This is a genomic window from Pseudomonas sp. GW821-FHT02C04 (assembly GCF_059421845.1).
On sequence record NZ_JBWKVT010000010.1, the window covers coordinates 1 to 112,449 of the forward strand.

Annotated in this window: 111 protein-coding genes and 1 pseudogene (1 of these 112 only partly in view); 64 read left to right on the top strand and 48 right to left on the bottom strand. The window is 60.4% G+C overall.

Annotation, left to right across the window (positions count from 1 at the left end; genetic code table 11):
- A partial coding sequence (locus AC07VV_RS27200; RefSeq protein WP_495038013.1) for a hypothetical protein occupies positions 1-239 on the top strand: 239 nt, incomplete at its 5' end.
- A 401-nt stretch (positions 240-640) separates the two neighbouring features.
- Positions 641-1,003, top strand: coding sequence for a DUF6124 family protein (locus tag AC07VV_RS27205; protein WP_495038014.1), 363 nt, complete (start codon positions 641-643; stop codon positions 1,001-1,003).
- A 73-nt stretch (positions 1,004-1,076) separates the two neighbouring features.
- On the opposite strand, the gene AC07VV_RS27210 is transcribed toward AC07VV_RS27205, so the two are convergent.
- A complete protein-coding gene (locus AC07VV_RS27210) occupies positions 1,077-1,796 on the bottom strand; it encodes an SIMPL domain-containing protein (RefSeq protein ID WP_495038015.1) in 720 nt (239 codons plus the stop codon).
- Positions 1,797-2,022: 226 nt separating this feature from the next.
- On the opposite strand from AC07VV_RS27210, the gene AC07VV_RS27215 reads away from it, so the two are divergent.
- From AC07VV_RS27215 to AC07VV_RS27230, 4 genes are all read left to right on the top strand, one after another.
- Positions 2,023-3,285, top strand: coding sequence for an ATP-binding protein (locus AC07VV_RS27215; RefSeq protein WP_096818909.1), 1,263 nt, complete (start codon positions 2,023-2,025; stop codon positions 3,283-3,285).
- Entirely contained in the window at positions 3,278-3,838 is a 561-nt protein-coding gene (locus AC07VV_RS27220) for a response regulator transcription factor (RefSeq protein ID WP_003221630.1), read from the top strand. The genes AC07VV_RS27215 and AC07VV_RS27220 overlap by 8 nt, the downstream gene beginning before the upstream one ends.
- Positions 3,839-3,934: 96 nt before the next feature.
- The gene (locus AC07VV_RS27225; RefSeq protein ID WP_493072666.1) at positions 3,935-5,662 is read left to right on the top strand and encodes an ABC transporter ATP-binding protein/permease; all 1,728 of its coding nucleotides are present in this window, start codon (positions 3,935-3,937) and stop codon (positions 5,660-5,662) included.
- Between the two features lie 105 nt (positions 5,663-5,767).
- Positions 5,768-6,514 carry a FadR/GntR family transcriptional regulator gene (locus AC07VV_RS27230; protein ID WP_495038016.1) on the top strand — a complete coding sequence of 249 codons (747 nt, stop codon included), beginning with the start codon at positions 5,768-5,770 and terminating at the stop codon, positions 6,512-6,514.
- A 4-nt stretch (positions 6,515-6,518) separates the two neighbouring features.
- On the opposite strand, the gene AC07VV_RS27235 is transcribed toward AC07VV_RS27230, so the two are convergent.
- The 3 genes from AC07VV_RS27235 to AC07VV_RS27245 form a co-directional block, all read right to left on the bottom strand.
- Positions 6,519-6,893, bottom strand: coding sequence for a hypothetical protein (locus AC07VV_RS27235; protein WP_495038017.1), 375 nt, complete (start codon positions 6,891-6,893; stop codon positions 6,519-6,521).
- Positions 6,894-6,995: 102 nt separating this feature from the next.
- Positions 6,996-7,187, bottom strand: a complete 192-nt coding sequence (locus tag AC07VV_RS27240) for a hypothetical protein (protein WP_493087581.1) — start codon at positions 7,185-7,187, stop codon at positions 6,996-6,998.
- Positions 7,188-7,198: 11 nt separating this feature from the next.
- A complete protein-coding gene (locus tag AC07VV_RS27245) occupies positions 7,199-8,497 on the bottom strand; it encodes a phospholipase (RefSeq protein ID WP_495038018.1) in 1,299 nt (432 codons plus the stop codon).
- 235 nt (positions 8,498-8,732) lie between these two features.
- On the opposite strand from AC07VV_RS27245, the gene kdgD reads away from it, so the two are divergent.
- The 6 genes from kdgD (at position 8,733) to AC07VV_RS27275 (ending at position 16,282) form a co-directional block, all read left to right on the top strand.
- On the top strand, positions 8,733-9,644 hold the full coding sequence (gene kdgD, locus AC07VV_RS27250) for a 5-dehydro-4-deoxyglucarate dehydratase (RefSeq protein ID WP_495038019.1): 912 nt from the start codon (positions 8,733-8,735) through the stop codon (positions 9,642-9,644).
- A gap of 61 nt (positions 9,645-9,705) precedes the next feature.
- The gene (locus AC07VV_RS27255) at positions 9,706-11,145 is read left to right on the top strand and encodes an aldehyde dehydrogenase family protein (protein ID WP_495038020.1); all 1,440 of its coding nucleotides are present in this window, start codon (positions 9,706-9,708) and stop codon (positions 11,143-11,145) included.
- Positions 11,146-11,243: 98 nt separating this feature from the next.
- Positions 11,244-12,608, top strand: a complete 1,365-nt coding sequence (locus AC07VV_RS27260) for an MFS transporter (RefSeq protein WP_249485592.1) — start codon at positions 11,244-11,246, stop codon at positions 12,606-12,608.
- 11 nt (positions 12,609-12,619) lie between these two features.
- Positions 12,620-14,173: a galactarate dehydratase gene (gene garD, locus AC07VV_RS27265; RefSeq protein WP_495038021.1), complete on the top strand. Its 1,554-nt coding sequence runs from the start codon at positions 12,620-12,622 to the stop codon at positions 14,171-14,173.
- 95 nt (positions 14,174-14,268) lie between these two features.
- The gene (locus tag AC07VV_RS27270) at positions 14,269-15,210 is read left to right on the top strand and encodes an AEC family transporter (RefSeq protein WP_096818922.1); all 942 of its coding nucleotides are present in this window, start codon (positions 14,269-14,271) and stop codon (positions 15,208-15,210) included.
- A 40-nt stretch (positions 15,211-15,250) separates the two neighbouring features.
- Positions 15,251-16,282: a DUF4917 family protein gene (locus AC07VV_RS27275; protein WP_495038022.1), complete on the top strand. Its 1,032-nt coding sequence runs from the start codon at positions 15,251-15,253 to the stop codon at positions 16,280-16,282.
- Positions 16,283-16,359: 77 nt separating this feature from the next.
- On the opposite strand, the gene AC07VV_RS27280 is transcribed toward AC07VV_RS27275, so the two are convergent.
- The 6 genes from AC07VV_RS27280 to gatC form a co-directional block, all read right to left on the bottom strand.
- A complete protein-coding gene (locus AC07VV_RS27280) occupies positions 16,360-16,728 on the bottom strand; it encodes a carboxymuconolactone decarboxylase family protein (RefSeq protein ID WP_495038023.1) in 369 nt (122 codons plus the stop codon).
- Positions 16,725-17,786 carry a calcium/sodium antiporter gene (locus AC07VV_RS27285; RefSeq protein WP_495038024.1) on the bottom strand — a complete coding sequence of 354 codons (1,062 nt, stop codon included), beginning with the start codon at positions 17,784-17,786 and terminating at the stop codon, positions 16,725-16,727. Before AC07VV_RS27285 ends, AC07VV_RS27280 begins: the two co-directional genes overlap by 4 nt.
- A 46-nt stretch (positions 17,787-17,832) precedes the next feature.
- Positions 17,833-18,207, bottom strand: coding sequence for a septal ring lytic transglycosylase RlpA family protein (locus tag AC07VV_RS27290; RefSeq protein WP_495038025.1), 375 nt, complete (start codon positions 18,205-18,207; stop codon positions 17,833-17,835).
- 88 nt (positions 18,208-18,295) lie between these two features.
- A complete protein-coding gene (gatB, locus tag AC07VV_RS27295) occupies positions 18,296-19,741 on the bottom strand; it encodes an Asp-tRNA(Asn)/Glu-tRNA(Gln) amidotransferase subunit GatB (protein ID WP_192559781.1) in 1,446 nt (481 codons plus the stop codon).
- Between the two features lie 10 nt (positions 19,742-19,751).
- Positions 19,752-21,203: an Asp-tRNA(Asn)/Glu-tRNA(Gln) amidotransferase subunit GatA gene (gene gatA / locus AC07VV_RS27300; RefSeq protein WP_495038026.1), complete on the bottom strand. Its 1,452-nt coding sequence runs from the start codon at positions 21,201-21,203 to the stop codon at positions 19,752-19,754.
- Between the two features lie 16 nt (positions 21,204-21,219).
- Positions 21,220-21,507: an Asp-tRNA(Asn)/Glu-tRNA(Gln) amidotransferase subunit GatC gene (gene gatC, locus AC07VV_RS27305; RefSeq protein WP_096818932.1), complete on the bottom strand. Its 288-nt coding sequence runs from the start codon at positions 21,505-21,507 to the stop codon at positions 21,220-21,222.
- Between the two features lie 211 nt (positions 21,508-21,718).
- Between gatC and mreB the strand changes: the two genes are divergently transcribed.
- From mreB to tldD, 8 genes are all read left to right on the top strand, one after another.
- A complete protein-coding gene (mreB, locus tag AC07VV_RS27310) occupies positions 21,719-22,756 on the top strand; it encodes a rod shape-determining protein MreB (protein WP_002555108.1) in 1,038 nt (345 codons plus the stop codon).
- A gap of 141 nt (positions 22,757-22,897) precedes the next feature.
- Positions 22,898-24,046: a rod shape-determining protein MreC gene (gene mreC / locus AC07VV_RS27315; protein WP_495038109.1), complete on the top strand. Its 1,149-nt coding sequence runs from the start codon at positions 22,898-22,900 to the stop codon at positions 24,044-24,046.
- Positions 24,046-24,537, top strand: a complete 492-nt coding sequence (gene mreD, locus AC07VV_RS27320; RefSeq protein WP_085711798.1) for a rod shape-determining protein MreD — start codon at positions 24,046-24,048, stop codon at positions 24,535-24,537. The genes mreC and mreD overlap by 1 nt, the downstream gene beginning before the upstream one ends.
- Positions 24,538-24,600: 63 nt before the next feature.
- Positions 24,601-25,197 carry a Maf family protein gene (locus AC07VV_RS27325; protein ID WP_495038027.1) on the top strand — a complete coding sequence of 199 codons (597 nt, stop codon included), beginning with the start codon at positions 24,601-24,603 and terminating at the stop codon, positions 25,195-25,197.
- A gap of 58 nt (positions 25,198-25,255) precedes the next feature.
- A complete protein-coding gene (gene rng, locus AC07VV_RS27330) occupies positions 25,256-26,713 on the top strand; it encodes a ribonuclease G (protein WP_065260839.1) in 1,458 nt (485 codons plus the stop codon).
- A gap of 75 nt (positions 26,714-26,788) precedes the next feature.
- The gene (locus tag AC07VV_RS27335) at positions 26,789-30,592 is read left to right on the top strand and encodes a YhdP family protein (protein ID WP_495038028.1); all 3,804 of its coding nucleotides are present in this window, start codon (positions 26,789-26,791) and stop codon (positions 30,590-30,592) included.
- Between the two features lie 58 nt (positions 30,593-30,650).
- A complete protein-coding gene (locus AC07VV_RS27340; RefSeq protein ID WP_495038029.1) occupies positions 30,651-31,511 on the top strand; it encodes a carbon-nitrogen hydrolase family protein in 861 nt (286 codons plus the stop codon).
- A gap of 5 nt (positions 31,512-31,516) precedes the next feature.
- Positions 31,517-32,959: a metalloprotease TldD gene (gene tldD / locus AC07VV_RS27345; protein WP_085711794.1), complete on the top strand. Its 1,443-nt coding sequence runs from the start codon at positions 31,517-31,519 to the stop codon at positions 32,957-32,959.
- Positions 32,960-33,010: 51 nt separating this feature from the next.
- On the opposite strand, the gene yjgA is transcribed toward tldD, so the two are convergent.
- On the bottom strand, positions 33,011-33,535 hold the full coding sequence (yjgA, locus tag AC07VV_RS27350; RefSeq protein WP_096818946.1) for a ribosome biogenesis factor YjgA: 525 nt from the start codon (positions 33,533-33,535) through the stop codon (positions 33,011-33,013).
- Positions 33,536-33,643: 108 nt separating this feature from the next.
- Between yjgA and pmbA the strand changes: the two genes are divergently transcribed.
- The 6 genes from pmbA to AC07VV_RS27380 all read left to right on the top strand — a co-directional run bounded on the left by pmbA (position 33,644) and on the right by AC07VV_RS27380 (position 38,922).
- Positions 33,644-34,990, top strand: a complete 1,347-nt coding sequence (gene pmbA / locus AC07VV_RS27355) for a metalloprotease PmbA (RefSeq protein ID WP_495038030.1) — start codon at positions 33,644-33,646, stop codon at positions 34,988-34,990.
- Between the two features lie 162 nt (positions 34,991-35,152).
- A complete protein-coding gene (locus AC07VV_RS27360) occupies positions 35,153-35,560 on the top strand; it encodes a FagA protein (RefSeq protein WP_495038031.1) in 408 nt (135 codons plus the stop codon).
- Positions 35,541-36,917, top strand: coding sequence for a class II fumarate hydratase (locus tag AC07VV_RS27365; RefSeq protein ID WP_495038032.1), 1,377 nt, complete (start codon positions 35,541-35,543; stop codon positions 36,915-36,917). Before AC07VV_RS27360 ends, AC07VV_RS27365 begins: the two co-directional genes overlap by 20 nt.
- Before the next feature lie 27 nt (positions 36,918-36,944).
- Entirely contained in the window at positions 36,945-37,385 is a 441-nt protein-coding gene (locus AC07VV_RS27370; protein WP_114881426.1) for a DUF2753 family protein, read from the top strand.
- 1 nt (position 37,386) lies between these two features.
- On the top strand, positions 37,387-37,998 hold the full coding sequence (locus AC07VV_RS27375; RefSeq protein ID WP_495038110.1) for a superoxide dismutase: 612 nt from the start codon (positions 37,387-37,389) through the stop codon (positions 37,996-37,998).
- A 30-nt stretch (positions 37,999-38,028) separates the two neighbouring features.
- The gene (locus tag AC07VV_RS27380) at positions 38,029-38,922 is read left to right on the top strand and encodes a ZIP family metal transporter (protein ID WP_493072678.1); all 894 of its coding nucleotides are present in this window, start codon (positions 38,029-38,031) and stop codon (positions 38,920-38,922) included.
- A gap of 36 nt (positions 38,923-38,958) precedes the next feature.
- Here AC07VV_RS27380 and AC07VV_RS27385 read toward each other — a convergent pair whose 3' ends face one another.
- The 10 genes from AC07VV_RS27385 to AC07VV_RS27430 all read right to left on the bottom strand — a co-directional run bounded on the left by AC07VV_RS27385 (position 38,959) and on the right by AC07VV_RS27430 (position 45,985).
- A complete protein-coding gene (locus AC07VV_RS27385) occupies positions 38,959-39,234 on the bottom strand; it encodes an HPr family phosphocarrier protein (protein WP_096818959.1) in 276 nt (91 codons plus the stop codon).
- Positions 39,235-39,249: 15 nt separating this feature from the next.
- Positions 39,250-40,107 (bottom strand): RNase adapter RapZ, encoded by an 858-nt coding sequence (gene rapZ / locus AC07VV_RS27390; RefSeq protein ID WP_096818961.1) that lies wholly within the window; start codon positions 40,105-40,107, stop codon positions 39,250-39,252.
- A gap of 2 nt (positions 40,108-40,109) precedes the next feature.
- Positions 40,110-40,574: a PTS IIA-like nitrogen regulatory protein PtsN gene (ptsN, locus tag AC07VV_RS27395; RefSeq protein WP_169428869.1), complete on the bottom strand. Its 465-nt coding sequence runs from the start codon at positions 40,572-40,574 to the stop codon at positions 40,110-40,112.
- Positions 40,575-40,585: 11 nt separating this feature from the next.
- On the bottom strand, positions 40,586-40,894 hold the full coding sequence (gene hpf / locus AC07VV_RS27400; RefSeq protein WP_007953578.1) for a ribosome hibernation-promoting factor, HPF/YfiA family: 309 nt from the start codon (positions 40,892-40,894) through the stop codon (positions 40,586-40,588).
- Positions 40,895-40,967: 73 nt separating this feature from the next.
- On the bottom strand, positions 40,968-42,461 hold the full coding sequence (locus AC07VV_RS27405) for an RNA polymerase factor sigma-54 (protein WP_249485563.1): 1,494 nt from the start codon (positions 42,459-42,461) through the stop codon (positions 40,968-40,970).
- A 186-nt stretch (positions 42,462-42,647) separates the two neighbouring features.
- Positions 42,648-43,373, bottom strand: coding sequence for an LPS export ABC transporter ATP-binding protein (lptB, locus tag AC07VV_RS27410; RefSeq protein ID WP_007953572.1), 726 nt, complete (start codon positions 43,371-43,373; stop codon positions 42,648-42,650).
- Positions 43,373-43,918 carry a lipopolysaccharide transport periplasmic protein LptA gene (lptA, locus tag AC07VV_RS27415; RefSeq protein ID WP_096818965.1) on the bottom strand — a complete coding sequence of 182 codons (546 nt, stop codon included), beginning with the start codon at positions 43,916-43,918 and terminating at the stop codon, positions 43,373-43,375. The genes lptB and lptA overlap by 1 nt, the downstream gene beginning before the upstream one ends.
- Positions 43,905-44,477 (bottom strand): LPS export ABC transporter periplasmic protein LptC, encoded by a 573-nt coding sequence (gene lptC / locus AC07VV_RS27420; protein ID WP_085711782.1) that lies wholly within the window; start codon positions 44,475-44,477, stop codon positions 43,905-43,907. The genes lptA and lptC overlap by 14 nt, the downstream gene beginning before the upstream one ends.
- An 8-nt stretch (positions 44,478-44,485) precedes the next feature.
- Entirely contained in the window at positions 44,486-45,010 is a 525-nt protein-coding gene (locus AC07VV_RS27425; RefSeq protein WP_011332476.1) for a KdsC family phosphatase, read from the bottom strand.
- Entirely contained in the window at positions 45,011-45,985 is a 975-nt protein-coding gene (locus AC07VV_RS27430; protein WP_085729618.1) for a KpsF/GutQ family sugar-phosphate isomerase, read from the bottom strand.
- Positions 45,986-46,260: 275 nt separating this feature from the next.
- Between AC07VV_RS27430 and AC07VV_RS27435 the strand changes: the two genes are divergently transcribed.
- The 10 genes from AC07VV_RS27435 to hisC all read left to right on the top strand — a co-directional run bounded on the left by AC07VV_RS27435 (position 46,261) and on the right by hisC (position 54,210).
- Positions 46,261-47,070, top strand: a complete 810-nt coding sequence (locus AC07VV_RS27435) for an ATP-binding cassette domain-containing protein (protein WP_096818967.1) — start codon at positions 46,261-46,263, stop codon at positions 47,068-47,070.
- On the top strand, positions 47,070-47,867 hold the full coding sequence (gene mlaE / locus AC07VV_RS27440; protein WP_096818969.1) for a lipid asymmetry maintenance ABC transporter permease subunit MlaE: 798 nt from the start codon (positions 47,070-47,072) through the stop codon (positions 47,865-47,867). The genes AC07VV_RS27435 and mlaE overlap by 1 nt, the downstream gene beginning before the upstream one ends.
- On the top strand, positions 47,867-48,334 hold the full coding sequence (mlaD, locus tag AC07VV_RS27445) for an outer membrane lipid asymmetry maintenance protein MlaD (RefSeq protein WP_096818971.1): 468 nt from the start codon (positions 47,867-47,869) through the stop codon (positions 48,332-48,334). The genes mlaE and mlaD overlap by 1 nt, the downstream gene beginning before the upstream one ends.
- An 11-nt stretch (positions 48,335-48,345) precedes the next feature.
- The gene (locus AC07VV_RS27450; RefSeq protein WP_249485552.1) at positions 48,346-48,996 is read left to right on the top strand and encodes an MlaC/ttg2D family ABC transporter substrate-binding protein; all 651 of its coding nucleotides are present in this window, start codon (positions 48,346-48,348) and stop codon (positions 48,994-48,996) included.
- Positions 48,993-49,298, top strand: a complete 306-nt coding sequence (locus tag AC07VV_RS27455; RefSeq protein ID WP_096818976.1) for an STAS domain-containing protein — start codon at positions 48,993-48,995, stop codon at positions 49,296-49,298. Before AC07VV_RS27450 ends, AC07VV_RS27455 begins: the two co-directional genes overlap by 4 nt.
- A 115-nt stretch (positions 49,299-49,413) precedes the next feature.
- Entirely contained in the window at positions 49,414-49,653 is a 240-nt protein-coding gene (locus AC07VV_RS27460) for a BolA family protein (RefSeq protein ID WP_096818978.1), read from the top strand.
- 22 nt (positions 49,654-49,675) lie between these two features.
- Complete coding sequence (gene murA, locus AC07VV_RS27465; protein ID WP_085729622.1) at positions 49,676-50,941, top strand: UDP-N-acetylglucosamine 1-carboxyvinyltransferase; 1,266 nt, start codon at positions 49,676-49,678, stop codon at positions 50,939-50,941.
- Between the two features lie 127 nt (positions 50,942-51,068).
- Positions 51,069-51,704: an ATP phosphoribosyltransferase gene (gene hisG, locus AC07VV_RS27470; RefSeq protein ID WP_096818980.1), complete on the top strand. Its 636-nt coding sequence runs from the start codon at positions 51,069-51,071 to the stop codon at positions 51,702-51,704.
- A 125-nt stretch (positions 51,705-51,829) separates the two neighbouring features.
- Positions 51,830-53,155 carry a histidinol dehydrogenase gene (gene hisD, locus AC07VV_RS27475; protein WP_096818982.1) on the top strand — a complete coding sequence of 442 codons (1,326 nt, stop codon included), beginning with the start codon at positions 51,830-51,832 and terminating at the stop codon, positions 53,153-53,155.
- 2 nt (positions 53,156-53,157) lie between these two features.
- Positions 53,158-54,210, top strand: a complete 1,053-nt coding sequence (gene hisC, locus AC07VV_RS27480; RefSeq protein WP_495038033.1) for a histidinol-phosphate transaminase — start codon at positions 53,158-53,160, stop codon at positions 54,208-54,210.
- A 61-nt stretch (positions 54,211-54,271) separates the two neighbouring features.
- Here hisC and AC07VV_RS27485 read toward each other — a convergent pair whose 3' ends face one another.
- On the bottom strand, positions 54,272-54,640 hold the full coding sequence (locus AC07VV_RS27485; RefSeq protein ID WP_495038034.1) for a hypothetical protein: 369 nt from the start codon (positions 54,638-54,640) through the stop codon (positions 54,272-54,274).
- 176 nt (positions 54,641-54,816) lie between these two features.
- Complete coding sequence (algW, locus tag AC07VV_RS27490) at positions 54,817-55,974, bottom strand: Do family serine endopeptidase AlgW (RefSeq protein WP_096818989.1); 1,158 nt, start codon at positions 55,972-55,974, stop codon at positions 54,817-54,819.
- Positions 55,975-56,077: 103 nt separating this feature from the next.
- On the opposite strand from algW, the gene AC07VV_RS27495 reads away from it, so the two are divergent.
- From AC07VV_RS27495 to cysN, 3 genes are all read left to right on the top strand, one after another.
- A complete protein-coding gene (locus AC07VV_RS27495) occupies positions 56,078-56,836 on the top strand; it encodes a Nif3-like dinuclear metal center hexameric protein (protein ID WP_102619445.1) in 759 nt (252 codons plus the stop codon).
- Positions 56,837-56,984: 148 nt separating this feature from the next.
- Complete coding sequence (cysD, locus tag AC07VV_RS27500) at positions 56,985-57,902, top strand: sulfate adenylyltransferase subunit CysD (RefSeq protein ID WP_096818994.1); 918 nt, start codon at positions 56,985-56,987, stop codon at positions 57,900-57,902.
- Between the two features lie 9 nt (positions 57,903-57,911).
- Positions 57,912-59,810, top strand: a complete 1,899-nt coding sequence (gene cysN, locus AC07VV_RS27505) for a sulfate adenylyltransferase subunit CysN (RefSeq protein ID WP_495038035.1) — start codon at positions 57,912-57,914, stop codon at positions 59,808-59,810.
- Positions 59,811-60,366: 556 nt separating this feature from the next.
- Here cysN and yihG read toward each other — a convergent pair.
- The 3 genes from yihG to AC07VV_RS27520 form a co-directional block, all read right to left on the bottom strand.
- Positions 60,367-61,272, bottom strand: a complete 906-nt coding sequence (yihG, locus tag AC07VV_RS27510) for a 1-acylglycerol-3-phosphate O-acyltransferase, YihG family (RefSeq protein ID WP_495038036.1) — start codon at positions 61,270-61,272, stop codon at positions 60,367-60,369.
- Between the two features lie 4 nt (positions 61,273-61,276).
- Positions 61,277-63,376 carry a phosphate acetyltransferase gene (gene pta / locus AC07VV_RS27515; RefSeq protein ID WP_457379584.1) on the bottom strand — a complete coding sequence of 700 codons (2,100 nt, stop codon included), beginning with the start codon at positions 63,374-63,376 and terminating at the stop codon, positions 61,277-61,279.
- A 61-nt stretch (positions 63,377-63,437) separates the two neighbouring features.
- Positions 63,438-63,764: a DUF3565 domain-containing protein gene (locus AC07VV_RS27520; RefSeq protein ID WP_096819002.1), complete on the bottom strand. Its 327-nt coding sequence runs from the start codon at positions 63,762-63,764 to the stop codon at positions 63,438-63,440.
- Between AC07VV_RS27520 and AC07VV_RS27525 the strand changes: the two genes are divergently transcribed.
- The 3 genes from AC07VV_RS27525 to AC07VV_RS27535 all read left to right on the top strand — a co-directional run bounded on the left by AC07VV_RS27525 (position 63,733) and on the right by AC07VV_RS27535 (position 66,084).
- Positions 63,733-64,218, top strand: coding sequence for an FKBP-type peptidyl-prolyl cis-trans isomerase (locus AC07VV_RS27525; protein WP_096819004.1), 486 nt, complete (start codon positions 63,733-63,735; stop codon positions 64,216-64,218). The two genes, AC07VV_RS27520 and AC07VV_RS27525, sit on opposite strands and share 32 nt — an antisense overlap.
- A 122-nt stretch (positions 64,219-64,340) precedes the next feature.
- Complete coding sequence (locus AC07VV_RS27530; RefSeq protein ID WP_007959082.1) at positions 64,341-64,823, top strand: glutathione peroxidase; 483 nt, start codon at positions 64,341-64,343, stop codon at positions 64,821-64,823.
- A 157-nt stretch (positions 64,824-64,980) separates the two neighbouring features.
- Positions 64,981-66,084, top strand: a complete 1,104-nt coding sequence (locus AC07VV_RS27535; protein ID WP_495038037.1) for an NADH:flavin oxidoreductase — start codon at positions 64,981-64,983, stop codon at positions 66,082-66,084.
- Here the strand turns inward: AC07VV_RS27535 and AC07VV_RS27540 are convergent.
- Together AC07VV_RS27540 and cysZ are read right to left on the bottom strand one after the other, a co-directional pair.
- Entirely contained in the window at positions 66,053-67,273 is a 1,221-nt protein-coding gene (locus AC07VV_RS27540) for a glycosyltransferase family 4 protein (RefSeq protein WP_495038038.1), read from the bottom strand. The genes AC07VV_RS27535 and AC07VV_RS27540 overlap by 32 nt on opposite strands.
- Before the next feature lie 43 nt (positions 67,274-67,316).
- Positions 67,317-68,069, bottom strand: a complete 753-nt coding sequence (cysZ, locus tag AC07VV_RS27545; RefSeq protein WP_495038039.1) for a sulfate transporter CysZ — start codon at positions 68,067-68,069, stop codon at positions 67,317-67,319.
- 312 nt (positions 68,070-68,381) lie between these two features.
- Between cysZ and trxB the strand changes: the two genes are divergently transcribed.
- A complete protein-coding gene (gene trxB, locus AC07VV_RS27550) occupies positions 68,382-69,344 on the top strand; it encodes a thioredoxin-disulfide reductase (protein ID WP_085711762.1) in 963 nt (320 codons plus the stop codon).
- Positions 69,345-69,545: 201 nt separating this feature from the next.
- Here trxB and AC07VV_RS27555 read toward each other — a convergent pair whose 3' ends face one another.
- The 6 genes from AC07VV_RS27555 to AC07VV_RS27580 all read right to left on the bottom strand — a co-directional run bounded on the left by AC07VV_RS27555 (position 69,546) and on the right by AC07VV_RS27580 (position 72,533).
- Complete coding sequence (locus AC07VV_RS27555) at positions 69,546-69,884, bottom strand: HopJ type III effector protein (RefSeq protein ID WP_495038040.1); 339 nt, start codon at positions 69,882-69,884, stop codon at positions 69,546-69,548.
- Positions 69,877-70,173, bottom strand: coding sequence for a DUF1244 domain-containing protein (locus AC07VV_RS27560; protein ID WP_305441448.1), 297 nt, complete (start codon positions 70,171-70,173; stop codon positions 69,877-69,879). Before AC07VV_RS27560 ends, AC07VV_RS27555 begins: the two co-directional genes overlap by 8 nt.
- A 68-nt stretch (positions 70,174-70,241) precedes the next feature.
- Positions 70,242-70,613 (bottom strand): dihydroneopterin triphosphate 2'-epimerase, encoded by a 372-nt coding sequence (folX, locus tag AC07VV_RS27565; protein ID WP_096819038.1) that lies wholly within the window; start codon positions 70,611-70,613, stop codon positions 70,242-70,244.
- Positions 70,614-71,174, bottom strand: coding sequence for a GTP cyclohydrolase I FolE (gene folE, locus AC07VV_RS27570; protein ID WP_096819040.1), 561 nt, complete (start codon positions 71,172-71,174; stop codon positions 70,614-70,616).
- 22 nt (positions 71,175-71,196) lie between these two features.
- Positions 71,197-71,907 carry a dihydromonapterin reductase gene (gene folM, locus AC07VV_RS27575; protein WP_495038041.1) on the bottom strand — a complete coding sequence of 237 codons (711 nt, stop codon included), beginning with the start codon at positions 71,905-71,907 and terminating at the stop codon, positions 71,197-71,199.
- 56 nt (positions 71,908-71,963) lie between these two features.
- The gene (locus AC07VV_RS27580) at positions 71,964-72,533 is read right to left on the bottom strand and encodes an antibiotic biosynthesis monooxygenase (protein ID WP_495038042.1); all 570 of its coding nucleotides are present in this window, start codon (positions 72,531-72,533) and stop codon (positions 71,964-71,966) included.
- 222 nt (positions 72,534-72,755) lie between these two features.
- Here AC07VV_RS27580 and AC07VV_RS27585 point away from each other — a divergent pair, with 222 nt between their 5' ends.
- Positions 72,756-73,715, top strand: a complete 960-nt coding sequence (locus AC07VV_RS27585) for a MerR family transcriptional regulator (RefSeq protein ID WP_495038111.1) — start codon at positions 72,756-72,758, stop codon at positions 73,713-73,715.
- Positions 73,716-73,718: 3 nt separating this feature from the next.
- Here the strand turns inward: AC07VV_RS27585 and AC07VV_RS27590 are convergent, their stop codons facing one another.
- Both AC07VV_RS27590 and AC07VV_RS27595 read right to left on the bottom strand, forming a co-directional pair.
- Positions 73,719-74,324, bottom strand: a complete 606-nt coding sequence (locus AC07VV_RS27590; protein WP_192559797.1) for a hypothetical protein — start codon at positions 74,322-74,324, stop codon at positions 73,719-73,721.
- Positions 74,325-74,378: 54 nt separating this feature from the next.
- A complete protein-coding gene (locus AC07VV_RS27595) occupies positions 74,379-74,855 on the bottom strand; it encodes a PAS domain-containing protein (RefSeq protein WP_495038043.1) in 477 nt (158 codons plus the stop codon).
- A 153-nt stretch (positions 74,856-75,008) separates the two neighbouring features.
- On the opposite strand from AC07VV_RS27595, the gene AC07VV_RS27600 reads away from it, so the two are divergent.
- Positions 75,009-75,464, top strand: coding sequence for a flavodoxin (locus tag AC07VV_RS27600; RefSeq protein WP_495038044.1), 456 nt, complete (start codon positions 75,009-75,011; stop codon positions 75,462-75,464).
- Here the strand turns inward: AC07VV_RS27600 and AC07VV_RS27605 are convergent.
- Positions 75,454-76,341 (bottom strand): LysR family transcriptional regulator, encoded by an 888-nt coding sequence (locus tag AC07VV_RS27605; protein WP_495038045.1) that lies wholly within the window; start codon positions 76,339-76,341, stop codon positions 75,454-75,456. The genes AC07VV_RS27600 and AC07VV_RS27605 overlap by 11 nt on opposite strands.
- A gap of 95 nt (positions 76,342-76,436) precedes the next feature.
- Between AC07VV_RS27605 and AC07VV_RS27610 the strand changes: the two genes are divergently transcribed.
- From AC07VV_RS27610 to AC07VV_RS27630, 5 genes are all read left to right on the top strand, one after another.
- Positions 76,437-76,823, top strand: coding sequence for a CidA/LrgA family protein (locus AC07VV_RS27610; RefSeq protein WP_495038046.1), 387 nt, complete (start codon positions 76,437-76,439; stop codon positions 76,821-76,823).
- Complete coding sequence (locus AC07VV_RS27615; protein ID WP_192559802.1) at positions 76,813-77,499, top strand: LrgB family protein; 687 nt, start codon at positions 76,813-76,815, stop codon at positions 77,497-77,499. Before AC07VV_RS27610 ends, AC07VV_RS27615 begins: the two co-directional genes overlap by 11 nt.
- A 131-nt stretch (positions 77,500-77,630) precedes the next feature.
- The gene (locus AC07VV_RS27620) at positions 77,631-78,413 is read left to right on the top strand and encodes a class II aldolase/adducin family protein (protein ID WP_495038047.1); all 783 of its coding nucleotides are present in this window, start codon (positions 77,631-77,633) and stop codon (positions 78,411-78,413) included.
- Complete coding sequence (locus AC07VV_RS27625) at positions 78,413-79,315, top strand: alpha/beta fold hydrolase (protein ID WP_495038048.1); 903 nt, start codon at positions 78,413-78,415, stop codon at positions 79,313-79,315. Before AC07VV_RS27620 ends, AC07VV_RS27625 begins: the two co-directional genes overlap by 1 nt.
- A gap of 152 nt (positions 79,316-79,467) precedes the next feature.
- Entirely contained in the window at positions 79,468-80,379 is a 912-nt protein-coding gene (locus AC07VV_RS27630) for an SDR family oxidoreductase (protein WP_011332507.1), read from the top strand.
- A gap of 48 nt (positions 80,380-80,427) precedes the next feature.
- Here the strand turns inward: AC07VV_RS27630 and AC07VV_RS27635 are convergent, their stop codons facing one another.
- Together AC07VV_RS27635 and AC07VV_RS27640 are read right to left on the bottom strand one after the other, a co-directional pair.
- Complete coding sequence (locus tag AC07VV_RS27635; RefSeq protein WP_041475141.1) at positions 80,428-80,691, bottom strand: bacteriocin immunity protein; 264 nt, start codon at positions 80,689-80,691, stop codon at positions 80,428-80,430.
- Entirely contained in the window at positions 80,675-82,774 is a 2,100-nt protein-coding gene (locus AC07VV_RS27640; RefSeq protein ID WP_495038049.1) for a pyocin-S2/colicin E7-DNase domain-containing protein, read from the bottom strand. Before AC07VV_RS27640 ends, AC07VV_RS27635 begins: the two co-directional genes overlap by 17 nt.
- A 701-nt stretch (positions 82,775-83,475) precedes the next feature.
- On the opposite strand from AC07VV_RS27640, the gene AC07VV_RS27645 reads away from it, so the two are divergent.
- From AC07VV_RS27645 to AC07VV_RS27660, 4 genes are all read left to right on the top strand, one after another.
- Positions 83,476-85,269 carry a DUF1302 domain-containing protein gene (locus AC07VV_RS27645; protein ID WP_096819067.1) on the top strand — a complete coding sequence of 598 codons (1,794 nt, stop codon included), beginning with the start codon at positions 83,476-83,478 and terminating at the stop codon, positions 85,267-85,269.
- A 23-nt stretch (positions 85,270-85,292) separates the two neighbouring features.
- Positions 85,293-86,660, top strand: a complete 1,368-nt coding sequence (locus AC07VV_RS27650) for a DUF1329 domain-containing protein (RefSeq protein ID WP_495038050.1) — start codon at positions 85,293-85,295, stop codon at positions 86,658-86,660.
- Positions 86,661-86,799: 139 nt separating this feature from the next.
- Positions 86,800-89,346, top strand: a complete 2,547-nt coding sequence (locus AC07VV_RS27655; protein WP_495038051.1) for a helix-turn-helix transcriptional regulator — start codon at positions 86,800-86,802, stop codon at positions 89,344-89,346.
- 161 nt (positions 89,347-89,507) lie between these two features.
- The gene (locus tag AC07VV_RS27660; RefSeq protein ID WP_495038052.1) at positions 89,508-92,957 is read left to right on the top strand and encodes a dermonecrotic toxin domain-containing protein; all 3,450 of its coding nucleotides are present in this window, start codon (positions 89,508-89,510) and stop codon (positions 92,955-92,957) included.
- A gap of 12 nt (positions 92,958-92,969) precedes the next feature.
- Here the strand turns inward: AC07VV_RS27660 and AC07VV_RS27665 are convergent, their stop codons facing one another.
- Entirely contained in the window at positions 92,970-93,752 is a 783-nt protein-coding gene (locus tag AC07VV_RS27665) for an IclR family transcriptional regulator (protein ID WP_495038053.1), read from the bottom strand.
- A 163-nt stretch (positions 93,753-93,915) separates the two neighbouring features.
- Between AC07VV_RS27665 and hmgA the strand changes: the two genes are divergently transcribed.
- The 4 genes from hmgA to AC07VV_RS27685 all read left to right on the top strand — a co-directional run bounded on the left by hmgA (position 93,916) and on the right by AC07VV_RS27685 (position 98,649).
- Positions 93,916-95,211 (top strand): homogentisate 1,2-dioxygenase, encoded by a 1,296-nt coding sequence (hmgA, locus tag AC07VV_RS27670; protein WP_495038054.1) that lies wholly within the window; start codon positions 93,916-93,918, stop codon positions 95,209-95,211.
- Between the two features lie 3 nt (positions 95,212-95,214).
- Complete coding sequence (fahA, locus tag AC07VV_RS27675) at positions 95,215-96,519, top strand: fumarylacetoacetase (RefSeq protein ID WP_495038055.1); 1,305 nt, start codon at positions 95,215-95,217, stop codon at positions 96,517-96,519.
- A 12-nt stretch (positions 96,520-96,531) separates the two neighbouring features.
- Positions 96,532-97,170, top strand: a complete 639-nt coding sequence (maiA, locus tag AC07VV_RS27680) for a maleylacetoacetate isomerase (protein WP_495038056.1) — start codon at positions 96,532-96,534, stop codon at positions 97,168-97,170.
- Positions 97,171-97,251: 81 nt separating this feature from the next.
- Positions 97,252-98,649: an MFS transporter gene (locus AC07VV_RS27685; RefSeq protein ID WP_495038057.1), complete on the top strand. Its 1,398-nt coding sequence runs from the start codon at positions 97,252-97,254 to the stop codon at positions 98,647-98,649.
- Here AC07VV_RS27685 and AC07VV_RS27690 read toward each other — a convergent pair.
- Positions 98,573-99,376, bottom strand: coding sequence for a SirB1 family protein (locus AC07VV_RS27690; RefSeq protein WP_495038058.1), 804 nt, complete (start codon positions 99,374-99,376; stop codon positions 98,573-98,575). The genes AC07VV_RS27685 and AC07VV_RS27690 overlap by 77 nt on opposite strands.
- A gap of 184 nt (positions 99,377-99,560) precedes the next feature.
- Between AC07VV_RS27690 and AC07VV_RS27695 the strand changes: the two genes are divergently transcribed.
- A complete protein-coding gene (locus AC07VV_RS27695) occupies positions 99,561-100,580 on the top strand; it encodes a Glu/Leu/Phe/Val dehydrogenase family protein (RefSeq protein WP_096819082.1) in 1,020 nt (339 codons plus the stop codon).
- Between the two features lie 170 nt (positions 100,581-100,750).
- Here the strand turns inward: AC07VV_RS27695 and AC07VV_RS27700 are convergent.
- Positions 100,751-101,005, bottom strand: a pseudogene (locus AC07VV_RS27700) (YebG family protein); the annotation flags it as partial.
- A 293-nt stretch (positions 101,006-101,298) separates the two neighbouring features.
- Between AC07VV_RS27700 and AC07VV_RS27705 the strand changes: the two are divergent.
- The gene (locus AC07VV_RS27705; RefSeq protein ID WP_003221775.1) at positions 101,299-101,799 is read left to right on the top strand and encodes a phosphate-starvation-inducible protein PsiE; all 501 of its coding nucleotides are present in this window, start codon (positions 101,299-101,301) and stop codon (positions 101,797-101,799) included.
- Here the strand turns inward: AC07VV_RS27705 and AC07VV_RS27710 are convergent.
- From AC07VV_RS27710 to AC07VV_RS27720, 3 genes are all read right to left on the bottom strand, one after another.
- Positions 101,796-102,113: a DUF3509 domain-containing protein gene (locus tag AC07VV_RS27710; protein WP_495038059.1), complete on the bottom strand. Its 318-nt coding sequence runs from the start codon at positions 102,111-102,113 to the stop codon at positions 101,796-101,798. The genes AC07VV_RS27705 and AC07VV_RS27710 overlap by 4 nt on opposite strands.
- Positions 102,114-102,312: 199 nt before the next feature.
- Positions 102,313-103,614 (bottom strand): HAAAP family serine/threonine permease, encoded by a 1,302-nt coding sequence (locus tag AC07VV_RS27715; protein ID WP_495038060.1) that lies wholly within the window; start codon positions 103,612-103,614, stop codon positions 102,313-102,315.
- Positions 103,615-103,677: 63 nt separating this feature from the next.
- Positions 103,678-105,054, bottom strand: coding sequence for an L-serine ammonia-lyase (locus tag AC07VV_RS27720; RefSeq protein ID WP_495038061.1), 1,377 nt, complete (start codon positions 105,052-105,054; stop codon positions 103,678-103,680).
- Between the two features lie 135 nt (positions 105,055-105,189).
- Here AC07VV_RS27720 and AC07VV_RS27725 point away from each other — a divergent pair, with 135 nt between their 5' ends.
- On the top strand, positions 105,190-106,137 hold the full coding sequence (locus AC07VV_RS27725) for a LysR substrate-binding domain-containing protein (protein WP_495038062.1): 948 nt from the start codon (positions 105,190-105,192) through the stop codon (positions 106,135-106,137).
- A 200-nt stretch (positions 106,138-106,337) separates the two neighbouring features.
- A complete protein-coding gene (locus AC07VV_RS27730; protein ID WP_096819094.1) occupies positions 106,338-106,745 on the top strand; it encodes an HPF/RaiA family ribosome-associated protein in 408 nt (135 codons plus the stop codon).
- 133 nt (positions 106,746-106,878) lie between these two features.
- Here AC07VV_RS27730 and fecA read toward each other — a convergent pair whose 3' ends face one another.
- The 3 genes from fecA to AC07VV_RS27745 all read right to left on the bottom strand — a co-directional run bounded on the left by fecA (position 106,879) and on the right by AC07VV_RS27745 (position 110,719).
- Positions 106,879-109,212, bottom strand: coding sequence for a TonB-dependent Fe(3+) dicitrate receptor FecA (fecA, locus tag AC07VV_RS27735; protein ID WP_495038063.1), 2,334 nt, complete (start codon positions 109,210-109,212; stop codon positions 106,879-106,881).
- 92 nt (positions 109,213-109,304) lie between these two features.
- Positions 109,305-110,234, bottom strand: a complete 930-nt coding sequence (locus AC07VV_RS27740) for a DUF4880 domain-containing protein (protein ID WP_495038064.1) — start codon at positions 110,232-110,234, stop codon at positions 109,305-109,307.
- Complete coding sequence (locus AC07VV_RS27745) at positions 110,231-110,719, bottom strand: sigma-70 family RNA polymerase sigma factor (RefSeq protein WP_085730110.1); 489 nt, start codon at positions 110,717-110,719, stop codon at positions 110,231-110,233. Before AC07VV_RS27745 ends, AC07VV_RS27740 begins: the two co-directional genes overlap by 4 nt.
- Before the next feature lie 176 nt (positions 110,720-110,895).
- On the opposite strand from AC07VV_RS27745, the gene AC07VV_RS27750 reads away from it, so the two are divergent.
- Complete coding sequence (locus AC07VV_RS27750) at positions 110,896-111,201, top strand: DUF3649 domain-containing protein (RefSeq protein ID WP_495038065.1); 306 nt, start codon at positions 110,896-110,898, stop codon at positions 111,199-111,201.
- Positions 111,198-112,449: the 5' portion of a PepSY-associated TM helix domain-containing protein gene (locus AC07VV_RS27755; protein ID WP_495038066.1), read on the top strand. The gene runs 335 nt beyond the window's last position; 1,252 of the gene's 1,587 nt are visible here — the first part of the coding sequence; its start codon is at positions 111,198-111,200; its stop codon lies beyond the right edge, outside the window. The genes AC07VV_RS27750 and AC07VV_RS27755 overlap by 4 nt, the downstream gene beginning before the upstream one ends.

Here is a 112,449-nt window from a genome sequence, read left to right on the forward strand (position 1 = left end):
CCGGGGGCATCGCCTACGGTTTGCTTCGCTGCACCTCCTCTCGATGTGTTTGGCTTCGCCAAACGGCGCTGCGCGCCCACCCCCGGATGAATCCCTCCACTCAGCCTGCCGAAGGGGCCGACACGTCAAAAGCGGTACTTGAGCTAACGCTCATCGTGTTGAGTGGTGGAAAGCAGAAAGCAGAAAGCAGAAAGCAGAAAGCAGAAAACAGAAAACAGGAGGGAGAAAACAGGAGGTAGAAAACACCTGCGGACTGCTTGATCGTTCCCACGCTCCGCGTGGGAATGCCGCCCGGGACGCTCCGCGTTCCATTTTCGAATGTTTAAAGATGTGTGGAATTCACCGAACCTTCCCACAAGGTTTTCAGGTTGTCCGTCGGAAGCACGCTCTCTAGTCTTTGGTTGTCGCTGCCAATTCAGCGACCGGGAGTGAGATCCCGGCTATTCATTTGGATACTTGTGCGAGCCCCTTCATAATCGCCGCCAGCTTAGACTGTCAGCGATTCTCTATGGCGGCTGTGTGCGGGTGGACGAATGTCCTGCCGGGTGTCCATACCGGTGATCTCACCCCGTACATAGCTGCCACCTCTTCTTCGAGTGAGATCGGGAAAAAGTGGCTCCATAACTGGAGAAATTGCTACATGGATAAGCTGATACCCGACCCACCCCTCGAAACACCCACACCCCTCGAAGACGCCATGCGCGCCGAAGACCTCGCCCGCAACCGCGAAGCCATCAAACGTGCCCTCGATTTCTATCTCTGCCCCAACCTTTCCAAACCACGCCCGCCGAGCACGATGTACATGGTCAGTCCCAACGTCGACACCGAAAGCCTGCTGGCCAATGCCTGCGAATCCCTGGCGTCGGCCAGCACGATGACCAGCAATTTCGCCAATGAACTCACCGGCCCGCAGCGCAGTACGGCGTTGGGTATCCAGCAGATCATCATGCTGGCCGAGTTGGCTGTGAATCGCGCGCTGGATCGGGTTGATCCGCAAACCTGATTACCCAAATCCCGGGCACAAAAAAACCGGCGATCATTACTGATCGCCGGTTTTTCATTCAGCCGTCACTTAATCACTGCATCAACACTTCAATCGAGCCGTCGGCCGTCAGGCTGACCTGGCTGGTGCCCGCTTCGACTTCAGGCGTCACCGGCGCTGCATCCATGCCGGCGGCGGCTTTCATCATCATCGGGGCGCGCATGTACGGTTGCGGGTAGCCATTGCTGTTGAGGTTCAGGTTGACGATTTTGTAACCCTTGCCGCCCAGGGCGTCGGTGGCCAGTTGGGCGCGGGCCTTGAAGGCGGTGACGGCTTCTTTCAGCAGTTTGTCTTCGCTGGCCTTGCGGGTCGGGTCGGCGATGGCGAAGTCCATGCCGCCCATTTTCAGGTCGGTCAGCAACTCGCCGGTGAGTTTGGACAGGGCGGCGAAGTCGGTGCTTTCCAGGCGCAGCTCGGCGCGTTCGCGCCAGCCGGTGATTTTCTGGCCCTTGGTGTCGTAGATCGGGTAGCTGTTGCGGCTGCCCTGGCGCAGGGTGATGTCTTTGACTTGCTTGGCCTGGGCCAGGGCCTTGTTCATGGTGGTGCTGACGTCGGCGGCGAGTTTGGCCGGGTCAGTGTTTTGCTCTTCGGTGTAGAGGGTCACGATCATCAGGTCGCGGGCCACTTCCTGGCTGACTTCGGCGCGCAGGGAAATCTGGTTGTAATGCAGCTCATCGGCGGCCAGGGCCGGAAGGCTGGCGATGCTGCCGACGGTCAGGGCGAGAAGGGCGGCGCTGCGGCGAAATGTGTGCATGAAAGCTCCTTGATGAGGGCGCAGGTGATGGTTCGGGGGCCTGCGTGAAACCATCAGACTGTAGCTTTTATGATCCGGTTCGCCCAGTTACAACTTCTATACAGATGGGCCTTATAGCCGCCACGGTGCTTTTTGCCATGTGGTCGTTTGCCGCACTTTCGCCTCTCGGGCGCGCGGCTTGGTTATACTCCGTGCGATCCGCCTGGAGCGCTCATCAGGAGAGCTCATGCTCGCCCCCGTACAACTGACTTCCGCCACTCGCCAGAACCTCTGGCGGCTGACTTTCATCCGCACGCTGGTGCTCGCCGCGCAGGCCGGTTCCGTGGGCCTGGCCTACTGGCTGGATCTGTTGCCGTTGCCGTGGGTGCAACTGGTGATGACCCTCGGCTGTTCGATTCTGCTCTGTGTGTTCACCGCCGTGCGTCTGCGTACTTCGTGGCCGGTTACCGAGCTCGAATACGCGCTGCAACTGGCCTGCGATCTGTTTATCCACAGTGCCTTGCTGTATTTCTCCGGCGGGTCGACCAACCCGTTCGTTTCGTATTATCTGGTGCCGCTGACCATTGCCGCGGTGACACTGCCGTGGCGTTATTCGGTGGTGCTGTCCGGCATTGCGCTGGCCTTGTACACGCTGATGCTGACGCATTTCTATCCGCTGGAAACCCTGCCGGTGGCCCGGGAGAACCTGCAGATCTACGGCATGTGGCTGAGCTTCGCGCTGGCGGCAGCGGTGATTACCTTCTTCGCCGCGCGCATGGCCGAAGAGCTGCGTCGGCAGGAAGAGTTGCGTGCAATCCGCCGCGAAGAAGGCCTGCGCGATCAGCAATTGCTGGCCGTCGCGACCCAAGCTGCCGGCGCCGCCCATGAACTGGGCACACCGCTGGCGACCATGAGCGTGTTGCTCAACGAAATGCAGCAGGATCACCACGATCCGATGCTTCAGGAAGACCTGAAGGTGCTGAAGGATCAGGTGAAACTCTGCAAGGAGACCCTGCAACAACTGGTGCGCGCCGCCGAAGCCAATCGCCGGATGGCGGTGGAGATGCAGGACGTCACCGAATGGCTCGACGAAGCGCTCAACCGCTGGCACCTGATGCGTCCCGAGGCCAGTTACCGCTTCCAGCGTCTGGGCCAAGGCACGCTGCCGCGTGTGGCACCGCCGCCGGATCTGACCCAGGCCTTGTTGAATCTGCTGAACAACGCCGCCGATGCTTGCCCGGAAAACCTTCAGGTGACCCTGGACTGGACGGCCGAAGACCTGACCATCAGCATTCGCGATCATGGCGCCGGTGTGCCGCTGGCCATCGCCGAGCAGATTGGCAAACCGTTTTTTACCACCAAGGGCAAAGGTTTCGGCCTGGGCCTGTTTTTGAGCAAGGCCAGCGTGACACGCGCCGGCGGCTCAGTGAAACTCTATAGTCATGAGGAAGGCGGCACGCTCACCGAGCTGCGCCTGCCCCACGGCGCCCGAGGAGAGCAACATGAGTGACGAAATCCAAGTCGAAGGCGAAGAACTGCCGCATTTGCTGCTGGTCGATGACGACGCGACCTTCACCCGGGTGATGGCCCGCGCCATGGCTCGCCGTGGTTTCCGCGTCAGCACCGCCGGTTCTGCCGAGGAAGGCCTGACCATTGCTCAGGCCGATCTGCCGGACTATGCCGCGCTGGACCTGAAAATGGACGGCGACTCCGGTCTGGTCCTGCTGCCGAAGCTGCTGGAGCTGGACCCGGAAATGCGCGTGGTGATCCTCACCGGTTACTCGAGCATTGCCACGGCGGTCGAAGCGATCAAGCGCGGCGCCTGCAATTACCTGTGCAAACCGGCCGACGCCGACGACGTGCTGGCAGCGCTGCTGTCCGAGCACGCCGACCTCGACAGCCTGGTGCCGGAAAACCCGATGTCGGTGGATCGCCTGCAATGGGAACACATTCAGCGCGTGTTGACCGAACACGAAGGCAACATCTCCGCCACTGCCCGCGCCCTGGGCATGCACCGCCGCACCCTGCAGCGCAAACTGCAGAAGCGCCCGGTTCGTCGCTGAACCTGCGCTGAACGGCCATCGCCAGCCCTCGCGATAAAGCGCACCGATCAACTATGATCGGTGCGTGTCTGTTCTTTTCTTTATCGAGCCTTATCCATGAATCAGAACGCTGAATATTCCGCGGTCAACGATGCTGTGCGCGGGCAGTTTTTTCGCAAGGTGTGGGCCATGACCACGCCGTACTGGCGCAGCGAAGAGAAGGGCAAGGCCTGGACGTTGCTGATCGCCGTGATCGCGCTGTCGCTGTTCAGCGTCGGCATCTCGGTGTGGCTCAACAGTTGGTACAAGGATTTCTACAACGCCTTGCAAAAGAAGGACGAGGCGGCGTTCTGGCAGTTGATCCTGTATTTCTGCGGCATTGCGGCCGTGGCGATTCTCGGCTCGGTGTATCGCCAGTACCTGACGCAGATGCTGACCATCCGCTGGCGGGCGTGGCTCACCGAAAACCATTTCAAGCGCTGGCTCGGGCACAAGAATTACTACCAGCTGGAGCAGGGCGGCTACACCGACAACCCTGACCAACGTATTTCCGAAGACCTCAACACCTTTACCACCACCACGCTTGGCCTGGGGTTGGGATTGATCCGCACCGTGGTCAGTCTGGTGTCGTTCTCGATCATTCTGTGGGGCGTGTCCGGCAGCATCGAAGTGTTCGGCATCGAGATTCCCGGCTACATGTTCTGGTGTGCGCTGCTGTATGCGGGGGTTGGCAGTTGGTTGACGCACCTGATCGGCCGTCGCTTGATCGGCCTGAACAACCAACAACAACGCTTCGAAGCCGACCTGCGTTTTTCCATGGTACGGGTTCGCGAGAACGCCGAGAGCATTGCGCTGTACAACGGTGAGCCGAATGAAAACCGTCGCTTGAGCAGTCGCTTCGGGCTGGTCTGGCAAAACTTCTGGGACATCATGCGCGTGTCCAAGCGCCTGACGTTCTTCACCTCGGGTTACGGCCAGATCGCAATCATTTTCCCCTTCATCGTCGCGGCACCCCGTTACCTGTCCGGCAAGATCGAACTGGGTGAGCTGATGCAGATCAACTCGGCATTCGGCAACGTGCAAGAGAATTTCAGCTGGTTCATCGACGCCTATACGTCGCTGGCGGCATGGAAGGCCACCTCCGATCGTCTCCTGAGCTTCCGTCAGGCCATGAGCGACAACGAAGACCGGGCACCGGCCATCGATGTACAGAATCACGGTGATGAATTGAAGGTACACAACCTTGGGCTGGACCTGGCTGACGGCCGTCACCTGCTGACCAGCGCCGACATGACTGTGGAGGCGGGTGATCGAGTGATGCTCAGCGGCCGCTCCGGCAGCGGCAAGTCGACACTGCTGCGGGCGATGGGGCATTTGTGGCCGGCCGGCCACGGCAGCATCCGTCTGCCGGCATCGCGTTATCTGTTCCTGCCGCAAAAGCCGTATCTGCCGATCGGCACCCTGCGTGAAGCCTTGAGTTATCCACAACCGGGCGATACCTACTCGCCAGAGCGTTATGCACAAGTGCTGGAAACCTGCCGTCTGCCGCATTTGGTGGCGCGACTGGATGAAGCCAATCACTGGCAGCGCATGCTCTCGCCGGGTGAACAGCAACGATTGGCCTTCGCCCGTGCGCTGCTCTACGCACCGCACTGGCTGTATATGGACGAAGCGACGTCGGCGATGGACGAAGAGGACGAAGCCACGCTGTATCAGGCGCTGATCGATCAGTTGCCGGGCCTGAGTATCGTCAGCGTCGGGCATCGCAGCAGCCTCAAGCGCTTCCATCCACGGCATGTGCGGATCGACAGCGGGCATCTGGTCGAGCAGACCGTCACGGCCTGATGTGTACTGAATCTGTGGGAGCCTGCTCCCACAGAGGACGGTGATCGTACAACTCCCTTGGGCTATGATGCCCCTCTAGCCGAATTTTCGAGATAAACGCAGACCATGGAAAACCCGATCGACACCCCGCGCCTCCCTCGCAAGCGCCGCAGCCTGGCACAGGAACTGGTGACGGTGCTGACCGAGCAGATCCGCGACGGTCTGCTCAAGCGTGGCGACAAGTTGCCCACCGAGTCGGCGATCATGGAAGCCAATGGTGTCAGCCGTACCGTGGTGCGCGAGGCGATTTCCCGGCTGCAGGCTGCAGGGCAGGTCGAAACCCGTCACGGCATCGGTACCTTCGTGCTCGACACACCGAGCCCGAGCGGTTTCCGGATCGACCCGGCAACCGTGGTCACCCTGCGTGACGTGCTGGCGATTCTCGAATTCCGTATCAGCCTCGAAGTAGAGTCCGCAGGTCTTGCCGCACAACGTCGCAGCACCGAACAACTGGCCGCCATGCGCGCCGCCCTCGATGCGTTGAACGAAAGCGTGGCCCATGCCAGCGATGCAGTGGCGTCGGACTTCCAGTTCCACCTGCAAATCGCGCTGTCCACCGGCAACCGTTATTTCACCGACATCATGACCCACCTGGGCACCAGCATCATTCCGCGCACGCGGCTGAACTCTGCGCGCCTGGCCCATGACGATCAGCAGCACTACATGAATCGCCTGAGCCGTGAGCACGAGGAAATCTACGAGGCCATCGCCCGCCAGGATGCCGATGCCGCCCGTGCGGCCATGCGCCTGCACCTGACAAACAGCCGCGAACGGCTGCGTCAGGCGCATGAAGAGGCGCAGGCGCAGGGCTGAGGAGTCAGGCTTCGACGTAGAGTTTCAGCGGCTCCGAACACGGTTCCAGGCTGGACTCATCGGCGAACTTGTAGCGCAGCTCGACGGTGCTGTTCAGGTACTTTTCCAGTTCGAATCTCGGGATGCTCAGCTCGATTCCGGTCAGGCCGACCATGTCGTCGAGTGCGTCATCCCAGACGCCGGTCGGCTCCGACAGACCCAGCCATTCAGGCTCTTCCGGATCGTCGCCGAGGATCGGGTACACATCCCAGTTCGGCGGTGTGTCCTGTCCATCGGGGACACGAATGATCAAATCGTCATCCAGCGTCGACAGCCGCAGGATGATCGAATCGCTGGCGTGATCGGGGAATTGCGGAAGGTGTGCAGCGGCAAACGTCATGATTCGTTCTCCTTGAAAGATCTGCCGCGATCCTTCGCGGCAGTCGTCGCACTTTACCCGGCGAATCCGTGTTGTGCGCCGGGGCAATCTTGTCCGGGCATTTCAGCTCTTGGGCAGAATCGAGCGATCCACCCTGACCGCCAGTTTGCCCGGGCCGGGCCTGACGTCGAACGTCGCCTGACCCTGGGCGTCCACCGACGCCCGGGCGATGGCCACGCCGTCGCGCAGCAATTGCAGCGGCGCACCTTTCAACGATTGGCCCGAGGCCAGTTCCACTTTCAATTTAATCGTCATCGAATCGCTCCTTAATTCGTGGTGCCGGTTGGGTGATAGTCCTTGAGCAGCAGGTAAGTGCTCCAGCCCCACCAGTCGTCGACGGTGGCGGTGTCGTTGAGGTTGTTCACGTCCTTGCGCCGCAGGACTTTGTTGCCCTGGACGCGGAACAGTGGCGAGAAGTTGTTCGTCAGACTCATCACGAAAGTCAGATCCGGCAACCGTTGCAGTGCGTTGAAGGTGGTCGGCACGTTGCCGCTTGAATACGCGGCATACACCTCGTCCGCCGAATCCTGCACCGCTTGATTCACCTGATTGCGATTGTCGGTGTCGGCGGCTTCGAAGTAGCGCTTGTCGCCGAATGCACGCCATTGCTCGCCATGTCCGTTGCGCACCTTGAGCCCGAATTTGCTGTCTTCATCGTGCATGAAGCGAGTGATGAGCGAGCCCAGGTCGCTCGGTGTCACCGCTGCGGCCATGGCTTTGCGCGGCACCCGCAAGTGCCCGGAAGAGAACAGGTCGGTGAGGTAGTGGTCGGCGAACGCATTCATCGCGTAGGCCCGTTCCAGTTGCAGCTCGTCCTGACTGGCGTGGGCGGCTGCGGCGGTTTGGAGGGCGGCGGTGTGCCCGGCGATGTAGGCCTGGCGGGCCCATTCGCCGAAATGGTCGGCATTGTTCGCCGCCAGTTTCAGGTAGCGACCGAGCGGGAACAGCGCCGAGACGAAACTGCCGCCGCCGGTGATTTTGTTCCACTCTTCCGACAACGTATCTCCCAGTGCGTCGTAGGCTTCGTGTGGTTGCTTGCCGTCCTTGATCGCCTGTTTAACTGCATCGATCTCTTTTTGCATGATCGCGAGAATCTGTGGCGCTTCGGCCTTGGAGGCCGGTAGGGCGGCGAGGGTGTCAAACGCCGCCGAAAAGCGCTGAAGCCGATCTGCCGGGGTGGCGCCTTCGTTGATCGGCCGGTCGACGACTCCGTAGAAATCTCCGCCCAGCGCCAGCACCTGGCCGTAGGTCAGCGCCAACCCGTTCGGTAGATGCAGTGGCACGTTTTGCCCGAGCACCGGCTCGGCATTTTCAACGAAGCGCAGCCGGGTGTTATCGCCTATAGCCGTGTGTTCCGCGCCTTCGAAGCGCAGCGGCGGTTTGCCTTTCATGGCCTTGCCGGGCAGGGCGGGGACGGGTTCGACATCGCTGTGCGAGTCAGCAATGTGCAGCAACAGATGCGGATTTTCAGCACTGAAGGCGATGCCGTCGGGGGTAAAAAGATCATCGAAACGGGCGATGACCGGTGTGGGTTTTTCAAGGCATTTTGTTTGTAGACCGGACATTTCTTTCTCCTTGATATGTCGTCGGTGGATTCTTATTTAACTGTACGCATATACAGTTAAATCGAGCCTAGTCGAGAAAACGCCTACGTCAAAAAGAAATCCTGTCCGACAAAAAATACCTCCCAGCGATGAAATGCAGTTGACGGTTATCTTTTAAGTTGTACGATGACCTACAACTTCGGCGAAGGCTGAACGGTCCACTCACAAAAAACGTTGCTACCAGGGTGTTCGAATAATGAATCCACAAGAACTGAAGTCCATCCTCTCCGCCGGCCTGCTGTCGTTCCCGGTTACCGATTTCAATGCCCAAGGCGATTTCAACCGCGCGGGCTATATCAAACGCCTGGAATGGCTGGCCCCGTACGGTGCTTCGGCTCTGTTCGCCGCCGGTGGTACCGGTGAGTTCTTCTCCCTGGCCGCCAGCGAATACTCGGAAATCATCAAGACTGCCGTCGACACCTGCGCCACCAGCGTGCCGATCCTTGCCGGCGTCGGCGGTTCGACCCGCCAGGCCATCGAATACGCTCAGGAAGCCGAGCGTCTGGGCGCCAAAGGTCTGTTGCTGCTGCCGCATTACCTGACCGAAGCCAGCCAGGACGGCGTTGCCGCCCACGTTGAAGCGGTGTGCAAATCGGTCAACATCGGTGTGGTGGTTTACAACCGCAACGTCTGCCGCCTGACCGCGCCGCTGCTGGAACGTCTGGCCGAGCGCTGCCCGAACCTGATCGGCTACAAGGATGGTCTGGGCGATATCGAGCTGATGGTGTCGATCCGTCGTCGCCTCGGCGATCGCTTCAGCTACCTCGGCGGTCTGCCGACCGCCGAAGTCTACGCCGCTGCCTACAAGGCCCTGGGCGTGCCGGTCTACTCGTCGGCGGTGTTCAACTTCATCCCGAAAACCGCGATGGATTTCTACCACGCCATCGCCCGCGAAGATCACGCCACCGTCGGCAAGATCATCGACGACTTCTTCCTGCCGTACCTGGACATCCGCAACCGCAAGGCCGGTTACGCCGTGAGCATCGTCAAGGCAGGCGCCAAGATCGCCGGCTATGACGCAGGCCCGGTGCGGGCGCCGCTGACCGACCTGACCCGCGAAGAGTACGAAATGCTCGCCGCGCTGATCGACAAGCAAGGTGCGCAGTAACACAACCCTCTAAACAAGGCCGCTGAGCAATCAGCGGCCTTTTGCGTCAGGAGAATGATTCGTGACCAAGCGCTATGACAACTACATCAACGGTGAGTGGATCGCCGGCAACGATTACTCGGTCAACATCAACCCGTCCGAGCTGAGCGACATCATCGGCGACTACGCCAAGGCCGATCTGGTTCAGGTCAACGCCGCCATCGACGCCGCTCGCGCCGCGTTCCCGGCGTGGTCGACGTCGGGCATTCAGGCTCGCCACGACTCGCTGGATAAAGTCGGCAGCGAAATCCTCGCCCGTCGCGAAGAGCTCGGCACCTTGCTGGCCCGGGAAGAGGGCAAGACCCTGCCGGAAGCCATCGGCGAAGTGACCCGCGCCGGCAACATCTTCAAGTTCTTCGCCGGCGAGTGCCTGCGTCTGTCCGGCGACTACGTACCGTCGGTGCGCCCGGGCGTCAACGTTGAAGTCACCCGCGAAGCCCTCGGCGTGGTCGGCCTGATCACCCCGTGGAATTTCCCGATTGCCATCCCGTCGTGGAAAATCGCCCCGGCCCTGGCCTACGGCAACTGCGTGGTGTTGAAACCGGCGGATCTGGTGCCCGGTTGCGCCTGGGCCCTGGCCGAAATCATCTCTCGCGCAGGCTTCCCGGCCGGCGTGTTCAACCTGGTGATGGGCAGCGGTCGCGTGGTGGGCGAAGCACTGGTCAACAGCCCGAAAGTCGACGGCATCAGCTTCACCGGCTCCGTCGGTGTGGGCCGGCAGATCGCCGTCAACTGCGTGTCGCGTCAGGCCAAGGTGCAACTGGAGATGGGCGGCAAGAACCCGCAGATCATTCTCGACGACGCCGACCTTAAGCAGGCGGTCGAGCTGTCGGTGCAGAGCGCGTTCTACTCCACCGGCCAGCGTTGCACGGCGTCGAGTCGCTTGATTGTCACTGCCGGGATTCACGACAAGTTCGTCGAAGCCATGGCCGAGCGTATGAAGTCGATCAAGGTCGGTCACGCGTTGAAAGCGGGCACTGACATTGGTCCGGTGGTTTCACAAGCGCAGCTTGAGCAGGACCTGAAATATATCGACATCGGCCAGTCCGAAGGTGCCCGTGTGGTCAGCGGCGGCGGTCTGGTGACCTGCGATACCGAGGGTTACTTCCTCGCGCCGACGCTGTTTGCCGACAGCGAAGCTTCGATGCGCATCAGCCGCGAAGAGATCTTCGGCCCGGTGGCCAACATCGTCCGCGTCGCCGATTACGAGGCTGCACTGGCCATGGCCAACGACACCGAGTTCGGCCTGTCGGCGGGCATTGCCACCACGTCGCTGAAGTACGCCAACCACTTCAAGCGTCATTCCCAGGCCGGGATGGTGATGGTCAATCTGCCGACCGCCGGTGTCGATTACCACGTTCCGTTCGGGGGCCGTAAGGGTTCATCCTATGGCTCACGTGAGCAAGGCCGCTATGCGCAAGAGTTCTACACCGTGGTGAAAACCGCCTACATCGGTTCGTAAGTCGCTGCACCCGCGCAGGGTTATTGCCAAGGCCCTGCGCGGCACAAGACCAAAGAATGTTTTACCCGCATAAAAATAATCAGTGGGAGTACATCTACATGCAATCGTCCAAGCCGACTCACGTCCGCTATTTGATCCTGCTCATGCTGTTCCTGGTGACCACGATCAACTACGCCGACCGCGCCACCATCGCGATCGCCGGTTCCAGTTTGCAAAAAGACCTCGGCATCGACGCGGTCACCCTCGGCTACATCTTCTCTGCTTTCGGTTGGGCTTACGTGGCCGGGCAAATTCCCGGTGGCTGGCTGCTCGATCGCTTTGGCTCGAAAAAAGTCTATGCCCTGAGCATCTTCACCTGGTCGCTGTTCACCGTGCTGCAAGGCTTCGTCGGTGAGTTCGGCATGTCCACGGCCATCGTCGCGCTGTTCATGTTGCGCTTTCTGGTCGGTCTGGCCGAAGCGCCATCGTTCCCCGGCAACGCACGCATCGTCGCGGCCTGGTTCCCGACCGCCGAACGCGGCACCGCTTCGGCGATTTTCAACTCGGCCCAATACTTTGCCACCGTGCTGTTCGCTCCGCTGATGGGTTGGATCGTCTACACCTTCGGCTGGGAGCACGTGTTCATCGTCATGGGCCTGTTCGGCATCGTGTTCTCGCTGATCTGGCTGAAGGTTATCCACAGCCCGCGCCAGCACCCGATGGCCAACGAAGCGGAAGTGAAGTTCATCGCCGACAACGGCGGCATGGTCGACATGGACCAGAAGCAAGGCAAAAAGGCTGACGGCCCGAAATGGGACTACATCCGTCAGTTGCTGACCAACCGCATGATGCTCGGCGTTTACCTGGGCCAGTACTGCATCAACGGCATCACCTATTTCTTCCTGACCTGGTTCCCGGTGTACCTGGTGCAGGAACGCGGCATGACCATTCTCAAGGCCGGTTTCATCGCTTCGTTGCCGGCGATCTGCGGCTTTATCGGCGGCGTCCTCGGCGGGGTGATTTCCGATTACCTGCTGCGCAAGGGCCATTCGCTGACCTTCGCCCGCAAGGCACCGATCATTGCCGGTCTGCTGGTCTCCAGCAGCATCGTCGCGTGCAACTATGTTGAAGTGGAATGGATGGTGGTCGGCTTCATGGCCTTGGCCTTCTTCGGCAAAGGCGTGGGCGCGCTGGGCTGGGCGGTGGTCTCCGACACTTCGCCGAAACAGATCGCCGGTCTGAGCGGGGGCCTGTTCAACACTTTCGGCAACATCGCGTCGATCACTACGCCGATCGTCATCGGCTACATCATCAGTTCCACCGGTTCGTTCAAATGGGCGCTGGTGTTCGTCGGTGCCAACGCACTGGTGGCGGTGTTCAGCTACCTGGTGATCGTCGGCCCGATCAAACGAGTGGTACTCAAAGAGCCGCCAACCAATGGCGGTTCCGAAGCCACCGGTAAATTGTCTCAAGCGCATTCCTGAGGAGCGGCGTCATGCAGTTGATTGAACATTCCGACTCGCCGCGCTACATCCGCCTGCACGAGCGGGACAACGTAGTGGTAGTGGTGAACGACCAGGGCGTTCCGGCCGGCACCGCATTCGCCGATGGCCTGGTGACGGTGGATTTTGTGCCGCAGAGTCACAAGGTCACCCTCGAGGACATTCCCGAGGGCGGTCAGGTGATTCGCTACGGCCAGATCATCGGCTATGCGTTGCAGCCGATTCCCCGTGGCAGTTGGGTCAAGGAAGATCAACTGCGCATGCCGACTGCGCCACCGCTGGACAGCCTGCCGCTGTCCACCGAAGTGCCGGCCGCGCAGGCTCCGCTGGAGGGTTACACCTTCGAGGGTTATCGCAATGCCGACGGCACCGTCGGCACGCGCAACATCCTCGGGATCACCACCACCGTGCAATGCGTCACCGGGGTGCTGGATCACGCGGTAAAGCGGATCAAGGATGAGCTGTTGCCGAAGTACCCGCACGTCGATGACGTGGTGGCGCTGACCCACAGTTACGGTTGCGGCGTGGCCATCACGGCCACCGACGCTTACATCCCGATCCGTACCGTGCGCAATCTGGCGCGCAACCCGAACCTGGGGGGCGAGGCGCTGGTGATCAGCCTGGGCTGCGAGAAATTGCAGGCCGGGCAGGTGATGCACGAGGACGACGCGTCGGTGGACCTGAGCGAGCCGTGGCTGTATCGCTTGCAGGATTCCAGTCACGGTTTCACCGAGATGATCGAGCAGATCATGGAACTGGCCGAAGTTCGTTTGAAGAAACTCGACCTGCGCCGCCGGGAAACCGTGCCGGCGTCCGAGCTGATCCTTGGCATGCAGTGCGGCGGCAGCGATGCGTTTTCCGGGATCACCGCCAACCCGGCACTGGGTTACGCCTCGGATTTGCTGCTGCGGGCGGGGGCGACGGTGATGTTTTCCGAGGTCACCGAAGTGCGCGATGCGATTTACCTGCTGACCTCGCGGGCCCAGAGCAAAACCGTTGCCGAGGAACTGGTGCGCGAGATGGACTGGTACGACCGTTACCTGGCCAAGGGCGAGGCGGATCGCAGCGCCAACACCACGCCGGGCAACAAGAAGGGTGGATTGTCGAACATTGTCGAGAAGTCCTTGGGCTCGATCGTCAAATCCGGCAGCAGCGCGATCAGCGGTGTGCTGGGTCCGGGGGAGCGGTTCAAGCAGAAGGGTTTGATTTTCTGTGCGACGCCGGCGAGTGATTTTGTCTGCGGCACGCTGCAACTGGCGGCGGGGATGAACCTGCATGTGTTCACCACCGGGCGTGGCACGCCTTATGGCCTGGCCATGGCGCCGGTGGTGAAGGTCTCGACCCGTACCGAACTGGCGCAGCGCTGGCCGGATCTGATCGACATCGATGCCGGGCGCATTGCTACCGGGCGCGCGACCATCGAGGAGTTGGGTTGGGAGTTGTTCCATTACTATCTGGATGTGGCGAGCGGCAAGCAGCAGACGTGGGCGGAGAAACACAAGCTGCACAACGACATTACGTTGTTCAATCCGGCGCCGATTACTTGATGGTTGATCGTTCCCACGCGCTGCGTGGGAACGATCGGGGTGAAAGTGGCTTATCATTAGCCCCCTAACGACGCTAACCTTCAAGGCTCCCCGGCATGCTGGCAATCTTCCTCGAAACCCTGAACATCACCGCGCCGGTGTTTGCCATGCTGTTTCTGGGGGTGTTGCTCAAGCGCATCGACTGGATCAACGACAACTTCATCCACACGGCGTCGTCGCTGGTGTTCAACGTCACCATGCCGGCGCTGCTGTTTCTCGGCATCCTGCATGCTGATTTGCACGCCGCGCTGCAACCGGCGCTGCTGATCTACTTTGCCCTTGCCACGCTGGCCAGTTTTGCCCTGGCCTGGGGCTGGGCGATTTTCCGCTGCCCGCGTGAAGATCGCGGCATCTACACCCAGGGCGCGTTTCGCGGCAACAACGGGGTGATCGGTCTGGCGCTGGCGGCGAGCATGTATGGCGACTACGGGATTTCCCTCGGGGCGATTCTCGCGGCGTTGGTGATCCTGTTCTACAACACCCTGTCGACCATCGTGCTCGCGGTGTACAGCCCGGTGATCAAGTCCGATCCGTGGAGCATCTGCAAAAGCGTCATCAGCAATCCGCTGATCATCAGCGTGATCGCGGCGGCGCCGTTTGCCTGGTTCAAGATCGGTCTGCCGGGATGGCTGGAGACGTCGGGCCAGTATCTGGCGCAAACCACGCTGCCGCTGGCGCTGATCTGCATTGGCGGCACGCTGTCGCTGGCGGCGTTGCGCAAGAGCGGCAGCCTGGCGCTGAGTTCCAGTCTGGTGAAAATGATCGGCCTGCCGGTGCTCGCGACGTTGGGGGCGTGGCTGTGGGGCTTTCGCGGGGCGGAACTGGGGATTCTGTTTCTGTACTTCGGCAGCCCGACGGCTGCCGCCAGTTTTGTCATGGCCCGGGCGGCCCAGGGCAATCATGAACTGGCGGCGGCGATCATTGTGTTGACCACGTTGATGGCGGCGATCACCACCAACGTCGGAATCTTCTTCTTGCAGTGGGGCGGGTGGATCTAGCCTACGGCTTCGCGCCAGCAGAGATCATGTATGATGGCACATGGATATCGTTTTTTTCGTTTTTTTTATTCGGCGGAAGTTACAGGGAGTAAGTATTTTGATTACCTATGAGCAAGCTCTTGGAATGGTTGAGCCAGGAACGAAGAAGTCAATTTTATTGGCAAATGGCTTTTCACAAGCATGGAATGCTAAGATTTTTAACTATAAAAATTTACTGGAAACAGCAAATTTTGGTGCCCGGAGCGATGTTGTTAGGAAGATATTTGAAAGTTTCAAGACTTTCGATTTTGAAAAAGTAATGAAGAAGTTGATCGCGACCGAAACAATATTGCGACTCTATGGGGCAGATCAAGATGTCATTGATATGGTGGTGAGTGATCAAGAAACAGTAAAGTCAGCATTGATTACTGCCATATCGCAAACCCACCCGAGTTTGCCAAGTGAAGTGGCGGATCAGCAATATGTCGCCGTTAGGACCTTTTTGCAGCAGTTTAACCAGGTTTTTACCCTGAATTACGACCTCCTATTTTATTGGGCCCGAAATAAGTCGGCCCTTGCTCCTGAGGGGTATAGGACTGATGACGGTTTTAGGGGTAATAGGACTTGGATTGGCCCAAGTACACAGAATGTACATTTCCTGCACGGAGGCCTTCATATTTACGATACCCAGGCAGGTATTAAGAAACACGCCTGCACGGATGACGGAGAGTCAATCATCGAGCAGGTGAGGGTAAATATGGAGGATAAACGGTTTCCGACCTTTGTTTCAGAACCTACTCATGAACGAAAGAGGGTTCGAATTCAGCATAATCCTTATTTGAATTTCTGCTTTCAGAAGCTATCCCGGCTTGAGGGGGCTATGTTTGTGTTTGGCCATTCGATCGATGAAAATGATAAGCACATTTTTGATGAGATAAATAGAAGTGGTGTTGATTCGGTTTTTGTAAGTGTTTATGGAGATCCCCGCAGTAGTGAGAATATGTTGGCGCAAGGCCGTGCTCGTGCCTATCTGCCAGCAAAGCATGTGGAGTTTTTTACGGCAGAAAGTACACCCGTCTGGACTATTAAGTAACCAGTTGTCGTGTGCTTCAGAGTGTTAGTTAAATTGCTTTAGGCCACCTACTTGTAGATGGCCTAACTCTATCTGTTCTAATAACTGTCGATCACTTCCTGCGCCGCGCGAAACGCATCGATCGCCGCCGGCACGCCGGCATATACCGCGCAATGCAACAGCGCTTCACGGATCTCATCGACCGTGCAGCCATTGTTCAGCGCACCGCGCACATGGCCCTTCAACTCTTGCGGGCACTTCAATGCGGTCAGCGCGGCGAGGGTGATCAGGCTGCGGGTTTTCAGCGGCAAACCTTCGCGATTCCACACGCCGCCCCAGGCGTGTTCGTTGACGAAATCCTGCAAGGGTTGGGTGAATTCGGTGGCGTTGCCCAGGGCGCGATCAACGAATGCATCGCCCATTACCTGGCGGCGGATTTCGACCCCGGATTTCTTCGATTCGGTCATGGCACATCCCTCTTGTGGTGTTGGCGGCGCCAGGCGCGCACCGACGTGAAAAACAAAAACGTCAGCAGCGCCGGCAGGACATAAAACAGCATCAACCGTTCGAGCTTGCCGGCCAGCGGCATTCCGGTGGTGAACGACACCACGTGCAGCCCGTACGCCAGGTACAAGCCAAGCAGCAACAAGCCTTCGGCCCGGGTTACGCGGTAGCCGGAATAGAACACCGGCAGGCACAGCGCGGCGACGCCGAGCATCACCGGCAGGTCGAAATCCAGTGCATTCGGCGACACCGACAGTGGCGTCGGTGCGATCAATGCCGTGATGCCCAGGACCCCGAGCAGGTTGAACAGGTTGGCGCCGATCACGTTGCCCACGGCAATGTCCCGTTGACCGCGCAATGCGGCGATCAACGAAGTGGCGAGCTCCGGCAGCGAGGTGCCGACCGCGACCACGGTCAGGCCGATGACTCGCTCGGAGAAGCCGAGATCGGTAGCCACCGCGACCGCTGCACCCAGCAGCAAATGCCCGGCGAACACCAGCATGGCCAGACCGGCGACGATCATCAGCAGACTGGTGAACCAGGGGGCCGGCTGAGTCTGAGGATGATCGGAATGCGGCCGGGCCGAGTGGCGCGACTGGCGCAGCAGCAAGCCGAGATACAGCCCCAATGCGCTCAGCAGCAGAACACCGTCGAAACGGCCGATCTCTTCATTCCAGGCCAGTACGAACACCAGCAGGCTGGCGCCGATCATCAGCGGGATGTCCAGGCGCACCAGTTGCCGAGAGACCCGCAGCGGAATGATCAGCGCCGACAGGCCGAGGGTCACGAGGATGTTGAAAATGCTGCTGCCGATCACGCTGCCGACCGCGATGTCGGGGTTGTGCGTCAGGGTCGCTTGCAGGCTGACCGCCATTTGCGGGGCGCTGCTGCCGAGGGCGACGATGGTCAGACCGATGATCAGCGGCCGCACATGCAGGCGCGCGGCCAGGCGCACGGCGGCGCGCACCATCAGTTCGGCACCGGCGATCAGCAGGAACAGCCCGCAGAGCAGTTCGATCACGTTGATCAGCGGTAAATCGGTCAGTCCGAAAATGGGCGGTGCTCCATCAGTCGTCGAGGGCCTGCACGCGAACCCGTGCCGTGCCGCTGCCAATCATGCCGAGACGTTCGGCGGCTTCGCGTGACACATCGATGATGCGCCCACGGGTGTGCGGTCCGCGGTCGTTGATGCGCACCACGCAGGATTTGTCGTTTTTCAGATTGGTGACCTTCACCCGCGTGCCGAATGGCAACTGGCGATGGGCGGCGGTCAGGGAATTCTGGTTGAACGCTTCGCCGCTGGCGGTGCGTTTACCGTGGTGTTTGGCTCCGTAATAGGAGGCGACGCCGGTCTGGTCGTAACCGTGCGGGTCGATGGCATCGGTGCTGGCGCAACCGGCCAACAGGGATAGCAGGGCGCAGCTGATGAATAGACGCTTCATTCAAAGGTTTCCCGAAAACAGATGTGGGAGCCAGCCTGCCGGCTCCCACAGGGAATGGAGCCAGGCGTTGGAACTGGCCCCATTTTCATCAGCCTTCGAGCTTGCTTTTCAGCAGTTCGTTCACTTGCTGCGGGTTGGCCTTGCCCTTGGAGGCTTTCATGGCCTGACCGACGAAGAAACCGAACATCTTGCCGCGCTTGGCTTCGTCTGCCGCACGGTATTGCTCGACCTGCTCGGCGTTGGCCGCGAGCATTTCGTCCAGCACCGCCGAGATTGCACCGGTGTCGGTAACCTGCTTCAGGCCGCGCTTCTCGATGATCTCGTCTGCGCTGCCTTCGCCGTTGGCCATCGCTTCGAACACAACCTTGGCGATCTTGCCGGAGATGGTGTTGTCCTTGATGCGCTGCAACATGCCGCCCAGTTGCTCGGCCGAAACCGGCGAATCCTCGATGTCCAGGTTCTGCTTGTTGAGCAGGCTGCCCAACTCGACCATCACCCAGTTCGCCGCCAGTTTGGCGTCGCCGCCGATGCTTGCGACTTTCTCGAAGTAGTCCGCCTGCTCACGGCTGGTGGCCAGCACGTTGGCGTCGTAGGCCGACAGACCGAACGCACTCTGGAAGCGCTCGCGTTTCTGCGGTGGCAGTTCCGGCAGGGTGCCGCGCACGTCATTGAGGAACGAATCCTCGATGACCACCGGCAGCAGGTCCGGATCGGGGAAGTAACGGTAGTCGTTGGCTTCCTCTTTGCTGCGCATCGGACGGGTTTCGTCCTTGTTCGGATCGTACAGACGGGTCTGCTGGATCACTTTGCCGCCGTCTTCGATCAGGTCGATCTGACGCTGGATCTCGGAGTTGATCGCCTTCTCGATGAAACGGAACGAGTTGACGTTCTTGATCTCGCAGCGTGTGCCGAATTCAACCTGGCCTTTCGGACGGATCGACACGTTGCAGTCGCAACGCAGCGAGCCTTCGGCCATGTTGCCGTCGCAGATGCCCAGGTAACGTACCAGCGCGTGGATCGCCTTGACGTAAGCCACGGCTTCCTTGGCGCTGCGCATGTCAGGTTCGGAAACGATTTCCAGCAGCGGCGTGCCGGCACGGTTCAGGTCGATGCCGGTGGCACCGCTGAATTCTTCGTGCAGGCTCTTGCCGGCGTCTTCTTCCAGGTGCGCGCGGGTGATGCCGACGCGTTTGACCGTGCCGTCTTCCAGGGCGATGTCCAGGTGGCCCTTGCCGACGATCGGCAATTCCATCTGGCTGATCTGGTAGCCCTTCGGCAGGTCCGGGTAGAAGTAGTTCTTGCGGGCGAACACGTTGTGCTGACCGATCTCGGCGTCAATCGCCAGACCGAACATCACCGCCATGCGCACGGCTTCCTGGTTGAGCACCGGCAGCACGCCGGGCATGCCCAGGTCGATCAGGCTGGCCTGGGTGTTCGGCTCGGAACCGAACGTGGTGGAACTACCGGAAAAGATTTTCGACCGGGTGGTGAGCTGGGTGTGAATCTCCAGCCCGATCACGACTTCCCATTGCATGTGTGTCTCCTCAGAAGCCGGTTGGGGTGCGGGTGTGCCAGTCAGTGTTCAACTGATACTGGTGCGCAACGTTGAGCAAACGGCCTTCCTGGAAATACGGAGCGAGCAGCTGTACGCCGACCGGCAGACCGTCGACGAAACCGGCCGGCATCGACAGGCCCGGCAGGCCCGCGAGGTTGGCGGTGATGGTGTAGACGTCTTCCAGGTAGGCAGCGACCGGGTCGCTGTTCTTGGCGCCGAGTTTCCAGGCCGGGTTTGGCGTGGTCGGGCCGAGGATGATGTCGACTTCATTAAATGCTGTCATGAAGTCGTTCTTCACCAGGCGACGGATCTTCTGCGCTTTCAGGTAGTAGGCGTCGTAGTAACCGGCGGACAGCGCGTAGGCACCGACCATGATCCGGCGTTGCACTTCAGGCCCGAAGCCTTCGCCACGGGAGCGCTTGTACAGGTCTTCCAGGTTCTTCGGGTCTGCGCAGCGGTGGCCGAAGCGCACGCCGTCGAAACGCGACAGGTTGGAAGAGGCTTCCGCCGGAGCGATCACGTAGTACGCCGGAATGGCGTGCTGCATGTTCGGCAGACTGATTTCCTTGATCACGGCACCGAGCTTCTGCAGCTCTTTGATGCTGTTCTGGATCAGATCGGCAATGCGCGGGTCGAGACCGGCGCCGAAGTATTCCTTCGGCACGCCGATGCGCAGGCCTTGCAACGAACCATTCAGACCGGCGGCGTAGTCCGGAACGGGCTCATCGATGCTGGTGGAGTCGTTCGGATCGAAGCCAGCCATACCTTGCAACAAAATCGCGCAGTCTTCGGCAGTGCGAGCCAGAGGGCCGCCCTGATCGAGGCTGGAGGCGTAAGCGATCATGCCCCAGCGCGATACGCGACCGTAGGTCGGTTTCAGACCGGTGAGGTTGGTGAACGCGGCCGGCTGACGGATCGAGCCGCCAGTGTCGGTCGCGGTAGCCGCAGGCAACAGACGAGCGGCAACGGCCGCCGCCGAACCACCGGACGAGCCGCCCGGTACGTGTTCCAGGTTCCACGGGTTTTTCACCGCGCCGTACCAGCTCGACTCGTTGGCCGAACCCATGGCGAATTCGTCCATGTTGGTCTTGCCCAGGGTCACGGTGCCGGCGGCGGCCAGTTTGGCAACCACGGTGGCGTCGTACGGAGCCTTGAAATTGTCGAGCATCTTCGAGCCGCAGCTGGTGCGGATGCCCTGGGTGCAGAACAGGTCTTTGTGGGCGATCGGCGCGCCAAGCAGCGCGCCGCTCTCACCGTTGGCCCGGCGCACGTCGGCGGCTTTCGCCTGCTCGAGGGCCAGCTCTTCGGTGAGGCTGATGAAACTGTTGAGCTGCGGGTCGAGCTGGGTAATGCGCGCCAGCAGGACTTTGGTCAGCTCTTCGGAAGAAAACTTTTTATCGGCGAGACCGCGGGCGATCTCGGCCAGAGTCATTTGATGCATTGCAGGCTCTTTCCCTTTAGTCGATGACTTTCGGAACCAGATACAGGCCGTTTTCGACCGCTGGTGCGATGGACTGATAGGCCTCGCGGTTATTCGTCTCGGTCACGACGTCGGCGCGCAGGCGCTGACTGGCTTCCAGCGGGTGGGCCAGCGGCTCGATACCATCGGTATTGACCGCCTGCATTTCGTCGACCAGCCCGAGAATGCTGTTGAGGGCCGAAGTGATTTGTGGAAGATCGGCATCATTAAGGCCAAGGCTGGCCAGATGAGCGATTTTTTCCACGTCGGAGCGTTCTAGCGCCATCGGGTTTCTCCAGTGGAAAACAGGACGGACGGCGTCCGTGTGTTAGATTGTCGGAACACTACCGCACTTCTACGGTCATAAGGCCGCGATTGTGGGGCTTGGTGCACAGAAAAGCGGCCAATTTAACATATTGGCGCCTTGCCCAAAATCCCTGTCGTTGTTAGAGTTTGCCGCACTTTTTTACCCACGCGTTGCCTAGGGTCCCTTTCCCATGTTCAAGAAACTGCGTGGCATGTTTTCCAGCGATCTTTCCATTGACCTGGGCACTGCCAACACCCTTATTTACGTGCGCGAGCGCGGTATCGTCCTGAATGAGCCATCGGTTGTGGCCATTCGGACACACGGTAACCAGAAAAGTGTCGTTGCTGTCGGCACCGAGGCCAAGCGCATGCTCGGCCGTACGCCGGGCAACATTGCTGCCATTCGTCCGATGAAGGACGGCGTCATTGCCGACTTCAGCGTCTGCGAAAAGATGCTGCAATACTTTATCAACAAGGTTCACGAAAACAGCTTCCTGCAGCCTAGCCCTCGTGTGCTGATCTGCGTTCCATGCAAGTCCACCCAGGTTGAGCGTCGTGCCATCCGTGAATCGGCCCTTGGTGCCGGTGCACGTGAAGTGTTCCTGATCGAAGAGCCAATGGCTGCTGCGATCGGTGCCGGCCTGCCGGTTGAAGAAGCACGCGGCTCGATGGTCGTGGATATCGGTGGTGGTACTACCGAAATCGCGCTGATCTCCCTGAACGGTGTGGTCTACGCCGAATCCGTCCGCGTTGGCGGCGACCGCTTCGACGAAGCGATCATCACCTACGTGCGCCGCAACTACGGCAGCCTGATCGGCGAATCCACCGCCGAGCGCATCAAGCAGGAAATCGGTACGGCCTACCCGGGCGGCGAAGTTCGCGAAGTCGACGTTCGCGGTCGCAACCTGGCCGAAGGCGTTCCACGCGCATTCACCCTGAACTCCAATGAAGTGCTGGAAGCTCTGCAAGAGTCCCTGGCAACTATCGTTCAGGCCGTGAAAAGCGCTCTGGAGCAATCGCCGCCGGAACTGGCTTCCGACATCGCCGAGCGTGGCCTGGTGCTGACCGGTGGTGGCGCGCTGCTGCGTGACCTCGACAAGTTGCTGGCCCAGGAAACCGGTCTGCCGGTGATCGTTGCCGAAGACCCGCTGACCTGTGTTGCTCGCGGCGGTGGCCGTGCATTGGAAATGATGGACAAGCACACCATGGACCTGCTCTCCAGCGAATAAGTCGCGGATTGCATTACATGGGTGAGCGCGCAGGCAGCACTTTGCAGTGCTGCCTGTTGGCGTTTATCTTCTGTCAGTCTTCATCCAGGCCGGTTTGATGCCGTATGAATAAACAGAACATTTGCCTGGGAGGAGCGGCCTATTAAACCGCTTTTCGCCAAGGGCCCCTCACTGGGCGTGCGCTTGTTGGTGCTGGCCGTGCTGTCGGTCGCGCTGATGGTGGTCGATGCCCGTTTCAGCCTGCTCAAGCCTGCCCGCAGCCAGATGTCGCTGGTGCTGATGGATGCTTACTGGATCACCGACCTGCCCGGCAGGCTGTGGGAAGGTGTCGCCAGTCAGTTCGGCAGCCGCACCGAGCTTGTCGCCGAAAACGAAAAACTCAAGACCGAGAACCTGCTGTTGCAGGGCCGCATGCAAAAGCTTGCCGCCCTCACCGAGCAGAACGTCCGTCTGCGCGAGTTGCTCAATTCCTCCGCATTGGTCAACGAGAAGGTCGAAGTGGCCGAGCTGATCGGCATGGACCCCAACCCCTTCACTCATCGCATCATCATCAATAAAGGTGAGCGCGACGGCGTGGTGCTCGGTCAGCCGGTGCTTGATGCACGCGGCCTGATGGGGCAGGTGGTCGAACTGATGCCGTACACCTCCCGTGTCTTGCTGCTGACCGACTCGACCCACAGCATTCCTGTGCAGGTGAACCGTAACGGTCTGCGGGCGATTGCCAGCGGTACCGGTAACCCTGAGCGTCTGGAACTGCGCCATGTGGCCGATACGGCCGATGTCAAAGAAGGCGATCTGCTGGTCAGCTCCGGCCTGGGCCAGCGCTTCCCGGCCGGCTACCCGGTGGCGACGGTCAAGGAAGTGATCCACGATTCCGGCCAGCCATTCGCCATTGTCCGCGCTGTACCGACTGCCGCACTGAACCGCAGCCGCTACCTGTTGCTGGTGTTCAGCGACAACCGTACGGCTGAAGAGCGTGCCAACGATGCGGCGCAGGCTCAGGAAAATCTTGATGCGTTTGGTGGTGGCCCGATCATTCCAGCCACTGTGCCAAAAACGGTGAATACACCGGCTCAGGCTCAAGCACCTGCTGCGGCCAGCACACCTGCCGCTGCACCCGCGGCTGCTACACCAGCCAAACCCACCGCGAACAAACCGCCAGCGACGCCGGCCAAACCACCCGCAGCGACGCCGGCAGCCACCAAGCCACCGGCCGCTCAGCCTGCCAGCGCACGGCCGGCCGCCAAACCGCCTGTCACTGCGCCGGCTACCACTGGGGGACGAGAATAATGGTCGGTGTCAAAGCCTCCCGAAACGGCTGGATCGTCTGGCTGACGTTTCTGATCGGCATGCTGCTCAGCGTGTCGCCGCTGCCGCAATTCATGGAAATCCTGCGCCCGCTCTGGCTGGCCCTGCTCCTGGCATTCTGGGCCTTGGCCCTGCCGCAAAAGGTCGGCATGGTCACCGCATTTTGCCTCGGGCTTGCTGAAGACGTGCTGTACGGCACGCTGCTGGGACAGAACGCGTTGATCCTGACGTTGATCACATTCCTGGTTCTGTCGTTGCAGCAACGCCTGCGGATGTTCCCGATGTGGCAGCAGTGCCTGGTGATCCTGGTGATCTTCGGCCTCGCGCAGCTGGTACAACTCTGGCTCAGTGCCCTGACCGGCAATCGCCAACCGACCCTGGCGCTGGTGCTGCCAGCACTGGTCAGCGCCTTGCTCTGGCCGTGGGTCAGCTTCGCTTTGCGTGGATTGCGCCGACGCTACAAAATCAACTGATTCGGTCAGGCATGGGCCCGTACCGGTGCCATGAGGCACGGCACTCAACAGGGAGATGTTTGGATGAAGCCGCTTTACCTCGCCTCTGGATCGCCGCGTCGGCGTGAGCTGCTCACGCAGATCGGCGTTCCGTTCACCGCCATCAGTGCGGATATCGATGAAACGCCTTTCGCCCATGAATCCCCATCGGCCTATGTCGAGCGCCTGGCGCGCGGCAAGGCAGAGGCCGGGCGGCGCTCTGTCGTCAGCGATAAACCCTTTTGCGTGTTGGGTGCCGACACTGCCGTGGTGCTGGACGGCAAAATTCTCGGCAAACCGGTGGACGAAGCCGAGGCATGCGCCATGCTGATGATGTTGTCCGGCACGGAGCACGAAGTGCTGACCGCTATCGCCGTGCTTGACGGTGAACGTTGCGAGTCACGAGTGGTGCGCAGTCTGGTACGGTTCCGGGCGATCAGTCGCGAAGAAGCCGCTGCCTACTGGGCCAGCGGTGAACCCCGAGACAAGGCTGGCGGTTACGGCATTCAGGGGCTTGGCGCGGTGTTTGTCGCCGGTCTCAACGGCAGCTATTCGGCTGTCGTGGGATTGCCGGTGTGCGAAAGCGCAGAACTGCTCGGCCATTTCGGCATACCCTGTTGGCAAAACCTGAGTGCGCAGTAAGCGTCGAACGGAACAAGATGCGGCCATTATCGTGAACATGCCTGAACGAGACCCTGCCATGAGTGAAGAGATTCTGATCAACATCACGCCGATGGAATCGCGCGTGGCGGTGGTCGAAAACGGTGTGCTGCAAGAAGTGCATGTCGAGCGCACGCAAAAACGCGGGATCGTCGGCAACATCTATAAAGGCAAGGTCGTACGCGTGCTGCCCGGCATGCAGGCGGCATTCGTCGACATCGGCCTGGACCGTGCGGCGTTCATTCACGCCTCGGAAATCTCCCTGCGCGAAGGCCCTGCGGTGGAAAGCATCAGTGCCCTGGTGCATGAAGGTCAGAGCCTGGTGGTGCAAGTCACCAAGGATCCGATCGGTTCCAAGGGCGCGCGGTTGACCACGCAACTGTCGATCCCGTCGCGCTATCTGGTGTACATGCCGCGCACCGCCCACGTCGGCATCTCCCTGAAGATCGAAGACGAAGCCGAGCGCGAACGCCTGAAGCAGGTGGTCAGCGATTGTGTGGCCAAAGAAGGCATCAAGGAGGCCGGCGGCTTCATTCTGCGTACCGCCGCCGAAGGCGCCGGGGCCGATGAAATCCTCATGGACATCCGCTACCTGCGACGCCTGTGGGATCAGATCAACGAACAGATCAAGACCATCGGCGCGCCGAGCGTGATCTACGAAGACCTCGGTTTGGCCCTGCGTACGCTGCGTGACCTGGTGAGCCCGAAAATCGAAAAGATCCGCATCGACTCCCGGGAAACCTTCCAGAAAACCACGCAGTTCGTCGCCGAACTGATGCCGGAAATTGCCGATCGTCTGGAACACTATCCGGGTGAACGGCCGATCTTCGATCTGTACGGCGTTGAAGACGAAATCCAGAAAGCCCTTGAACGCAAAGTGCCGCTGAAGTCCGGCGGTTATCTGGTGGTGGATCCGGCGGAAGCCATGACCACCATCGACGTGAACACTGGCGCGTTCGTCGGGCATCGCAACCTCGAAGAGACCATCTTCAAGACCAACCTCGAAGCCGCCACCGCGATTGCCCGGCAGATGCGCCTGCGCAATCTGGGCGGGATCATCATCATCGACTTCATCGACATGGAAGATGAAGAGCACCAGCGCCAGGTACTGCGTACCCTGGAAAAACAGCTGGAGCGCGATCACGCCAAGACCAACATCATCGGTATCACCGAGCTGGGTCTGGTGCAGATGACTCGCAAGCGTACGCGCGAAAGTCTGGAGCAAGTGCTGTGCGAGCCTTGCAGCAGTTGTCAGGGGCGGGGCAAGCTGAAGACGCCGGAAACCATCTGTTACGAGATCTTCCGCGAGATCCTGCGCGAGGCCCGGGCCTATCAGGCCGAGGGTTATCGTGTGCTGGCGAACCAGAAAGTCGTCGACCGGCTGCTTGATGAAGAGTCCGGTAACGTCGCCGAGCTTGAAGGGTTTATCGGGCGCACCATACGCTTCCAGGTGGAAACCATGTATTCCCAGGAACAATATGACGTGGTGCTGCTCTGATCCCCTGCGTCACCTATTTCCTGAAACGGCTGGCCTCAGCTTTTTGCAGTATTTTTGCCATGGGAGCCAACTGACATGGAACGTCTGACACGCATTCTGGCCGCACTGACCCGTTGGGGTCTGGGCCTGTGCGCGTTGGTTCTGGTGTTGATGGCGTTGTACGTCAGCCTCGGCCGGGAACTCACGCCACTGGTGGCCGAATACCGTACCGACATCGAAGACAAGGCCAGCGCCGCCCTGGGCATGCCGTTGCAGATCGGTGAGCTGGAAGGCAACTGGAGCGGATTTGCGCCGATCCTGCTGGCCCACGACGTGATGGTCGGCGACGGCGCCAATGCGCTGCGCCTGGATCGGGTGCGTGCCGTGCCGGATCTGTGGGCCAGTCTGCTGGCTCGTGAAGTGCGTATCGCGCATCTTGAACTCAACGGCCTGAAGATCAGCCTCAAGGAAGGTGAAGACGGCCAATGGGCGCTCGAAGGATTGCCGGTGCAGCAGGATCAGCCCATGGATCCCGAGCAACTGTTCAACCGTATGCAAGTGGTCCAGCAATTGTCGGTGCTCGACAGCCAGGTGACCTTGCAGCCGCGGGACCAGGCGCCGCTGACGTTCACTTACGTCGGCCTCAATCTCAAGACCGGTCTCAATCGTCAGCGCCTCGACGCGCGACTGACCTTGCCCGACGGGCAACCCGTTGCACTGAGCCTGCGTACGCGGATTCGCGCCAGCCAGTTGCAGGACAGTGCGGTGGAGGGCTACGTCAGCCTGCCGCAAAGCGACTGGGCCAAATGGCTGCCCGAGCGCCTGACCCAGCAGTGGAATTTCTCCGAGATCAAGGCCGGCGGCGAGTTGTGGGTCAACTGGAGCGAGGGCGGGCTGCAAAGCGCCGCCATTCGTCTCAACGCTCCGCAACTGACCGGTGCCTACGCCGAGCGCAAGCCGATCCAGATCAACAATCTGGCCCTCAACGGTTACTTCCAGCGCAGCGCCGAGGGGGCCATCGTCACCCTTGATTCGCTGGCGATGAATTTTGGCGAGACCCGCTGGGAGACCCGTGTTCAGGTCAAGCAGACCGCCGCCACCGACAAGGTCGATGAACTCTGGCACTTGCAGGCTGATCGCCTCGATCTGACGCCGATCACGCCGTTGCTCAATGCATTGGGCCCTCTGCCGCAAGGCTTTGCCACCGTGGTCGAGCATCTGAAAGTGACCGGTGGCTTGCGTAATGTGCTGCTGGATTTCCGGCCCAACGCCACCGACGACAGCAAATTCAGCTTCGCCGCCAACCTCGACCAAGTCGGCTTCGACGCCTATCACGGCGCGCCGGCCGCACGGAATGTCAGCGGCAGCCTGACCGGCAACCTCGGCGGCGGTGAGTTGCGCATGGACAGCAAGGACTTTGTCCTGCACCTCGATCCGATTTTTGCCAAGCCATGGCAATACATCCAGGCCAATGCCCGCTTGACCTGGAGGCTGGATAAAGAAGGCTTCACCCTGATCGCACCGTACCTGAAGGTGCTCGGCGAGGAAGGCAAGATCGCCGGCGACTTCCTGATCCGCCTGCATTTCGACCATACCCAGGAAGACTACATGGACCTGCGGGTCGGGCTGGTGGACGGCGACGGTCGCTACACCGCCAAGTACCTGCCCGAGGTACTGAGCCCGTCTCTCGACGAATGGCTGCGCACGGCGATTCTCAAAGGGGCGGTGGATCAAGGGTTCTTCCAGTACCAGGGTTCTCTGAACAAAGGCGCCGCAGATGCGGATCGCAGCATCAGCCTGTTTTTCAAGGTGCACGATGCCGAACTGGCGTTCCAGCCTGGCTGGCCGCACGTGAGCAAGGTCAGCGGTGATGTGTTCATCGAGGACAGCGGTGTACGGATCGTCGCCAGTAAAGGCCAGTTGCTCGACACTCAGGTCAGCGACGTCTTCGTCAATATCCCGCACGTGCCGGGTGGCGAGCACAGCCATATGTACCTCGACGGCGGGTTTGCCGGCGGACTGGGCGACGGCTTGAAGATTCTTCAGGAGGCACCGATCGGCACCGCCGACACCTTCGCCGGCTGGGAAGGCGAGGGCGACCTGCAAGGCAAGCTCAAACTGGACGTGCCGTTGGCCAAGGGCGATCAGCCGAAGATCCTCGTGGACTTCAAAACCGCCAATGCCCGATTGAAACTGGCCGAGCCGAAGCTGGAGTTGAGCCAGCTCAAGGGCGATTTCCGCTTCGACAGCGCCAAGGGCTTGAGCGGGCAGAACATCAGTGCCCGGGCCTTCGAAAAACCGGTCACCGCGCAGATCTTCGCCGATGGCGGCCCCGGCAAGCTCAAGACCCGGGTGGCGGCGTCGGGGCAGGTCGAAGTCAAGAAACTCACCGACTGGCTCGGCGTGACTCAGCCGTTGCCGGTGTCCGGGACGATTCCCTATCAACTGCAAGTGAACCTGGACGGTGCTGACAGCCAATTGATGGTCAGCTCCAACCTGAAGGGTGTGGCGGTGAATCTGCCCGCGCCGTTCGGCATGACCGCCGATGTCGGGCGTGACACGGTGTTCCGCATGACGCTGCAAGGTCAGGAGCGGCGTTACTGGGTCAATTACGATCAACTGGCCAACTTCACCTTCGCCGCGCCACCGAGCAGTTTCGCCGATGGCCGTGGCGAGTTGTTCCTCGGCACCGGTGAAGCCGTGTTGCCGGGTAGCAAAGGCCTGCGGATACGCGGCGTGTTGTCCGAACTGGACGTCAAACCCTGGCAGGATCTGGTGGACAAGTACGCCGGTCAGGATCCGGGCGGCAGCGCCAAGCAACTGCTCAGCAGCGCAGATTTCAAGATCGGCAAACTCACCGCCTTCGGCACCACGCTGGATCAGGCGGCGGTGCAACTGGATCGCAAGCCCGGTACATGGGCGCTGGCCCTCGACAGTCAGCAGGCCAAAGGCACAGTCGGCATTCCCGACGCCAAAATCGCGCCGATTGTGGTGAACCTTCAATACGTGCGTTTGCCGGCACCGGACCCGACGGTGCAGGCCGACGATAACGCACCTGACCCTCTGGCCTCGGTCGATCCAACCAAGATCCCGGCGCTGGATATCACCATCAATCAGCTGTTCCAGGGCCAGGACCTGGTCGGTGGCTGGTCGCTGAAAGTCCGTCCGACCGCCAAGGGTATCGCCCTGAACAACCTTGATCTGGGCCTCAAGGGCATTCTGTTGCAGGGCAGCGGTGGCTGGGAGGGGACCCCCGGTGCCACCAGCAGTTGGTACAAGGGCCGGATTGGTGGCAAGAATCTCGCCGACGTACTCAAGGGCTGGGGCTTTGCGCCGAGCGTGACCAGCGAAGAATTCCACATGGATGTCGACGGCCGCTGGCCGGGCTCGCCGGCGTGGCTGGCCACCAAGCGCTTCTCCGGCACCCTCGATGCGTCGCTGAACAAGGGCCAGTTTGTCGAAGTAGAGGGCGGTGCCCAGGCGCTGCGGGTGTTCGGTCTGCTCAACTTCAATTCCATCGGCCGGCGTCTGCGCCTCGATTTCTCTGATCTGTTCGGCAAAGGTTTGAGCTATGACCGGGTCAAGGGATTGCTGGTGGCGAACAACGGTGTCTACGTGACGCAGGAGCCGATCAAACTGACCGGGCCGTCGAGCAACCTTGAACTCAACGGCACGCTGGATCTGGTCGGCGATCAGGTCGACGCCCGGTTGCTGGTGACCTTGCCGGTGACCAACAACCTGCCGATTGCCGCGTTGATTGTCGGCGCACCGGCAGTCGGCGGGGCGCTGTTCCTGATCGACAAACTGATCGGTGATCGCGTGGCCCGGTTCGCCAGCGTCAAATACACCGTCAAAGGCCCGTGGAAAGAGCCGAAAATCACCTTCGACAAGCCTTTTTGACCAGCCAGGCCGCAAACCGATGGAGTAGCATGGCTGCCTACCTCTTGCGGAGTTCGCCATGTCTTTAGCGGTGATTCAAATGGTCAGCCAGAGCGACGTGCTGGCCAATCTGCGCGATGCCCGACGCTTGCTCGAACAAGCGGCCAACGCTGGCGCGAAGCTGGCGGTGCTGCCGGAAAACTTCGCCGCCATGGGGCGTCGCGACATCGCCGAAATCGGCCGTGCCGAAGCGCTTGGCGAAGGTCCGATCCTGCCGTGGTTGAAACAGACCGCCCGCGACCTCAAGTTATGGATTGTGGCCGGCACCTTGCCGTTGCCGCCTGTGGGGCAGCCCGAGGCGAAGTCCCATGCCTGCTCGTTGTTGGTGGACGATCAGGGCGAAATCGTTGCTCGCTATGACAAGTTGCATCTGTTTGATGTGGATGTTGCGGACAATCGCGGCCGTTACCGCGAATCCGATGACTATGCTTATGGCAGTGGCGTGGTGGTTGCGGACACGCCGGTCGGCCGAATCGGCCTGACGGTGTGTTACGACCTGCGATTCCCGGAGCTGTACAGCGAATTGCGGGCTGCCGGGGCTGAACTGATTACTGCACCGTCGGCCTTCACCGCGGTGACCGGTGCGGCGCACTGGGACGTATTGATCCGTGCACGGGCGATTGAAACCCAGTGCTACGTGCTGGCGGCGGCCCAGGGCGGGACGCATCCAGGGCCGCGGGAAACCTTTGGCCACGGGGCGATTATCGATCCGTGGGGCCGCGTGCTGGCGCAGCAGGAGCAGGGCGAAGCCGTGTTGCTGGCCGAGCGCGACAGTAACGAACAGGCGTCCATACGGGCGCGAATGCCGGTGACGGGTCATCGGCGGTTTTTTTCGCAGGGCGCACAGCGACCTGCTTCAGAACACGAATTTAAGGCGTAAAACCTATGAGCGAGTTGTTGTCCTCAGTCAGTGATCACCTGTTGGCGCCCGGCGGCGTGACGATCGAGAGCCTGCAAGGCGTGCTCGGTGATCTGGCGGGTCCAGGCATCGATGCGGCCGACCTGTATTTCCAGGGTCAGATTTCCGAGTCCTGGTCGCTGGAAGACGGCATCGTCAAGGAAGGCAGTTTCAACCTCGACCAGGGTGTCGGCGTGCGTGCGCAGTCCGGCGAGAAAACCGGTTTTGCCTACAGCAACGCGATCACCCTCGAAGCGCTCGGCGCAGCGGCCCGTGCGGCCCGTTCGATTTCCCGCGCCGGGCAGAACGGCACGGTGCAGGCATTCAGCACTCAGGACGTCGCCCAGTTGTATGCGCCGGACAACCCGCTGGAAGTCCTGAGTCGCGCTGAAAAAGTCGAACTGCTCAAGCGCATCGACGTTGCGACCCGCGCCCTCGATCCGCGTATCCAGCAGGTCAGCGTGAGCATGGCCGGGGTCTGGGAGCGGATTCTGGTGGCTTCGACCGACGGCGGCCTGGCTGCTGACGTGCGTCCGCTGGTGCGTTTCAACGTCAGTGTGATCGTCGAGCAGAACGGTCGTCGCGAACGTGGCGGCCATGGCGGCGGCGGGCGTACCGACTACCGTTATTTCCTCGCCGAAGACCGCGCCATGGGTTATGCCCGTGAAGCGTTACGTCAGGCGCTGGTGAACCTGGAAGCGATTCCGGCACCGGCCGGCACCTTGCCGGTTGTTCTGGGCTCGGGCTGGTCCGGCGTGTTGCTGCACGAAGCGGTCGGCCACGGTCTGGAAGGCGATTTCAACCGCAAGGGCAGTTCTGCCTACAGCGGGCGCATGGGCGAGATGGTTGCTTCGAAGCTCTGCACCATCGTCGATGACGGCACCTTGGCCGGTCGTCGTGGTTCCCTGAGCGTCGACGACGAAGGCACGCCCACCGAGTGCACCACGCTGATCGAAAACGGCGTGCTCAAGGGCTACATGCAGGACAAACTCAATGCGCGCCTGATGGGCGTGGCCCGCACCGGCAACGGTCGTCGCGAATCCTACGCGCACCTGCCGATGCCACGGATGACCAACACCTACATGCTCGGCGGCCAGAGCGATCCGGCGGAAATCATCGCGTCGGTGAAGAAGGGTATCTACTGCGCCAACCTCGGTGGCGGTCAGGTCGACATCACCAGTGGCAAGTTCGTGTTCTCCACCAGTGAGGCGTACCTGATCGAGGACGGCAAGATCACCGCGCCGGTCAAAGGCGCGACGTTGATCGGCAACGGTCCGGAAGCGATGAGCCGGGTGTCGATGGTCGGTAACGATCTGGCGCTGGACAGCGGTGTGGGGACTTGCGGCAAGGACGGGCAATCGGTGCCGGTGGGCGTGGGTCAGCCGACGCTGAAGATCGATGCGATCACCGTGGGTGGCACGGGCGCATAAGAAAGGATGGAGCTTCGGGTGGCGCGCAGTGCGGCCACCCGGTGGCGAATATCAACGCAGACCGCGTTGAGTCTCGTCCAGCTCACGGATGTACTTGAAGATCTTGCGGCTCGAGGCAGGAGGTTTGTTTTGCGCAACCTCGTGCTGGGCCTGACGGATCAGGGAACGCAGTTGCTGGCGGTCGGCGTCCGGGTACTCGACGACGAATTTCTCCAGCACGGCATCGTCACCGCCGATCAGGCGGTCACGCCAGCGTTCGAGGTTGTGGAAACGCTCGTTGTACTGACGGGTAGAGGCATCGAGTTGATCGAGCAAGGTGAGAATGGCGTCAGTGTCCTGATCGCGCATCAGTTTGCCGATGAACTGCAAGTGCCGTTTACGCGCGATGTTCGCGGTGTGCTTGGGCGCATCGGCCAGGGCCCGGCGCAAAGCGTCGGTCAATGGCAGTTTCGCCTGCAAGTCGGGCTTGAGCGTTGTAAGGCGCTCGCCAAGGTCAACCAGAGCATGCAGCTCGCGTTTGACCTGGGATTTGCTTTTTTCTCCCGTATCGAGGGAGTCGTCGTAAGAATCAACCATGGTGGCAGTCCGCAAAGAAACGCCGCCATGATAACCAGTCGGGGGCCGCTTGTCCGGCCCGGTCGCTCGAAGGCCCCAGCCGAAAGCAGAATTTGAGTGGAGATGAGCATGAGTGCAGTTGAAAGCGTCGGCCCACAGGCATTGCCGGCACTGCAGGAACAGGTCGAGCAGATCATCGCCGAAGCCAAGCGTCAGGGTGCCAGTGCCTGTGAAGTAGCGGTATCGCTGGAGCAGGGCCTGTCGACCTCGGTGCGTCAACGTGAAGTCGAAACGGTCGAGTTCAACCGCGATCAGGGCTTTGGCATCACCTTGTATGTCGGCCAGCGCAAGGGCTCGGCCAGCACGTCCGCCACCGGGCCGGATGCGATTCGCGAGACCGTCGCTGCGGCACTGGCGATTGCCAAGCACACGTCCGAAGACGAAGCCTCGGGGCTGGCCGATGCCGCGCTGATGGCCAGGGATATTCAGGATTTCGACCTGTTCCACCAATGGGACATCACCCCGGAACAAGCCATCGAGAAGGCGCTGCTCTGTGAAGCCGCGGCGTTCGATACCGATTCGCGGATCAAGAATGCCGATGGCACCACGTTGAGCACTCATCAGGGTTGCCGCGTGTATGGCAACAGCCACGGTTTTATCGGTGGTTACGCTTCGACGCGACACAGCCTGAGCTGCGTGATGATTGCCGAGGCCGATGGCCAGATGCAACGCGATTACTGGTACGACGTTAACCGCCAAGGCAGTTTGCTGGCTGACCCGGTGAGCATCGGTCAGCGCGCGGCACAGCGCGCGGCGAGCCGTCTGGGCGCGCGTCCGGTGCCGACCTGCGAGGTTCCGGTACTGTTTTCCGCCGAACTGGCGGGCGGGTTGTTTGGCAGTTTCCTGTCGGCGATTTCCGGCGGCAGCCTGTACCGTAAATCGTCGTTCCTTGAGGGCACGCTGGGGCAGAAGCTGTTTCCAGAGTGGCTGACCATCGACGAGCGTCCGCATCTGATGCGCGCCATGGGCAGTGCGTCGTACGACGGTGACGGTCTGGCGACCTATGCCAAACCGTTCGTCGAAAAGGGCGAGTTGGTGTCGTACATCCTCGGCACCTATTCCGGTCGAAAACTCGGCATGCCGAGCACCGCCAACGCGGGCGGTGTGCACAACCTGTTCGTCACCCATGGCGATGAAGACCAGGCAGCACTGTTGCGACGTATGGGCCGTGGGTTGCTGGTCACCGAGCTGATGGGCCATGGTTTGAACATGGTCACCGGCGATTACTCGCGCGGTGCGGCGGGTTTCTGGGTCGAGAACGGTGAAATCCAGTTCGCGGTGCAGGAAGTGACCATCGCCGGCAACATGCGCGACATGTTCAAGCAGATCGTCGCTGTCGGGAACGATCTGGAGCTGCGCAGCAACATCCGCACCGGTTCGGTGTTGATCGAGAAGATGACCGTCGCGGGCAGCTAAGCCCTGGGCAGGTACACAAAAGGCGCGCCATCCGATTGGGTGGCGCGCCTTTTTTTGTGTCCGCAAATCTTTCGGGCCGATCAGGCCAGCTAAAAAGCTACTCTTGTTTTGGTTCTCATTATCATCTAATAATAAATCTCATTATCAGATGAGCCCAGGATCATGAGTTCTGCCTTGCACGAGCAGCCGTACCTTGAAAGCTGGCGCTGGATGAGTCGCCAGATCCGTTGCGCCATGGATCCCGACGAACCGCGTCTGATCGAACACTACCTGGCCGAAGGCCGGTATCTGGCCTGCTGCACGGCGACCTCGCCCTGGACTGTCGCTGAAACCTCTTTCCGTTTGCTGCTCGACACGGCCATCGACATCGCGTTGCCGTGGCACTGGCGCAGCCTCTGTCTCGACCAGGCCTGGCGCCCATTGCGTGAAATGGAGCGCCTGTCGCTGTGCAAGTGCCGGCTCAAACGCTGGCAAAGCTACACCTGGCAGCTCGCCACCTGCGAGTTGCAACCCTCGATTCCTCTCATTGAATTAGTCCAAGGATTTACCGATGACCAAGACACGTATTGAGCGCGACAGCATGGGCGAACTGCAGGTGCCGGTGGACGCTCTCTACGGCGCGCAAACCCAGCGCGCAGTGGATAACTTCCCGATCAGCGGCAAACCGATGCCGACCCAGTTCATCCGTGCACTGATCCTGGCAAAGGCTGCTGCCGCCCGTGCCAACGTCGAGCTCAACCAGATCAGCGCCGGGCAAGGCAAAGCCATCAGCGACGCGGCCCAAGGTCTGCTTGAAGGCGACTTCATGCAGCATTTCCCGGTGGATATCTTCCAGACCGGTTCCGGCACCAGTTCCAACATGAACGCCAACGAAGTGATCGCCACGCTGGCCAGCCGCTTGCTCGACGAGCCGGTGAACGCCAACGATCACGTCAACTGCGGGCAGAGCAGCAACGACATCATTCCGACCACCATCCACGTCAGTGCGGCGCTGGCCCTGCACGAACAACTGCTGCCGGCGCTGTTGCACCTGGTGCAAGTGATCGAACGCAAGTCTGAACAAGTCCATCACCACGTCAAAACCGGTCGCACTCATTTGATGGACGCCATGCCAGTGCGCATGAGCCAAGTGCTCAACGGTTGGGCGCAGCAACTCAAGGCCAACATCGGTCACCTGCAGGACTTGCTGCCAAGCCTGCAATCCCTGGCCCAGGGCGGCACTGCGGTCGGCACCGGGATCAATGCGCATCCGGAATTCGCCGCGCGTTTCAGCCGTCAACTTAGCCAACTGACCAACGTGCAATTCACCCCGGGCAAGGATCTGTTCGCGCTGATTGGCTCGCAGGACACTGCCGTGGCCGTGTCGGGTCAGCTCAAGGCCACCGCTGTATCGCTGATGAAAATCGCCAACGACCTGCGCTGGATGAACTCCGGCCCGCTCGCCGGCCTCGGTGAAATCGAGCTGGAAGGCCTGCAGCCAGGGTCATCGATCATGCCGGGCAAGGTCAATCCGGTGATTCCGGAAGCCACCGCCATGGTCGCCGCGCAAGTGATCGGCAATGACTCGGTGATTACCATCGCCGGTCAGTCGGGCAATTTCGAACTGAACGTGATGCTGCCGATCATCGCCCAGAACCTGTTGAGCAGCATCGAGTTGCTGGCCAACTCCAGCCGTCTGCTGGGTGACAAGGCGATTGCGAGCTTTAAGGTCAACGAGTCGCGCCTCAAGGAAGCGCTGTCGCGCAACCCGATTCTGGTGACCGCACTCAACCCGATCATTGGTTACCAGAAGGCTGCCGAAATCGCCAAGCAGGCCTACAAGCAGGGCCGCCCGGTGATCGACGTCGCACTGGAACACACCGACCTGTCGCGCAGCCAGCTGGAAGAGTTGCTCAATCCCGAGAAGCTCACCGCCGGCGGCGTGTAAACACCGCAACCGCTTTGGAGACTCATCATGGAGCACTGGAAACGCACGATCGAACGGGCCAATCGCTGCTTCATGCTGGGCGAGCTGATCGACGCCCGCGAGGCCTATCTGCAAGCGCTGGCCCTGGCGCAAGTGTTGTTCGAACGCTGGGCCGATGCCGACGAAGCGGTGGCGGCCTGCGTCATCTCCCATCACAACCTGGCCGATCTGCATCTGCGCCTGAACCAGCCAGAGGAGAGCGCCGAATATCTGTGCGCGATCCACCAGCGCCTGTTGCAGACCATGCAGGACGAGCGCCTGCGCCCGGCCCTGCGTGAGGCGGCGTTGCGCCAGAGCAGCAAGACCTATGTCGAACTGCTCAATTTCATCAGCGAACACGGCGAATACCCGCGCACCCAGCGTCTGTTGCACCCGGATACCGGCAATGCGCGCCGCGCCCCAGCCCAACATCACCATGGAGTCCACTGAAATGGCTTTTACCCTGCCGGCCTTGCCTTACGCCTACGACGCACTGGAACCGCACATCGATGCGCAGACCATGGAGATCCACTACACCAAGCATCACCAGACCTACATCAACAACCTGAACGCCGCGGTCGAGGGCACGGAGTACGCCGAATGGCCGGTGGAAAAACTGGTGGCCAGCGTTCAGCAACTGCCGGAAAAACTGCGTGCGGCGGTGATCAATCAGGGCGGCGGTCACGCCAACCATTCGTTGTTCTGGGAAGTGATGGTGCCCGGCGGTGGCGGCAAGCCGGACGGCGCGCTGGCCAAGGCGATCGATGAGCAGCTGGGCGGCCTCGACAGCTTCAAGGACGCGTTCACCAAAGCTGCGCTAACGCGTTTCGGCAGCGGCTGGGCCTGGCTCAGCGTGACTCCGGACAAGAAACTGGTGGTGGAAAGCAGCGGCAACCAGGACAGCCCGCTGATGGGCGGCAATACGCCGATTCTCGGACTCGATGTGTGGGAACACGCCTACTACCTGCGTTATCAGAACCGCCGCCCGGAATACATCAGCGCGTTCTACAACGTGATCAATTGGCCTGAAGTCGCTGAGCGTTATCAGGCTGCACTGGTTTAAGTCTCCTATAAAAACAATCCAAGGCTGACTATGGGCACTGAAACACTGGCGATCGGAAGTGGGCGTATGTTTCGTTACGCATTCGGGTCGCTGCTGCTGTTGGCGGGCATGACCTTGCTGGTGGCTCACGGACTCGAATGGCTGAACCTGGAGCCGAAACTGTCCCGGGCATTGCAGGGCGGTGCAATCTGCGCGCTCGGCACGGCACTCGGGGCGGTTCCGGTGCTGGTGATCCGCAACATGCCTCAGGCATTGGGCGACACGCTGCTGGGGTTTGGTGCCGGCGTGATGCTGGCAGCGACCGCGTTTTCGCTGATCGTGCCGGGGATTGCCGCCGCCGAAAGCCTGGGGCTGAGCCCTTGGGGCGCCAGTGGTCTGATCTGTTTCGGCATCATGCTCGGTGCTTTCGGTCTGTATCTGGTGGATCGCAAGGTGTCCGGCGCTTCACCGGAAATGCTGATCGGCACCGTCGAGCATCCGGTGATTCCCCCGCGGATCTGGCTGTTTGTGTTTGCCATCATTGCCCATAACATTCCGGAAGGCATGGCCGTCGGCGTCTCCGCTGGCGGCGGCATGCCGGACGCCGACAGCCTGGCGATGGGCATCGCCTTGCAGGATGTGCCGGAAGGGTTGGTGATTGCGCTGGTGTTGGCCGGGGCGGGGATGTCGCGGGTCAAGGCATTCCTGATCGGGGCGGCATCAGGGCTGGTCGAGCCAGTGTTTGCATTGCTGTGTGCGTGGCTGGTCAGCCTGGCGGAGTTGTTGTTGCCCTTGGGGTTGGCGTTGGCGGCCGGAGCAATGTTGCTGGTGGTGACCCACGAAGTGATCCCGGAATCGCGACGCAATGGTCACGACAAACTGGCGAGCCTGGGATTGTTGATCGGGTTCTGCCTGATGATGGTGATGGACACGGCGTTGGGATGAGAGGAGGGAGGCTTGCTCCCTCGCCACCAAAGGCTTTCAACCACCTTCGTCGAAGTAGTTGTTGATCAGTGCCACCAAGGCATCCAGGGCTTCCTGTTCCTGATGCCCTTCGGTGCTCAGAAAGATTTTGGTGCCCTTGCCGGCGGCGAGCATCATCATCGCCATGATGCTTTTGCCATCAACCGTGGTTTCCGGGGTGCGACCCACTCTGATCGTGCAGTCGGGATACTGACCCGCCACGCCAACGAACTTTGCCGACGCCCGGGCATGCAGGCCCAGCTTGTTGATGATTTCGATTTCCAGAGCAGGCATCGCGGTGTGAATCCTTTAGCTGAGGTCGCGGTGGCGAACCTGGACGTTCTTCAGGGTTTTCTGCAGGGCCTGACCCAGGCGTTCGGTCAGGTAGACGGAACGGTGATGTCCGCCGGTGCAGCCAATGGCAATGGTGACGTAGGCGCGATTGCTTGCAGCGAAGCGCGGCAGCCATTTGAACAGATACGCATAGATGTCCTGAAACATCTCTTCGACTTCCGGCTGTGCCGCCAGGTACTCGGCTACCGGCTCATCGAGCCCCGATTGCGCGCGTAGTTCCGGTTTCCAGTACGGGTTGGGCAGGCAGCGTACATCGAACACCAGATCCGCATCCACCGGCATGCCGCGTTTGAAACCGAACGACTCCACCAGAAACGCCGTACCCGGCTCCGGCTGGTTCAGCAGCCGCAGCTTGATGGTGTCGCGCAACTGGTACAGATTCAGATTAGTGGTGTTGACCTTCAGGTCGGCCAGATCGGCGATCGGGCCCAGCAGGGCCGTTTCATCGTTGATGGCTTCGGCCAGCGAACGATTGGCGCTGCTCAGAGGGTGGCGACGACGGGTTTCCGAAAAACGCTTGAGCAGGGTTTCTTCATCGGCGTCCAGATACAGGACGTCGCACTGGATGTGCCGGCTGCGGACTTCTTCAAGCAATTCCGGAAAGCGCGAGAGATGACTGGGCAGATTGCGTGCATCGATCGATACCGCGACCAGTGGCTGAGACAGTTCCGTATGAATCAGTGCGCGCTCTGCCAGTTCCGGCAGCAGGCCGGCAGGCAAGTTGTCGATGCAGTAGTAGCCGTTGTCCTCGAGGACATCCAGAGCGGTACTTTTACCCGAGCCGGAGCGGCCACTGACGATGATCAAGCGCATGTTTAGTGCCCGTTTTGCTCGTCCAGGACAACCTGATACAAGGCTTCGTTGGTGGTGGCGCGACGCAGTTTTTCGCGTACTTCCTTGCGGTCGAGCATGCTGGCGATCTGGCGCAGCAGTTCCAGGTGCGCATCGGTGGCGGCTTCCGGGACCAGCAGCACGAACAGCAGGTCGACCGGTGCACCATCGATGGCGTCGAAGTCGATAGGCGCTTCAAGGTGCATCAAGGCGCTGATGGGCGACTCGCAGCCCTTGAGGCGGCAATGGGGAATGGCGATGCCGTTGCCAAAACCGGTCGAGCCGAGTTTTTCACGGGCAATCAGTGCCTCGAAGACATCTTGCATCTCCAGATCCGGTACTTCCCGGGCGATCAGGTTGGCAATTTGTTCGAGGGCTTTCTTTTTGCTGCCGCCCGGCACGTTCACGAGGGAACGGCCGGGGGTCAGGATGCTTTCAAGTCGGATCATGGGGGTGGGGGTTATCGACCGGTAGCGCCCTGAAGCAGGCTCTGGGTCTTTTCCTTATGCTTTTTGAGTTGTTTATCAAGCTTGTCGGTCAGCGCGTCGATCGCTGCGTACATATCGGTATGTTCCGCGTTTGCGACGACCTCGTTACCGGGAATATGCAGCGTGGCTTCGATTTTCTGCTTCAGCTTCTCGACGCACATCGTGACTTGCACGTTGGTGATCTTGTCGAAATGCCCCTCAAGCCTCTTGAGCTTTTGCTCAACGTACTCACGGAGAGGTTGGGTAACTTCCAGTTGGTGTCCACTGATGTTGACTTGCATACAGCTTCTCCTTCGTTGCCAGTGCATAAAGCGGCAGGCCGAAGAGCCTGCCACTGGAACGCTGTAACGTGGCTTACATCAACCGCTTGCGTTCGCTCGAAGGCGCGATCCCGAGGGATTCGCGGTACTTGGCGACGGTGCGGCGAGCCACCTGAATGCCTTGTGCCTCCAGTAAACCAGCGATCTTGCTGTCACTCAACGGCTTTTTCTGATTTTCCGCGGCAACCAGTTTCTTGATGATCGCGCGGATCGCCGTGGATGAGCATTCGCCGCCTTCGGAGGTGCTGACGTGGCTGGAGAAAAAGTATTTCAGTTCATAGATGCCCCGGGGGGTATGCATGAATTTCTGCGTGGTCACCCGGGAAATCGTCGACTCGTGCATGCCCACCGCTTCGGCGATGTCATGTAGCACGAGAGGCTTCATGGCTTCGTCGCCGTATTCAAGAAAGCCGCGCTGATGCTCGACGATCTGGGTGGCCACTTTCATCAGGGTTTCGTTGCGGCTCTGCAGGCTCTTGATGAACCAGCGGGCTTCCTGCAACTGATTGCGCATGAAGGTGTTGTCGGCGCTGGTGTCGGCGCGGCGCACGAAACCGGCGTACTGGGCGTTGACTCGCAGGCGCGGCACCGATTCCTGGTTCAGTTCGACCAGCCAGCGCTCGTTGTCCTTGCGCACGATGACGTCAGGCACCACGTATTCGGCTTCGGTGGATTCGATCTGCGAGCCGGGGCGCGGGTTGAGGCTCTGCACCAGTTCGATGACCTGGCGCAGTTCATCTTCCTTGAGCTTCATGCGGCGCATCAGCTGGCTGTAGTCGCGGCTGCCGAGCAGGTCGATGTAATCGGTAACCAGACGCTTGGCTTCTGCCAGCCAAGGGGTCTTGGCCGACAGCTGGCGCAATTGCAGCAGCAGGCATTCGCCCAGGTTGCGTGCACCGATGCCGGCGGGTTCGAATTGCTGGATGCGGTGCAGGACGGCTTCGATCTCGTCCAGCTCGATGTCGAGCTCCGGATCGAAGGCGTCGAGAATTTCTTCGAGGGTTTCGTCGAGGTAGCCCTGATTGTTGATGCAGTCGATCAGGGTGACGGCGATCAGGCGATCCGTGTCGGACATCGGCGCCAGGTTCAGCTGCCACAGCAGGTGGCTTTGCAGGCTCTCGCCAGCGGAAGTTCGGGTGGTGAAATCCCACTCGTCGTCATCGCTGCTCGGCAGGCTGCTGGCACTGGTCTGGTAGACGTCTTCCCAGGCGGTGTCCACGGGCAGTTCGTTGGGGATTCGCTCGTTCCATTCGCCTTCTTCAAGATTGTCGACCGTCGGCGCGGTCTCCTGATAGGAGGGTTCCTGGATCTCGGTGTTGGGCTTCTGTTCGGCGTTGTCGGCCATGGGATCGGAGTTGTCGAAGTCGTCGCCGTCTTCCTGGCGTTCGAGCATCGGATTGGATTCCAGAGCCTCCTGGATTTCCTGTTGCAGATCCAGGGTCGACAATTGGAGCAGGCGGATGGCCTGTTGCAGCTGCGGTGTCATCGTCAGCTGCTGGCCCATTCTCAAGACTAGCGATGGTTTCATGGCAGGGGCTTAACACCTTATTCGCCGGCGCTATGCGCCATCCACTACAGGGCGCCGAAGCGCCAAACTTAAGCAAATTATATGCCTGAAACTGTCGTGTTTGCCTAGAGCGCTGTAACAATAAAAGCGTATAAAAGTGCGCTTCAACGTTACAGCACCCGGACGGCTGGTCGAATGCTGTCGCGCTTACAGGCGGAACTCGTGACCCAGGTACACTTCCTTCACCAGATCGTTGGCGAGGATGGTCGCGGAGTCGCCTTCGGCGATCAGTTGGCCGTCATTGACGATGTAGGCCGTTTCGCAGATATCCAGCGTCTCGCGGACGTTGTGGTCGGTGATCAACACACCGATGCCCTTGGCCTTGAGGTGATGAATGATCTGCTTGATGTCGCCCACGGAGATCGGGTCGACACCGGCGAACGGTTCGTCGAGCAGGATGAATTTCGGTGCGGTGGCCAGTGCACGGGCGATTTCCACCCGGCGACGCTCACCACCGGACAGGCTCATGCCGAGGTTGTCGCGGATGTGGCTGATGTGGAATTCCTGCAGCAGGCTTTCCAGCTCCTTGCGACGACCGGCCTTGTCGAGCTCCTGACGGGTCTCGAGGATGGCCATGATGTTGTCGGCCACCGACAGTTTGCGAAAGATCGACGCTTCCTGTGGCAGATAGCCGATACCGGCCTTGGCGCGACCGTGCATCGGCTGGTGGCTGACGTCCAGGTCGTCGATCAGCACGCGACCCTGATCGGCCTGCACCAGGCCGACGATCATGTAGAAGCAGGTGGTCTTGCCGGCGCCGTTGGGGCCGAGCAGGCCGACGATCTGACCGCTGTCGATCGACAGGCTGACATCGCGCACGACCTGGCGGCTTTTATAGGCCTTGGCCAGGTGCTGGGCTTTCAGAGTTGCCATTACTGGGATTTCTCGTCGGTTTTCTTCTTCGGCTGGATCACCATGTCAATGCGCGGACGCGCTTCGGTGACCTTGTTGCCGGTGGCACGACCCGCGCTGGCCAGCTTTTTCACCGTGTCATAGACGATTTTCTCGCCCTGAGTGGTGTTGTTGTCCTTGTCGACGACTTTCGCCTTGTCGATCAGTACAACGCGGTTTTGCGCGGCGTGGTACTGGATGGTCACGCCCCAGCCCTGTACAGGCTTGGTGTCGCCAGCCGTCTGCAACTGCTCGAAGTAGGCAAGGTTGCCCACCGAGGTCACGACGTCGATATCGCCGGTCGGGGTGCGGGTGATGGTCACGGTGTTGCCTTTGACGATCATCGAACCCTGAGTGATGATCACGTCACCTTTATAGGTGGCAACGCCATTCTTGTCGTCCAGCTGGGCATCGTCGGCCTGAATGCGGATTGGCTGCTCTTGATCGTTCGGCAGAGCCCAGGCGCTCACGCTTCCCAGTGCTGCGCCCAGACTGAGCAAAATAGGGAGGGTTTTAACGAGCCTCATACTGTCCTCTTACGTTCGATAGCAGGTGTATCCTGCTTTCCTTCAAATACGCTTTCATTCCCACGCCGGTCGATACACCGCCAGCGCCGTCGATTCTAACGGGTTGCTGGGTCTGCGCATATTGTTGCTGCGGGAACACTGTCATGCGAGTGGAGGTGATCAGGGTGTCGCGGTTCTTTTCATCGGTGCGCTTGACGCGAACCGAGTCGATCAGCTCGACCTCGGTGCCACCGGAATTCACTTCACCGCGCTCGCTGGTCACGTGCCATGGGAAGTCGGTGCCGCGATACATGTTCAGGTCGGGCTTGGTGACCAGTGTAATGTCGGTCGCCTTGACGTGCTCGGCCTTGTCGGAAGTCATTTCGTACTGCACCTTGCCGTCTTCCAGGTATTGCAAGGTGTGGGTGTTGGTCGCGTACCAGTCGATCGGGCTCTCTTCTGCCGAGACAGGAGGCTTGTCGAGGAAGCGTTCCGGGCTGATGTTCCAGTAGCCGACCGCGCCGAAAATGGCCGCGATGCAACCGAACAGCAGTATGTTGCGAAACTTTTTGCTAAACATGGTTTGACTCACAAATACGCGTTATTGGCGGCATCGAGGCTGCCCTGGGCGCGCAGGATCAGTTCGCAGAATTCACGGGCGGCACCCTCGCCACCACGGGCCTGAGTGACGCCATGTGCGTGCTCGCGCACAAAAGCGGCAGCGTTGGCCACCGCCATCCCCAGCCCCACCCGGCGAATCACCGGCAGGTCGGGCAGATCGTCGCCGAGATAGGCGACCTGTTCATAGCTTAGGCCCAGTTGCTCGAGAAGGCCGTCGAGGACGACGAGTTTGTCTTCACGGCCCTGAAACAGGTGCGGAATGCCCAGGTTTTTCGCCCGGCGTTCGACCACCGGGGTCTTGCGACCACTGATGATGGCCGTTTGCACGCCGGCGTTCATCAACATCTTGATGCCCTGACCGTCGAGTGTATTGAAAGTCTTGAACTCGCTGCCGTCTTCAAGGAAGTACAGGCGTCCGTCGGTGAGGACACCGTCAACATCGAAAACTGCCAGTTTGATGGCTTTGCCGCGTTGCAGCAGATCGGTGCTCATTTACATCACTCCTGCGCGCAGCAGGTCGGAGAGGTTGAAGGCGCCGATCGGGCGATCGTCCTCATCCACGACGACAAGCGCGTTGATTCGATGGTCTTCCATGATTTTCAGGGCCTCGGCGGCGAGCATTTCGGCGCGGGCGGTCTTGCCGTGCACGGTCATCACCTGGTCGATGGTCGCGCTGCGTATATCAATGCTGCGATCCAGCGTGCGGCGCAAGTCGCCGTCGGTGAAGATTCCGGCGAGTTTGCCGTCGGCTTCAAGAATCACGGTCATGCCCAGACCCTTGCGGGTCATTTCCATCAGTGCGTCCTTGAGCAGGGTGCCGCGTTGTACCTGCGGCAGCTCCTGGCCGGCGTGCATGACGTTTTCCACTTTCAGCAGCAGGCGTCGGCCCAGTGCGCCACCCGGGTGGGAAAAGGCGAAATCTTCGGCGGTGAAGCCGCGGGCTTCCAGCAGCGCCACGGCCAGGGCGTCGCCCATGACCAGCGCGGCGGTGGTCGAGGAGGTCGGTGCCAGGTTCAGCGGGCAGGCTTCGTGCTCGACGTGAACATTGAGATTGACCTCGGCCGCTTTTGCCAGAGGCGATTGCGGGTTGCCGGTCACGCTGATCAGCTGGATGCCCAGGCGCTTGATCAGCGGCAGCAGGGTGACGATTTCGTTGGTGGAGCCGGAGTTCGACAGGGCCAGAATCACGTCGTCACGGGTGATCATGCCCATGTCGCCGTGACTGGCTTCGGCCGGATGCACGAAAAACGCCGGGGTGCCGGTGCTGGCCAGGGTCGCGGCAATCTTGTTGCCGATGTGCCCGGACTTGCCCATGCCGACCACGACGACACGGCCCTTGCTGGCCAGAATCATCTCGCAAGCGCGTACGAAATCGGCGTCGATATGGGGCAACAAGCCTTGTACGGCTTCCACTTCGAGGCGGATGGTGCGTTGTGCCGATTGAATCAGGTCGCTGGTTTGGCTCATGTCAGAAATCGTATAGCCCGATGAAAAGGCGGCGATTATAGCGGTTATGTTGAAAAGCCTCACGCAAGTTCGTCGTGCTTTGTCATTCCTCGTTACCAAAACCCTCCAATAGAAGCCCTGGGCCTGTCATATCGCTGAACGCGGCCGGGGAGAGGCCTTGGGCGCTTGCCCTTTGCAGTGATATAGTTCGCCGCCAGTTCGGCCTGCCCGGGATGTAGGGGCTTTCTCCAGAAAGCCAGGCGTCCGAGTGAGAGGCTGCATCGCAAGGAGTTTAGATGAGTGCCGATAACGCCTACGCGGTCGAGCTGAAGGGAGTCTCCTTCAAGCGCGGTGCGCGGAGCATTTTCAATAACGTCGATATCCGCATCCCGCGCGGCAAGGTCACCGGCATCATGGGGCCTTCCGGGTGTGGCAAGACCACGCTGTTGCGCTTGATGGGCGCCCAGTTGCGGCCTTCGCAGGGTGAGGTCTGGGTCAACGGCCAGAACCTGCCGAAGCTGTCGCGCAGCGATCTGTTCGATGCACGCAAGCACATGGGGGTGCTGTTTCAGAGCGGCGCGCTGTTCACCGATCTCGACGTGTTCGAGAACGTCGCCTTTCCCCTGCGCGTTCACACCGAATTGCCGGACGAGATGATTCGCGACATCGTCCTGCTCAAATTGCAGGCAGTCGGCCTGCGCGGCGCCATCGAATTGATGCCTGACGAACTGTCCGGCGGCATGAAGCGTCGTGTGGCGCTGGCCCGGGCGATTGCGCTGGATCCGCAGATTCTCATGTACGACGAACCGTTCGTCGGCCAGGACCCGATCGCCATGGGCGTTCTGGTGCGCCTGATCCGTCTGCTCAACGACGCGCTGGGGATCACCAGCATCGTGGTTTCCCACGATCTGGCGGAAACCGCGAGCATCGCCGACTACATCTATGTCGTAGGTGATGGCCAGGTGCTGGGGCAGGGTACGCCGGACGAGTTGATGAACTCGGACGAGCCGCGTATCCGTCAGTTCATGACCGGCAACCCCGATGGCCCGGTTCCGTATCACTTTCCAGCGACGGATTACCGCGCAGATCTTCTGGGGAAGCGCTGATGCGCAGAATTTCATTAATAGAACGCGTGCGTCGATTCGGCGAGTCAGCCATCGACGCTGTCGCGGTATTCGGCCGGGCGACCCTGTTCCTGTTCCATGCCCTGCTGGGCCGGGGCGGCATCAGCGGTGGTTTCGGCCTGCTGGTCAAGCAATTGCACTCAGTCGGCGTGATGTCGCTGGTGATCATCGTGGTGTCCGGGATCTTCATCGGCATGGTGCTGGCGCTGCAAGGCTTCAGTATTCTGTCGAGCTATGGTTCGGAGCAGGCGGTGGGGCAGATGGTTGCCTTGACCCTGCTGCGTGAACTGGGTCCGGTGGTGACGGCGCTGCTGTTCGCCGGTCGTGCCGGTTCGGCGCTGACGGCGGAAATCGGCAACATGAAGTCCACCGAGCAGTTGTCCAGCCTGGAAATGATCGGTGTGGACCCGCTCAAGTACATCATTGCCCCGCGTCTGTGGGCCGGTTTCATTTCCCTGCCGGTGCTGGCGATGATCTTCAGCGTGGTCGGTATCTGGGGCGGTTCCTGGGTCGCGGTCGACTGGCTGGGCGTCTATGAAGGCTCCTACTGGGCGAACATGCAGAACAGCGTGAACTTCTCCAGCGATGTGCTCAATGGCGTGATCAAAAGTATCGTTTTCGCCTTTGTCGTGACCTGGATCGCCGTATTCCAAGGCTATGACTGTGAGCCCACTTCCGAGGGGATCAGTCGTGCCACCACCAAGACCGTAGTGTTTGCCTCGCTGGCAGTGCTCGGCCTGGACTTTATTCTGACCGCTTTGATGTTTGGAGATTTCTGATGCAAAACCGCACCCTGGAAATCGGTGTCGGCCTGTTCCTGCTGGCAGGGATCCTGGCCTTGTTGCTGCTTGCCCTGCGGGTCAGTGGCCTGTCTCCGACGTCCACCACCGACAGCTATAAACTTTACGCGTACTTCGACAATATCGCCGGTTTGACGGTCAGAGCCAAAGTGACCATGGCCGGTGTGACCATCGGCAAGGTCACGGCGATCGATCTGGACCGCGACAGTTTCACCGGTCGGGTAACGTTGCTGGTGGACAAGAAGGTCGACAACCTGCCGACCGACTCCACAGCGTCTATCCTCACCGCTGGCCTGTTGGGCGAGAAGTACATCGGTATCAGCGTGGGCGGGGAAGAAACCCGTCTCAAGGATGGTGGAACCATCCACGACACGCAGTCGTCACTGGTACTGGAAGACCTGATCGGTAAATTCCTGCTCAATACCGTTAGCAAAGACGCCAAATGAGGAGCTTTTGAATGATCTCTACCTTGCGACGTGGCCTGTTGGTGTTGCTGGCGGCATTGCCGCTGGTGGCTAACGCCGTGGCGGCGCCTTCGGCGCACGACCTGGTTCAGGACACCACCAAACGGATGTTGGCCGATCTGGCCGCCAATAAAGAGAAGTACAAGCAGGACCCGAACGACTTCTACGCGGCGCTGAACAGCATCGTCGGACCGGTCGTGGATGCCGAGGGCATTTCCAAGAGCATCATGACGGTCAAGTATTCGCGCAAGGCCACACCGGCGCAGATGAAGACCTTCGAGGAAAACTTCAAGAAAGGCCTGTTCCAGTTCTATGGCAACGCCTTGCTCGAGTACAACAACCAGGGCATCACTGTTGATCCGGCCAAGGACGAGTCGGGCGATCGCACCAGCGTCGGCATGACCGTCAAGGGCAGCAACGGCGCGATCTACCCGGTGTCGTACACGCTCGAGAAGATCAATGGCGAGTGGAAGCTGCGCAACGTGATCATCAACGGTATCAACATCGGCAAGCTGTTCCGTGATCAGTTCGCCGATGCGATGCAGCGCAACGGCAACGACCTGGACAAGACCATCAACGGTTGGGCCGGGGAAGTGGCGAAGGCCAAGCAGTCGTCCGAACAGAACGGAAAGCCTGCCCAATGACCGAGTCGGCCATTCGTCTGGACGCCGCCAGTGAGCTGCAACTCACTGGCGTGCTGGATTACCGCACCGGTCCCGGCCTTCGGGAGCAGGGCCGGGCGCTGATCAAGTCGTGCAATGCCCCGGCATTGGTGATCGATTGCTCGGCGGTGGAAAAGTCCAGCAGCGTCGGCCTGTCGTTGCTGCTGTGCTTCATTCGTGATGCGAAAGCCGCCGGCAAGGCCGTCAGCATCCGCGGGATGCCCGAAGACATGCGTGAAATTGCTCAGGTCAGCGAGCTGACCGAGCTGTTGGCGCAACCCTGAACCCGCATCTGTAAAGAAGCCCCCCGTCAGAGTCCTGCGCAGCGGGGTTCGCAGGCGCGGGGCTTTTTTGTATGATGTCCGACCCGTGCGCACAGGGCGCCGATTGAGGTTGAGCATGCAGGCCGTAGAAGTGAAGAGCTTCCTTGAAGCAAATCTGCCCGGAACCCGGGTGGAAGTTGAAGGCGAAGGCTGCAACTTTCAGCTGAACGTGATTAGCGATGAACTGGCGGCGTTGAGCCCGGTCAAGCGTCAGCAAAGCATCTATGCCCATTTGAACCCATGGATCGCCGATGGCAGCATCCACGCGGTCACTATGAAATTTTTCAGCAGCGCGGCCTGGGCCGAGCGCACCTGAGCCCTAGGGCGTCGAGATTGTTATGGATAAATTGATTATTACCGGTGGCGCTCGTCTTGATGGCGAGATCCGCATTTCCGGGGCGAAGAACTCCGCCCTGCCGATCCTGGCTGCCACCTTGCTGTGCGATGGCCCGGTCACCGTCGGCAACCTGCCGCACCTGCACGACATCACCACCATGATCGAGCTGTTCGGTCGCATGGGCATCGAGCCTGTGATCGACGAGAAGCTCAGCGTTGAAATCGACCCGCGCACCATCAAGACCCTGATCGCCCCGTACGAACTGGTGAAAACCATGCGTGCGTCGATCCTGGTGCTGGGCCCGATGGTTGCCCGTTTCGGTGAAGCCGAAGTGGCTCTGCCTGGCGGTTGCGCCATTGGTTCGCGTCCGGTCGATCTGCACATCCGTGGCCTGGAAGCCATGGGTGCGATCATCGACGTCGAAGGCGGCTACATCAAGGCCAAGGCCCCTGAAGGCGGCCTGCGCGGTGCACACTTCTTCTTCGATACCGTCAGTGTGACCGGTACCGAGAACATCATGATGGCCGCTGCTCTGGCCAAGGGCCGCAGCGTGCTGCAGAACGCCGCCCGCGAGCCTGAAGTGGTCGACCTGGCGAACTTCCTGAACGCCATGGGCGCCAAGGTTTCCGGCGCTGGCACCGACACCATCACCATCGATGGCGTCGAGCGCCTGGGTTCGGCCTTCTACAAGGTCATGCCTGACCGCATTGAAACCGGTACTTACCTGGTGGCCGCTGCAGTTACCGGTGGCCGCGTGAAGGTCAAGGACACCGATCCGACCATTCTCGAAGCCGTTCTGGAAAAACTCCGCGAAGCCGGTGCAGAAGTCACCACCGGTGAAGACTGGATCGAGCTGAACATGCACGGCAAGCGCCCGAAAGCGGTCAACGTGCGCACTGCGCCGTACCCGGCGTTCCCGACCGACATGCAGGCGCAGTTCATCTCGCTCAACGCCATTGCCGAAGGCACTGGTGCAGTGATCGAGACGATCTTCGAAAACCGCTTCATGCACGTGTACGAGCTGCACCGCATGGGCGCCAAGATCCAGGTCGAAGGCAACACGGCCATCGTGACCGGCACTGAAATCCTCAAGGGCGCGCCAGTGATGGCAACCGACCTGCGGGCTTCTGCCAGCCTGGTGATCTCGGCGCTGATGGCCGAAGGCGATACCCTGATCGACCGCATCTACCACATCGACCGTGGTTACGAGTGCATCGAGGAAAAACTGCAGATGCTGGGCGCCAAGATCCGTCGCGTTCCGGGCTAGTCGCTGCATCTGGACACAGGGAAGTGTCCGTTGAATTCGTTTTGATCGGGGGTGGTAACGCCCTCGATGTATGTCCGGCGCCGATTGCGACCGGACATGAGTACCTTGATAAGGACTGACGTTTCCCATGTTGACCATCGCACTGTCCAAGGGCCGCATCCTTGACGACACCCTGCCGCTTCTCGCCGAAGCGGGCATCGTGCCGACCGAGAATCCGGACAAGAGCCGCAAGCTGATCATTCCCACGACTCAGGAAGACGTACGCCTGTTGATCGTGCGCGCCACCGACGTGCCGACCTATGTCGAGCATGGCGCGGCCGACCTCGGCGTTGCCGGTAAAGACGTGTTGATGGAATACACCGGGCAAGGCCTGTACGAGCCGCTGGACCTGCAGATCGCCCAGTGCAAGCTGATGACCGCCGGCAAGATCGGTGCTGTCGAGCCCAAGGGCCGTTTGCGCGTCGCGACCAAGTTCGTCAACGTTGCCAAGCGTTACTACGCCGAGCAGGGCCGTCAGGTCGACATCATCAAGCTGTATGGCTCGATGGAACTGGCACCGCTGATCGGTCTGGCCGACAAGATCATCGACGTGGTCGACACCGGCAACACCCTGCGTGCCAACGGTCTGGAACCCCAGGAACTGATCGCCACGATCAGCTCGCGTCTGGTGGTCAATAAAGCTTCGATGAAAATGCAACACGCCCGAATCCAGGCGTTGATCGACACCCTGCGCAAGGCAGTGGAGTCTCGACACCGCGGCTGATGTACCTGCGCGACGTTAAGTCGCGCCCGTCTATCCGCCTCATAGCCAGAATCTCAGGTGCCCAAGCGGAAACGACTGCTAAGTTAGGGCGCCTGAGTTTTTGCCATTCCTATGAGGCTCTCGCTATGACCGCACCGACTGCAATTCGCCGACTCAACGCTGCTGACCCGGATTTCGCGCATCATCTGGATCATCTGCTGAGCTGGGAAAGTGTGTCTGACGACTCGGTCAATCAGCGGGTGCTGGACATCATCAAGGCAGTGCGCGAGCGCGGTGACGCGGCGCTGGTCGAATTCACCCAGAAGTTCGACGGCCTCGAAGTCGCCTCCATGGCGGACCTGATCCTGCCGCGCGAGCGTCTGGAGCTGGCGCTGACCCGCATCACCGCACCGCAACGCGAAGCGCTGGAAAAAGCCGCCGCCCGCGTTCGCAGCTACCACGAAAAACAGAAGCAGGATTCCTGGAGCTACACCGAAGCCGACGGTACGGTGCTGGGCCAGAAAGTCACGCCACTGGATCGCGCTGGTCTGTACGTGCCGGGCGGCAAGGCGTCGTATCCGTCGTCGGTATTGATGAACGCGATTCCGGCCAAGGTTGCCGGCGTCACAGAAGTCGTGATGGTGGTACCGACCCCGCGTGGCGAGGTCAACGAGCTGGTGCTGGCGGCAGCGTGCATTGCCGGTGTCGACCGGGTGTTCACCATCGGCGGCGCCCAGGCGGTTGCCGCGCTGGCCTACGGTACTGAAAGCGTGCCGCAGGTGGACAAGGTCGTCGGCCCGGGCAACATCTATGTGGCGACCGCCAAACGTCACGTATTCGGTCAGGTTGGCATCGACATGATCGCCGGCCCGTCGGAAATCCTTGTGGTATGCGACGGCCAGACCGATCCGGACTGGATCGCCATGGACCTGTTCTCCCAGGCCGAGCACGACGAAGACGCCCAGGCGATTCTGGTCAGCCCGGACGCCGAGTTCCTCGACAAGGTCGCCGCGAGCATCGACAAACTGCTGCCGACCATGGATCGCGCGACCATCATCGAAACCTCGATCAATGGCCGAGGCGCCCTGATCCACGTGCGCGACATGGCCCAGGCCATCGAAGTCGCCAACCGCATCGCCCCGGAACACCTTGAACTGTCGGTCGCTGATCCGCAGGCCTGGCTGCCGCAGATTCGCCACGCCGGCGCGATCTTCATGGGCCGCCACACCTCCGAAGCGCTGGGCGACTACTGCGCAGGTCCGAACCACGTGTTGCCGACGTCCGGCACCGCACGTTTCTCTTCGCCGCTGGGTGTGTACGACTTCCAGAAACGCTCGTCGATCATCTTTTGCTCCGAGGCCGGTGCTTCGGAACTGGGCAAGACTGCATCGATCCTGGCCCGTGGCGAATCGCTGAGCGCCCACGCTCGCAGCGCCGAGTACCGCATCAAAGACGAAGTGAAGGGGAACTGAACATGAGTAAATTCTGGAGCCCGTTCGTCAAGGATCTGGTGCCTTATGTGCCGGGCGAGCAGCCGAAGCTGACCCGTCTGGTCAAGCTCAACACCAACGAAAACCCGTACGGCCCGTCGCCAAAAGCCCTGGCGGCGATGCAGACCGAACTCAACGACAATCTGCGCCTGTACCCGGACCCGAACAGCGACCTGCTGAAAAGCGCCGTCGCAAAATACTACGGTGTGCAGAGTAACCAAGTGTTCCTCGGCAACGGTTCGGATGAAGTGCTGGCGCACATCTTCCACGGCCTGCTGCAACACGATCAGCCGCTGCTGTTCCCGGATATCAGCTACAGCTTCTATCCGGTCTACTGCGGCCTTTACGGCATCAAGTTCGATGCAGTGCCGCTGGACGCGCAGTTCCAGATCAACCCGGCCGACTACGCCAAACCGAACGGGGGGATCATCTTCCCCAACCCGAACGCGCCGACCGGCTGCCTGTTGGCGCTGGAAGCGGTCGAGCAGATCCTCAAGGCCAGCCCGGATTCGGTGGTGGTGGTCGACGAGGCCTACATCGACTTCGGCGGTGAAACCGCGATCAGTCTGGTCGACCGTTATCCAAACCTGCTGGTGACCCAGACCTTGTCCAAGTCCCGTTCGCTGGCGGGCCTGCGGGTCGGTCTGGCGGTCGGCCACCCGGACTTGATCGAGGCACTGGAGCGGATCAAGAACAGCTTCAACTCCTATCCGATCGATCGCATGGCCAATGTCGGCGCAGCGGCGGCGTTCGAAGATCGTGAGTACTTCGACAAGACCTGCGCGCTGGTCATCGAGAGTCGCGAATGGGTGGTTGCCCAGTTGCAGGCCAAAGGCTTTGAAGTGCTGCCGTCAGCGGCAAACTTCATCTTCGCCCGGCATCCGCAACACGATGCGGCGGGGCTGGCGGCCAAACTGCGAGAGCAGGGTGTGATCGTGCGCCACTTCAAGCAGGAACGGATTGCCCAGTTCCTGCGGATCTCGATCGGTACGCCGGAGCAGAATCAGGCGTTGATCGACGGCCTTGGCGACTTGTAACAAACGAAGCGATTGCCCCCGATTCTGAGCCATTCAGAAACGGGGGCATTTTTTTGGGCGCTTAAACGGCATTGACGTCGAACTCGCCTTCGACGTTGATCCCGTCTGATGTTGTAAAACTGTAGGTTCCTGTCGCTGTTGTCAGCGGAGCATCCACAGTCAGTTCCATTTCCCCGTTTTGGGCAACGTATGACACGCCGTTGATAGATGTGCGCGCATCACCGTTGTTGAACGTTACTGTATGAGTACCGGCCGCGAGTTTCGGGTGGTTGAGCAATACATTGTTCGTACCGTTCGCACCCAGAATGATACCGCCAGCTGCCGCCGGGACAAGGTTGACCAAAACCGCATCAAAACCTTCGCCATTGCTGAGCCGAACACTGAGCGAACCGCTGCCTTTCGCGTTTTCGAGTGCTTTGGAAACGTCCATATTGATGATCCCTGTGTTGATAAATGAAAGTGTGCAACAACAGGGGTCAGGCTATGGACAATACGAAAGCTGTGCTACTGACAGAATTGACAGGTATCAATACCGTTTTTGTGGTCGGCGCGCCTTTTAACCTGCTTAAAGGCAATTAGCGCGCGGGTTGCAATGTCTTATTCCTCTTATTCCTCTTTTTCCTGCACCGGCGCAGGCGGCGGACGCAGACCGATCTCGGCGGTCAGCTTCAACTCCTTGCCATTGCGCATCACCTGAATCGTGACCTTGTCGGTCGGCTTGATCCGCGCCACCTGGTTCATCGACTTGCGGCCATCGCCGGCCGGTTCGCCGTCGATGCTGAGAATCACGTCACCCAGTTGCAGGCCGGCCTTCTGTGCCGGGCCGTCGCGGAAAATCCCCGCCACCACAATCCCCGGACGCCCTGACAGACCGAATGACTCCGCCAGTTCCTGAGTCAGCGGTTGTACTTCGATCCCCAGCCAGCCACGAATCACCTGACCGTGCTCGATGATCGACTTCATCACTTCCATCGCCAGTTTCACCGGGATCGCAAAACCGATGCCTTGCGAGCCGCCGGACTTGGAGAAAATCGCAGTGTTGATCCCGGTGAGGTTGCCGTTGGCATCCACCAGTGCGCCGCCGGAGTTGCCCGGGTTGATCGCTGCGTCGGTCTGGATGAAGTCTTCGTAGTTGTTCAGGCCGAGCTGGTTACGGCCGGTGGCACTGATGATGCCCATGGTCACGGTCTGGCCGACCCCGAACGGGTTGCCGATCGCCAGTGCGACGTCGCCGATGCGGATGTTGTCGGAACGGCCGACGGTGATCGACGGCAGGGTTTTCAGGTCGATCTTCAAGACGGCGAGGTCGGTTTCCGGGTCGCTGCCGATCACGCGAGCCAGGGTTTCGCGACCGTCCTTGAGCGCCACGACGATCTGGTCGGCGCCGGTGGTGACGTGGTTGTTGGTCAGGATGTAGCCTTCCGGGCTCATGATCACGCCGGAACCGAGGCTCGACTCCATGCGTTTCTGCTTCGGCGAGTTGTCCCCGAAGAAACGGCGGAACTGCGGGTCTTCGAACAGCGGATGGCTCGGCTTGTTGATGACTTTGGTGGTGTAGAGGTTGACCACCGATGGCGCGGCGATGACCACGGCGTCGGCGTAGGACACCGGCCCCTGCTGCGTGCTGGTGGTCTGCGGGGCCTGATGCAGGTTGACGTCTAGGCTCGGAAGCCCGACCCACTGCGGGTAACGCTGAATAATCAACAGAGCGATAAGCACGCCGGCCAACAGCGGCCAGCCGAAAAAACGCAGCGCCTTGAGCATTAAGCACGTCCTGGAAAAGTTGCAGGCGGGGTCAGACCGCCCATAATGTCGCGCATTATACGAGGCCGCGCGTGCCTCTGAACGGGATATTTAGGAGTCTTTCATGGCCGTCGCCCTGAGCACCCTGGTCGAAGAAGCCGACCGTTACCTCGGCAGTGCGAAAATTGCCGATTATTGCCCCAACGGCCTGCAGGTCGAGGGCCGCCCGCAGGTGATGCGCATCGTCAGCGGCGTCACGGCCAGCCAGGCATTGCTCGATGCCGCCGTCGAAGCCGAGGCCGATCTGGTGCTGGTGCATCACGGTTACTTCTGGAAAGGCGAGAACCCGTGCGTCACCGGCATGAAGCAGCGGCGCCTGAAAACCCTGCTCAAGCACGACATCAGTCTGCTGGCGTATCACCTGCCGCTGGATCTGCACCCGGATGTCGGCAACAACGTGCAGTTGGCCCGGCAGCTCGACATTACCGTCGAAGGGCCTCTGGATCCTGACAACCTGAAGATCGTCGGCCTGGTCGGTTCGCTGGACGAACCGGTGACCGCCCGCGACTTCGCCCGTCGTGTGCAGGAACGCATGGGCCGTGAGCCGCTGCTGGTCGAAGGCAGCGCAATGATTCGTCGGGTCGGCTGGTGCACGGGCGGCGGTCAGGGCTACATCGACAACGCCATCGCTGCCGGCGTCGATCTGTTCCTCAGCGGTGAAGCCTCCGAGCAGACGTTCCACAGCGCCCGTGAAAACGACATCAGCTTCATCGCCGCCGGCCACCACGCCACCGAACGCTACGGCGTGCAGGCGCTGGGCGACTATCTGGCGAAGCGGTTTGCCCTGGAACACATCTTCATCGACTGCCCGAATCCGATCTGACTTTCCCCTGAAAGCACCCGAACGAGCGGGCATATTCATATGCCCTTTCGATCTAGTTGGCGTCCTGATTAGAAGGGGTCGCTGTGCTAGGATTCCCCGCTCGAACACGGCCCGCTGGCCGTTCATAAGAAAGCTTTCGTGAGTAGCCATGGTCGACAAACTGACGCATCTGAAACAGCTGGAGGCGGAAAGCATCCACATCATCCGCGAGGTGGCCGCCGAGTTCGACAACCCGGTGATGCTGTACTCCATCGGTAAAGACTCCGCCGTGATGCTGCATCTGGCACGCAAGGCGTTCTTCCCGGGCAAACTGCCGTTTCCGGTGATGCACGTCGACACGCAGTGGAAATTCCAGGAGATGTACAAGTTCCGCGACAAGATGGTCGAAGAGCTTGGCCTGGACCTGATCACCCACGTCAACCCGGATGGCGTTGCGCAGGGCATCAACCCGTTCACCCACGGCAGCGCCAAACACACCGACATCATGAAGACCGAGGGCCTGAAGCAGGCACTCGACAAGCATGGTTTCGACGCCGCCTTCGGTGGTGCCCGTCGCGATGAAGAGAAGTCCCGCGCCAAGGAGCGCGTCTACTCGTTCCGCGACAGCAAACACCGCTGGGACCCGAAGAACCAGCGTCCGGAGCTGTGGAACGTCTACAACGGCAAGGTCAACAAGGGCGAATCCATTCGTGTGTTCCCGCTGTCGAACTGGACCGAACTGGATATCTGGCAGTACATCTACCTCGAAGGCATCCCGATCGTACCGCTGTACTTCGCCGCCGAACGCGAAGTGATCGAGAAGAACGGCACGCTGATCATGATCGACGACGAGCGCATCCTCGAACACCTGTCCGACGAGGACAAGGCGCGCATCGTCAAAAAGAAAGTGCGTTTCCGTACCCTTGGCTGCTACCCGTTGACGGGCGCGGTGGAGTCCGAGGCCGAAAGCCTGACGGACATCATTCAGGAAATGCTCCTGACGCGAACTTCCGAGCGCCAGGGCCGGGTCATCGACCACGATGGCGCAGGCTCGATGGAAGATAAAAAACGTCAGGGTTATTTCTAAGGGGTTGTCATGTCTCACCAGTCTGATTTGATCAGCGAGGACATCCTCGCCTACCTGGGCCAGCACGAACGTAAAGAGCTGCTGCGCTTTTTGACCTGCGGTAACGTCGACGACGGCAAGAGCACCCTGATCGGGCGCCTGCTGCACGACTCGAAGATGATCTACGAAGATCACCTCGAAGCCATCACCCGCGATTCGAAGAAAGTCGGCACCACCGGTGACGACATCGACCTGGCGTTGCTGGTCGACGGCCTGCAGGCCGAGCGCGAGCAGGGCATCACTATTGATGTCGCGTACCGCTATTTCTCCACCGCCAAGCGCAAATTCATCATCGCCGACACCCCCGGCCATGAGCAGTACACCCGCAACATGGCCACCGGTGCATCCACCTGTGACCTGGCGATCATTCTGGTCGACGCCCGTTACGGCGTGCAGACCCAGACTCGTCGCCACAGCTTCATCGCCTCGTTGCTGGGCATCAAGCACATCGTTGTCGCCATCAACAAGATGGACCTCAAAGGTTTCGACCAGGGCGTGTTCGAGTCGATCAAGGCCGACTACCTGAAGTTCGCCGAAGGCTTGAAGATGAAGCCGACGAGCATGCACTTCGTGCCGATGTCCGCTCTGAAGGGCGACAACGTGGTGAACAAGTCCGAGCGCTCGCCGTGGTACACCGGCCAGTCGCTGATGGAAATCCTCGAGACCGTGGAAGTGGCGGGCGATCGCAACTTCACCGATCTGCGTTTCCCGGTGCAGTACGTCAACCGTCCGAACCTGAACTTCCGCGGTTTCGCCGGCACCCTGGCCAGCGGCATCGTCAAGAAGGGCGACGAAGTCGTGGTGCTGCCGTCGGGCAAGAGCAGCCGCGTGAAATCCATCGTCACTTTCGAAGGTGAACTGGAACACGCAGGTCCTGGTCAGGCCGTGACGCTGACCATGGAAGACGAGATCGACATCTCCCGTGGCGACCTGCTGGTACACGCCGACAACGTTCCGCCAGTGACCGACAGCTTCGAAGCGATGCTGGTGTGGATGGCTGAAGAGCCGATGCTGCCGGGCAAGAAATACGACATCAAGCGCGCCACCAGTTACGTGCCGGGCTCCATCGCCAGCATCGTCAACAAGGTCGACGTCAACACCCTCGAAGAAGGCCCGGCGAGTGCGTTGCAGCTCAACGAAATCGGCAAGGTCAGGATTGCGCTCGACGCGCCGATCGCCCTCGACGGTTACGACAGCAATCGCACGACCGGCGCGTTCATCATCATTGACCGGTTGACCAACGGCACCGTCGGCGCCGGCATGATCGTCGCCCAGCCAGTGACCCATGGCACGGCCACGCACCACGGCAAATTGGCCCATGTAGCGACCGAGGAACGCGCCCAGCGTTTCGGCCAGCAACCGGCGACCGTGCTGTTCAGCGGCCTGTCCGGCGCTGGCAAGAGCACTTTGGCGTACGCGGTCGAGCGCAAGCTTTTCGATCTCGGTCGTGCGGTGTTTGTACTCGACGGCCAGAACTTGCGTCACGACCTCAACAAAGGTCTGCCGCAGGATCGTGCCGGTCGCACCGAGAACTGGCGTCGTGCCGCGCATGTGGCGCGTCAGTTCAACGAAGCGGGTCTGCTGACGCTTGCAGCGTTTGTGGCGCCGAGTGCCGAAGGTCGTGAGCAGGCGAAAGATCTGATTGGCAAGGATCGTCTGCTGACGGTTTATGTTCAGGCTTCGCCGACTGTTTGCGCAGAGCGTGATCCGCAAGGGTTGTACGCTGCGGGTGGCGATAACATTCCGGGTGAGTCTTTCCCGTATGACGTGCCGTTGGATGCTGATCTGGTGATCGATACTCAGTCGTTGTCGCTGGATGAAAGTGTGAAGCAGGTGTTGGATCTGTTGCGTAAGCGTGGCGCGATTTAAGCGTTAGCTGCCAATAAGAAGCCCGCCGATGAGTGATCATCGGCGGGCTTTTCTTTTGTGGTTGGCAGGCGTATGGGTGTTGGCCTGCTGGCGGTGGCGGCCTTTGGGCCGGCCAGGCTCTGGGTGTTTTTTGTGAATATCCGTTTCTGCGGGTGTTGCGGCTGGCGGTTCCGCCCTTACGGCGGCTCACTTTTTCAAACGCCAAAAAGTAAGCAAAAGGCTTGGCCCCTGCGTTCGGCCCCTCGCTGGGGCTCGGGGTTCCTTCGTTCCGGGATTCATCCGGGGGCATCGCCTACGGTTTGCTTCGCTGCACCTCCTCTCGATGTGTTTGGCTTCGCCAAACGGCGCTGCGCGCCCACCCCCGGATGAATCCCTCCACTCAGCCGGCCGATGGGGCCGGCACGTCAAAAGCGGTACTCGAGCTAACGCTCATTGTGTTGAGTGGTGGGAAGCGAAAAGCCAAAAGCTAAAAGCGAACTGCTTTCCTGTGGGAGCCAGCCTGTTGGCGATGGCGGCCTGACGGCCGGCCTGTTCTGTCGGGGGCTCCCTCAGGGGATCAGCGTTGGTTTGGGTATTCGCGGTGCATCTGTTCCAGCAGCGCATCCTTGTCCTGCCACAGCTGGTTGATCCAGCCCTGGAATTGCAGGCGGTATTCGCCGTCCTGGTCGTAGTTCTTGCCGATGAACTGCGCAGGGATCTTCAGTTCTTCAAAGTGCACCACTACATCTCGCACGTTGCCGCACAGCAGATCCCAGAAACCCGGACGCCCGCCCGGGTAGTGGATGGTCACGTTGACGATCGATTCCAGCTGTTCGCCCATCGCATCCAGTACGAACGCAATGCCGCCGGCCTTGGGTTTGAGCAGGTATTTGAACGGTGACTGTTGCTGCGCGTGCTTGCCTTCGGTGAATCGCGTGCCTTCGACGAAGTTGAAGATGCCCACCGGGTTGTCGCGGAATTTCGCGCAGGTCTTGCGGGTGGTTTCCAGGTCTTTGCCTTTCTTTTCCGGGTGCTTTTCCAGGTACGCTTTCGAGTAGCGTTTCATGAACGGAAAGCCCAGCGTCCACCACGCCAGACCGATCACCGGCACCCAGATCAGTTCCTGTTTGAGGAAGAATTTCAGCGGCTGAATTTTCCGGTTGAGCACGTATTGCAGCACCAGGATGTCGACCCAGCTCTGGTGGTTGCTGGTGATCAGGTACGAGTGTTGGTAGTCCAGACCTTGCAGGCCGCTGAGGTGCCAGCGGGTGCGGCGCACCAGGTTCATCCAGCCTTTGTTGTTGCTGATCCAGGCTTCGTGGGTGTGGCTCATCAGCCAGCGCGAGGCGCGGCGTGCGAGGTCGAACGGCAGCACTTTGATCAGCGCCACGAGAAACAGGAACGAGCACAGCAGGATCGTGTTCAGCGCCAGCAGCAGCGCGGCGATCACGCCGCGCAGGGGGGCAGGGAGAAAAGCCAGCATCGGGTCAGATATCCAGAGGTCGGTTGGCAGCTTGAATCGCGGTCAGGGCGATGGTGTAGACGATGTCGTCGACTTGCGCGCCACGCGGCAGGTCGTTCACCGGTTTGCGCAGGCCTTGCAGCATCGGGCCGAGGCTGACGCAGTCGGCGCTGCGCTGCACGGCTTTGTGGGTGGTGTTGCCGGTGTTCAGGTCGGGGAACACGAACACCGTGGCGCGACCGGCCACCTGGCTGTTCGGCGCCAGTTGCCGGGCCACGGTTTCGTTGGCGGCGGCGTCGTACTGCAACGGCCCGTCGATCAGCAGCGAGTGCTGTTGTTCGTGGGCGAGCAGGGTGGCTTCGCGGACTTTCTCGACTTCCTCGCCGGTGGCCGATTCGCCGCTGGAGTAGCTGATCATCGCCACCCGTGGGGTGATGCCGAACGCAGCGGCCGAGTCGGCGCTTTGCAGGGCGATCTCGGCCAGTTCGCTGGCGCTCGGGTGCGGGTTCATGACGCAGTCGCCGTAGACCAACACTTCTTCGGGGAACAGCATGAAGAACACCGATGATACCAGCGTGCAGCCCGGCGCCGTCTTGATCAGCTGCAAGGCCGGGCGGATGGTGTTGGCGGTGGTGTTGATGATGCCGGAGACCAGGCCGTCGACTTCATCCAGCGCCAGCATCATGGTGCCGATCACCACCGTGTCTTCCAGTTGTTGTTCGGCCATGGGTGCGTTGAGGCTTTTGCTCTTGCGCAGGGCGACCATCGGTTCGACGTAGCGCTCGCGGATCAGATCCGGGTCGAGAATTTCCAGCCCCGGCGGCAGGACGATGCCTTGGGCCCGGGCGACGGCTTCGACGTCCGCCGGTTTGGCCAGCAACACGCAACGGGCAATCCCGCGTTCCTGACAGATCGCCGCCGCTTGCACGGTGAGCGGCTCGCTGCCTTCGGGCAGGACGATGCGCTTGTTCGCCGATTGTGCACGCTGAATCAATTGATAGCGGAACACCGCTGGCGACAGGCGCATTTCCCTTGGCGTACCGCAGCGTTGATGCAGCCAGTTGGCGTCCAGATGACTGGCGACGAAATCGGTGATGATCTCCGCACGCTCGCGGTCGTCGACGGGGATTTCCTTGTTCAGGCCGTTAAGCAGGTTGGCGGTGTCGTAGGAACCGGTGCTCACCGACAACACCGGCAGACCGGCCTGCAATGCACCACGGCACAAGTCCATGATGCGCGGATCCGGCAGGGTGTCGCTGGTCAGCAGCAGGCCGGCCAGCGGTACGCCGTTGATGGCCGCGAGGCTGACGGCGAGGATGATGTCGTCGCGATCGCCGGGGGTTACCACCAGCACGCCGGGCTTGAGCAGGTCCACGGTGTTGCGCATGGTGCGCGCGCAAATAATGGTCTTGGTCATGCGCCGGGTTTCGTAGTCGCCGGCGTTGAGCACCTGGGCGCCCATCAGGTCGGCGACGTCGCGGGTGCGCGGGGCGTTGAGTTCGGGCTGGAACGGAATGCAGCCAAGCAGGCGGAAATCACCACTGCGCAGCAACGGCGAATGCTCTTTCAGACGCGCGGCGAAGGCGTCCATGCTTTCGTCAGTCTTGACCTTGTTGAGGATCACGCCGAGGACTTTCGGGTCTTTCGGGCCGCCGAACAGTTGCGCCTGCAACTCGACGCGGCCGGACAGTTCGGTCAGCACTTCGTTTTCCGGCGCCGAGACCAGAATCACCTCGGCATCCAGGCTCTTGGCCAGGTGCAGGTTGACCCGCGCGGCATAGCTGGCGCTGCGGGTCGGCACCATGCCTTCGACGACCAGCACGTCCTTGCCGATGGCCGCCTGCTGGTAGAGGGCGATGATTTCTTCAAGCAACTCGTCGAGCTGACCGTCGCCGAGCATCCGCTCGACATGAGCCAGGCCCAATGGCTGCGGAGGTTTCAGGCCATGGGTGCGGGCCACCAGTTCAGTGGAACGCTCAGGGCCGGTGTCGCCCGGGTGCGGCTGGGCAATCGGTTTGAAGAAGCCGACTTTCAGCCCGGCCCGTTCCAGCGTACGCACCAGCCCGAGGCTGATGGAGGTCAGACCCACACCAAAATCGGTGGGCGCGATAAAAAAAGTTTGCATGCGGATTCTCTAAGGGTGCATGGCAAGGGCGTTGGCCTATGGCTGGCCTTCCACCGATTTTTCAGGCGTCAAGGTTAGCGCTAACCGAGCCTTGAGCGCACCAACCGCAAGCAAAGGGTTGGCCTATTTTTTCAATACGTTGCGTTGCGTCCAGCACCCACGCCCGTGACTGCCACGGCGGCTGGTGACGCAGGTGCTGGGTATGGCCGCAGGAAAGTTCGGCCACCCAGTGACCGTCCTCGTCCTGATGGAAGCCTGTGATCGTCGAATCCCGTTTGTCAGGGTTGTGTTCGCTTTCGAGCGATTGCTTCGCTAAACTTGGCCTTTCTATATTCTTATGCAAAAGGTCTCGCCCCATGCTGATCGCCGCCAATAAGGCTGTCTCCATCGACTATACCCTGACCAACGACGCTGGTGAGGTCATCGACAGCTCCGCCGGCGGCGCTCCGCTGGTTTACCTGCATGGCGCAGGCAACATCATCCCGGGCCTGGAAAAAGCCCTGGAAGGTAAAACCGTCGGTGACGACCTGCAAGTTGCAGTCGAGCCGGAAGATGCCTACGGCGAATACGCTGCCGAACTGGTCAGCACCCTGAGCCGCAGCATGTTCGAAGGCGTTGACGAGCTGGAAGTCGGCATGCAGTTCCACGCTTCGGCGCCGGACGGCCAGATGCAGATCGTCACCATTCGTGACCTGGACGGCGACGACGTCACCGTCGACGGCAACCACCCGTTGGCCGGTCAGCGCCTGAACTTCAAAGTGAAGGTCGTTGCCATCCGTGACGCCAGCCAGGAAGAAATCGCTCATGGTCACGTCCATGGCGAAGGTGGCCATCACCACTGATTTTCTGCGCTAAGCTCAGAGAACTGGAGAGGCGCCCGAGGGCGCCTTTTTAGTCCGCGGCTGTCCTTGGTGGCCTCGCCAAGTGGCTGTTTCGAGTAGAAAACGGGAATCTGGAGTTCGTCATGAGTGCTTTTCACGACCTTAAGTTGACAGCCCTGGATGGTCAGGAGCTACCGCTGGCACCCTTCAAGGGCCAAGTCGTGCTGGTGGTCAACGTCGCCTCCAAATGCGGCTTGACCCCACAGTACGCGGCGCTGGAAAACCTCTATCAGCAATACAAAGGCAAAGGCTTCAGTGTGCTGGGCCTGCCGTGCAACCAGTTTGCCGGTCAGGAACCGGGCAGTGAGCAGGAGATTCAGGAATTCTGCAGCCTCAACTATGGCGTGAGTTTTCCGTTGTCGAAAAAGCTCGAAGTCAACGGTCACGATCGCCATCAGCTGTACCGCCTGCTGGCGGGCGAGGGTGCCGAATTTCCCGGTGACATCACCTGGAATTTCGAGAAATTCCTGCTCGGCAAGGATGGTCGTGTACTGGCCCGCTTCTCGCCGCGCACGGCGCCGGATGATCCTTCGGTGATTACGGCGATTGAAAAAGCCCTGAGCTGAAACGCGAAAATCGCAGCCATCGAGCTGCGATTTTTTTTGCCTGTCTTTTGACCCTTAATCATTCAGATCAATAATGCTTTCGGCTGGTTGAAACTCCGCATATTATCGCCGTCATATGAATCACCTGCCCGTCGATGACCTTTTCGTGGAGCTTCCCATGCCTGTTCAAGCCTTGTTCAAACCGTTCCAGCTCGGTGCCCTCGAACTGCCGACCCGTGTGGTCATGGCGCCGATGACCCGTTCGTTTTCCCCGGGTGGCGTACCCAATTCCAAAGTGATCGAGTACTACCGTCGTCGTGCAGCGGCCGGTGTCGGCCTGATCATCACCGAGGGCACCACCGTCGGCCACCAGGCCTCCAACGGTTACCCGAATGTGCCGCAGTTCTTCGGCGAAGCCGCACTGGCCGGTTGGAAGAAAGTCGTCGACGCGGTTCACGCCGAGGGCGGCAAGATCGTTCCGCAACTGTGGCACGTCGGCAGCGTTCGTCGTATCGGCACCGAGCCTGATGCCAGCGTGCCGGGCTACGGCCCGACGGAGAAACTCAAGGACGGTCAGGTCGTGGTGCACGGCATGACCAAGCAGGATATCAAGGACGTGATCGCTGCATTTGCCCAAGCAGCGAAAGACGCACAAAGCATCGGCATGGACGGCGTGGAAATCCACGGCGCCCACGGCTACCTGATCGACCAGTTCTTCTGGGAAGGCAGCAACCAGCGTACCGACGAATACGGTGGCAGCCTGGCCAACCGTTCGCGTTTCGCCATCGAGCTGATCCAGGCCGTGCGCGCTGCGGTAGGTGAAGGCTTCCCGATCATCTTCCGTTTCTCGCAATGGAAGCAGCAGGACTACACCGCACGTCTGGTGCAAACCCCGGAGGCGCTGGGCGAGTTCCTCAAGCCTCTGTCCGACGCTGGCGTGGACATCTTCCACTGCTCGACGCGCCGTTTCTGGGAGCCGGAATTCGACGGTTCCGAACTGAACCTGGCCGGCTGGACGCGCAAACTGACCGGCAAACCGACCATCACTGTCGGCAGCGTCGGCCTGGATGGCGAGTTCCTGCAGTTCATGGTCAACACCGACAAGGTCGCGCAACCGGCCAGTCTGGAAAAACTGCTGGAGCGTCTGAACAATGACGAGTTCGATCTGGTGGCGGTAGGTCGTGCGCTGCTGGTGGACCCGGACTGGGCGCAGAAAGTGCGCGAAGGCCGCGAGCAGGACATTCTACCGTTCAGCCGTGAGGCGTTGATGACGCTGGTTTGATTGCAGTGGGGGGCTTGTCGCGCAGGTCGCGGCAAGCTCCCTGCAAATGGTTTTCAAACTGCTCGATGATGGCCGCCCAGCCCTGGCGACTGGCATGCTGGCGGGCATTCAATCGGACGCAACGCAAGGTTTCATCCTCTTCCAGCAGCCACTGCGCTGCATCGCAAAACGCCTCTTCATCCCCCGGCATCGCCAGCACGCCGTTGTAGCCGTGGCGAATATGTTGCGCAGCCGCTGCCTGATCGTAGGCCACCACGCCAAGACCTGAGGCCAGCGCCTCCAGCACGACGTTGCCGAACGTTTCGGTCATGCTCGGAAACAGGAACAGATCGCCGGACGCATAGTGCGCCGCGAGCGCTTCGCCGCGTTGTGAGCCGCAGAAAACTGCGTCGGGCAATTCTTTTTCCAGGGCCACCCGTTGTGGTCCGTCACCGACGATGATGAGTTTCAGGTTACGTTGTGGATAAGCGCTGGCGAGCTTGTCGAAGCAGCGCTTGAGCAGGCCGAGATTCTTTTCTGGCGCCAGGCGTCCTACGTGAATCACTGCGATGTCCTGCTCGCTCAGTCCCCATTGCTCACGCAGGGCGTTCAGGCGTTTGGTCGGGTGGAACAACTGGCTGTCGACCCCTCGGGACAGCAGCGCGAGACGATCGAAATGCCGCCGCTCCAGTTCCAGGCGCTGGCTGACGCTCGGTACCAGGGTCAGCGCCGAACGATTGTGGAACCAGCGCAGGTAATGAGTCAGCAAGCGCGTCAGCAGGCCGAGGCCGTACTGGTTGGTGTACTGCTGGAAATTGGTGTGGAAGCCGCTGACTACGGCGATGCCCAGGCGGCGCGCGGCTCGCAGTGCCGACAACCCGAGCGGGCCTTCGGTGGCGATGTACAACACATCCGGGCGCTGGCGTGTCCAGCGGCGCAGCAACTTGTGCATCGACGACTGACCCCACTGCAACCCCGGATAACCCGGCAGCGGCCAGCCCCGACACAGCAGCAGCGCATCGTCTTCACTGCGCTGCGGATCGTCACCCTGACGCGGCCGCACCAGTTCCACCCGATGCCCGCGCGCGCGCAAACCGTCGCACAAGCGGCCAAGGGTATTGGCCACCCCGTTGATTTCCGGTGGGAAGGTTTCGCTGATCAGAGTGATGTGTAGAGCTGTCGTCATGGCCTCAGTGTCGGCTGAGGCCATGTCGTGGTTGTGACGTTCGGATGATGGATTTGTGAACGCGACCTCAGCGTTGCGTCACGAGGTTTTCGGCACCGCGCTCACGCACCCAGAACAGCGTAGCCCCGGCCACGGCGGCCGGCATCATCAGGATGTTCACCACTGGAATAAGCAACGCCAGGTAAACGATCCCGCCGAAGCTCATGCTCTGCCAGCGCTTCTGCCGCAGCCAGGCCAGCATCTCGTTCCAGCCCAGCTTGTGGTTGTCCGCCGGGTAGTCGATGTACTGGATCGCCATCATCCACACACCGAACAACAACCACAGTGGTGCGGCGATAATGTTCACCATCGGGATGAACGACAGTATGAACAGGCCGATGGCGCGTGGCAGGAAGTAGCCCAGTTTGCGCATTTCCCGGGCGAGGGTGCGCGGAATCATCGCAATCAGTTCGCCCCAGCTGAAGGCCGGAAAATCGTCGGTGCCCCGCACCACGACTTCGACTTTCTCTGCGAGGAAGCCGTTGAACGGCGCCGCGATGACGTTGGCCAGCATGGTGAAGGTGAAAAACACCATCAACGCCACCAGCACCACGAACAGCGGCCACAGGATGTAGCTCAGAAAGCTCAGCCAGTCGGGGAGCGACGGCATCAGGGTATCGACCCACAGGCTGAACTGGTGGCCGGCCAGATAGATCAACCCGACGAACAGCACCAGGTTGATGGCCAGCGGCAGCAGCACGAACAGGCGCAGGCTCGGGCTGAGGACCAATTTGAGGCCTTCGCGCAGGTATTGCGGGCCGGAGAGAACAGGGGCGGGCATAAGGTGCTCCGAGCAAGGGAAAACGCGCCGACCTTACCGACTTTGCAGAACCTGTGAAAGCGCGGCAGCGGGATCGACATTCACTGTAACAAAGACGTCCATCTCGTCAGTGTGTCGGCATAGAGACCACCTATGAGCTGGATTGTTAAACCGTATTTCCTTAATCTTGCCCCCCTCGATACGCTGCACCCAACTTTTTACAGGACTGTCGAGCTCACGCCTTCCCCAAGGTTATCCACAGTCCTTTTTTATTCTCGCCGGCAGTCCGGCGTCCGCGCCTGATGTATTGGCCGGTCAACAGGAGACAGGTTCATGTCTGAAGTCCGTCATTCGCGAGTGATCATCCTCGGTTCCGGCCCTGCCGGTTACAGCGCTGCTGTCTACGCTGCCCGTGCCAACCTCAAGCCGCTGCTGATCACCGGCATGCAGGCTGGCGGTCAACTGACCACCACCACCGAAGTCGACAACTGGCCGGGCGACGTCCACGGTCTGACCGGTCCGGTGCTGATGGAGCGTATGCGCGAGCACGCCGAGCGTTTTGAAACCGAGATCGTTTTCGATCACATCAACGCCGTGGACTTCGCTTCCAAACCGTACAGCCTGACCGGCGACAGCGGCACCTACACCTGCGACGCCCTGATCATCGCCACCGGCGCCAGCGCTCGTTACCTGGGCCTGCCGTCGGAAGAAGCGTTCATGGGCAAAGGCGTTTCGGCCTGCGCGACCTGCGACGGTTTCTTCTATCGCAACAAGCCGGTTGCCGTGGTCGGTGGCGGCAACACCGCTGTCGAAGAAGCCCTGTACCTGGCCAACATCGCCAGCAAGGTCACTCTGATCCACCGTCGCGAAACCTTCCGCGCCGAGAAGATCCTGATCGACAAGCTCAACGCCCGTGTGGCCGAAGGCAAGATCGAGCTGAAACTGAACGCGACCCTGGACGAAGTGCTGGGCGACAACATGGGCGTGACCGGTGCGCGTCTGAAGAACAACGACGGCAGCTTCGACGAAATCAAGGTCGACGGCGTGTTCATCGCGATCGGCCACACCCCGAACACTTCGCTGTTCGAAGGTCAGCTGGAGCTGAAAGACGGCTACCTCGTCGTTCAGGGCGGCCGTGAAGGCAACGCCACCGCGACCAGCGTCGAAGGCATCTTCGCTGCCGGCGACGTGGCCGACCACGTTTACCGTCAGGCCATCACCTCGGCCGGCGCCGGCTGCATGGCGGCACTGGACACCGAGCGTTACCTGGACGATCTGCAGAACGCTTCGTTCTAAGAACGCAGGTACAAAAAACCGGCCAATCGGCCGGTTTTTTTGTGCCCGTTATTCACGGCCACCACGACAATGATCGTTCCCACGCTCTGCGTGGGAATGCCTCATCTGGACGCTCTGCGTCCTTGGGACGCGGAGCGTCCCCGGCTGCATTCCCACGCGGAGCGTGGGAACGATCTGACAGGGATAGTGTTGTGTCGGGATTCAGCGGCGGGTCAGGGGTTGGGTGGTGAACTTCACGCCCGCCAGACCGTGCTGGATCAGCGCACGGATATTGCCGTGATCGCTGCCTTCAGGCGTCGCCACAACCGAACGGTAGTGCTCGCCAAACGCCAGCAGCGCTTCTTCATCGCTCAAGCCTTCCAGCAGCGCCAGACCCAGCGTCTTGCACGAACCTTCGTTCTGCCCGGCCGCGTTTTCCACGCCGCCGTTGTTGAACGCCTGAGGCTGGTAGTCGTAGCCGGCGGCGACGAACGCCAGGGTGTCGGCAAAAACGTGTTCGCCGCTCTTGAGGCTGGCGCGCAAGGTGTTCAGATCACTCATTGGGTTTTCCTTTGGCGAACGCCGCTTGTTGTTCGGCGCTGGCTTCTTGCTGAAATTGGGCTTTCCACTCGGCGTACGGCATGCCGTAAACCACTTCACGGGCATCGTCGAGGCTGACCTCGATCTGGCGCTCGTCGGCCTCGGCCTTGTACCACTTGGACAGGCAGTTGCGGCAGAACCCGGCGAGGTTCATCAGGTCGATGTTCTGCACATCCTTGCGGCTGTCCAGGTGGGCGACCAGCCGGCGGAAGGCGGCGGCTTCGAGTTCGAGGCGTTGTTGCTCGGTCATGATGGGCTCTGTGCAGTCAAATCGTGGCGCGGATGATAAAAGTCTGACGCTTGAAGCGCCAGACACACTCAGCGGCTGGCGGCGAGGGTGATCGACACCGACTCGGCAAAACGCAGCGCGTGCGGCTTGTCGACTTCGACTTCGGCGTACAGCACCGATTCGTTGACCATCACCAGATCCAGCAATTCCTGGGTCAGGCGTTCGAGCAGCGCGAAGCGGTTGCCTTCCACGTGGGCGATGATCGCCTTGGTGATGGTGCGGTAGTTCAGCGCGTGGTCGATGTCATTGTCACGCACCGCTTCCTGCGCGGCGTACAGGATGGTCAGGTTGATCAGCACATCCTGCTTGTTGAGGATTTCGTCCTCGTTGATCCCGATAAAGGTGCGCAGGCGCAGATCCTTGACCCGGATGCGCGCCATTCCCGGTTGAAGTTGTGGCATTTACTTGCTCCGTCCAATCAATTGCAGGAACTCCTGGCGGGTGTTGCTCGACTCGCGAAAGGCGCCGAGCATGACCGAGGTGTTCATGGTCGAATTCTGTTTCTCGACACCGCGCATCATCATGCACATGTGCCGGGCTTCGATGACCACCGCGACACCGGCGGCATCGGTGACTTGCTGGACCGCCTCGGCGATCTGCCGGGTGAGGTTTTCCTGGATCTGCAGGCGGCGGGCGAACATGTCCACCAGCCGTGCGATCTTCGACAGCCCCAGCACCTTGCCTGTCGGAATATAAGCCACATGGGCCTTGCCGATGAAGGGCAGCAGGTGATGTTCGCACAACGAGTACAGCTCGATGTCAGCAACGATGATCATCTCGTCGGTGTCGGAGGCAAACAGCGCGCCATTGACGATCTCGTCGACGCTCTGCTCGTAACCGTGACACAGATACTGCATGGCCTTGGCCGCACGCACCGGTGTGTCGAGCAAGCCTTCACGGTCGGGGTCTTCACCGAGGCCGATCAGGATCTCGCGGTAGTTTTCGGGCAGGGAACGGGTCATGGAGCATCCTCGCGGGGGCGTTTTACTTGACGTGCCGCCCGCCGTTGACGGTCAGGGTCGTGCCGGTGACATAAGGGTTGTCGAGCAGGTAGCGCAGGCTCTGATAGATCACTTCGCTGCCGGGTTCGATACCCAGCGCGGACTTGGCCAGCGCCTTGGCACGGTATGCCGCGTCGTCGTCGGGATTGAACAATAGCAGGGCCGGCGCGATGCCGTTGACCTTGATTGACGGGGCGTAGCGCGCAGCGAAGGACAGCGTGAGACTGTCGAGCCCGGCCTTGCTGGCGCAATAACCGATGTGTTTGCTGCTGCCTTTGCGGGTGACGTCGTCGCTGATGTGGATGATGTCGGCAGGGCTCGAGCGTCGCAGCAGATCGGCGCAATGCAGGTTGATCAGGTACGGCGCCAGCATGTGGATATTGAACATGCGGGTGAAGGCTTCGGCTTCGCCGTCCCCGTTTTCCGCCAGCCACTCGGAGGCGTTGTGGACGATGGCCCGCAGGCTGTCGGTGTGGGTTTTCAGTTCGGCGATGAACGCCAGGATGGAGGATTCACTGGAAAAGTCCGCGAACACGCCGATGGCGCCCAGGTCCTTTAGCGTCTTCACGCCCGGACGTTCGCTGCGGTAGGTGAAGATGACCCGGTGACCGTCCTCCAGCAACCGCTGCGCACAATGCAGCCCGACGCGCTGACCGGCGCCGGTGATGAGAATGGGAGCTGTGGGAGAAGTCATGTACGGCTCGCGTCGAAGTCAGAGCAAAAACTATAACAGCGACGCGAGCGATGGTTTCAGCGATTTTGAGTGGACGCCGCGCCAGGCAGTGGACGGGCCGGGGAACTGTTGAGCCAGCCGGCCAGCAGGCGTGTCGACAGTGGAATGAAGAAGTAGACCATCAACGGCGTCAGGCACAGTGTGCTGATGAACACGCGGGGCAAAAGGCTCATTTCGCCGAGCAGCGGGCCGAGCACGAAGTTGAACAGCAGGGATACCGGGAAAAACGCCAGCCAGATGGCCACGGCCTGTTTCCAGCGCGGAGGTCGCACGCCGGCTGCACCGAACCAGCCTTCGATACCGCTGACCCGATGTTCGGTCGGATGGGCAAACAGATCACTGCCACGGGCCAGCCACGCGGTGCGCGAGGCCGAGTGCTCCCAGGCGTGCAGGGTCTGTTCGTCGACAAAGCGGAAAATGATCTGGAACTCATCGTCGCCGGGAGGCGGAGCCAGTACACCGGAACCCAGGTAACCGGGAAAGTCGGTGGCCAGTTGTTCGCCTTCGCGCAGCCAGGCGATCAGGTCCTGATAGCGGCCATCGGCGACGCGACGCGCGACCATCAACGTGACGGGGGAAGTAGACATTGTGTATCTCCGTATTACATGTGCGTCGCTCCGGGTAGGAACTTCGCCTGACGCAGCGCCGGGGTAGAGGGCTGCGTTTTTCGACAAGCAAGGATTATTCCCGATTATTGTGACGAAACCAGAGACTTTCGTCCCATTTCATCGCTTGAACCGACAAGGGGCATCCGGAGTAGAATGGGATCCAACTACGCTAACAACGCCAACAAGGACGTGTCCGCACAAATGCCTGTCATTACAGACGTTCGCCCTGCTTCGCAGGCATCTGTTGCGCTTGAGCGCGAGGAGCTTTTTCCCATACGTGAAGTGGCGCGCCTGACCGGAGTGAACCCGGTCACGTTGCGCGCATGGGAGCGGCGTTATGGTTTGATCCAGCCGACACGCACCGAAAGTGGGCACCGGCTGTATTCGATGACCGATATCGAGCGCGTTCGCAGCATCGTCGACTGGATTGATCGCGGTGTCTCGGTGAGCAAGGTCGGCAGGATTCTGGCCAAGACCGAACCGATGAAGACGCTGGCTCACATCATTCCCGATGACATGGTGCAGGCCGACTACCAGCAGTGGCAGGATCAGGTCCAGCGCGCGGTCAGTTCATTCGATGATCAGGAGCTGGATCGGGTCTACGGGCAGATTTTCTCTTCCTACACGCTGCCCGTGGTGTTCCAGGACATCCTCATGCCGCTGTGGCTGCGCTTGTTGCAGCGCCAGGATTCATTCGGGCAAACCAGCGAGTGGCTGTTTTTCGATGGGTTCCTGAGGGCGCGGGTGCTGCAGCGCATCGTCATGCTGCGAGGCTCGCAGCCACGCAAAGTGATCGTCAGCGCTCTGGCGGGGCAATGCCGTGAGCTCGAATTGCTGGTGGCGGCGCTGTTTCTCAGTGGCAATGACGCAGGTGTTCGTGTGCTGACCACCGGCCAACCGTTTGATGAGCTGACGCTGGTTTGCGAAAAGATCAAACCGCAGGCGCTGGTGCTGTTTTCCAATCACGCCCCGACTACCGAATTGCCCCGGCGTCTGAACCGTCTGGCCCTGAGCCTGGATTGTCAGTTGATGCTGGCGGGCGATGCGTCGGATCTGGCACAGGACAGCCTGGCCGGTTCATCGGTGGGCTGTCTGGGCAATGAAGGTTCGACCATGCGCCAGCGCCTGAACCAGTTTCTCGCGGGGACGCTGGATACCTGATACTCAGGTGTGCAGGGCAGGGTGAGTCAGGCGATGTTGCTGAAGGATGAACTGGCGCAGACGTTCGGTTTCGTCGGCGTCGCTCTGGCTCAAGTCGTAGGCGTAGAAACCACTTTCGGTTTCCCGTTCGAAGGTGCCGCGCAGGGAAATCCGCTCATAACCTGAAGGGCTGAACCACAGGGCGAAATGCTTCGGTGGCTTGGTCTTGTTGCGCACTTCCAGCAACACGCCTTTGTGCGAAACCTCGTGAACCCACAGCATGCCCGGTTGGCCCTTGGCATTCTCCAGCGCTACCGGTTCTTCAAGGGCCAGACGCCATGGGCGCACCATCGGCCCGTCTTCATAAATGCTTGGCACACCCAGACGCAAATGCAGGGCATGGAATTCGTCTTCCACCAGATGCAACGGAAAGGTCATCTGCTGGTTTTCGAAGTTGGCCTGGATGGTGACTTGCTCATGGGCCGCCAGGCGCGTGAGCAGATCACGGATCTGCGAACCACCATTGACCAGCAGGCTCGACGTCGCATCCCGCACATTGAGCTGCGGGTTGTGTTGCATGGTCTGGATAAAATCCAGCTCATCCTGGGTCAGGAGGGCGTCGCGTTGCATGGCTAGCTCGAAATAAATAATTACAAAGTCATTGGTGATTGTAGTTAATGACACTTAGTTCGCTGTTTTGTTTGCGCCGTTCGTCGCTTTGATGGCCGCCAGTTCTGCCTCGAGTGCCGCGACCTGGGCTTCCAGCTGCGCCACTCGCTGCTGCGCCTTGACCTGAACGGTCACGTCCTTCTGCACACCGACGAAGTAAGTCTGTCCATCATCAGCGTTTTTTACCGTCGACAGCGACAGCTCGTTCCAGAACGGTGTGCCGTCCTTGCGATAGTTGCGCAGGATTTCGCGGCACGAGCCGTTATTGCGCAAGGTCTCTCGAATGAGGGTCAGGTTGTCCTGGTCCCGGTCTCCGGCCTGCAGAAAACGACAATCCTGATACAGGATCTCTTCGCTGGTATAACCCGTCAGGCGTTCGAAAGCCGGGTTCACGTAAATCAGGATGTTGTCCTCTTTACCTTCCCGTTCGGCCACCACGATTCCATCGTTCGACGCGTTGATCACCATCTGCAGCAGACTGGCATTGATCATCTTTGAATCCTTTCAAGGTTGTCGGTGGCAGGCATTCTAGAAGATCAATCGGCGCTGTCTACTGGCCATCAGCGCTTATCGAGAGCCAATCGCAACATTGCGCCGCTGGCTGTTACTATCGCCGCTCTTTTTTTCAGTTTCAGGATCAGATTGATGAAAGTCGCCATCCTCTCCGGCTCGGTGTACGGCACGGCCGAAGAAGTCGCCCGCCACGCCCAGAGCCTGTTGAAAGCCGCCGGTTTTGAAACCTTCTACAACTCTCGCGCCAGCCTCGCCGACCTCCAGGACTTTGGCCCTGAAGCCTTGCTCGCCGTGACCTCGACCACGGGCATGGGCGAGTTGCCGGACAACCTGCAACCGCTGTACTCGAGCATTCGCGACCAGTTGCCGGCGGCCTGGCGCGGTTTGCCTGGCGCGGTGATCGCCTTGGGCGATGCCAGTTACGGCGACACCTTCTGCGGCGGCGGCGAACAGATGCGTGAGTTGTTCGGTGAACTCGGCGTGCGTGAAGTGCAGGACATGCTGCGCATCGACGCCAGCGAAAGCGTCACCCCGGAAACCGACGCGGAGCCTTGGCTGGAACAGTTGATCGCAGCGCTCAAAGGCTGATACCACGTTCGCGCAGCAGCGCGAGCCAGGCTTGTGCGGCCTTGGACAGATAGGCGCCCCGGCGCCAGATGAAGGCGATGTCCCAGCGCAGGTAATCCGGCGCGTTCAAGGTCAGGCGAACCACGCCTGGCCGCACCAGACCGCGCGCCACCACGCTGGGCAGCAGCACCACGCCTTGCCCGGCGGCCACCAGTGCCGCGAGAAAATCCGCCTGGCCGCTACGGCCACCTTCTTTCGGGGTGAAGCCCATCTGCTGGCACGCCTGAAGCAAACGATCGTTGAGCACGAAACTGCGCTGATACAGCAGGAACGGCGTCTCGGCCAGTTCCTCCAGAGCGATCTCGCCCTTTGTCGCCAACGGGTGATCCACCGGCAGCAGCGCATCGAGCGGTTCATCGCAGAAGGGCTGGAAGTCGAATTGTGGGTCTTTCGGCCGCAGACTGCCGCCCAGCTCCAGTTCACCGCTCAACACGGCTTGTTCGATATTGCGACTGCCACCTTCGAGCAACTGCACGCTGATGTTCGGGTAACGCCGTCGGTATTCGGCGAACAGCCCGGCAAACAGCGCATCGCTGCCCAGCAAGGGCAAACCGAGACGCAACTCGCCGCGCGCGAGTTGACTGAGGTCATCCAGTTCACTGAGCAATTCATTGCGCAGGCGCAGCATGCCTTCGGCCCGTTGCAGCACCACGCTGCCAGCGGCGGTCAGGCGTAGCTGCGAGCCCAGTCGTTCGAGCAACGGCGTGCCGAGGCTCTGTTCGAGCTGAGCGATCTGCTTGCTCACAGCGGACTGACTGATGTGCAGGGTTTTTGCCGCCTGAGTGAAGCCGCCCTGATGCATGACTTCGACGAAGCTTTTGAGCTGTTTGAATTCCATGGCCTGATTCCAGATTGGAATGGCTTTGAGTCTAACAATTCGCTTCGGAGATGGCAGTCCGGTTCGTAAAATAGGCCCCTGAAAGGAGCCCGCCCATGAAAGCCTCGACATTCAAATATCTCTCTCGCCTGCTGGCCGAACTGGCCGTGCTGCTCGGTCTCTATCTGCTCGGCTGCCAGTTGGCTGCGTGGCTGGCATGGCCGATCCCCGGCGGCGTGATCGGCATGGCGTTGCTGCTGTTGGCTTTTGCGTTCGGCTGGGTCAAGCCGGCGGCGCTGCAAATGGGCGCGGGATTGCTGATGGCCGAGATGCTGCTGTTCTTCATTCCGGCCCTGATGAGCCTGCTGGATTACGGTGCATTGCTGCGTGACGACGGCTGGCGAATCCTGTTGGTGATCGCCGCCAGCACGCTGATGGTAATGCTGGTGACCGCATTCACCGTGGAACTGGCCGTGCGCCTGAGGCGGTCCCATGAAGCTTGAACTGATGCCGATGTTCTGGCTGGCATTTACGTTGCTGGCCTACCTGTTCAGTCGCTGGCTGTATCGTCGGACCGGTCGCTACGTGCTGTCGCCGCTGATCCTGGTCCCCGCATTATTGCTGGCCCTTGCCGTTCCGCTGCATACCGCCTACGCCGAATACTCCAGCAACACCCATTGGCTGATGCTGGTGCTCGGTCCGGTCACCGTCGCGTTTGCGGTGCCGATCTGGCAGCAGCGGCGTCTGCTGGTGCGACATTGGTCGGCGTTGTTGCTCGGCATGCTGGCTGGCAGTACGGCGTCGATCGCGACTTCGTTTGGCCTGGCCAGGGCCTTGGCGCTGGACAGTTCGGTGACGCTGTCACTGGTGCCGCGCTCGATCACCACGCCGTTTGCCATGCCGCTGGCGCAGGATCTGGGCGGTGTGCCCGAACTGACGGCGGTGTTCGTGATGTTCACCGGGGTGTTCGGCGCGATGCTGGGCGGGGTGCTGCTCAAGTGGCTGCCGCTACGCAGTGCCCTGGCGCGCGGCGCCCTGTTTGGCGTGGGTGCTCATGGTGCGGGCGTCAGTCGCGCCCATGAAGTGGGGGGCGAAGAAGGTTCGGTGGCGGGGCTGGTCATGGTGCTTACCGGACTGCTCAATCTGTTCGCCGCACCTTTGTTGGCGTCGTTGCTTTGACATGGATCCAAGCAGCTGCCGTGGCTGACTCGTTCAGTCATCAAGCTGGCTGCCAATGCAACTACGCGATCCCCCGGGGCTGATTAGACTGCTGACACCTGCCGAAAAAAACAAAAACAGAGGTGCATACAGTGAGCGTAGCCCCCGTCCCTTCTTCCTTGAATGTCAAAGACCAGGTCAGTGCTGCGGAGTGGCAGGCCCGGGTCGATCTCGCCGCCTGCTATCGACTGGTCGCCCTGCATGGCTGGGACGATCTGATCTTCACCCACATCTCGGCCAAGGTGCCGGGCACCGAAGACTTCCTGATCAACCCGTTCGGCCTGATGTTCCATGAGATCACCGCGTCCAGTCTGGTGAAGGTCGACCAGGCCGGCAACAAGCTCATGGACAGCCCCTACGAGATCAATCCCGCCGGTTACACCATTCACAGTGCCGTCCACGAAGTGCGGCATGACGTGGCCTGCGTGCTGCACACCCACACCGCTTCCGGCGTTGCGGTGTCGGCGCAGAAGCAGGGCGTGTTGCCGATCAGTCAGCAATCACTGTTCGTGCTGTCGAGCCTGGCCTTCCATGCTTACGAAGGCGTGGCACTCAATCACGAAGAGAAGGCCCGGTTGCAGGCTGACCTCGGAGAAAACAATTTCCTGATGCTGCACAACCACGGCCTGCTGACCTGCGGCGGCACCATCGCCGATACGTTCCTGATGATGTTCACCTTTCAGCGTGCCTGTGACATTCAGGTGATGGCGCAGACCGGCGGTGCCGAACTGATCGCCATCGAACCGCAAATTCTGGCCGGCGCCAAGGCGATGATCGCCGGCGTCACCAAAAGTGCTCAAGGCATGGGCGGCGCACTGGCCTGGCCGGCACTGCTGCGCAAACTCGATAAACAAGACCCGGGGTATAAACTCTAATGCCTCTCGCCGAGATTCCTCTGAGTGCCTGGCGCAAACGCAGCCAGACGTTTGTCTTTCGTGGCCAGCCGATCCGCTACTGGACGGCCGGGCAGGGCGAACCGCTGCTGCTGATCCACGGCTTCCCGACGGCCAGTTGGGACTGGCATTACCTGTGGCAGCCGCTGGCCCAGCGCTTTCGGGTGATCGCTTGCGACATGCTCGGTTTCGGCGACTCGGCCAAACCGCTGAACCACACCTACAGCCTGCTGGAGCAGGCTGATCTGCAACAGGCCTTGTTGGCGCACCTGCAGGTCGAGCAACCAGTGCACATTCTTGCCCACGACTACGGCGACAGTGTTGCTCAGGAACTGCTGGCCCGGCATTACGATGACCTGATCGAGGTCGCCAGTTGCGTGTTCCTCAACGGTGGTCTGTTTCCGGAAACCCATCGGCCGTTGCTGACGCAAAAACTGTTGCTCAGCCCGTTGGGCTGGATGATCGGCCGCGCATTTACCCGCGATGCGCTGGTGAAGAGTTTTCATCAGATCTTCGGCCCGGACACCCGGCCCAGTGAAAGTGAAATGGATGATTTCTGGAGTCTGATCGAGTGCAATCGCGGACCGCGAATCATGCACAAGCTGATTACCTACATTCCCGAACGCCGCGTGCAGCGGGATCGCTGGGTCGCGGCGATGCAGCGCGGCGAGGTGCCGCTGCGGGTGATCGATGGCGCAGTCGATCCGATTTCAGGCGCGCACATGGTCGAACGTTACCGCGAGCTGATTCCCGACGCGGACACCGTGCTGTTGCCAGGCATCGGCCATTACCCGCAAAGCGAAGCGCCGGTGCAGGTGCTTAAGCATTACCTCGAGTTTCGCGATCACTTCGTGTTGCCGCCGCGCAAGGTGGCGTGCTCCTGATCGCAGGGCAGAGGCGTTTTGCGCCTCTGCACGGTTTCATCATCCCCCAGCCTTATCGCGCACCATTCAGCCTCAGCCGTGTTCGTTGTGACCGAACGCGTCGTGCCTGACACTCAAGGACACTGTCCCTCAGGCCTGCTGGAGTTGCCCCGATGAATGAGTCTGTGCGTTTCGAAGATAAAGTCGTGATCGTCACCGGAGCCGGCGGTGGCCTGGGGCGCGCTCACGCTTTGCTGTTCGCCAAGCAGGGCGCCAAAGTGCTGGTCAACGACCTCGGCGGCTCGACCCAGGGCGAAGGCGCCAACGCTTCGGCCGCCGACCGCGTGGTTGCGGAAATCCGCGAGGCCGGCGGTATCGCCGAAGCCAACCATGACTCGGTCACCGACGGCGACAAACTGGTGCAGAACGCGCTCGATGTGTTCGGCCGTGTCGACGTGGTGGTCAACAACGCGGGGATCCTGCGCGACAAGACTTTCCACAAGATGGAAGACGCCGACTGGGATCTGGTCTATCGCGTCCACGTCGAAGGCGCCTACAAGGTGACCCGCGCCGCATGGCCACACCTGCGCGAGCAGAACTACGGCCGGGTGATCTTCACCGCGTCGACCTCTGGCATCTACGGCAACTTCGGCCAGTCCAACTACGGCATGGCCAAACTCGGGCTGTATGGCCTGACCCGCACCCTGGCGATCGAGGGGCGCAAGAACAACATCCTGGTCAACGCCATCGCCCCCACTGGCGGCACGCGCATGACCGAAGGCCTGATCCCGCCGCAAGTGTTCGAACAGCTCAAACCGGAACTGGTCAGCCCGCTGGTGGTGTACCTGGCCAGCGAACAATGCCAGGAAACCTCCGGCCTGTTCGAAGTCGGCGGCGGCTGGATGGGCAAGGTGCGCTGGGAGCGCAGCCTGGGCGCCGGGTTCGATCCGCGCGTGGGGTTCTCACCGGAAGATGTCGCGGCGCACTGGCAGCAGATTTGTGATTTCGAAGGGGCGGCGCATCCGAAGGACAACATTGAGGCGCTGAAGGAAATGATGGGGAATTTGCAGAAGTATTCGTTGTAATACATAGAGAGACGAGCAGGCATGAGTTGCCTGCTCGTTGTTTGCTTTCTATTCTTCGTTTTTAAATCCGGGTTTTCCGTTGGCAGCGCGCCAAGCCTTGATGGTTTCTAAAACTCCTGCCGGACTGTCGTCCGTACCCTCTTCCGGGTAATAAAGAACGTCCGTTCCATTTGGGTGCTCCGAGGTTTTTACAATGTTGTCGACGATAGCGTCATGCTCTTTTTCTGATGAGTAATCACCTTCGACCAGCCGATTAATAAGTGCTACATATTCGGCTTCCGTATATTCCTCAAATTTATTCTTGAATTTCATTTTTTTGTTTTCTCATTTCGGAATGGGTTTCAATGTGTCGTTTTGGAGTTAATACACGAAGATTGTCTAGATCGTAAATCGAACCACCTTCTGCGATAGGTACGACATGATGTATATCCAGTTTTGTTTTTCCACCCACTTGTTCTGACCTGGGAGCTGTTGGTGAGAGGCCTTTTTTTATGTCAAATTTACTGAAAGGGGTGAATTGTTCAAACAACGCTTGATCATTCCCTACCGCCTTCCAAAACGCCTTGCGAAATGCCCTGAAACTAGAAAACTCCCTACCTCTGAGCTTATCCGCAATTTGCGTCGGAATCGGCGCACCTTGCTGCGTCGCAGCTGTTCCCAACCAATTGCCTGAAACCGTTTGCCCTATCCCACTGGCGATACCGGGATCCTGCCGCCGATCCCGAAACATCGTGAAAATCGGCGGTATTCCAGAGTCGATCGGGAAAACCGTAACCCATCCATCAAACCCGTACTGATCAAGCTGAGGAAATGGATCGATCCGTCCGCTGTCAGGCGTGACATCGGCGCCTTCGTAGTTCGGCAAGTCTGTGTCGGCGACTGGCAAATCTGTCGAAGGATTCAGCGGTTTTACCAACGGCGTCCAAGTGACGACAGGGCCTTTGGAGTCGCTTGCATTAGCAGTGGAAATGTAAGTGTTTTTCTGTACGTCAAAGCGTGCGAGTACCACCGGCACTTTGCTGGGGACTGTCACGCCATCGGTGCTGACGACGACAACTTCGACTCTGTTACCTGACGCTCTGGAGCCAAGCCTGACCGGCAGATCGACTTCACCGCCGGTCGCCGCCAGTTCGTACAGGTCGGTGTCCAAATCAGGCGCAAGTTCTGATAGCGGGACACTTGCAGCAAACAGGTCGCCGTTCCCAAGTTCCGAGGGAACGAGCAAAGCGGCGAACCCGACGATCACCGGTGCCGCCGCTGTGGAGATGGCCGCCAGCGCCAGGGACACCGCCGTTCGCAGCGACGTTCTGAGTGCCAGCGTGGTTGCCGGGTTATTGCCAAAAACGCCAAGCGGTCCGGTAAAGGTGGGGCCGAATGCGGCCATCGAGCCCGCATTGGCAAAGACGGGGGATTGTCCGCTCGGGGCGTTTTCTGATTCTCGGCGGGCTTTTTCCCTGGCGGTCTTGCGTGCTTTTTTGCGGCGTCTTTTCTGTGCCTTTCGCAGCGCTTTCTGCTGTTTTTCCTGCCGTGTTTTTTCAGCCAGCAGCCGGCGCTCTTCCATGCGGCGCTGAGCATCGGCTTGCGCTTGCTGGCGTGCCTGTTCGGCGGCGATTTGTGCTTGCTCAGCAGCCAGCCGTTGCTCTTCAGCCAGTGCTGCAAGGCGCGCCCGTTCACGAGCCTGGATTTCCTGCTGCTCTTTTTGCAGTCGTGCAGCCTCAACCAGCGCTGCAAGGCGTGCCTGTTCATTGATCTGCGCCAGTTCGGCTGCGGCTCTTTGCGCTTGCTGCTCGGCGGCAATTCGCGCTTGATCGTTGTCCTGAACGGTCGCCAGCCAGTTGAGCACATTGACTTGTTGCTGGTTGAGCATCTGCAACGATTGCGACAACAGCCTCGCTTCGTGAGCGGCCCGGTAGGAGAACGACCAGGTCTGAAAGGCAATGCCATCAGGCTTGATAGGGCGCTCCATCGTTCTCGCCCGAGCGGTGAAATCGTTCAACGGCCGGTTCAGGGGATCGCTGCCATAAAACGTGTTGCCCAAGGCGGTCTGGCGATGAAACTCGGCAGTCTTGCGCGCCATCAGCGTATTGCGAACACCGAGCTCGCGAATGATTGCCTCGGCGGGCGGCAGAGGGTGAGTTGGAACCTCAAGTCTGGCGGCGGCAAGTTCATGTTCGAGGGTTTGTGCAAGTTGACTGGATCTGACCTGAAACTCCTGATCCAGAACTTGAGCGGTGCCTTTCACGATATGTACGTTGCCCGCAAAGGCAGGCGGTCTTTGAAAGGCACCGCCGCTGCTGACATCAAATGTAGTAGCCGGTAACGGGTTGTAACCGGGAGGCGCTGGTGCTGTCGTGTGGACAGGCTCGGTCAGCTCCCATGCTGGAGGCCTTTGCATATTCATATCCTTTTGAATGTGCGCTGTTTAAAAGTGATGAGTTGTTCTGCCATTAGAAGTTACAGGTGAACCGTCGGGCGCGGGTCCGAGAGTCCTGTAGGCAGTTACAGAAGAGTTCGGCAGAAAATTCGGTGATAAATAACGAATGGAAGTTGTTCGTTATTTCAATAAGGAAGTTTCCGAAAAGGATTCAGGAAGCATCTGACAGTGGCGGGGGGAGTGACTGATTGCTGACTCGGCGCGATAAACCATCGCCCATAAAAAAGGCCGCTGCAAACGCAGCGGCCAAGGTAAGACGTTGGATCAAGGAGCTACAAATCAACGTCAGTGAACACCGGGGGCGATGGATCGAAAACGCTTCGGTCCATCAGAAAACGGTTGCCGACGACTCGGTCGCGGACTTTGTGCTTCGTGGCGGTCTGCCGTGAAAGCCCGCTCAGAATAAGGGCTTGAAGCCAAAGGAAAAATAGCGATTCCGGACATGCACTGTTACGGGGCATGTAACAGTGCAGTGCTTCACCATGGCCATCATCCGTTGCGTTGATAGTGGCTCATCCAGCCAACTCATGACCGGCGCAAAGCCTTGCCGCAGGCGGGGATTCATCCTTTCGAGCGACAGCGCGAATACCTCCTTGGTGCGCTTATCGTCCCTGTGCGGCGGCAGTAGGGTGGGGCCTTCTGTCACTCACCGGGGAAGACGCATGACAAAAACAACAATGCGCGCCATCTTCAAACCGCAGGCGCTGGCGGCTGCGGTCGCCTTGGGTTGCTGTGCCCAGGCCCATGCGATCGATTTCAACATCGGCGAAATCGAAGGCACGTTCGACTCATCGCTGTCGGTCGGCGCGAGCTGGGGCATGCGCGATGCGGACAAGTCGCTGGTCGGCACGGTCAATGGCGGTACGGGCCAGTCTTCGACCGGTGATGACGGGCGCTTGAACTTCAAGAAGGGCGAGACCTTTTCCAAGATCTTCAAGGGCATCCACGACCTCGAATTGAAGTACGGCGACACCGGTGTGTTCGTACGTGGCAAGTACTGGTACGACTTCGAACTCAAGGACGAGGACCGCGAATTCAAGCCCATCAGCGACAAGGGCCGCAAGGAAGGCGCCAAATCCTCTGGCGGGCAGATTCTCGATGCGTTCGTCTATCACAACTACTCCATCGCCGATCTGCCGGGCACCGTGCGGGCCGGCAAGCAGGTGGTGAGCTGGGGCGAAAGTACCTTCATCGGCAACTCGATCAACAGCATCAACCCGATCGACGTTTCGGCGTTCCGTCGGCCTGGCGCGGAGATCAAGGAAGGCCTGATTCCGGTGAACATGCTGTTTGGCTCGCAAAGCCTGACGGACAAACTTTCGGTCGAGGGCTTCTATCAGCTGGAGTGGGACCAGACCGTTCTCGACAACTGCGGCACCTTCTTCGGTGTCGACGTCGCGGCGGATGGTTGCAACCATGGTTACACCGTCGCCAATCCGGCGATCGCCCCGCTGGCACCGGTGGCCGCCGCTTTCGGACAACCCATTGAAGTCACGCGCGAAGGCGTCGTCGTGCCCCGTGGCGGTGATCGCGATGCACGGGATTCCGGGCAGTGGGGTACGGCGCTGCGCTGGCTCGGCGACGATACCGAATATGGCCTCTATTTCCTCAACTACCACAGCCGTACGCCCACGGTTGGCACCACCACGGCCGGCCTGTCGACTCTGGCGGCATTGCCGGGGATGGTCAGCACCGCCAATCGCCTGGCCCCCGGCAGCGGTTCCGGGCTGGCGCAAAGCGTGATGCTCGGGCGCGGCCAGTACTACCTCGAATACCCGGAAGACATCCGTCTGTATGGCGCGAGTTTCGCCACCACATTGCCCACCGGCACTGCGTGGACCGGCGAGCTCAGCTACCGCCCCAACGCTCCGGTGCAGGTCAACACCAACGACCTGACCCTGGCCTTGCTCAACCCGATCGCCGGCGGCGCGGCATCCCCGTTGACCACCTCGCCGGGCGCCGACAACAAGGGTTATCGGCGCAAGGAAGTGACGCAACTGCAGAGCACCCTCACGCATTTCTTCGATCAGGTGCTGGGTGCCGAACGCCTGACCGTGGTCGGTGAGGCGGCGGTGGTCCGGGTCGGTGGTCTGGAGTCGCGCAGCAAGCTGCGTTACGGCCGTGATTCGGTGTACGGCCAGTACGGTTTCGGCGGCGACACTGGTGGTTTCGTCACCTCGACCTCCTGGGGCTATCGCGCCCGGGCCATCCTCGACTACGCCAACGTGATCGGCGGGATCAACCTCAAGCCCAACCTGTCCTGGTCCCACGACGTCTCCGGTTACGGCCCCAACGGGCTGTTCAACGAAGGCGCCAAGGCAATCAGCGTCGGGGTCGATGCCGACTACCGCAACACCTACACCGCGAGCCTCAGTTACACCGACTTTTTCGGCGGCGATTACAACGTCCTCACCGACCGTGACTTCGTGGCCCTGAGCTTCGGCGTGAACTTCTGATCTGCCCGAGAAGGATGAAATCAATGCGCAAAATGATTCTGCAATGCGGTGTCCTGGCTCTCAGTCTGCTGGCCGCCAACGTGATCGCGGCGGTGTCGCCGCAAGAGGCCGACAAACTCGGCACCAGCCTGACGCCGCTGGGTGCGGAGAAGGCCGGTAACGCTGATGGTTCGATTCCGGCCTGGACCGGTGGCATCCCGAAAAACGCCGGGGCGGTGGACAGCAAAGGCTTTCTCGCCGACCCGTTCGCCAACGAAAAACCACTGTTCACCATCACTGCGGCCAACGTCGACCAGTACAAGGCCAAGCTTTCCGAAGGCCAGGTGGCGATGTTCAAACGCTATCCCGACACCTACAAAATTCCGGTCTACCCGACCCATCGCACGGTCGCCGTGCCGCCGGAAATCTACGAGTCGGCCAAACGCAGCGCACTGAACGTGACTTCGATCAACGACGGCAACGGCCTGGCCAATTTCACCGGCAATCGCTACTACGCCTTCCCGATTCCGAAGAACGGTGTCGAGGTGCTGTGGAACCACATCACCCGTTACCACGGTGGCAACCTGCGCCGGATCATCACCCAGGTGACCCCGCAAACCAACGGCAGCTACACACCGATCCGCTTCGAGGAAGAGATTGCCGTGCCGCAGTTGATGAAGGAGCTGGATCCGGAACAGGCAGCCAACGTGCTGACCTTCTTCAAGCAGTCCGTGACTGCCCCGGCACGTCTGGCCGGCAATGTATTGCTGGTGCACGAAACCCTCGACCAGGTGAAAGAACCGCGTCTGGCGTGGATCTACAACGCCGGTCAGCGCCGGGTTCGCCGTGCGCCGCAAGTCGCCTACGACGGCCCGGGCACCGCCGCCGATGGCCTGCGTACGTCGGACAACTTCGACATGTTCTCCGGCGCGCCGGATCGTTACGACTGGAAGCTGATCGGCAAGAAGGAAATGTACATTCCGTACAACAGCTACAAACTCGATTCACCGAAGCTCAAGTACGACGACATCGTCAAGGCCGGGCACATCAATCAGGACCTGACCCGTTATGAACTGCACCGGGTCTGGGAAGTGATCGGCACGGTCAAGCCGAGCGAGCGACACATCTACGCCAAGCGCCACATGTACATCGACGAGGACAGCTGGCAAGTAGCACTCGCCGATCACTACGACGGTCGCGGACAGTTGTGGCGGGTGGCCGAAGGGCATGCCCAGTACTACTACGATCACCAGGCCCAGGCCTACACCCTGGAAGCGCTCTACGACATCATCGCCGGTCGCTACATTGCCCTGGGCATGAAGAACGAGGAGAAGCACAGCTTCGAATTCGGCTTCGAAGCCAAGGCGGCCGACTTCACTCCTTCGGCCCTGCGCGCCGAGGGCGTCCGGTAAGGGGAGCGATACACTCGCGAGACAAAAGGCGACCGGTTGGTCGCCTTTTTTATGGGCAGCAATCAGCGTACTGAATACTCGTCAACAAGCATCGGGGAGAGGGCTAGGGTGAACGTACAACGATAAAAAGGCGCACCCGATGACCGCCATGACACCCCGTCTGGATCGAGCAGATTTTTTTCCGAGACTTTCTTCCCATCACCTGCCACGTCCGCGACTTTGCGATGCACTGCTTGAGTCGACGGCACGGGTCAAACTGATCTGCGCGCCGGCCGGCAGCGGCAAGACCGCGCTGCTCACCGAATGCCTGCTGCAGGCGCCCGTCAATTGCACCGTCTGTTGGTTGCCGCTGGCCGGTGCATCCTTGAGCGCTGGCGGATGTTGCGAACGACTCGCGCAAGCAATGGGGCTGATAACCTCGGACGAAGCGTCACTGCTGTATGAACTGGCGCGACGGTCTACGGTGACCTGGGTGCTGATCGACGATTACTGCCGATACCCGGAGCCGGCGCTGGATGCGTTGCTCGACCGGATGCTGGCGATCAGCAGTCCGGCCGTGACGTGGTGGATCGGCACGCGACGGCGCCCAACCTGCAACTGGCCGCGCCTGCTGCTCGACGATGCCTTGTACGAATGTGAAGGCACGGCGTTGGCGCTGACCCGGGACGAGATTGCACAAGTGTTGCGTCACTTGCCTCCGGCCCAGGCCGACAGCGTGGCCGGGCGCATCTTCCAGCGCAGCGGCGGTTGGTGCGCCGGGGTGCGGATGCTGTTGATGCAAAAATGCGACTGGTCGCAAAAGACCTTGCCGCAGCAACGCATGGACACCTTGCTGGACTACCTGCAACACGAACTGTTCAGTGGTTTGAGCCCGGAACTGGCCGAGGCCTGGCGGGTGCTGGCGCATTTGCCGCGGTTCAATGCCAGCCTGTGCGATCACCTGTTCGGTGCCGGCGATGGAGCGCAATGGATGCGCAGCCTGCAAACGCTCGGGTGTTTTATCGAGCCCTGGCAAGGGGCGCCGGACTGGTTGCAGGTGTGTGCTCCGCTGTCGCGTTTGATGCGCGACGAACCATGGCCTGCAGGGCGGTCCTGGCATCGCCGGGCCTGTCAGTGGTTTGCTGCCGGGCAGCATTGGAAATGTGCGTTCGAGCAGGCGTTGCTGGCCGAGGAGTACGAGGTCGCGGTGAGTCTGTTGCAGCACTTCAGTTTCGAGCATCTGTTCGAGGAGCAGATGGTTGTGCTTTTGTTGCGTCTTTATGAGCAACGCGGCGAGGAACTGCTACTGGGCTCTGCGCAATTGGTCGGGTTGATCGCGGCAGCGCTGCTGTTCGCCGGACGATTTGCGCAGGCGGCAGATTGCATCGGGCAACTGTCGCGTTTTTTGCCACCGACGTCGGCTGGCCAGCAACGGCAATTGATCGCTCGCTGGCAGGCTCAGCAAGGCTGGCTGTTACACCTGCAAGGACGGATGGAGGAGGCGCGTGATCATTTCGAGCAAGCCTTGAACGATCTGTCATCGCAGGCCTGGACCGCGCGTCTGCTGTGTCTGTCGGGCCGCACTCAGCAGGCGTTGCTGTGCGGTGATCTGGAGTTGGCTCACTCTATCAATCGTGAAGCGTTGTGCCTGGCTCGGGCTGAGGGCTCACTGTTGTTCGAAGCGTTGCTGGAGCTTGATCATGCTCAATTGCTGGAGCAGCGTGGCGCGTCGGCCCGAGCCGAAGAGTTGCTGGCTAATCTTTGCGAAATGCTTGGCTCGTCCGTCGAGCGACCGACGCCGCTGCTGGGGCGTATCGCCCTGCGTCGTGGACGTCTGGCGTTGAACATGGGACAGCAGGAACGGGCCGCCAAGTTCTTTCAGCAAGGGCTCGACGATTGTCTGCCAAGTTTTGATAAACGTGTGCTTTACGGCTTTCTCGGTCAGGCGCAACTGGCCGCCGATCAGGGTGATTACGCTCACGCCTTCATGCGACTACGGGACGCCGAACGGTTGATGCAGCAGCGGCAGATTCCGGACACGGTCTATCGCGGCGTACTGTTGCAGGTCAGCAGCGAGTTCTGGCTGCAACAAGGACGCCCCGAACTGGCGCGCGAGGCGTTGAGTCGTGTGCTCAGGCACTATCGCGGCCCAGGTGCACGGCAGGCGCCGCCGGCGACGCTGGAGCTGATTCCGCGCATCGAGTGTTTGTTGATTCTGGCCGAGACCCGGTTGCAGCAGGCGCAACAGCCAATGGTGCGATTGCAGTCTTTGCTCGAGCAGGCTCAGTCTTGCCGGATGATCGTTCTGGAAACCGAGCAGTTGCTGGCAATGTGTGAGGTGGCATTAATCCTTAATGATCGGGAAGCTGCCCGACTGTATTTCGACAAGGGACGAATGCTGGCCCGCCAGTTCAACTTGCAGCGTCTGGTCATGAAGTTTGATGAGGCTGCTTCGGACATTCGATCTGAATCATTATCCGAAGATCAGTTTTTTGATGGCGGCGATAGTGAGAATTCATTAAGCCTGAGAGAGTCGCAAGTGTTGGGGTTGATTGCGGAGGGAAGTTCTAATCAACAAATAGCGGACAAGTTGTTCATCTCGTTGCATACCGTTAAAACTCATGTCCGGCGAATTCATGTAAAGTTGGGTGTCGAGCGCCGGACGCATGCCGTGGCACGCGCGAGAATGCTGGGTTTGTGTTGTTAACGGTCAGTTAATTAAAGTGTTGGTTTTTTTTAAGTTTGATCCTTTAAACGTCTTGCAAAGGGCTGTGGGTATTTTTATTGGCTTTGCTCCGGTTAAGTTGTTTGCACGGCTTGGGCGATATTTTGTCGTCTGGTTATCACGTGTAATAACGGAGTTTTGTTATGAGTACAATGGAAAGGCTTTCGGCGGAAAAACATCTGGTTGAAGTCAATCGGCGGAGAGACGACCTGGAAGGTTTACTGGGGAAACTACCGTCGTTCAAATCACTGCTGCAGGATCTGGTGTTAAAGGAACTTCAACAGTTATCGCCGGACATTTACATCAGCAAAACGTACATCACCGCCCGGCGTCCGGAGATTGCGAATCCGCAACCGACCGGGTTGCTGATGGACGTGTTCATGCAGTGCCTGGTGTCCGGCAAGGCGCCCGTCTATGACACCCATCTGTACGGCGTCTACGACTGGCCTGACTCCACGGATGAAGAGGACCGGATTCACGGGCTGGACGTGGTAGCCGTCGGTTCGTTGATCGGTAATGTGCTGGAATCGCTGGCGCAGAAGTACACGCCCTTGCTGGCGCAGTACTGGTCGGTTTCTTCAGGCAAGGACGACAAGGGACGTGAGCTGGCTTCGCGCAGCCGTCAGTTGCAGGATGTCTATGCAGCGCTGTTCTGGCAGGAATTGGGCGCGACGGTGCAGATGCAAGGCGTCCGACCGGAGGTCGAGGAAAGCTATGCCGTCTACATCAGGGGTACATCCCTGACTCCGGCCTACAGTCTTTCACTGCAACTGGAAAGCGGTCGATTCGCAACGCTTGCCGGTTGCTTCGTCACCTACCTCACAGGTCGCTCCATCACCGAACTGGTGCCAGACGATGACGAATGGGTTGTCCTCTACACCTCCGTGAACGGTCTGGAAACGTTCCGCACCTCCGCCATGATGCATCAAGCGCTGGAGCAACGCCTGGGCAATGCAGACAGTCGGGCGCAACTGCTCAGAAGCGTTTCACAGGAAGATGCCGGGCAGGTCAGGAGTGTTCCGGACATCCGTTACCTGAACATTCAAGGCGAACTCTTCCAGACCCTCACAGCACAGCTTCTTGATAAACAACAACGAGACATTGCTTACCATCTTCGCCAGCTACAGGCACCGGACGGGGATCGACCCGCTCTCGTCCGTGCGGTCGAGAGTGCACACCATCAGCAAGCGGTCATCGACGCTGCCAGGGGGCGGGTCGCCAGGCTACTGGCCCTGATGAACCGAAACGCCCGGCCGCAATGGATGACGGATGCCACCGCCAACCATCAGGAAATGTTCGCTTCTCTGGAAAAGGAACTGCTCGGGGGGCAGGTGAGCCTGCATGAAGCCATGGGTGGGGTGTCTTCTTTTCAGGACTACGTGCACGGCGTCGTCGAAACCCACATCAGCGCGGGCGATACCCGGCGAGTGGACCCTGATACTGTCTGGGTGACAGTGCAACATTCGTTGCGCATGGGCTCTCGGCGTATCGAACATGTCGAGCGTAAAACCCTGACGCAGTTGTTCATGTACGGCGTGCATGACACGGCGGCTCCCTACACGATCAAGCTCGAAGCCTTTCACGACAATCCGCGACTGACGGCTTCCAATATCGAACTCGCCATCCGCCAGTTTGATCTGCGTGTGCAATATGCCAATGAGCGCAATCAGCGTTTCGCACAGGCGCGGATCCGCGAAGCCATGCGCGAAGTCCTGGGGCAGGAAATTGCACTCAGCCACTTCGCCGCCGTCCTGCAAAAACACATCGGCCCGCAAGCGCAGAACATGGTGCAGCAGTATCTGTATGGCGACCCGGGAGCCGAAGCGTTTGGCGTTGCGTTTCGTCAGCGCTACAAACCGCTCAAGGACATGATTGCGTTTCGTGCAAGGGGGCCTGCGCCAGACCGTCAATTACATGTGCTGTATGCGCCGGGTGCACCGACCGGGCAGCAGTGGTACGAATTCTCCGATCTGACGGGGTTGAAACGACAGTTCATCTCCTGGGGATTCGAGCCACGGGATCGTGAGTTCCTGACCGGTCAGGCTTTCAGCAAGGACCGCGCTGCTTTCGTGAAAAACGAACTCTCTTATGTCGAGCCAGGCCCTGTGTTTCAGCCATGGTGGTGGGGCGGTGTCACCTTGGTCGAGTGGACTCGGGGGTACGGTGAAGGGCCTCTGATGGGGGCCATTCATGAAATCATCGATTGGGAAATCGCTGAAGAACAGGTGGCCACGCCCGTCTGGTACAGGAATGCGGCGTCGCGGGATCGAGAGATGCTTACCCGAGTGAACACGGATTTCAAGGCGCTCTACGAACTGTCGAAAGAGGAGCTGAATATCCCTACGCTGGTTTCTTTTTCACGAGACCAGGTGATGGAGCGGTTGAACAGTCATCTGCGTCGGACTAACCCGAATCATCCACCAATCGATCCTGATCGCATTGATGTCAAGGTGAAAGGGCAGGACTGGATGACGCTCACCCATCTCTTCGTTCAATGGCAGCTTTGGCCAGGCGATGATCAGGTGGCATTCGTTTCCAGGGATGGTTCTTCACTGGGAGATCTGAATGCGGCAGTCGTCAAATCGTTGATCGGTTTGCGGCCGGGCATGATGTATGAGTGGCACCTGGTCGATCGTTTCGCCAACGGCCCTTCGCTGGATCTCAAGGCGAAACTGTTCTGCAAGCTCAAGCAGAACGAAATGCTCAGGGCCGCATTGACCCAGAAGATGCAGGGCTCTCTGTCCTCCGAGCAGTTCAATTGGCTCGCGGGACTGGTCGAAGGACTGGATCATGACCGTCCTCATGAACTGGATCCGTTCAAGCCGGGCACTACCCCGCAGGATGGTATCTACACACTGGTTCTTGAAGGGCGACGCATTGAGGGCGCTTATACGTTCGGACGCCGGGTGGCGGGGAAGCTGCAGCTGCTGGTCTATGTTCCGAAGGCTCCGGATGGCCTGAGCTTCCGCCCACTTGAGTCCTTGACTCTGGGGCTCAAGGATGTCGACCTGGGAAATCACGTCATTGCATTGACCAGGCTCGAACACCGGAGTGTCGTACAGAACTTTGTCATTCGCTGCCAAAACGCTTCAGGCGCTCTCCCTGCCCCTGCGTTGAACAACAGTTCTGTCGTGACCCATTTCAAGTTCGAATTCGACAGCATGGTTTCGCGTGTGCTCAGCGACGTTGACTATCAAACCACCACACCTGCCGAGCGATTCTGGAACACGGTTATGGTGATCACCGAGCTTGCGGTGGATATCGTCTCGCTGTTTGTCCCGCCGGTGGGACTGGTGAACAGCATCGTGCGAATCACAGGGTCGATCGTCCGGGGCATCGTTGCCTACAGCCTGGGTGATGATGAAGCCGGCAAGAACCATCTCACCTCGGCCTGGAGAAGCTCCATTCTCCTGTATGTGGGGGTTGTGGCAGGCGTTGGCGGATCTGTTTCGGCAGTGGGGCTGTTGTCGCGAGTCAAGGATATTTCCGAGATCGTGTCGACTGCGACCGGGGTGCCGGTGGGAATTGGTTATGTCACCGCCGTGGTTTCTCCCTATTTGATCGCGGACAGTAAAACCCGAATCATCGGCTGACCCCTTGCCTCGTCAATCTGGCTGATAACCCATCCGCCAGCTCACGGCCCGCGTCGCAGCCAATAACCGCTGCGCCGCCGGGCCGTTTTCGTCGGCGTGGAACAGCGAGGTCGGGCCGACGATGGTCAACACCGCCGCGATCTGCCCGAGGGCGTTGAACACTGGTGCTGACAAGGCATCGACACCGGGCATCAGCAAGCCGTGCACATGATGCAGACCGCGTTCGCGGATCTGTTCGCACAACGCCGCATAGGCTTTTTCGTCCGCCAGCGGATGGCCGCCGCTGGCGATTTCCTGTTCGCGCAATTCGTCGGTTTCCCGATGCGGCAGGTAGGTGCTGAACACCAGACCGGTGGATGAACTGAGCAGCGGCAACACCGAGCCCAGTTGCGTCACCACCGTCACCGCGCGCACCGCCGGCTCGATGTGCACCACGGTTGCGCCCTGATTGCCCCAGACCGCCAGAAAGCAGGTTTCGTTGAGTTCATCGCGCAGTTCGGCCAGCGGCAGGGCGGCGACTTTCAGCACGTCCATACTGTTGAGTGCGGCCAGGCCCACACGCAGGGCTTCACGGCCGAGGCCGTAGTGGTTGGTGGCGGTGTTCTGTTCGGCGAAACCGCTGGCGATCAATGCCTGTAAATAACGGTGAACCTTGCTCGCCGGCATCTGCACATGTTCGGCCAGGCGCGACAGCGAAGTGGAGGGCGACAACTCGGCCAGGGCCTTGAGGATGTCGGTGCCGACTTCGGCGGAGCGGACTTTCTGTTTGCCGTTGCTGTCGCTGGTTTTTTCCATGGTGCTGCCGTGTCCCGGAACGAATGGGCGTCTTTATAGCTTGACGCTGGATAGCGAGCAAATTACGTTATGCGTAATTGAATTACGATAAAAATAACCCCGGCGTGCCAAGACCTCTGATCCAGAGCGTCCGGCCATGCCGACTCCCTGTTCAGGAGGCTCCATGAACCTCGATTCAGCCCTGGCTTACCAGTCCGGTTTCGGCAACGAATTCAGCTCCGAAGCGTTGCCCGGCGCACTGCCCGTCGGCCAGAACTCCCCGCAGAAAGCCCCTTACGGTCTGTACACCGAACTGTTCTCCGGCACCGCGTTCACCATGACCCGCAGCGAAGCGCGGCGCACCTGGATGTACCGGATCCAGCCGTCGGCCAATCACCCGGCGTTCGTCAAACTCGAGCGGCAACTGGCGGGCGGCCCATTGGGTGAAGTCACCCCCAATCGCCTGCGCTGGAACCCGCTGGAAATTCCGGCCGAACCGACCGATTTCATCGACGGTCTGGTGAGCATGGCGGCCAACTCCGCTGCCGAAAAACCGGCCGGCATCAGCATCTATCACTATTGCGCCAACCGTTCGATGGAGCGCGTTTTCTTCAACGCCGACGGCGAGTTGCTGCTGGTGCCGCAATTGGGTCGTCTGCGCATCGTCACCGAACTGGGTGTGCTGGAAGTGGCGCCGCTGGAAATCGCCGTGCTGCCACGGGGCCTGAAATTCCGCGTCGAACTGCTCGACCCGCAAGCGCGCGGTTACATCGCCGAGAACCATGGTGCACCGCTGCGCCTGCCGGATCTGGGGCCGATCGGCAGCAACGGTCTGGCCAATCCACGGGATTTCCTGACCCCGGTCGCCGCCTACGAAAACTTTCAGCAACCGACCACCCTGGTGCAGAAATTCCTCGGCCAGTTGTGGGGCACCGAACTCAATCACTCGCCGCTGAACGTGGTCGCCTGGCACGGCAACAACGTGCCGTACAAATATGACCTGCGCCGCTTCAACACCATCGGCACCGTCAGCTTCGATCACCCGGACCCGTCGATCTTCACCGTGCTCACGTCGCCGACCAGCGTCCACGGTCTGGCCAACCTCGACTTCGTGATCTTCCCGCCGCGCTGGATGGTGGCCGAAAACACCTTCCGTCCGCCGTGGTTCCACCGCAATCTGATGAACGAGTTCATGGGCCTGATCCAGGGCGAATACGACGCCAAGGCCGAAGGCTTTGTGCCTGGAGGAGCGTCCCTGCACAGTTGCATGAGCGCCCACGGCCCGGACGGCGAGACCTGCACCAAAGCCATCAACGCGGACCTGAAACCGGCGAAGATCGACAACACCATGGCCTTCATGTTCGAGACCAGTCAGGTGCTGCGCCCAAGCCGCTTTGCCCTCGACTGTCCACAACTGCAACCCAATTACGACGCCTGCTGGGCCACGCTGCCCGCCACGTTCGACCCGACCCGGAGATAACCCATGACGCAGAATTCCATCACCCGCAGTTGGGTCGCTTCGGCCAACGGCCACACCGATTTCCCGCTGCAGAACCTGCCGCTGGGCGTGTTCAGCATCGACGGCTCGGCGCCTCGCGCGGGCGTGGCGATTGGCGAACACATCTTCGATCTGCAAGTGGCGCTGGAGGCCGGTCTGTTCGACGGCGTCGCGCGCAGTGCGGTTGAAGCCATGCATGGCGGTCAGTTGAACGCATTCTTCGAACTCGGCCGCGACGCTCGCGTTGCCCTGCGCGAACGTCTGCTGGAACTGTTCAGCGAAGGCAGCACTCACCGCGGCAACATCGAAGCCCAGGGTGCGAAACTGCTGCCGCTGGCCGCCGATTGCCATCTGCACCTGCCGGCGCGCATCAGTGACTACACCGACTTCTACGTCGGCATCGAGCACGCGCAGAACGTCGGCAAACTGTTCCGCCCGGACAACCCGCTGCTGCCGAACTACAAACACGTGCCGATCGGCTACCACGGTCGTGCATCCACCGTGCGTGCTTCCGGCACCGACGTGCGCCGTCCGAAAGGCCAGACCCTGCCGGCCGGTGCTACCGAGCCGACTTTCGGTCCGTGCGCGCGGCTGGACTATGAGCTGGAGCTGGGGATCTGGATCGGTCAGGGCAACGAGATGGGCGAGTCGATCGCCATCGGCGATGCCGCTGAACACATTGCCGGTTTCTGCCTGCTCAACGACTGGTCGGCCCGTGACATCCAGGCCTGGGAATACCAGCCGCTCGGCCCGTTCCTGTCCAAAAGCTTCATCACCAGCGTGTCGCCGTGGGTGGTGACCGCCGAAGCGCTGGCGCCATTCCGCACCGCGCAACCGGCGCGCCCGGAAGGTGATCCGCAGCCATTGCCGTACCTGTTCGACAAGCGTGATCAGGATGGTGGTGGTTTCGATATCGAGCTGGAAGTGCTGCTGCTCACCGAGAAAATGCGCGAGCAGAACCTGCCGGCCCATCGCCTGACTCTGAGCAACACCCGCTACATGTACTGGACCGTCGCGCAAATGGTCGCGCACCACAGCGTCAACGGCTGCCAGTTGCAGGCCGGTGACCTGTTCGGATCGGGCACTTTGTCCGGCCCTGAAAACGGCCAGTTCGGCAGCCTGCTGGAAATCACCGAGGGTGGCAAAAAGCCAATCGAGCTGGCTTCCGGTGAAGTGCGCAAGTTCCTTGAAGACGGTGACGAAATCATCCTGCGCGCTCGCTGCGCCCGCGAAGGTTTTGCCTCGATCGGTTTCGGCGAATGCCGTGGCACTGTGCTGGCGGCACGCTGACAGGAGCGGTTCATGGACCTCTATACCTATTACCGTTCCACTTCGTCATACCGTGTACGGATCGCGCTGGCGCTCAAGGGCCTCGATTATCAGGCGTTGCCGGTCAATTTGATCGCACCGCCCGGTGGTGAGCATCGGCAACCGGCGTACCTGGCGATCAATCCGCAGGGCCGGGTGCCGGCGCTGCGTACCGATGACGGCAAGTTGCTGATTCAGTCGCCGGCGATCATCGAGTATCTGGAAGAGCGTTATCCACAGGTGCCATTGCTGCCCGTCAATCTGGTGACCCGCGCGCAGGTGCGCGGGGTTGCATCGGTGATTGGCTGCGACGTGCATCCGTTGCACAACGTCAGCGTGCTCAATCGCCTGCGCGGTCTGGGGCATGACGAGCCGCAGGTGAACGAGTGGATCGGCCACTGGATCAGCCAGGGGTTGGCGACGGTGGAGCAGTTGATCGGCGACAGCGGTTTCTGTTTCGGCGAGTGGCCGTGCGTGGCGGACGTGTACCTGATCCCGCAGTTGTACGCGGCCGAACGCTTCAATGTTTCGCTGGAGGCGTATCCACGGATTCGTCGAGTGGCCGGGTTGGCCGCTGAACATCCGGCGTTCATCGCGGCGCATCCGGCGAATCAGCCGGACACGCCGAAGTAGCATTTGATGGCTCCCGTGTAGCGCACGGGAGCCATTCCGGTTACCCGCAAAAAATCATAAAAACAAAACAGGTACCTTGCGATGCATAACCAGATTGCCAGCTTCCGGGCGGCACTCGACGCCCGTCCTGTGTCCCGTTTTCAGTGGTTGCTCCTGATTCTTCTCGCCTTGCTGCTGGTCACCGACGGCTACGACGCCCAGGTGCTCGGTTACGTGGTGCCGGCGCTGGCGCAGGACTGGGGCCTGGAGAAATCCGCGTTCGGCCCGGTGTTCAGCGCCAACCTGCTCGGCCTGACGCTAGGCTCGCTCGCCGTGACGCCGCTGGCCGACCGTTTCGGCGTTCGACGGATTCTGCTCGCCTGTGTGCTGATCTACGCCAGCCTCACCGTGCTGATGGTGTTTGCCGACTCCCTGAATACCTTGATGATCGCGCGGTTCATCTGCGGCATCGGCATGGGCGGCGCAATGCCCAGCGCCATGGCGTTGATGTCGGAATACTCACCGCCACGCCTGCGCACGTTGATGGTGACGCTGGCGGCGTGCGGCTTCTCTTTCGGTGGTGCGGCAGGTGGTTTCGTCGCGGCCGGATTTATCGACCGTTTTGGCTGGCAAGCGGTGTTCCTCGCTGGTGGTGTCACGCCGTTGCTGCTGTTTCCGTTCCTCTGGTGGATGCTGCCGGAATCACTGCCGCGCCTGCTGCGCGATGCGCCACCGTATGCTCGCCTGCGCAAGGTTACCGCCCGAATGCTGCCGGACTGGCAACCACCCGCAGCGTCGGTCGAACAGAACGAGCGCGAGCAGGGCAGCAAGCTGACGGTGGTGGAGCTGTTCCGTAATGGATATGCGCGCCCGACCTTGCTGATCTGGGCAACGTTTTTCGTCAGCCTGATCCTGCTGTATTTCATGATCAGCTGGCTGCCGTCGCTGCTGCTGGAAAGTGGCCTGAAACTCAATGAAGCGAATCTGGTGACGTCGATGTTCCTGTTCGCCGGTACGCTGGGCGCGATCTGCATGGCGTGGTTCGCCGACCGTTTGAAAAGTAAGGTGCGTCTGCTGTCCGGTGTGCTGGCCGGCGCGGCGGTCTGCACGATTCTGCTGGGCCTGAATCACGACAATCCGCGCTATTTGGTGGCCTGTGTGTTTGCGGCGGGCTTCTGCATCATTGGCGGGCAACTGACGCTCAATGCGTTCGCCAGCAATTTTTATCCGGCGCACGTGCGCGCCACCGGCACCGGTTGGGCGTTGGGAGTGGGGCGTTTCGGCTCGATTCTCGGGCCGCTGTTCGGCAGCCTGCTGCTGGCGATGCACATTCCGGTGGAGCAGATTTTCTTCTTCTGCGCGATTCCGGCAGTGATTGCGGCGTTGTTGATCATTCAGGTGCGTTCGCCTGCTGCGGCGTCAGTCAGTGCACCACCGAATTGGGCGGCAGATGCCCCAGTCGTTCAGTCAGGCGAAGCCGCTGAATCGGGTCGTCACTGAGCAGCAGCGCGTGCTCAAGATCGAAGCGCTCGGCGTTCGGGCAGTCGAGACGCTGGTACAGGCTGGCCCGGGCCAGGTAGTCGGCGGCGCTGGCATCGCCCATTTCGAGCACGCGTTCGGCATCGATCAGCGCGGCGATGAAGTCATCGTGGGTCAGGTGCAACTGGCGCAGGTTACGCGACAGGCGTTGAAGCATCTGTAGCGGTGTGGCGGTCAGCAGGTGGTCGGCGTTGAGTTGCATCTGGTGGCCGTATTGGCGATGCAGCAGTTCGCGGCAATCGTTCGGATACAGGCGCCGTCCACCGCACGGATCGAGCAAGTGATCAGCCCCGGGCACCTTCAACAGGAAATGCCCGGGGAAGTTCACGCCGACCAACGGGATCTCCAGGCCGCGGGCCAGTTCCAGCGCGATCAGCGCCAGGGCCAACGGTTGGCCGCGTCGGGTCTGCAACACCTTGTTGACCATCGCGGCCTGCGGGCGCAACGGTGCAAAATCATCCTGTGCGAAACCCAGATCGGTCATCCGCCGCAGGAGCGGCTGCGCCAGTTCGCTGACCGGCAACAGTGGCAAACCGGAACTGACGCGCTGTTGCAGTTCCTTGAAATCCTGCAACAGCGTTTCGGGGTCGATGTGTTTGTCGTGTTCGGCAGCCATCCACAACGCCGCCTCGAACAGCGCGGGCGGTGAACGGTGCAGACAGTCGAAAAAACGTTGGCGCGGACTCATCAAAATCTCCGGGGAATGCCTCGTTTTAGCCCCGTCTCCGTCATTCGTCCAGTGCCGCGCCGCTCTGCCACCGGGTTATGCCGCAACGCATTGGTCGCTGTCGGGCCTTATTCCCGTGTGCTTCAGCAATTTTTGGGCGCAAGCCTATACTGGCGACTACCAGAAGTGATTCGGGGGCCTGCCGATGTTCGCTCTCATGCAAAGCACTCGCCTGGAATCGCTGCACCTTAGCGTTGATCCGGTCTCCGGATTGAAGGCGGTCATTGCCATCCATAACAGTCGCCTCGGGCCCGCCCTGGGCGGATGTCGTTATCTTGCCTACCCGAACGACGAATCCGCGGTCGAGGACGCCATACGCCTGGCCCAGGGCATGAGCTACAAAGCCGCGCTGGCCGGACTGGCCCAGGGCGGCGGTGTGGCGGTGATCGTGCGTCCGGCCCATGTGGAAAACCGCGCTGCGTTGTTCGAAGCCTTCGGCCGTTGCATCAATCAGCTCGACGGCCGCTACATCACCGCCATCGACAGCGGCACCTCGGTGGCGGACATGGATTGCATTGCCCAGCAGACCCAGCACGTCACCAGCACCACCTCGGCCGGCGACCCGGCGCCACACGCGGCAATGGGCGTGTTCACCGGGATTCGCGCCACGGCCATGGCGCGGCTGGGCAGCGACAACCTTGAAGGCTTGCGCGTGGCGATTCAGGGGCTGGGCAATGTCGGTTATGCCTTGGCCGAACAGTTGCACGCCGCCGGTGCCGAACTGCTGGTCAGCGACATCGACCACGGCAAGGTGCAACTGGCGATGGAACAACTCAACGCCCACCCGATCGCCAACGACGCATTGCTCAGCACGCCGTGCGACATTCTTGCGCCGTGCGGCCTGGGCGGTGTGCTCAACAGCCACACCGTCACCCAGTTGCGCTGCTCGGCGGTGGCGGGGTCGGCCAACAATCAACTGACACATCTGGATGTCGCCGATCAACTGGAACGGCGCGGCATCCTGTATGCGCCGGATTACGTGATCAATGCCGGCGGGTTGATCTACGTTTCCCTCAAGCACCGTGGCGAAGAGCTGACGACCATCACCGCGCACCTGTCGAAGATCAGTTCGCGGCTGACGGAAGTGTTTGCCCACGCCCAGGCTGAAAAACGTTCACCCGCGCGGGTGGCGGACGAGTTGGCGGAGAAGGTGTTGTACCGCTGAGGTTTGTCCGGACATGAAAAAGCCCCTGAGTCTTTCAACTCAGGGGCTATTCAATTCAGAGGCTTCAATTCAGGTGTCGATTACTTTGCAGCTTTCGCCGCCTTGGCGGGTTTGGCTGGGGCTTCTGCCGGTTCAGCCGCGTCTGCTGTCTCGTTCGCCACAACCGGTTCGGCCGGTGCGTTGATCAGCTCCGACAGGGCATCTGGCTGGCTCTTGAACGCCCGGGCGAATACATCGCGGTTCTTCGCCATGAAGATCCCGACTTCTTCCACTTGCTGCTCGCTCAACGAAGGAACGGCTTTTTCCAGTACTTCGGCCAGCAACTCGGCCAGTTCGAGCATTTTGTCATGACGGTCAGCTTCGGCTTTATCCATGAACAAGCGCTCCAGATCTCGGCTGCTGCGGTATACCACTTCGACGGCCATTCACCACCTCACATGCCTTCACATTAAGTTGTCTTTGCGACTACTGTATCTATATACAGCGAAAAGGATAAGCGAATCCCTGCGCTTTGGGTAGTGGCTTTTTAATGTAGACCGGATTCGGATTTTGTCAGCCCAATGGTTATGCACAGGTGCGACCAAACGCCACGGCGCGGGTTTCGCGGCGCCTCGCCATGATGGCGTGGCCTCTTTTCTGCATGCATCCGCGTGCGTGTGCAATAACCGTCACGTCCAATGCGCAACATCCGCTCGAACCGGGCTAAGGAACCTTCATCGTGAAAATCAACTGGGCCGAGAAACTGCGGCAAAACGTGCATCAACTGGCCGAGTCCCTGGGCAACCTGTTCGTCGAAACCTTCCACTACCTGGCGCTGTTCGCCATTGGTGCGGTGACCGCCTGGGCGGCGGTGATGGAGTTTCTCGGGATGCTCGAGGAAGGGCACATCAAGATCGATGACATTCTGTTGCTGTTCATCTATCTGGAACTGGGGGCGATGGTCGGGATTTATTTCAAGACCAACCACATGCCGGTGCGCTTCCTGATCTACGTGGCGATCACCGCACTGACGCGGTTGCTGATCTCCAACGTCTCGCACCACAACCCGCCGGACATGGGCATCATCTACCTGTGCGGCGGGATTCTGCTGCTGGCGTTCTCGATCCTGGTGGTGCGTTACGCCTCGTCGCAATTTCCTTCGGTGAAAATCGAGAAGCCGCAACGCAAGCTCGGTGCAGGTTCCGGTGAACACCCCGAGATCGAGAAGGGCGAGCTCTAAAGACCGATCAATGGCCGATGCTGGCCCTTGATCTGGCGCGGTGGCGGGGTGAGCCCGTCGCCGCGGGTCATGGCTTCCAGGATCGCCATGGCGCTGTGGCCCTGTTCGATGGCGATGCCGAACTGGATGCTTTGCACCAGTCGTTTTAGGCGCTTGGGGTCGTTGCGCTGTTCGGCGCTGATCATCCGTTTGGCGACGATCCGGCCGCTGTTGGAAAGGGTCAGCATGATGCTGCCGTCGAGGCCCTGAATGCTCAGGTTGATCTGATAGTCCGGCGCGAAGGCATCGGTAATGATCTGAAAAGGATTGTCCATGATGCGTCACCGCCTGATTGAACGTGCAGTTGTTGACCGGCCGTGATCGGGTTGGTTCGCCCAACCGGACCGTCGGCCATTCCGTGGTCCTGTCTCCTTCAGGGATGTAGCAAGGGACATGCCGGGAATTTTGTCGAACAATGAAACCGGCCAAAAAGAAGGCGAGCCCATGGCTCGCCTTCTTCGTTTGCGGCCCGTTTCAGGGCAGAACCGAGTAGATGATCGCTGACAGTGCAATCAGGCCGATCAGCACCACGAACACGTTCGACACCTGGCCCGAATACTGGCGCAAGGCTGGCACGCGGCGGATCGCGTACATCGGCATCAGGAACAACAGGCAGGCAATCACCGGCCCGCCGAGGGTTTCGATCATGCCGAGGATGCTCGGGTTGAAGGTCGCCACGGCCCAGCAGCTGAGGATCATGAACAGCGCGGTTGCACGATTCAGCCAGCTCGCCGACATCACCCGGCCACGACCGCGCAGGCTTTTGACGATCATGCCCTGGAAGCCTTCGCTGGCGCCGATGTAGTGGCCGAGGAAGGATTTGGTGATCGCCACCAGCGCAATCAACGGCGCGGCGTAAGCGATGACCGGAGTCTGGAAGTGGTTGGCCAGGTACGACAGGATCGAAATGTTCTGCGCCTTGGCCGCTGCCAGATCAGCCGGCGACAGCGCCAGCACGCAGCTGAAGCAGAAGAACATCACGGTCACCACCATCATGCCGTGGGCCATGGCGAGGATGCCGCTGCTCTTGCGTTCGGCCTGGTCGCCGTAGCGTTGTTTCTGCTCGACGGCGAACGCGGAAATGATCGGCGAATGGTTGAACGAGAACACCATCACCGGGATTGCCAGCCACAGGGTCTTGAAGAACACCGACATCGGCATCGCTTCCTGGGCGCTGGCGAAGAACGCGCCGTTCCAGTTCGGAATCAGGCTGATACCGAGCAACAACAACGCGGCGACGAACGGATACACCAGCACGCTCATGGCTTTGACGATCACGCTCTGACCGCAACGCACGATGGCCATCAAACCGAGGATCAACGCCAGCGACAACACCGCGCGTGGCGGCGGGGCGATGTGCAACTGGTGTTCGAGGAAGCTGCTCAGGGTGTTGGTCAGCGCCACGCTGTACACCAGCAGGATCGGGAAGATCGCGAAGAAATACAGCAGCGTGATCAGTTTGCCGGCACCGACGCCGAAGTGTTCTTCCACCACTTCGGTGATGTCACCGGAGCGGCCCGACAGCACGAAGCGGGTAAGGCCCCGGTGAGCGAAGAAGGTCATCGGGAACGCCAGCAACGCCAGGATCAGCAACGGCCAGAAGCCGCCGACACCGGCGTTGATCGGCAGGAACAGCGTACCGGCACCGATGGCCGTGCCGTACAGGCCGAGCATCCAGGTGGTGTCGAATTTGCTCCAGCCCTTGTGGGCGGTTTCGCTATCGCGTGTGCGGTCTACAGCGGGGTTTTCGGCAGCAGGTGTGCGTACATCGGTCATCGTTTTGGCCTCGTTATTATTCTTGCTCGGGCTCACGTGTTACAGGCGGTCAGGGAGCGCTCCTCAGCACTCCACCCAGCTCACGGCCAGGCCGCCTCGTGAAGTCTCTTTGTATTTGTCATGCATGTCGGCGCCGGTATCGCGCATGGTGCGGATCACACGGTCGAGGGAAATGAAGTGTTTGCCGTCACCGCGCAGGGCCATTTGTGTGGCGTTGATCGCCTTCACCGCGGCGATGGCGTTGCGCTCGATGCACGGCACCTGCACCAGTCCGCCGACCGGGTCGCAGGTCAGGCCGAGGTTGTGTTCCAGACCGATTTCGGCGGCGTTTTCCAGTTGCTCCGGGGTGGCGCCGAGTACATCGGCGAGCCCCGCAGCAGCCATCGCACAGGCCGAACCAACTTCGCCCTGGCAACCCACTTCGGCACCGGAGATCGAGGCGTTTTTCTTGCACAGGATGCCGACCGCTGCCGCGCCCAGAAAGAATGCGACCACGTCATCGTCGGACGCATCCGGATTGAATTTCATGTAGTAGTGCAGGACGGCCGGAATGATCCCGGCGGCACCGTTGGTCGGCGCGGTGACCATACGCCCGCCGGCGGCGTTTTCTTCGTTGACGGCGAGGGCGAACAGGTTGACCCACTCCATCGCCGACAGGGTCGAACTGATGACGTTCGGTTTGCCGATTTCCAGCAGGCTGCGGTGCAATTTCGCCGCACGACGCGGAACATTCAGACCACCAGGCAGCACGCCTTCGTGACGCAAACCTTGCTCGACGCATTCGCGCATTACCGACCAGATATGCAGCAGACCCTTACGGATTTCGGCGTCGCTGCGCCAGGCCCGTTCGTTGGCCATCATCAGTTCGGAAACGCGCAGGTTGTGTTTGTTGCACAGCGACAGCAGTTCAGCGGCGCTGGAAAAGTCGTACGGCAAGACCACGTCGCCGGTCGGCGCGACGCCTGACTCGGCTTCGGCCGCTTCGATGATGAAACCGCCGCCGACCGAATAGTGCGTCTGCTCGAACAGTTGCCCGGATGCACCGAAGGCTGTCAGCGACATGGCGTTGGGGTGGTAGGGCAGGCTCTCGTCCAGCAGCAGGAGGTCGTGCTGCCAGTTGAAGGCAATCGAGCGCTGACCGGCGAGTGACAGATGACCGGTCTCGCGCAGTTGCTGGATGCGTGGCTCGATGGTCGACGGATCGATGCTGTCCGGCCATTCGCCCATCAGGCCCATGACCGTTGCACGGTCAGTGGCGTGACCGACGCCGGTGGCCGAGAGCGAGCCGTATAAACGGATTTCCACCCGCTGCACGTCGAGCAGCAAATGCTGATCGATCAGGGCCTGGGCGAAGGTCGCGGCGGCGCGCATCGGGCCGACGGTGTGGGAACTGGACGGACCGATACCGACTTTGAATAGATCGAAAACACTGATAGCCATGCTAAACCCTTACAAGCAATGGAGTAGGAATCGCTGCCATTTTTTGTAGGACAAGCGCAATGTCGGCGATACTGCCTACCTCGCTTCAACGTGACTAACGAAACTTCCTAAGTAAGCCTTTAGCAGGACTAAACCATGAGCCGTCAATTGCATGCCCAGACTTACGTCTGGCTGCAGGTGTTTTCCTGTGCCGCGCGGCACCTGTCATTCACCCGTTGTGCCGAGGAACTGCACATCACGCCGGGGGCGGTGAGTCAGCAAATCCGACAGTTGGAAGAGCGTCTGGGCTTTCGCCTGTTTCATCGGCGAGCCCGGGGTGTGGAGCTGAGCGCGGAAGGACAGCGACTGGCGATCACGGTCAACGAGGCTTATGGCAGCATCGACGCGGAATTGCGTCGTCTGGATGCGGGGATGATCAGCGGGATTCTGCGGGTGCGTTCGATTCCGTCGTTCCTCAGCAAATGGCTGACCCCGCGCCTGCCGCGCCTGCAACAGCGTTACCCGGACATCCAGTTGCGGCTGGTGGCCGAGGACAGCAGCGTGCCGTTGCATGAAGGGGATTTCGACCTGGCCATCGACTTGAACGACGGCAGTTATCCGGGATTGTTATCCACAGCCTTGCTCGACGAGCAGATTTTCCCGGTGTGCGCGCCGAGCCTGCTGCGTGGACGGCCGCCATTGCACGGGCCGGCGGATCTTGTGCATTTCCCGCTGCTGCACGACATCACGGCCTGGCGCGGCAGTTATGAATACGCGGAGTGGGAGTTTTATCTCAATGCCATCGGATTCGATGGCGCCGACGTACGGCGTGGGCACACGTTCAATCGCAACCACCTGACCATCGAAGCGGCGATTGCCGGCATGGGTGTGGCGATTGCCCGGCGCACGCTGCTCAACGACGAGCTGGAGCGGGGGACGTTGATCGTGCCGTTCGGGATTTCGGTGCCCAATCACAAGCGCTATGTATTGCTCTACGCGCCGGGGGCGTTGAGCCATCCGGGTGTGCGCGCAGTGCATGACTGGCTGGTGGAAGAGGCGGAGATTTTCCGTGGCCTGCACCCGTTGAGTGATGGCCAATTGTGAGCAGATTTTGCAGGGAACTGAGGCGACCCAACTCCCGACCTTACCAGCGCTTCACTCGGTTGTCCGGCTTTTTTTGCGTATGAATATTTATCTTTTTTCAGGGGTTGAAATGTTCGTCACACGGGCCGATTGTTGTAATCAAGAGGTCACGAAATCCTGTTCAAGGCCTCTTGCGAGCTAGCTGAAATAAGGGATGAACTATGCAAATCCAAGTCAACAGCGACAACCATATTCAAAGCAGCAAACGACTGGAGGAGTGGGTACGAACCACAATTGAGAGCACGCTCGACCGTTATGAGGAAGACCTGACCCGTGTCGAAGTCCATCTGAGCGACGAGAACGGTGACAAACCGGGTCCCCATGATTTGCGCTGCCAACTGGAAGCGCGGCCAAAAGGCCATCAACCGATTTCCGTCACCCACAAAGCCGATTCGCTGGAACAGGCGATCGATGGTGCAGCCGAAAAACTGGAGCACGCGCTGGAGCACCTGTTTGGCAAATTGCGGGGCAAACCGCGAGCCGCAGTGGTGCCATTTACCAGCAAGGCGAATGACGCGCTGCTGGAGGAAGAATTTCTGGAAAACGAACAGGCAGCGATCAACAGTTGATGCGCTGATTTTATAAGTCACCCAACGAGAACGGGCCTGCAATTGCAGGCCCGTTTCGTTTTTGGTGGGTTTTGTGAGTGGATCAGATATGAAACCCCTCTCCCTTCGGGAGAGGGCTGGATGCATGTAGATCTCAGAAGGCAACGGAAGTCTGCACATACACCGTGCGCGGCTCACCCACATACTTGCCCTTGTTGTTGTCATCGAACGAGCGGGTGAAGTACTGGGTGTTGAAGATGTTCTTCACCCCCACCGCCACGTTCAGGTCCGACAGCGGCGGGCCGAAGTCATAACCGGCGCGGCTGCTGAACAGCATGTAGCCCGGGATCTTGCCGGTGCTGCCGTCGGCGCTTTCTTTCGAGGTGTTGGCGTTGTCGGCGAACTGGTCGCTCTGGAAGCTGCTGTCCAGGTTCAGCTTCCACGGCCCTTCGGTGTAACCGACGCCGATCGTGCCTTTGTGTTTCGAGGAGAACGGCACACGATTGCCCTTGTTCGGACCGTCTTCGCGGATGGTCGCGTCGACGTAAGCGTAAGTGGCGTACACGTCGAAACCAGCCAGTGCCGGGCTCAAGTCATCCAGCGCGTAATTGACGCTGGTCTCGATGCCCTGATGGCGGGTTTCGCCACGGGCGATCACCGAATCGTTGGTCTGGTTGCTTTCATACTGGTTGTCGAAGTTGATCAGGAACGCGCCGATTTCCGCTCGCAGGGCGCCGTTGTCGTAACGGGTGCCGAGTTCCCAGGTGCGGGCCTTCTCCGGTTTCACTTCGCCGCTGCTCACGCGGTTGGGCATCTGGCTGTATTGCACGCTGCCGAACGAACCTTCGGTGTTGGCGTACAGGTTCCAGGTGTCGGTCAGGTGGTACAGCACGTTCAACGCCGGCAGCGCGGTGTTGTAGTCGCCCTTGTATTTGACGTTGGTCAGGTTGTTGGTCTGTTGCGACTCGATCATCTCGTAGCGCACGCCCGGGGTGATCGTCCACTTGCCGATGTCGATGCGGTCATCGACGAAGAACGCATTGGCCTCGGTGCCGCCACGGGTGTCGCGATCGTTGCGGCTGTTGGTGGTCGGGTACTCGTTGCTGGCGATTGGCGTGCGATAGCGCAGTTCGTGGCCGGCTTCGTTGATATAGCGATAGCCGACGCCGACTTCATGGCTGGTCGGGCCGAGGTCGAAGCCCTGGGCGAAACGGGTTTCCAGACCGCGAACCCAGTATTCGCGCGGCGACAGCGACAGGAATGTGCCCTGATCCAGATAACCGCTGCGCAGGGTCTTGGTGAAGAAGGTGTTGGCGGTGAATTCGCGGCGATCTTCCTGATAGCGGTAGCCGAAATTGAACATCGTGCGACGGCCCCAGAACTGGTCTTTCGGGCGGGTCGACTGATACGGATCGGCATCGTAGTCGGCGACATTCAGACCGCCAGGCATGTCGGCCTTGCCTTCGTAATACTGGGCCATGGCGTTGAAGCTGTTGGCTTCGTCGAGCTGATATTTGCCCTTGAGGATCAGGTCGTCAATTTCCGTGTCGCTGTGTTCGCGCCAGTCGCCACCGCGTGTGCCGGAGTACAGCAACGCGCCGCCCAGACCGTTGGCATTGGTGCCGCCGGCCAGCAGGTTGGCGCTGGTCTTGAAGCCGTCATGGCTCGACGAAGGACTGGTTTCGGTCTGGAAACCGCCCTTGACGGTCGGCTCGTCAGGAATCGCCCGGGTCACGAAGTTGACCACGCCGCCGACGTTCTGCGGGCCGTAACGCACGGCACCGCCACCTCGCACGACGTCCACCGCGTCCATGTTGCCCATGCTGATCGGTGCGAACGACAACTGTGGTTGACCGTAAGGCGCGAATGGCACCGGGATGCCGTCCATCAACACCGTCGAACGCGCGGCCAGGCGCGGGTTGAGGCCGCGAATACCGAAGTTCAGCGCCATGTCATGGCTGCCGGTGCCGTTGTTTTCCGGGGCGTTGACGCCGGGAATGCGATTGAGCACATCGCGGGCCTGGGTCGCGCCCTGGCGTTCGAACTCTTCGCGGCGGATCACGTCACGGGCACCGGGATGTTCGAAGACGTTGACCTGTGCGGCTTCACCGAGCCAGTCGCCGACCACTTTCGAGGTGTCCAGCTCCAGGGCGCTGTCGCTCGACGGTTGCAGGCTGAAGGCATTGCCGCCCTCGGCGCGGGCGTGTAGGCCGGTGCCTTCGAGCAGCGCGTTCAGACCTTGTTCCGCTGTGTAGCTGCCTTCCAGTCCACGGCTTTGCACTCCGCTGGTGACCTGCGAGCCAAAGGAAATCAGCACCCCGGCTTCACGGCCGAACTGGTTGAGGGCGTTTTCCAGCGACGACGGAGCGATGTGATAAGCCTTGGTGTCGGCAGCCAGCGCATGGGGCAGGGTGCTGAAGCTCAGGCTGGCGCCGAGGACGAGATTGCGCAGGGTTCGGGCCAACGGCGTGAGGCGGGTGGGGTGCATGGAGGACGGTCCTGAGAAGGTTGAATCAAGGGGGGGCTTTCCTTCTCTGTCACGCCAGATCTGAAAAACGGCTCATTTATTTTTGCGGCTGATCAAACCTTGGCTTCGACCGTCACCCAATAGCGAGTAAAACGCTTCACTTTCACCGGCAGGCTGATTTCCAGCAGATCGAGAATCCGCTCGCTGTCGTCCAGTGGATAAGTCCCGGAGATCAGCAAGTCAGCGACTTTTGCATCGCAATTGAGCTGCCCGCGACGGTAGCGACCGAGTTCGTCGAGGAAGTCACCCAGGCGCATGTGGGCGGCCACGAGCATGCCGTCGGCCCAGGCGCCGCTGTTGGCGTCCAGCGGTTTTGCTTCACTGATGGAGGTGGCGCTGAAACTCAATTGCCGGGCGACCGGCAGCAGCATCGGCGCGCGACCTTGTGCGTTCAATTCGACCCGACCTTCAAACAGCGCAACCTGCGTGCGGTCGGCAAACTGACGCACGTTGATCCGTGCGCCCTGGGTTTTCAGCAGGCCTTGGGCGGTTTGCACTTCGAAAGATTGAGTGACGGTCAGCAGCATTTCGCCTTCGAGCAAGCGGATCAGGCCATCGCTTCGGACATCCGCCGCACTCGCGGTGTTGAGCTGCAATTGGCCGCCAACGCCGAGCGAAATCTTGCGGCGCTGACCGATCGGGCTGCGGTAATCGGCCAGCAGCGACGGCAACGGATTGTGCTCGCGCATCCCCCAGGTGACCGCCGAGCCGGCGCCGAGAAGCAGCAACAATTTGAGAGCCTGACGCCGACTGCCGGACTTTGGCGCGTTCAACGCGGCATGGGCCAGTGGCGATGACAAACCCCGCAACCGCGAATTGACCCGCTGAATATGTTCCCAGGCGCGGCGGTGTTCGCTGTGGGCGTCGATCCACTGTTGCCAGGCTTGTTGCTGGCGCGGGTTCAGCGGGCCCTGCTGCATTTCCAGCAGCCAGTGCACCGCCTGCTCGGCAACCTGCGCGGAAAAATCCATCGGCGGATTCACAGAGCAAAGTAGCAGCGCATCGCTGCCTTGTTCAGATGACGTTTGACCGTGGCCACGGAGATGCCCAGTTCGGCGGCGATCTGCGGATAGGTCAGGCCATCGACCTGGGCCAGCAGAAATGCACGTTTGACCGCACGCGGCAGACCGTCGAGCAACTGATCGAGCTCCATCAGGGTTTGCAGGATGATCGCTTTCTCTTCTTCCGAAGGCGCGACGACTTCCGGCATCTGCGCGAGGGTGTCGAGGTAGGCGCGCTCCAGATCCTGGCGACGGTAATGGTTGAACAGCACGCGCTTGGCCAGGGTGGTGAGGAACGCCCGGGGCTCGATGATCACCGGCGGTTCTCGTGCGGTCAGCACCCGGATGAACGTGTCCTGGGCCAGATCGGCGGCGCTGTCCGGGCAGCCGAGTTTGCGCCGCAGCCAGCCTGTGAGCCAGCTGTGATGGGCCTGATACAGCGATTCGACGGGATGGGCGGACGACAACGGCATCACTCCGGGCGCATGCGGGATGCGTTAGAGAACAAGAATGGTTCGCATTGTAGGGCCGTCAATGCATGCCGGCAATCAGACTCTTTTGCGTATGAGAATATTTATCATTAATATCGCTCACTTGTCGTCTCGGCCTGTTGGCCGGGCGTTAACCGTTTCAGGGTCGAAACATGAAAGCCAAACTCGCCGCACTCCCCATGTCCTATCGTCTGGCCGTCACTTCGCGGGTGCTCGCGGCGGTGTTTGGCGGCTATCTGGTCGCGGCGCTGGCCAGTGTCACGCTAACCATGTGGTTGCCGCTGAACCGCGCCGAAGCGGTCATCACCGGCATGACTGTCTCGTTCCTCGTGTATCTGGTGGCCGTGCTCTGGTGCTTTGCCTGCCGCAGCGCGTGGGCGGCATGGGTTGGGTTGCTGGTGCCGAGCGTGATTCTGGCGACGATCTCCGGCGCCGCTCGGGGTCTGGGTTACGCATGAAAGAGGGATTTCGCCAGGCGATGGCCTGGCTGCACACCTGGACCGGGCTGGTCTTCGGCTGGCTGCTGTTCGCGATTTTCCTGACCGGGACGCTGGCCTATTTCAAGGACGAGACCAATCACTGGATGCAGCCGGAAATCCCGTCCCGGCCGCTCGATGCCGAAGCGAGCCTGACGCTGGCGCAAACCTATCTGCAGCAGCGCGCGCCCGACGCACCGAGCTGGCAGATCACGCTTCCTGATGCGCGCGATCCCGGCATTTCTGTAGGTTGGCAGGCCCCGGTCAAACCCGGCGAGCGCGGTCGATTCACCGAAAAAATCCTCGACGCCCAGACCGGTGCCGAAGTGCCCGTGCGCAAAAGCTTCGGCGGCGAATTCTTCTACCGCTTCCACTTCCAGCTGCAAATGCCTTATCCGTGGGGCCGCTGGCTGGCGACCAGCGCGGCGATGGTGATGTTCATCGCACTGATCACCGGCATCATCACCCACAAGAAAATCTTCAAGGACTTCTTCACCTTCCGTCCGCGCAAAGGCCAGCGCACCTGGCTCGACGGGCACAACGCAGTAGGTGTGCTGGTGCTGCCGTTTCACCTGATGATCACCTACAGCAGCCTGGTGATTTTCATGGCGATGGTTATGCCGGCGAGCCTTTTGGCGTCTTACGGCAACGATCGCAGTGCGTTTTACGACGAAGTGTTTCCCGAAACGCCAGCCCCGGAGCGTGCAGGCGTACCCACCACGTTGCCGGCGATGGCGCCGCTGCTGGCACGTGCAAGCGAGCACTGGGGCGGCGGACATGCAGCGCGGGTGACCGTGAACAATCCCGGCGACGCCAATGCCTCGGTGCAGGTGTCGCGTGCCAGCTCCGACAAGATCACCTACGAATACGGCAGCGACGTGACCTTCAATGGCGTGACCGGACAAATCCTCGGTGCGACCCCGGCCAAACCGCTGCCGATGACGATTGCCGGCAGTTTTTATGGCCTGCACATCGGCCACTTTGCGGGTCCTGTGCTGCGCTGGTTGTACTTCATCTGCGGCTTGGCCGGTACGGCAATGATCGGCACCGGACTGGTGATCTGGCTCGGCAAGCGTCAGCTCAAACACGCCAAGACCGGGGTGATGCCGTTCGAACTGCGGCTGGTCGAAGTGCTGAACATTGCCAGCATGGCCGGGTTGGTCAGTGCGGTGGCGGTGTTCTTCTGGGCCAACCGTCTGTTGCCACTGAGCCTCGACGGCCGGGCCAACT

Coding starts and splice junctions, on each gene's coding strand:
- AC07VV_RS27205 (WP_495038014.1), top strand. CDS start 641: ATGGATAAGCTGATACCCGACCCACCCCTCGAAACACCCACACCCCTC.
- AC07VV_RS27210 (WP_495038015.1), bottom strand. CDS start 1,796: ATGCACACATTTCGCCGCAGCGCCGCCCTTCTCGCCCTGACCGTCGGC.
- AC07VV_RS27215 (WP_096818909.1), top strand. CDS start 2,023: ATGCTCGCCCCCGTACAACTGACTTCCGCCACTCGCCAGAACCTCTGG.
- AC07VV_RS27220 (WP_003221630.1), top strand. CDS start 3,278: ATGAGTGACGAAATCCAAGTCGAAGGCGAAGAACTGCCGCATTTGCTG.
- AC07VV_RS27225 (WP_493072666.1), top strand. CDS start 3,935: ATGAATCAGAACGCTGAATATTCCGCGGTCAACGATGCTGTGCGCGGG.
- AC07VV_RS27230 (WP_495038016.1), top strand. CDS start 5,768: ATGGAAAACCCGATCGACACCCCGCGCCTCCCTCGCAAGCGCCGCAGC.
- AC07VV_RS27235 (WP_495038017.1), bottom strand. CDS start 6,893: ATGACGTTTGCCGCTGCACACCTTCCGCAATTCCCCGATCACGCCAGC.
- AC07VV_RS27240 (WP_493087581.1), bottom strand. CDS start 7,187: ATGACGATTAAATTGAAAGTGGAACTGGCCTCGGGCCAATCGTTGAAA.
- AC07VV_RS27245 (WP_495038018.1), bottom strand. CDS start 8,497: ATGTCCGGTCTACAAACAAAATGCCTTGAAAAACCCACACCGGTCATC.
- kdgD (WP_495038019.1), top strand. CDS start 8,733: ATGAATCCACAAGAACTGAAGTCCATCCTCTCCGCCGGCCTGCTGTCG.
- AC07VV_RS27260 (WP_249485592.1), top strand. CDS start 11,244: ATGCAATCGTCCAAGCCGACTCACGTCCGCTATTTGATCCTGCTCATG.
- garD (WP_495038021.1), top strand. CDS start 12,620: ATGCAGTTGATTGAACATTCCGACTCGCCGCGCTACATCCGCCTGCAC.
- AC07VV_RS27270 (WP_096818922.1), top strand. CDS start 14,269: ATGCTGGCAATCTTCCTCGAAACCCTGAACATCACCGCGCCGGTGTTT.
- AC07VV_RS27275 (WP_495038022.1), top strand. CDS start 15,251: ATGGATATCGTTTTTTTCGTTTTTTTTATTCGGCGGAAGTTACAGGGA.
- AC07VV_RS27280 (WP_495038023.1), bottom strand. CDS start 16,728: ATGACCGAATCGAAGAAATCCGGGGTCGAAATCCGCCGCCAGGTAATG.
- AC07VV_RS27290 (WP_495038025.1), bottom strand. CDS start 18,207: ATGAAGCGTCTATTCATCAGCTGCGCCCTGCTATCCCTGTTGGCCGGT.
- gatB (WP_192559781.1), bottom strand. CDS start 19,741: ATGCAATGGGAAGTCGTGATCGGGCTGGAGATTCACACCCAGCTCACC.
- gatA (WP_495038026.1), bottom strand. CDS start 21,203: ATGCATCAAATGACTCTGGCCGAGATCGCCCGCGGTCTCGCCGATAAA.
- gatC (WP_096818932.1), bottom strand. CDS start 21,507: ATGGCGCTAGAACGCTCCGACGTGGAAAAAATCGCTCATCTGGCCAGC.
- mreB (WP_002555108.1), top strand. CDS start 21,719: ATGTTCAAGAAACTGCGTGGCATGTTTTCCAGCGATCTTTCCATTGAC.
- mreD (WP_085711798.1), top strand. CDS start 24,046: ATGGTCGGTGTCAAAGCCTCCCGAAACGGCTGGATCGTCTGGCTGACG.
- AC07VV_RS27325 (WP_495038027.1), top strand. CDS start 24,601: ATGAAGCCGCTTTACCTCGCCTCTGGATCGCCGCGTCGGCGTGAGCTG.
- rng (WP_065260839.1), top strand. CDS start 25,256: ATGAGTGAAGAGATTCTGATCAACATCACGCCGATGGAATCGCGCGTG.
- AC07VV_RS27335 (WP_495038028.1), top strand. CDS start 26,789: ATGGAACGTCTGACACGCATTCTGGCCGCACTGACCCGTTGGGGTCTG.
- AC07VV_RS27340 (WP_495038029.1), top strand. CDS start 30,651: ATGTCTTTAGCGGTGATTCAAATGGTCAGCCAGAGCGACGTGCTGGCC.
- tldD (WP_085711794.1), top strand. CDS start 31,517: ATGAGCGAGTTGTTGTCCTCAGTCAGTGATCACCTGTTGGCGCCCGGC.
- yjgA (WP_096818946.1), bottom strand. CDS start 33,535: ATGGTTGATTCTTACGACGACTCCCTCGATACGGGAGAAAAAAGCAAA.
- pmbA (WP_495038030.1), top strand. CDS start 33,644: ATGAGTGCAGTTGAAAGCGTCGGCCCACAGGCATTGCCGGCACTGCAG.
- AC07VV_RS27360 (WP_495038031.1), top strand. CDS start 35,153: ATGAGTTCTGCCTTGCACGAGCAGCCGTACCTTGAAAGCTGGCGCTGG.
- AC07VV_RS27365 (WP_495038032.1), top strand. CDS start 35,541: ATGACCAAGACACGTATTGAGCGCGACAGCATGGGCGAACTGCAGGTG.
- AC07VV_RS27370 (WP_114881426.1), top strand. CDS start 36,945: ATGGAGCACTGGAAACGCACGATCGAACGGGCCAATCGCTGCTTCATG.
- AC07VV_RS27375 (WP_495038110.1), top strand. CDS start 37,387: ATGGCTTTTACCCTGCCGGCCTTGCCTTACGCCTACGACGCACTGGAA.
- AC07VV_RS27380 (WP_493072678.1), top strand. CDS start 38,029: ATGGGCACTGAAACACTGGCGATCGGAAGTGGGCGTATGTTTCGTTAC.
- AC07VV_RS27385 (WP_096818959.1), bottom strand. CDS start 39,234: ATGCCTGCTCTGGAAATCGAAATCATCAACAAGCTGGGCCTGCATGCC.
- rapZ (WP_096818961.1), bottom strand. CDS start 40,107: ATGCGCTTGATCATCGTCAGTGGCCGCTCCGGCTCGGGTAAAAGTACC.
- ptsN (WP_169428869.1), bottom strand. CDS start 40,574: ATGATCCGACTTGAAAGCATCCTGACCCCCGGCCGTTCCCTCGTGAAC.
- hpf (WP_007953578.1), bottom strand. CDS start 40,894: ATGCAAGTCAACATCAGTGGACACCAACTGGAAGTTACCCAACCTCTC.
- AC07VV_RS27405 (WP_249485563.1), bottom strand. CDS start 42,461: ATGAAACCATCGCTAGTCTTGAGAATGGGCCAGCAGCTGACGATGACA.
- lptB (WP_007953572.1), bottom strand. CDS start 43,373: ATGGCAACTCTGAAAGCCCAGCACCTGGCCAAGGCCTATAAAAGCCGC.
- lptA (WP_096818965.1), bottom strand. CDS start 43,918: ATGAGGCTCGTTAAAACCCTCCCTATTTTGCTCAGTCTGGGCGCAGCA.
- lptC (WP_085711782.1), bottom strand. CDS start 44,477: ATGTTTAGCAAAAAGTTTCGCAACATACTGCTGTTCGGTTGCATCGCG.
- AC07VV_RS27425 (WP_011332476.1), bottom strand. CDS start 45,010: ATGAGCACCGATCTGCTGCAACGCGGCAAAGCCATCAAACTGGCAGTT.
- AC07VV_RS27430 (WP_085729618.1), bottom strand. CDS start 45,985: ATGAGCCAAACCAGCGACCTGATTCAATCGGCACAACGCACCATCCGC.
- AC07VV_RS27435 (WP_096818967.1), top strand. CDS start 46,261: ATGAGTGCCGATAACGCCTACGCGGTCGAGCTGAAGGGAGTCTCCTTC.
- mlaE (WP_096818969.1), top strand. CDS start 47,070: ATGCGCAGAATTTCATTAATAGAACGCGTGCGTCGATTCGGCGAGTCA.
- mlaD (WP_096818971.1), top strand. CDS start 47,867: ATGCAAAACCGCACCCTGGAAATCGGTGTCGGCCTGTTCCTGCTGGCA.
- AC07VV_RS27450 (WP_249485552.1), top strand. CDS start 48,346: ATGATCTCTACCTTGCGACGTGGCCTGTTGGTGTTGCTGGCGGCATTG.
- AC07VV_RS27455 (WP_096818976.1), top strand. CDS start 48,993: ATGACCGAGTCGGCCATTCGTCTGGACGCCGCCAGTGAGCTGCAACTC.
- AC07VV_RS27460 (WP_096818978.1), top strand. CDS start 49,414: ATGCAGGCCGTAGAAGTGAAGAGCTTCCTTGAAGCAAATCTGCCCGGA.
- murA (WP_085729622.1), top strand. CDS start 49,676: ATGGATAAATTGATTATTACCGGTGGCGCTCGTCTTGATGGCGAGATC.
- hisG (WP_096818980.1), top strand. CDS start 51,069: ATGTTGACCATCGCACTGTCCAAGGGCCGCATCCTTGACGACACCCTG.
- hisD (WP_096818982.1), top strand. CDS start 51,830: ATGACCGCACCGACTGCAATTCGCCGACTCAACGCTGCTGACCCGGAT.
- hisC (WP_495038033.1), top strand. CDS start 53,158: ATGAGTAAATTCTGGAGCCCGTTCGTCAAGGATCTGGTGCCTTATGTG.
- AC07VV_RS27485 (WP_495038034.1), bottom strand. CDS start 54,640: ATGGACGTTTCCAAAGCACTCGAAAACGCGAAAGGCAGCGGTTCGCTC.
- algW (WP_096818989.1), bottom strand. CDS start 55,974: ATGCTCAAGGCGCTGCGTTTTTTCGGCTGGCCGCTGTTGGCCGGCGTG.
- AC07VV_RS27495 (WP_102619445.1), top strand. CDS start 56,078: ATGGCCGTCGCCCTGAGCACCCTGGTCGAAGAAGCCGACCGTTACCTC.
- cysD (WP_096818994.1), top strand. CDS start 56,985: ATGGTCGACAAACTGACGCATCTGAAACAGCTGGAGGCGGAAAGCATC.
- cysN (WP_495038035.1), top strand. CDS start 57,912: ATGTCTCACCAGTCTGATTTGATCAGCGAGGACATCCTCGCCTACCTG.
- yihG (WP_495038036.1), bottom strand. CDS start 61,272: ATGCTGGCTTTTCTCCCTGCCCCCCTGCGCGGCGTGATCGCCGCGCTG.
- pta (WP_457379584.1), bottom strand. CDS start 63,376: ATGCAAACTTTTTTTATCGCGCCCACCGATTTTGGTGTGGGTCTGACC.
- AC07VV_RS27525 (WP_096819004.1), top strand. CDS start 63,733: ATGCTGATCGCCGCCAATAAGGCTGTCTCCATCGACTATACCCTGACC.
- AC07VV_RS27520 (WP_096819002.1), bottom strand. CDS start 63,764: ATGGAGACAGCCTTATTGGCGGCGATCAGCATGGGGCGAGACCTTTTG.
- AC07VV_RS27530 (WP_007959082.1), top strand. CDS start 64,341: ATGAGTGCTTTTCACGACCTTAAGTTGACAGCCCTGGATGGTCAGGAG.
- AC07VV_RS27535 (WP_495038037.1), top strand. CDS start 64,981: ATGCCTGTTCAAGCCTTGTTCAAACCGTTCCAGCTCGGTGCCCTCGAA.
- AC07VV_RS27540 (WP_495038038.1), bottom strand. CDS start 67,273: ATGGCCTCAGCCGACACTGAGGCCATGACGACAGCTCTACACATCACT.
- cysZ (WP_495038039.1), bottom strand. CDS start 68,069: ATGCCCGCCCCTGTTCTCTCCGGCCCGCAATACCTGCGCGAAGGCCTC.
- trxB (WP_085711762.1), top strand. CDS start 68,382: ATGTCTGAAGTCCGTCATTCGCGAGTGATCATCCTCGGTTCCGGCCCT.
- AC07VV_RS27555 (WP_495038040.1), bottom strand. CDS start 69,884: ATGAGTGATCTGAACACCTTGCGCGCCAGCCTCAAGAGCGGCGAACAC.
- AC07VV_RS27560 (WP_305441448.1), bottom strand. CDS start 70,173: ATGACCGAGCAACAACGCCTCGAACTCGAAGCCGCCGCCTTCCGCCGG.
- folX (WP_096819038.1), bottom strand. CDS start 70,613: ATGCCACAACTTCAACCGGGAATGGCGCGCATCCGGGTCAAGGATCTG.
- folE (WP_096819040.1), bottom strand. CDS start 71,174: ATGACCCGTTCCCTGCCCGAAAACTACCGCGAGATCCTGATCGGCCTC.
- folM (WP_495038041.1), bottom strand. CDS start 71,907: ATGACTTCTCCCACAGCTCCCATTCTCATCACCGGCGCCGGTCAGCGC.
- AC07VV_RS27580 (WP_495038042.1), bottom strand. CDS start 72,533: ATGTCTACTTCCCCCGTCACGTTGATGGTCGCGCGTCGCGTCGCCGAT.
- AC07VV_RS27585 (WP_495038111.1), top strand. CDS start 72,756: ATGCCTGTCATTACAGACGTTCGCCCTGCTTCGCAGGCATCTGTTGCG.
- AC07VV_RS27590 (WP_192559797.1), bottom strand. CDS start 74,324: ATGCAACGCGACGCCCTCCTGACCCAGGATGAGCTGGATTTTATCCAG.
- AC07VV_RS27595 (WP_495038043.1), bottom strand. CDS start 74,855: ATGATCAATGCCAGTCTGCTGCAGATGGTGATCAACGCGTCGAACGAT.
- AC07VV_RS27600 (WP_495038044.1), top strand. CDS start 75,009: ATGAAAGTCGCCATCCTCTCCGGCTCGGTGTACGGCACGGCCGAAGAA.
- AC07VV_RS27605 (WP_495038045.1), bottom strand. CDS start 76,341: ATGGAATTCAAACAGCTCAAAAGCTTCGTCGAAGTCATGCATCAGGGC.
- AC07VV_RS27610 (WP_495038046.1), top strand. CDS start 76,437: ATGAAAGCCTCGACATTCAAATATCTCTCTCGCCTGCTGGCCGAACTG.
- AC07VV_RS27615 (WP_192559802.1), top strand. CDS start 76,813: ATGAAGCTTGAACTGATGCCGATGTTCTGGCTGGCATTTACGTTGCTG.
- AC07VV_RS27625 (WP_495038048.1), top strand. CDS start 78,413: ATGCCTCTCGCCGAGATTCCTCTGAGTGCCTGGCGCAAACGCAGCCAG.
- AC07VV_RS27630 (WP_011332507.1), top strand. CDS start 79,468: ATGAATGAGTCTGTGCGTTTCGAAGATAAAGTCGTGATCGTCACCGGA.
- AC07VV_RS27635 (WP_041475141.1), bottom strand. CDS start 80,691: ATGAAATTCAAGAATAAATTTGAGGAATATACGGAAGCCGAATATGTA.
- AC07VV_RS27640 (WP_495038049.1), bottom strand. CDS start 82,774: ATGCAAAGGCCTCCAGCATGGGAGCTGACCGAGCCTGTCCACACGACA.
- AC07VV_RS27645 (WP_096819067.1), top strand. CDS start 83,476: ATGACAAAAACAACAATGCGCGCCATCTTCAAACCGCAGGCGCTGGCG.
- AC07VV_RS27650 (WP_495038050.1), top strand. CDS start 85,293: ATGCGCAAAATGATTCTGCAATGCGGTGTCCTGGCTCTCAGTCTGCTG.
- AC07VV_RS27655 (WP_495038051.1), top strand. CDS start 86,800: ATGACCGCCATGACACCCCGTCTGGATCGAGCAGATTTTTTTCCGAGA.
- AC07VV_RS27660 (WP_495038052.1), top strand. CDS start 89,508: ATGAGTACAATGGAAAGGCTTTCGGCGGAAAAACATCTGGTTGAAGTC.
- AC07VV_RS27665 (WP_495038053.1), bottom strand. CDS start 93,752: ATGGAAAAAACCAGCGACAGCAACGGCAAACAGAAAGTCCGCTCCGCC.
- hmgA (WP_495038054.1), top strand. CDS start 93,916: ATGAACCTCGATTCAGCCCTGGCTTACCAGTCCGGTTTCGGCAACGAA.
- fahA (WP_495038055.1), top strand. CDS start 95,215: ATGACGCAGAATTCCATCACCCGCAGTTGGGTCGCTTCGGCCAACGGC.
- maiA (WP_495038056.1), top strand. CDS start 96,532: ATGGACCTCTATACCTATTACCGTTCCACTTCGTCATACCGTGTACGG.
- AC07VV_RS27685 (WP_495038057.1), top strand. CDS start 97,252: ATGCATAACCAGATTGCCAGCTTCCGGGCGGCACTCGACGCCCGTCCT.
- AC07VV_RS27690 (WP_495038058.1), bottom strand. CDS start 99,376: ATGAGTCCGCGCCAACGTTTTTTCGACTGTCTGCACCGTTCACCGCCC.
- AC07VV_RS27695 (WP_096819082.1), top strand. CDS start 99,561: ATGTTCGCTCTCATGCAAAGCACTCGCCTGGAATCGCTGCACCTTAGC.
- AC07VV_RS27710 (WP_495038059.1), bottom strand. CDS start 102,113: ATGGACAATCCTTTTCAGATCATTACCGATGCCTTCGCGCCGGACTAT.
- AC07VV_RS27715 (WP_495038060.1), bottom strand. CDS start 103,614: ATGACCGATGTACGCACACCTGCTGCCGAAAACCCCGCTGTAGACCGC.
- AC07VV_RS27720 (WP_495038061.1), bottom strand. CDS start 105,054: ATGGCTATCAGTGTTTTCGATCTATTCAAAGTCGGTATCGGTCCGTCC.
- AC07VV_RS27725 (WP_495038062.1), top strand. CDS start 105,190: ATGAGCCGTCAATTGCATGCCCAGACTTACGTCTGGCTGCAGGTGTTT.
- AC07VV_RS27730 (WP_096819094.1), top strand. CDS start 106,338: ATGCAAATCCAAGTCAACAGCGACAACCATATTCAAAGCAGCAAACGA.
- fecA (WP_495038063.1), bottom strand. CDS start 109,212: ATGCACCCCACCCGCCTCACGCCGTTGGCCCGAACCCTGCGCAATCTC.
- AC07VV_RS27750 (WP_495038065.1), top strand. CDS start 110,896: ATGAAAGCCAAACTCGCCGCACTCCCCATGTCCTATCGTCTGGCCGTC.